The sequence below is a fragment of the Sphingobium sp. DN12 genome, assembly GCF_051058005.1.
GTDB classification, from domain to species: Bacteria; Pseudomonadota; Alphaproteobacteria; order Sphingomonadales; family Sphingomonadaceae; genus Sphingobium; species Sphingobium yanoikuyae.
The window spans coordinates 223,937-334,816 of the sequence record NZ_CP173718.1 but is presented as its reverse complement, the minus strand read 5'-3'; the positions used below and the strand labels follow the sequence as shown (position 1 = coordinate 334,816).

109 protein-coding genes and 3 pseudogenes (2 of these 112 only partly in view) are annotated in these 110,880 nt (G+C 63.4%); 58 read left to right on the top strand and 54 right to left on the bottom strand.

Annotated elements, in window-relative coordinates; genetic code table 11:
- Positions 1-664 carry the 3' portion of an IclR family transcriptional regulator domain-containing protein gene (locus tag ACI6S0_RS25065; RefSeq protein WP_066521082.1) on the top strand. 107 nt of this gene lie to the left of the window's left edge, so the window shows 664 of its 771 coding nt (coding positions 108-771); its start codon lies off the left edge, out of view; its stop codon occupies positions 662-664.
- A 160-nt stretch (positions 665-824) separates the two neighbouring features.
- Here ACI6S0_RS25065 and ACI6S0_RS25060 read toward each other — a convergent pair whose 3' ends face one another.
- The 3 genes from ACI6S0_RS25060 to ACI6S0_RS25050 all read right to left on the bottom strand — a co-directional run bounded on the left by ACI6S0_RS25060 (position 825) and on the right by ACI6S0_RS25050 (position 5,671).
- A complete protein-coding gene (locus tag ACI6S0_RS25060; RefSeq protein ID WP_014072601.1) occupies positions 825-3,794 on the bottom strand; it encodes a Tn3 family transposase in 2,970 nt (989 codons plus the stop codon).
- A 91-nt stretch (positions 3,795-3,885) separates the two neighbouring features.
- Positions 3,886-5,304, bottom strand: a complete 1,419-nt coding sequence (gene merA / locus ACI6S0_RS25055) for a mercury(II) reductase (RefSeq protein WP_206379267.1) — start codon at positions 5,302-5,304, stop codon at positions 3,886-3,888.
- A gap of 37 nt (positions 5,305-5,341) precedes the next feature.
- Positions 5,342-5,671 carry a heavy-metal-associated domain-containing protein gene (locus ACI6S0_RS25050; RefSeq protein ID WP_004213249.1) on the bottom strand — a complete coding sequence of 110 codons (330 nt, stop codon included), beginning with the start codon at positions 5,669-5,671 and terminating at the stop codon, positions 5,342-5,344.
- 83 nt (positions 5,672-5,754) lie between these two features.
- On the opposite strand from ACI6S0_RS25050, the gene ACI6S0_RS25045 reads away from it, so the two are divergent.
- Positions 5,755-6,519, top strand: coding sequence for an IS6-like element IS6100 family transposase (locus ACI6S0_RS25045; RefSeq protein WP_015449415.1), 765 nt, complete (start codon positions 5,755-5,757; stop codon positions 6,517-6,519).
- A gap of 62 nt (positions 6,520-6,581) precedes the next feature.
- On the opposite strand, the gene ACI6S0_RS25040 is transcribed toward ACI6S0_RS25045, so the two are convergent.
- The gene (locus ACI6S0_RS25040) at positions 6,582-6,704 is read right to left on the bottom strand and encodes a hypothetical protein (RefSeq protein WP_272940764.1); all 123 of its coding nucleotides are present in this window, start codon (positions 6,702-6,704) and stop codon (positions 6,582-6,584) included.
- A 364-nt stretch (positions 6,705-7,068) separates the two neighbouring features.
- Here ACI6S0_RS25040 and ACI6S0_RS25035 point away from each other — a divergent pair, with 364 nt between their 5' ends.
- Together ACI6S0_RS25035 and ACI6S0_RS25030 are read left to right on the top strand one after the other, a co-directional pair.
- The gene (locus ACI6S0_RS25035; RefSeq protein WP_063976426.1) at positions 7,069-7,347 is read left to right on the top strand and encodes a CopG family ribbon-helix-helix protein; all 279 of its coding nucleotides are present in this window, start codon (positions 7,069-7,071) and stop codon (positions 7,345-7,347) included.
- Positions 7,335-7,628 carry a type II toxin-antitoxin system RelE/ParE family toxin gene (locus tag ACI6S0_RS25030; protein ID WP_063976427.1) on the top strand — a complete coding sequence of 98 codons (294 nt, stop codon included), beginning with the start codon at positions 7,335-7,337 and terminating at the stop codon, positions 7,626-7,628. Before ACI6S0_RS25035 ends, ACI6S0_RS25030 begins: the two co-directional genes overlap by 13 nt.
- 102 nt (positions 7,629-7,730) lie before the next feature.
- On the opposite strand, the gene ACI6S0_RS25025 is transcribed toward ACI6S0_RS25030, so the two are convergent.
- The 3 genes from ACI6S0_RS25025 to ACI6S0_RS25015 form a co-directional block, all read right to left on the bottom strand.
- Positions 7,731-8,057 carry a type II toxin-antitoxin system PemK/MazF family toxin gene (locus ACI6S0_RS25025; RefSeq protein ID WP_063976428.1) on the bottom strand — a complete coding sequence of 109 codons (327 nt, stop codon included), beginning with the start codon at positions 8,055-8,057 and terminating at the stop codon, positions 7,731-7,733.
- Positions 8,054-8,311, bottom strand: a complete 258-nt coding sequence (locus ACI6S0_RS25020; RefSeq protein ID WP_063976429.1) for an AbrB/MazE/SpoVT family DNA-binding domain-containing protein — start codon at positions 8,309-8,311, stop codon at positions 8,054-8,056. Before ACI6S0_RS25020 ends, ACI6S0_RS25025 begins: the two co-directional genes overlap by 4 nt.
- 552 nt (positions 8,312-8,863) lie before the next feature.
- Positions 8,864-9,562, bottom strand: coding sequence for a TetR/AcrR family transcriptional regulator (locus ACI6S0_RS25015; protein WP_081260992.1), 699 nt, complete (start codon positions 9,560-9,562; stop codon positions 8,864-8,866).
- Between the two features lie 76 nt (positions 9,563-9,638).
- On the opposite strand from ACI6S0_RS25015, the gene ACI6S0_RS25010 reads away from it, so the two are divergent.
- Both ACI6S0_RS25010 and ACI6S0_RS25005 read left to right on the top strand, forming a co-directional pair.
- Positions 9,639-9,881, top strand: coding sequence for a hypothetical protein (locus tag ACI6S0_RS25010; protein WP_063976430.1), 243 nt, complete (start codon positions 9,639-9,641; stop codon positions 9,879-9,881).
- Positions 9,882-9,931: 50 nt separating this feature from the next.
- On the top strand, positions 9,932-10,417 hold the full coding sequence (locus tag ACI6S0_RS25005) for a hypothetical protein (RefSeq protein ID WP_063976431.1): 486 nt from the start codon (positions 9,932-9,934) through the stop codon (positions 10,415-10,417).
- Positions 10,418-10,541: 124 nt separating this feature from the next.
- Here ACI6S0_RS25005 and ACI6S0_RS25000 read toward each other — a convergent pair whose 3' ends face one another.
- The 3 genes from ACI6S0_RS25000 to ACI6S0_RS24990 form a co-directional block, all read right to left on the bottom strand.
- The gene (locus ACI6S0_RS25000) at positions 10,542-11,999 is read right to left on the bottom strand and encodes an aldehyde dehydrogenase family protein (protein WP_122129195.1); all 1,458 of its coding nucleotides are present in this window, start codon (positions 11,997-11,999) and stop codon (positions 10,542-10,544) included.
- A 98-nt stretch (positions 12,000-12,097) separates the two neighbouring features.
- Positions 12,098-13,222, bottom strand: coding sequence for an NAD(P)-dependent alcohol dehydrogenase (locus tag ACI6S0_RS24995; protein ID WP_122129113.1), 1,125 nt, complete (start codon positions 13,220-13,222; stop codon positions 12,098-12,100).
- A 118-nt stretch (positions 13,223-13,340) separates the two neighbouring features.
- Positions 13,341-13,778: a pseudoazurin gene (locus ACI6S0_RS24990; protein ID WP_122129112.1), complete on the bottom strand. Its 438-nt coding sequence runs from the start codon at positions 13,776-13,778 to the stop codon at positions 13,341-13,343.
- 106 nt (positions 13,779-13,884) lie between these two features.
- On the opposite strand from ACI6S0_RS24990, the gene ACI6S0_RS24985 reads away from it, so the two are divergent.
- Positions 13,885-14,649: an IS6-like element IS6100 family transposase gene (locus ACI6S0_RS24985; RefSeq protein ID WP_015449415.1), complete on the top strand. Its 765-nt coding sequence runs from the start codon at positions 13,885-13,887 to the stop codon at positions 14,647-14,649.
- 278 nt (positions 14,650-14,927) lie between these two features.
- Here ACI6S0_RS24985 and ACI6S0_RS24980 read toward each other — a convergent pair whose 3' ends face one another.
- The 6 genes from ACI6S0_RS24980 to ACI6S0_RS24955 are packed head-to-tail and all read right to left on the bottom strand — an operon-like array spanning position 14,928 to position 20,334.
- The gene (locus ACI6S0_RS24980) at positions 14,928-15,674 is read right to left on the bottom strand and encodes an SDR family NAD(P)-dependent oxidoreductase (protein WP_122129111.1); all 747 of its coding nucleotides are present in this window, start codon (positions 15,672-15,674) and stop codon (positions 14,928-14,930) included.
- Positions 15,671-16,879 (bottom strand): FAD-dependent oxidoreductase, encoded by a 1,209-nt coding sequence (locus ACI6S0_RS24975; protein WP_122129106.1) that lies wholly within the window; start codon positions 16,877-16,879, stop codon positions 15,671-15,673. Before ACI6S0_RS24975 ends, ACI6S0_RS24980 begins: the two co-directional genes overlap by 4 nt.
- Positions 16,876-17,781 (bottom strand): alpha/beta fold hydrolase, encoded by a 906-nt coding sequence (locus tag ACI6S0_RS24970; protein WP_122129107.1) that lies wholly within the window; start codon positions 17,779-17,781, stop codon positions 16,876-16,878. Before ACI6S0_RS24970 ends, ACI6S0_RS24975 begins: the two co-directional genes overlap by 4 nt.
- Positions 17,778-18,347 carry a hypothetical protein gene (locus ACI6S0_RS24965; RefSeq protein ID WP_122129108.1) on the bottom strand — a complete coding sequence of 190 codons (570 nt, stop codon included), beginning with the start codon at positions 18,345-18,347 and terminating at the stop codon, positions 17,778-17,780. Before ACI6S0_RS24965 ends, ACI6S0_RS24970 begins: the two co-directional genes overlap by 4 nt.
- The gene (locus ACI6S0_RS24960) at positions 18,344-18,769 is read right to left on the bottom strand and encodes a c-type cytochrome (RefSeq protein WP_122129109.1); all 426 of its coding nucleotides are present in this window, start codon (positions 18,767-18,769) and stop codon (positions 18,344-18,346) included. Before ACI6S0_RS24960 ends, ACI6S0_RS24965 begins: the two co-directional genes overlap by 4 nt.
- Positions 18,766-20,334 (bottom strand): FAD-binding oxidoreductase, encoded by a 1,569-nt coding sequence (locus tag ACI6S0_RS24955; protein WP_122129194.1) that lies wholly within the window; start codon positions 20,332-20,334, stop codon positions 18,766-18,768. The genes ACI6S0_RS24960 and ACI6S0_RS24955 overlap by 4 nt, the downstream gene beginning before the upstream one ends.
- A 188-nt stretch (positions 20,335-20,522) precedes the next feature.
- On the opposite strand from ACI6S0_RS24955, the gene ACI6S0_RS24950 reads away from it, so the two are divergent.
- Positions 20,523-21,287: an IS6 family transposase gene (locus ACI6S0_RS24950; RefSeq protein ID WP_006949122.1), complete on the top strand. Its 765-nt coding sequence runs from the start codon at positions 20,523-20,525 to the stop codon at positions 21,285-21,287.
- Between the two features lie 90 nt (positions 21,288-21,377).
- Here the strand turns inward: ACI6S0_RS24950 and ACI6S0_RS24945 are convergent, their stop codons facing one another.
- Positions 21,378-21,992 (bottom strand): TetR/AcrR family transcriptional regulator, encoded by a 615-nt coding sequence (locus ACI6S0_RS24945; RefSeq protein ID WP_122129110.1) that lies wholly within the window; start codon positions 21,990-21,992, stop codon positions 21,378-21,380.
- A gap of 224 nt (positions 21,993-22,216) precedes the next feature.
- Here ACI6S0_RS24945 and ACI6S0_RS24940 point away from each other — a divergent pair, with 224 nt between their 5' ends.
- The 9 genes from ACI6S0_RS24940 to ACI6S0_RS24900 all read left to right on the top strand — a co-directional run bounded on the left by ACI6S0_RS24940 (position 22,217) and on the right by ACI6S0_RS24900 (position 31,729).
- The gene (locus tag ACI6S0_RS24940) at positions 22,217-23,785 is read left to right on the top strand and encodes an FAD-binding oxidoreductase (RefSeq protein ID WP_122129193.1); all 1,569 of its coding nucleotides are present in this window, start codon (positions 22,217-22,219) and stop codon (positions 23,783-23,785) included.
- Positions 23,782-24,207, top strand: coding sequence for a c-type cytochrome (locus ACI6S0_RS24935; protein ID WP_122129109.1), 426 nt, complete (start codon positions 23,782-23,784; stop codon positions 24,205-24,207). The genes ACI6S0_RS24940 and ACI6S0_RS24935 overlap by 4 nt, the downstream gene beginning before the upstream one ends.
- Positions 24,204-24,773 carry a hypothetical protein gene (locus ACI6S0_RS24930; protein WP_122129108.1) on the top strand — a complete coding sequence of 190 codons (570 nt, stop codon included), beginning with the start codon at positions 24,204-24,206 and terminating at the stop codon, positions 24,771-24,773. Before ACI6S0_RS24935 ends, ACI6S0_RS24930 begins: the two co-directional genes overlap by 4 nt.
- Positions 24,770-25,675: an alpha/beta fold hydrolase gene (locus ACI6S0_RS24925; RefSeq protein WP_122129107.1), complete on the top strand. Its 906-nt coding sequence runs from the start codon at positions 24,770-24,772 to the stop codon at positions 25,673-25,675. Before ACI6S0_RS24930 ends, ACI6S0_RS24925 begins: the two co-directional genes overlap by 4 nt.
- Positions 25,672-26,880 (top strand): FAD-dependent oxidoreductase, encoded by a 1,209-nt coding sequence (locus ACI6S0_RS24920; RefSeq protein WP_122129106.1) that lies wholly within the window; start codon positions 25,672-25,674, stop codon positions 26,878-26,880. Before ACI6S0_RS24925 ends, ACI6S0_RS24920 begins: the two co-directional genes overlap by 4 nt.
- Complete coding sequence (locus ACI6S0_RS24915) at positions 26,877-27,623, top strand: SDR family NAD(P)-dependent oxidoreductase (protein WP_122129105.1); 747 nt, start codon at positions 26,877-26,879, stop codon at positions 27,621-27,623. The genes ACI6S0_RS24920 and ACI6S0_RS24915 overlap by 4 nt, the downstream gene beginning before the upstream one ends.
- A 57-nt stretch (positions 27,624-27,680) precedes the next feature.
- Positions 27,681-30,197 carry a TonB-dependent receptor gene (locus tag ACI6S0_RS24910; protein ID WP_206379271.1) on the top strand — a complete coding sequence of 839 codons (2,517 nt, stop codon included), beginning with the start codon at positions 27,681-27,683 and terminating at the stop codon, positions 30,195-30,197.
- Between the two features lie 213 nt (positions 30,198-30,410).
- Entirely contained in the window at positions 30,411-31,175 is a 765-nt protein-coding gene (locus ACI6S0_RS24905) for an IS6-like element IS6100 family transposase (RefSeq protein ID WP_001389365.1), read from the top strand.
- A gap of 41 nt (positions 31,176-31,216) precedes the next feature.
- Complete coding sequence (locus ACI6S0_RS24900; RefSeq protein WP_122129103.1) at positions 31,217-31,729, top strand: GNAT family N-acetyltransferase; 513 nt, start codon at positions 31,217-31,219, stop codon at positions 31,727-31,729.
- Between the two features lie 66 nt (positions 31,730-31,795).
- On the opposite strand, the gene ACI6S0_RS24895 is transcribed toward ACI6S0_RS24900, so the two are convergent.
- The 7 genes from ACI6S0_RS24895 to ACI6S0_RS24865 form a co-directional block, all read right to left on the bottom strand.
- The gene (locus ACI6S0_RS24895) at positions 31,796-33,091 is read right to left on the bottom strand and encodes a hypothetical protein (protein WP_013039108.1); all 1,296 of its coding nucleotides are present in this window, start codon (positions 33,089-33,091) and stop codon (positions 31,796-31,798) included.
- Between the two features lie 248 nt (positions 33,092-33,339).
- A complete protein-coding gene (locus tag ACI6S0_RS24890; protein ID WP_007683329.1) occupies positions 33,340-33,729 on the bottom strand; it encodes a copper-binding protein in 390 nt (129 codons plus the stop codon).
- Between the two features lie 11 nt (positions 33,730-33,740).
- On the bottom strand, positions 33,741-36,884 hold the full coding sequence (locus ACI6S0_RS24885) for an efflux RND transporter permease subunit (RefSeq protein WP_007406408.1): 3,144 nt from the start codon (positions 36,882-36,884) through the stop codon (positions 33,741-33,743).
- Positions 36,881-38,371 (bottom strand): efflux RND transporter periplasmic adaptor subunit, encoded by a 1,491-nt coding sequence (locus tag ACI6S0_RS24880; RefSeq protein WP_007406384.1) that lies wholly within the window; start codon positions 38,369-38,371, stop codon positions 36,881-36,883. The genes ACI6S0_RS24885 and ACI6S0_RS24880 overlap by 4 nt, the downstream gene beginning before the upstream one ends.
- Positions 38,368-39,630, bottom strand: coding sequence for a TolC family protein (locus tag ACI6S0_RS24875; protein ID WP_013039107.1), 1,263 nt, complete (start codon positions 39,628-39,630; stop codon positions 38,368-38,370). Before ACI6S0_RS24875 ends, ACI6S0_RS24880 begins: the two co-directional genes overlap by 4 nt.
- A 63-nt stretch (positions 39,631-39,693) precedes the next feature.
- On the bottom strand, positions 39,694-39,951 hold the full coding sequence (locus ACI6S0_RS24870; protein WP_007683334.1) for a hypothetical protein: 258 nt from the start codon (positions 39,949-39,951) through the stop codon (positions 39,694-39,696).
- Between the two features lie 77 nt (positions 39,952-40,028).
- Positions 40,029-40,391: a hypothetical protein gene (locus ACI6S0_RS24865; protein WP_007406428.1), complete on the bottom strand. Its 363-nt coding sequence runs from the start codon at positions 40,389-40,391 to the stop codon at positions 40,029-40,031.
- Positions 40,392-40,634: 243 nt separating this feature from the next.
- Between ACI6S0_RS24865 and ACI6S0_RS24860 the strand changes: the two genes are divergently transcribed.
- The 10 genes from ACI6S0_RS24860 to ACI6S0_RS24815 all read left to right on the top strand — a co-directional run bounded on the left by ACI6S0_RS24860 (position 40,635) and on the right by ACI6S0_RS24815 (position 46,897).
- A complete protein-coding gene (locus ACI6S0_RS24860; protein ID WP_004212653.1) occupies positions 40,635-40,991 on the top strand; it encodes a hypothetical protein in 357 nt (118 codons plus the stop codon).
- Positions 40,992-41,131: 140 nt separating this feature from the next.
- Complete coding sequence (locus ACI6S0_RS24855; protein ID WP_007406417.1) at positions 41,132-41,611, top strand: heavy metal-responsive transcriptional regulator; 480 nt, start codon at positions 41,132-41,134, stop codon at positions 41,609-41,611.
- Positions 41,608-41,829: a hypothetical protein gene (locus ACI6S0_RS24850; RefSeq protein WP_007406426.1), complete on the top strand. Its 222-nt coding sequence runs from the start codon at positions 41,608-41,610 to the stop codon at positions 41,827-41,829. The genes ACI6S0_RS24855 and ACI6S0_RS24850 overlap by 4 nt, the downstream gene beginning before the upstream one ends.
- A 59-nt stretch (positions 41,830-41,888) precedes the next feature.
- Positions 41,889-42,209 carry a hypothetical protein gene (locus ACI6S0_RS24845; RefSeq protein ID WP_122129102.1) on the top strand — a complete coding sequence of 107 codons (321 nt, stop codon included), beginning with the start codon at positions 41,889-41,891 and terminating at the stop codon, positions 42,207-42,209.
- A gap of 23 nt (positions 42,210-42,232) precedes the next feature.
- A complete protein-coding gene (locus ACI6S0_RS24840; RefSeq protein ID WP_122129101.1) occupies positions 42,233-44,143 on the top strand; it encodes a 2Fe-2S iron-sulfur cluster-binding protein in 1,911 nt (636 codons plus the stop codon).
- Complete coding sequence (locus ACI6S0_RS24835; RefSeq protein WP_007406424.1) at positions 44,143-44,871, top strand: hypothetical protein; 729 nt, start codon at positions 44,143-44,145, stop codon at positions 44,869-44,871. Before ACI6S0_RS24840 ends, ACI6S0_RS24835 begins: the two co-directional genes overlap by 1 nt.
- Positions 44,868-45,590, top strand: coding sequence for a hypothetical protein (locus tag ACI6S0_RS24830; RefSeq protein ID WP_007406380.1), 723 nt, complete (start codon positions 44,868-44,870; stop codon positions 45,588-45,590). Before ACI6S0_RS24835 ends, ACI6S0_RS24830 begins: the two co-directional genes overlap by 4 nt.
- Positions 45,577-46,020 carry a DUF1622 domain-containing protein gene (locus ACI6S0_RS24825; protein WP_007683337.1) on the top strand — a complete coding sequence of 148 codons (444 nt, stop codon included), beginning with the start codon at positions 45,577-45,579 and terminating at the stop codon, positions 46,018-46,020. The genes ACI6S0_RS24830 and ACI6S0_RS24825 overlap by 14 nt, the downstream gene beginning before the upstream one ends.
- Positions 46,021-46,034: 14 nt before the next feature.
- A complete protein-coding gene (locus ACI6S0_RS24820) occupies positions 46,035-46,475 on the top strand; it encodes a four-helix bundle copper-binding protein (protein ID WP_007683338.1) in 441 nt (146 codons plus the stop codon).
- 131 nt (positions 46,476-46,606) lie between these two features.
- A complete protein-coding gene (locus tag ACI6S0_RS24815; RefSeq protein WP_013039105.1) occupies positions 46,607-46,897 on the top strand; it encodes a hypothetical protein in 291 nt (96 codons plus the stop codon).
- Positions 46,898-47,248: 351 nt separating this feature from the next.
- Here the strand turns inward: ACI6S0_RS24815 and ACI6S0_RS24810 are convergent, their stop codons facing one another.
- On the bottom strand, positions 47,249-47,389 hold the full coding sequence (locus ACI6S0_RS24810; RefSeq protein WP_242003392.1) for a hypothetical protein: 141 nt from the start codon (positions 47,387-47,389) through the stop codon (positions 47,249-47,251).
- 24 nt (positions 47,390-47,413) lie between these two features.
- Between ACI6S0_RS24810 and ACI6S0_RS24805 the strand changes: the two genes are divergently transcribed.
- The 8 genes from ACI6S0_RS24805 (at position 47,414) to hutC (ending at position 55,984) form a co-directional block, all read left to right on the top strand.
- A complete protein-coding gene (locus ACI6S0_RS24805) occupies positions 47,414-47,632 on the top strand; it encodes a hypothetical protein (RefSeq protein WP_236617702.1) in 219 nt (72 codons plus the stop codon).
- Between the two features lie 442 nt (positions 47,633-48,074).
- Positions 48,075-49,595 carry an aldehyde dehydrogenase family protein gene (locus ACI6S0_RS24800; RefSeq protein WP_007683341.1) on the top strand — a complete coding sequence of 507 codons (1,521 nt, stop codon included), beginning with the start codon at positions 48,075-48,077 and terminating at the stop codon, positions 49,593-49,595.
- Positions 49,596-49,621: 26 nt separating this feature from the next.
- Positions 49,622-50,647: an alcohol dehydrogenase AdhP gene (adhP, locus tag ACI6S0_RS24795; RefSeq protein ID WP_007683342.1), complete on the top strand. Its 1,026-nt coding sequence runs from the start codon at positions 49,622-49,624 to the stop codon at positions 50,645-50,647.
- Positions 50,648-50,672: 25 nt separating this feature from the next.
- Positions 50,673-52,379: a copper resistance system multicopper oxidase gene (locus ACI6S0_RS24790; protein WP_007683343.1), complete on the top strand. Its 1,707-nt coding sequence runs from the start codon at positions 50,673-50,675 to the stop codon at positions 52,377-52,379.
- The gene (locus tag ACI6S0_RS24785; protein WP_009823975.1) at positions 52,376-53,362 is read left to right on the top strand and encodes a copper resistance protein B; all 987 of its coding nucleotides are present in this window, start codon (positions 52,376-52,378) and stop codon (positions 53,360-53,362) included. Before ACI6S0_RS24790 ends, ACI6S0_RS24785 begins: the two co-directional genes overlap by 4 nt.
- Positions 53,356-54,597, top strand: a complete 1,242-nt coding sequence (locus ACI6S0_RS24780; RefSeq protein ID WP_015449261.1) for an MFS transporter — start codon at positions 53,356-53,358, stop codon at positions 54,595-54,597. The genes ACI6S0_RS24785 and ACI6S0_RS24780 overlap by 7 nt, the downstream gene beginning before the upstream one ends.
- 68 nt (positions 54,598-54,665) lie before the next feature.
- Positions 54,666-55,103, top strand: a complete 438-nt coding sequence (locus tag ACI6S0_RS24775; protein WP_020820514.1) for a DUF411 domain-containing protein — start codon at positions 54,666-54,668, stop codon at positions 55,101-55,103.
- A gap of 191 nt (positions 55,104-55,294) precedes the next feature.
- A complete protein-coding gene (gene hutC, locus ACI6S0_RS24770) occupies positions 55,295-55,984 on the top strand; it encodes a histidine utilization repressor (protein WP_230588639.1) in 690 nt (229 codons plus the stop codon).
- Between the two features lie 3 nt (positions 55,985-55,987).
- Here the strand turns inward: hutC and ACI6S0_RS24765 are convergent, their stop codons facing one another.
- The 4 genes from ACI6S0_RS24765 to ACI6S0_RS24750 form a co-directional block, all read right to left on the bottom strand.
- Entirely contained in the window at positions 55,988-56,722 is a 735-nt protein-coding gene (locus ACI6S0_RS24765; RefSeq protein ID WP_004213137.1) for a PepSY domain-containing protein, read from the bottom strand.
- The gene (locus ACI6S0_RS24760) at positions 56,719-57,423 is read right to left on the bottom strand and encodes a PepSY domain-containing protein (RefSeq protein ID WP_020820516.1); all 705 of its coding nucleotides are present in this window, start codon (positions 57,421-57,423) and stop codon (positions 56,719-56,721) included. The genes ACI6S0_RS24765 and ACI6S0_RS24760 overlap by 4 nt, the downstream gene beginning before the upstream one ends.
- Positions 57,424-57,433: 10 nt before the next feature.
- A complete protein-coding gene (locus ACI6S0_RS24755; protein ID WP_015449259.1) occupies positions 57,434-60,136 on the bottom strand; it encodes a TonB-dependent receptor domain-containing protein in 2,703 nt (900 codons plus the stop codon).
- Between the two features lie 738 nt (positions 60,137-60,874).
- Positions 60,875-61,441 (bottom strand): TetR family transcriptional regulator, encoded by a 567-nt coding sequence (locus tag ACI6S0_RS24750; RefSeq protein ID WP_015449258.1) that lies wholly within the window; start codon positions 61,439-61,441, stop codon positions 60,875-60,877.
- Positions 61,442-61,510: 69 nt separating this feature from the next.
- On the opposite strand from ACI6S0_RS24750, the gene ACI6S0_RS24745 reads away from it, so the two are divergent.
- The 3 genes from ACI6S0_RS24745 to ACI6S0_RS24735 all read left to right on the top strand — a co-directional run bounded on the left by ACI6S0_RS24745 (position 61,511) and on the right by ACI6S0_RS24735 (position 63,255).
- Complete coding sequence (locus tag ACI6S0_RS24745; protein WP_020820517.1) at positions 61,511-62,341, top strand: SDR family oxidoreductase; 831 nt, start codon at positions 61,511-61,513, stop codon at positions 62,339-62,341.
- 251 nt (positions 62,342-62,592) lie between these two features.
- Positions 62,593-63,078 carry a hypothetical protein gene (locus ACI6S0_RS24740; RefSeq protein WP_234831445.1) on the top strand — a complete coding sequence of 162 codons (486 nt, stop codon included), beginning with the start codon at positions 62,593-62,595 and terminating at the stop codon, positions 63,076-63,078.
- 57 nt (positions 63,079-63,135) lie between these two features.
- Entirely contained in the window at positions 63,136-63,255 is a 120-nt protein-coding gene (locus ACI6S0_RS24735) for a CorA family divalent cation transporter (protein ID WP_016743852.1), read from the top strand.
- 62 nt (positions 63,256-63,317) lie between these two features.
- On the opposite strand, the gene ACI6S0_RS24730 is transcribed toward ACI6S0_RS24735, so the two are convergent.
- From ACI6S0_RS24730 to ACI6S0_RS24690, 9 genes are all read right to left on the bottom strand, one after another.
- Positions 63,318-63,725: a response regulator gene (locus tag ACI6S0_RS24730; RefSeq protein WP_007683354.1), complete on the bottom strand. Its 408-nt coding sequence runs from the start codon at positions 63,723-63,725 to the stop codon at positions 63,318-63,320.
- Positions 63,726-63,806: 81 nt separating this feature from the next.
- On the bottom strand, positions 63,807-64,430 hold the full coding sequence (locus tag ACI6S0_RS24725) for a response regulator transcription factor (RefSeq protein WP_020820519.1): 624 nt from the start codon (positions 64,428-64,430) through the stop codon (positions 63,807-63,809).
- Positions 64,420-65,955: a PAS domain-containing sensor histidine kinase gene (locus ACI6S0_RS24720; protein WP_020820520.1), complete on the bottom strand. Its 1,536-nt coding sequence runs from the start codon at positions 65,953-65,955 to the stop codon at positions 64,420-64,422. Before ACI6S0_RS24720 ends, ACI6S0_RS24725 begins: the two co-directional genes overlap by 11 nt.
- Positions 65,956-66,014: 59 nt before the next feature.
- Entirely contained in the window at positions 66,015-66,488 is a 474-nt protein-coding gene (locus ACI6S0_RS24715; protein ID WP_004212732.1) for a DUF305 domain-containing protein, read from the bottom strand.
- A gap of 90 nt (positions 66,489-66,578) precedes the next feature.
- Positions 66,579-67,727 (bottom strand): copper resistance protein B, encoded by a 1,149-nt coding sequence (locus tag ACI6S0_RS24710; protein WP_020820521.1) that lies wholly within the window; start codon positions 67,725-67,727, stop codon positions 66,579-66,581.
- Positions 67,727-69,652 (bottom strand): copper resistance system multicopper oxidase, encoded by a 1,926-nt coding sequence (locus ACI6S0_RS24705; RefSeq protein WP_007683365.1) that lies wholly within the window; start codon positions 69,650-69,652, stop codon positions 67,727-67,729. Before ACI6S0_RS24705 ends, ACI6S0_RS24710 begins: the two co-directional genes overlap by 1 nt.
- Positions 69,653-69,718: 66 nt before the next feature.
- Positions 69,719-70,285, bottom strand: coding sequence for an RNA polymerase sigma factor (locus tag ACI6S0_RS24700; RefSeq protein WP_007683367.1), 567 nt, complete (start codon positions 70,283-70,285; stop codon positions 69,719-69,721).
- The gene (locus ACI6S0_RS24695) at positions 70,282-70,722 is read right to left on the bottom strand and encodes a periplasmic heavy metal sensor (RefSeq protein ID WP_007683368.1); all 441 of its coding nucleotides are present in this window, start codon (positions 70,720-70,722) and stop codon (positions 70,282-70,284) included. The genes ACI6S0_RS24700 and ACI6S0_RS24695 overlap by 4 nt, the downstream gene beginning before the upstream one ends.
- The gene (locus ACI6S0_RS24690; protein ID WP_004212738.1) at positions 70,722-70,994 is read right to left on the bottom strand and encodes a hypothetical protein; all 273 of its coding nucleotides are present in this window, start codon (positions 70,992-70,994) and stop codon (positions 70,722-70,724) included. The genes ACI6S0_RS24695 and ACI6S0_RS24690 overlap by 1 nt, the downstream gene beginning before the upstream one ends.
- 133 nt (positions 70,995-71,127) lie before the next feature.
- On the opposite strand from ACI6S0_RS24690, the gene copC reads away from it, so the two are divergent.
- The 4 genes from copC (at position 71,128) to cueR (ending at position 75,601) form a co-directional block, all read left to right on the top strand.
- Positions 71,128-71,505 (top strand): copper homeostasis periplasmic binding protein CopC, encoded by a 378-nt coding sequence (gene copC / locus ACI6S0_RS24685; protein WP_007683372.1) that lies wholly within the window; start codon positions 71,128-71,130, stop codon positions 71,503-71,505.
- Positions 71,506-71,509: 4 nt separating this feature from the next.
- Positions 71,510-72,454, top strand: coding sequence for a copper homeostasis membrane protein CopD (gene copD / locus ACI6S0_RS24680; protein WP_020820523.1), 945 nt, complete (start codon positions 71,510-71,512; stop codon positions 72,452-72,454).
- Between the two features lie 394 nt (positions 72,455-72,848).
- Entirely contained in the window at positions 72,849-75,206 is a 2,358-nt protein-coding gene (locus ACI6S0_RS24675) for a heavy metal translocating P-type ATPase (RefSeq protein ID WP_007683374.1), read from the top strand.
- Positions 75,203-75,601 (top strand): Cu(I)-responsive transcriptional regulator, encoded by a 399-nt coding sequence (cueR, locus tag ACI6S0_RS24670; protein WP_004212744.1) that lies wholly within the window; start codon positions 75,203-75,205, stop codon positions 75,599-75,601. Before ACI6S0_RS24675 ends, cueR begins: the two co-directional genes overlap by 4 nt.
- A 26-nt stretch (positions 75,602-75,627) precedes the next feature.
- On the opposite strand, the gene ACI6S0_RS24665 is transcribed toward cueR, so the two are convergent.
- The 4 genes and pseudogenes from ACI6S0_RS24665 to ACI6S0_RS24650 form a co-directional block, all read right to left on the bottom strand.
- Positions 75,628-76,035 carry a response regulator transcription factor gene (locus ACI6S0_RS24665; protein ID WP_420228689.1) on the bottom strand — a complete coding sequence of 136 codons (408 nt, stop codon included), beginning with the start codon at positions 76,033-76,035 and terminating at the stop codon, positions 75,628-75,630.
- A 9-nt stretch (positions 76,036-76,044) separates the two neighbouring features.
- Positions 76,045-77,757 (bottom strand): annotated as a pseudogene (locus ACI6S0_RS24660) (DUF4158 domain-containing protein); the annotation flags it as partial.
- 147 nt (positions 77,758-77,904) lie between these two features.
- On the bottom strand, positions 77,905-78,618 hold the full coding sequence (locus tag ACI6S0_RS24655; RefSeq protein WP_122129099.1) for a hypothetical protein: 714 nt from the start codon (positions 78,616-78,618) through the stop codon (positions 77,905-77,907).
- 42 nt (positions 78,619-78,660) lie between these two features.
- Positions 78,661-79,578 carry a hypothetical protein gene (locus ACI6S0_RS24650; RefSeq protein ID WP_234831444.1) on the bottom strand — a complete coding sequence of 306 codons (918 nt, stop codon included), beginning with the start codon at positions 79,576-79,578 and terminating at the stop codon, positions 78,661-78,663.
- Between the two features lie 103 nt (positions 79,579-79,681).
- On the opposite strand from ACI6S0_RS24650, the gene ACI6S0_RS24645 reads away from it, so the two are divergent.
- The gene (locus ACI6S0_RS24645) at positions 79,682-80,233 is read left to right on the top strand and encodes a hypothetical protein (protein ID WP_122129098.1); all 552 of its coding nucleotides are present in this window, start codon (positions 79,682-79,684) and stop codon (positions 80,231-80,233) included.
- 276 nt (positions 80,234-80,509) lie between these two features.
- A pseudogene (locus ACI6S0_RS24640) lies at positions 80,510-81,940 on the top strand (ISNCY family transposase).
- Positions 81,941-82,145: 205 nt separating this feature from the next.
- Here ACI6S0_RS24640 and ACI6S0_RS24635 read toward each other — a convergent pair.
- From ACI6S0_RS24635 to ACI6S0_RS24610, 6 genes are all read right to left on the bottom strand, one after another.
- On the bottom strand, positions 82,146-83,477 hold the full coding sequence (locus tag ACI6S0_RS24635) for a HAMP domain-containing sensor histidine kinase (RefSeq protein ID WP_122129097.1): 1,332 nt from the start codon (positions 83,475-83,477) through the stop codon (positions 82,146-82,148).
- 2 nt (positions 83,478-83,479) lie between these two features.
- Positions 83,480-84,157 (bottom strand): response regulator transcription factor, encoded by a 678-nt coding sequence (locus ACI6S0_RS24630; RefSeq protein ID WP_122129191.1) that lies wholly within the window; start codon positions 84,155-84,157, stop codon positions 83,480-83,482.
- 7 nt (positions 84,158-84,164) lie between these two features.
- On the bottom strand, positions 84,165-85,541 hold the full coding sequence (locus ACI6S0_RS24625; protein WP_122129096.1) for an efflux transporter outer membrane subunit: 1,377 nt from the start codon (positions 85,539-85,541) through the stop codon (positions 84,165-84,167).
- Entirely contained in the window at positions 85,538-86,524 is a 987-nt protein-coding gene (locus ACI6S0_RS24620) for an efflux RND transporter permease subunit (RefSeq protein ID WP_337587056.1), read from the bottom strand. The genes ACI6S0_RS24625 and ACI6S0_RS24620 overlap by 4 nt, the downstream gene beginning before the upstream one ends.
- A gap of 15 nt (positions 86,525-86,539) precedes the next feature.
- Positions 86,540-87,040: a Tn3 family transposase gene (locus tag ACI6S0_RS24615; RefSeq protein ID WP_069337481.1), complete on the bottom strand. Its 501-nt coding sequence runs from the start codon at positions 87,038-87,040 to the stop codon at positions 86,540-86,542.
- A 426-nt stretch (positions 87,041-87,466) separates the two neighbouring features.
- Positions 87,467-88,501, bottom strand: coding sequence for an IS110 family transposase (locus ACI6S0_RS24610; protein WP_010338606.1), 1,035 nt, complete (start codon positions 88,499-88,501; stop codon positions 87,467-87,469).
- A gap of 151 nt (positions 88,502-88,652) precedes the next feature.
- Between ACI6S0_RS24610 and ACI6S0_RS24605 the strand changes: the two genes are divergently transcribed.
- The 6 genes from ACI6S0_RS24605 to ACI6S0_RS24580 all read left to right on the top strand — a co-directional run bounded on the left by ACI6S0_RS24605 (position 88,653) and on the right by ACI6S0_RS24580 (position 93,172).
- The gene (locus ACI6S0_RS24605; protein WP_037525043.1) at positions 88,653-89,012 is read left to right on the top strand and encodes a hypothetical protein; all 360 of its coding nucleotides are present in this window, start codon (positions 88,653-88,655) and stop codon (positions 89,010-89,012) included.
- A gap of 224 nt (positions 89,013-89,236) precedes the next feature.
- A complete protein-coding gene (locus ACI6S0_RS24600) occupies positions 89,237-89,818 on the top strand; it encodes a DUF4142 domain-containing protein (RefSeq protein WP_010337039.1) in 582 nt (193 codons plus the stop codon).
- 177 nt (positions 89,819-89,995) lie between these two features.
- The gene (locus tag ACI6S0_RS24595; RefSeq protein WP_010337038.1) at positions 89,996-90,544 is read left to right on the top strand and encodes a hypothetical protein; all 549 of its coding nucleotides are present in this window, start codon (positions 89,996-89,998) and stop codon (positions 90,542-90,544) included.
- Positions 90,545-91,153: 609 nt separating this feature from the next.
- Positions 91,154-91,786, top strand: coding sequence for an RNA polymerase sigma factor (locus ACI6S0_RS24590; RefSeq protein WP_010337037.1), 633 nt, complete (start codon positions 91,154-91,156; stop codon positions 91,784-91,786).
- A gap of 306 nt (positions 91,787-92,092) precedes the next feature.
- Entirely contained in the window at positions 92,093-93,010 is a 918-nt protein-coding gene (locus ACI6S0_RS24585; RefSeq protein WP_037525041.1) for a GGDEF domain-containing protein, read from the top strand.
- 33 nt (positions 93,011-93,043) lie between these two features.
- Positions 93,044-93,172, top strand: a complete 129-nt coding sequence (locus tag ACI6S0_RS24580) for a hypothetical protein (protein ID WP_257211714.1) — start codon at positions 93,044-93,046, stop codon at positions 93,170-93,172.
- On the opposite strand, the gene ACI6S0_RS24575 is transcribed toward ACI6S0_RS24580, so the two are convergent.
- Entirely contained in the window at positions 93,169-93,540 is a 372-nt protein-coding gene (locus tag ACI6S0_RS24575) for a response regulator (protein WP_029547633.1), read from the bottom strand. The two genes, ACI6S0_RS24580 and ACI6S0_RS24575, sit on opposite strands and share 4 nt — an antisense overlap.
- Before the next feature lie 141 nt (positions 93,541-93,681).
- Here ACI6S0_RS24575 and ACI6S0_RS24570 point away from each other — a divergent pair, with 141 nt between their 5' ends.
- Both ACI6S0_RS24570 and ACI6S0_RS24565 read left to right on the top strand, forming a co-directional pair.
- Positions 93,682-94,284, top strand: a complete 603-nt coding sequence (locus ACI6S0_RS24570) for a sensor histidine kinase (protein WP_010337034.1) — start codon at positions 93,682-93,684, stop codon at positions 94,282-94,284.
- A 149-nt stretch (positions 94,285-94,433) separates the two neighbouring features.
- Positions 94,434-94,880: a globin domain-containing protein gene (locus ACI6S0_RS24565; protein WP_029547632.1), complete on the top strand. Its 447-nt coding sequence runs from the start codon at positions 94,434-94,436 to the stop codon at positions 94,878-94,880.
- Between the two features lie 189 nt (positions 94,881-95,069).
- On the opposite strand, the gene ACI6S0_RS24560 is transcribed toward ACI6S0_RS24565, so the two are convergent.
- Positions 95,070-97,961, bottom strand: a complete 2,892-nt coding sequence (locus tag ACI6S0_RS24560; protein WP_016746447.1) for a Tn3 family transposase — start codon at positions 97,959-97,961, stop codon at positions 95,070-95,072.
- A gap of 125 nt (positions 97,962-98,086) precedes the next feature.
- On the opposite strand from ACI6S0_RS24560, the pseudogene ACI6S0_RS24555 reads away from it, so the two are divergent.
- Positions 98,087-98,158: pseudogene (locus tag ACI6S0_RS24555) on the top strand (recombinase family protein); the annotation flags it as partial.
- A 45-nt stretch (positions 98,159-98,203) separates the two neighbouring features.
- Here the strand turns inward: ACI6S0_RS24555 and ACI6S0_RS24550 are convergent.
- Positions 98,204-98,968: an IS6 family transposase gene (locus tag ACI6S0_RS24550; protein ID WP_006949122.1), complete on the bottom strand. Its 765-nt coding sequence runs from the start codon at positions 98,966-98,968 to the stop codon at positions 98,204-98,206.
- Positions 98,969-99,250: 282 nt separating this feature from the next.
- On the opposite strand from ACI6S0_RS24550, the gene ACI6S0_RS24545 reads away from it, so the two are divergent.
- The 3 genes from ACI6S0_RS24545 to ACI6S0_RS24535 all read left to right on the top strand — a co-directional run bounded on the left by ACI6S0_RS24545 (position 99,251) and on the right by ACI6S0_RS24535 (position 104,135).
- On the top strand, positions 99,251-100,516 hold the full coding sequence (locus ACI6S0_RS24545; RefSeq protein WP_434406001.1) for a serine/threonine protein phosphatase: 1,266 nt from the start codon (positions 99,251-99,253) through the stop codon (positions 100,514-100,516).
- A 2-nt stretch (positions 100,517-100,518) separates the two neighbouring features.
- Positions 100,519-101,841, top strand: a complete 1,323-nt coding sequence (locus tag ACI6S0_RS24540) for a spinster family MFS transporter (protein WP_122129094.1) — start codon at positions 100,519-100,521, stop codon at positions 101,839-101,841.
- A gap of 83 nt (positions 101,842-101,924) precedes the next feature.
- The gene (locus tag ACI6S0_RS24535; RefSeq protein ID WP_122129093.1) at positions 101,925-104,135 is read left to right on the top strand and encodes a TonB-dependent receptor; all 2,211 of its coding nucleotides are present in this window, start codon (positions 101,925-101,927) and stop codon (positions 104,133-104,135) included.
- Between the two features lie 301 nt (positions 104,136-104,436).
- Here ACI6S0_RS24535 and ACI6S0_RS24530 read toward each other — a convergent pair whose 3' ends face one another.
- Genes ACI6S0_RS24530 through ACI6S0_RS24520 form a run of 3 tightly spaced genes read right to left on the bottom strand, consistent with a single transcriptional unit; the run spans position 104,437 to position 108,727 of the window.
- Positions 104,437-105,504: a tyrosine-protein phosphatase gene (locus tag ACI6S0_RS24530; protein ID WP_122129092.1), complete on the bottom strand. Its 1,068-nt coding sequence runs from the start codon at positions 105,502-105,504 to the stop codon at positions 104,437-104,439.
- A 14-nt stretch (positions 105,505-105,518) separates the two neighbouring features.
- Entirely contained in the window at positions 105,519-107,927 is a 2,409-nt protein-coding gene (locus ACI6S0_RS24525) for a TonB-dependent receptor (RefSeq protein WP_122129091.1), read from the bottom strand.
- A gap of 35 nt (positions 107,928-107,962) precedes the next feature.
- Positions 107,963-108,727 carry an IS6 family transposase gene (locus ACI6S0_RS24520; RefSeq protein ID WP_006949122.1) on the bottom strand — a complete coding sequence of 255 codons (765 nt, stop codon included), beginning with the start codon at positions 108,725-108,727 and terminating at the stop codon, positions 107,963-107,965.
- A 285-nt stretch (positions 108,728-109,012) separates the two neighbouring features.
- Between ACI6S0_RS24520 and ACI6S0_RS24515 the strand changes: the two genes are divergently transcribed.
- Together ACI6S0_RS24515 and ACI6S0_RS24510 are read left to right on the top strand one after the other, a co-directional pair.
- Positions 109,013-110,089, top strand: coding sequence for a hypothetical protein (locus tag ACI6S0_RS24515; protein WP_044663217.1), 1,077 nt, complete (start codon positions 109,013-109,015; stop codon positions 110,087-110,089).
- Between the two features lie 148 nt (positions 110,090-110,237).
- Positions 110,238-110,880 carry the 5' portion of a DNA adenine methylase gene (locus tag ACI6S0_RS24510; protein ID WP_006954176.1) on the top strand. The gene runs 62 nt beyond the window's last position, so only the first 643 of its 705 coding nucleotides appear in the window; it begins with the start codon at positions 110,238-110,240; its stop codon lies off the right edge, out of view.

Here is a 110,880-nt window from a genome sequence, read left to right as displayed (position 1 = left end):
GCATACCGACCTACCGCGCGGCGTGATTGCGCGATGCCTATATACGCTATCAGAGCTTGGCTACGTCGGAAGGAGAGAACGGCTCTATCACGTTCTTCCCGGCGTCTTGCGTCTCGCCGATGCATTTCTTTCAGATCGATCCCTCTCGGCATTGGCGCAACCGGTGCTGGAGGGGTTGCGCGACGAGCTTGATGAATCCTGTTCTCTCGCCGTCCTCGACGGCGCGGAGATCCTTTACGTCGCGCGTGCGTCACGAAGCCGGATCATGTCTATCGGCCTGCATGTGGGCTCAAGGCTTCCAGCGTGGGTTACATCGATGGGCCGCGTGCTTCTGGCATCGCTCGCGCCGGCTGAACGCGATACCCTGCTGCCGCAAGAACCTCTTCCACGTCTGACCCCCCTAACGCTCGTGGACCGAGCTGCACTGGAGAAGGTCTTGGAAGGCGTCGTCGGCAACGGTTATGCCATCGTCGACCAGGAGCTGGAAATCGGCCTGCGTTCAATCGCAGTGCCGGTATGCAACGAAGCGGGCTGCACGATTGGCGCCCTGAACGTCGGTACCAATGCGCTGGAGCGCAGCCTCCAGGACCTGGAAAAGACCATACTGCCTGCACTGACCAGAGCAGCATCGTCACTGGGCCGCCAGGCTCACCTTTCGGGGTAACGGGCAGGCCGAAGAACGTCTGGGCTACCTCACGTGCCAATCATGCGGATCTTTGCGCTATAGCGCAGAGGCAGCGCACTCGCCCATACAGTCGCAATCAGGCGTCACCTCAAGGTTTGTTCGCCAGACAACGATTTCTCGGACATAAGCGGAACATGGGCTACGCTACACGCTTCAACCGCGCCATTGGCTCGTTGAGTGGGTGGAATTCACCTGCTGGAAGTCGCCTGGCCTGCTCCCAGAGGTAATCGCCGGTCAGACTGATGTGCGCCCAGCCCATCGGAGAAAGGTGCGCAAGCAGTGCCGCATCGAACGTCGTGCCGACAGCGTTGAGGTGCTGGGCGGCCCGGTCGAGATAGACCGTGTTCCAGTAGGAAATCGCCGCAATCAGCAGGTTCAGCCCAGATGCGCGAAATTCCTGATTTTCCAGCGAGCGATCGGTGAACCGACCCTGCCGGTTGGTATAGATGGCGGCGGCAAGCGTGTGCCTCGCCTCGCCTTTGTTGAGACCGGCCTGACAGGCACGTCGCAGTTCCGGTTGTTCAAGCCAATCGAGCGTGAACAAAGTGCGCTCGATACGGCCCAGTTCAGCCAATGCAAAATCCAGCCTGTTCTGGCGTTTGTAGGCGGCAAGTTTTCGCAAGATTACTGACGGCGCCACCGTGCCATCCTTGATTGAGGCGACAATCCTGACGATGTCATCCCAATCGGCCTCGATCGCTGCCGTTTTGATGGTGCGGCCCATCAGATTTTCGATGCCCTTGTATGTCGATGGCGCAGCGATCGAACCCAGCTTGCGGTCGCCAATATCGCGCAGCCGGGGCGCGAAGCGGAACCCGAGTAGGTGGCAGAGTGCGAAAACATGATCGGTGGCGCCGCCGGTATCGGTATAGTGCTCATGCAACGGAAGGTTGCCGGCGCCCAGGACAAGCCCGTCGAGCACGTAAGGCGCTTCACCTGCCGTCGCGGACATGATCCGTGATCCGAATGATGCGAAGTGATCGGAAAGGTGAGAATAGATTTTCACGCCAGGTTCGGCGCCATATTTGGCATTGACGTCCGCCGCCCCTGAACGGCTCCGCCCCGACCGGAAGAACTGGCCATCGGACGACGAACTGGTGCCAGCGCCCCAATGCCGCGCGAAGGGTAATTCGTGATGGGCTGAGATGATCATGGCCAGCGCGGCCTGATAGTTCTCGGGTGAAAGATACCAGTTGTGGGTCCATGCGAGTTGGGCATAGCTGACGCCTTCGCTGGCATTGGCCATCCGCTCCAGCCCGAGGTTGGTGCCATCAGCCAGAATTGCGGCGAGTACCGTGCTGGGGTTGTCGTGCTCCTTGCCTGAGCGCAGGTCACGGAATGCGTTCAAAAAACCAGTGCGTTCGGCGACTTCAAGCAGCAGCTCGGTGATGCGCACGCGGGGAAGCAGGGTATCGAGCTTGCGATCGAGGGCTTCAGCTTCCGGTGGGGTGACAGGCGGCATTTGCTGAAGCTTGAGCCGGTCTCGTTCGAGCGACACTCCCTCAAGCTTGTTTGTTTTCAACTGCTTGGCAAATCGGCGCAGCCGCCAGTCAAGATTTCGTGCCCGGTCAGCGAGGTAGGATGCAGCATTTGAATCGAACGGAAGCACATCCGCCACTTTGGCGGCGTCGCGCCGACCCAGCAAATAGGCATCGAAGCGCTGATAGTTGCGGGTTCCCTCGATCCATACATCACCGGCGCGCAAACGATCACGCAAGGTTGCCATGATCGCAATTTCATAACGTCGGCGGTCGATACGGCCGCTTTCGGTGATGAGACGCTTCCACTGCCGATTGGGGAATGGCAGTGGAACGCCATCGGGAAGGTCGCGCGACTTTCGTGTGTTCGCATCGCGAATGACATCGATGGCTTTGATCAGTGCCGTCCCTGTTCCAGACGCCTTGAAGGTGAAGGCGTCCAGAAATGCCGGGCTGAAACGCCGTAGCGTGGCGTAACGCTCGGTTGCCGTTACCAGTGCGTCCTCGCCGGCAAGATCAGCAAGGGCATCTACTTGGGCCTTTGCCGCAACAAGCCGGTGCCAGCCCACCGCTTCGTCAATCAATTCGAGCGGATCGCCGCCATTCTGGACAGCCTCATCAAGTGCTGTAATCGTGGCGCCAAACAGCCGCATGAGTTGCCCCACCGACTGAATACTATCTTGGTAGCGACGCTCGCGCCCACGCCGCGCGCGCGTGAACATGCCGCCGATAAGTCGGTCAAACATTTGGATCGCGGCATCGGCAAGTCTGGCCTCAAGGTCGATCACTGCGGCCGTCAACGTCGCCCGCCTGCGATTGACGCTGTAATCCGAAAGCAGGAATGCCGGTGCCACGCCGCCCTCGCGGACAAATTGGGCAAAGCGGAATTCCGGAATGGCGCCCCCAACTACCGGGTGGATACCTATGCCGCGAACATAGCGCAGGCGCTCAAGCAAGCCATTGATATTGGCCGCAGTCGGGGCTTCTTCGAAATTACGCAACCACGCCAGCGGTGTCATGCCGAAATCCGGGTTGTTGATTACGAGTTCGTCTAGCCGTGTCAGTTCAGCAGAGCTGAGGCCTTCGACGATTGCGGCTGCGGCAGCTTTGCGTGCGCGTGCCCGGCCAGCAAGACCGGCGCGTTCCAGTGTGTCGCCTGACGGAAGAATGAACCGCTCACCCTTCAGGCCAACCATGAGGGCGCGAACAATCGGTTCACCTCTGTCTGTATACTCGGCGGCTTGCGCGGCAAGATTCAGGGCAAGTGCCAGGTCGCCGCGTCGAAACGGGCGTATGCCAAGATAACGCGCCACGAGATCGGCATGATCGGTACGGGTTTGCGCGCGCTGACCATATGCAGAGAAGGAGGAAGGATCGACGAATAACTGTGCCGCGAGGTACTGAAGAATGACGTCGGGAAGCCCGATCTCGGGTTGCAGACCAAAGCCGGGATGTCGCATCAAAGCGATTTGTGCAGCCAGACCGAGGCGATTTGCTGGACCATAGCGGCGCCCAACCAATTCAACATCTTCCGCAGAAAGGGTATAATGCCCAATGATCGCGGTTTCTTGGACAGGAGGATCGAACAGGCGCCGGCGCTCGTCTCCGGTCAGAAGTCGGCGTCGTGCCATTTTGCTCTCCCGCTGAGGCGAATAACAAAATTGACACCAAAGCGGCTTGCACTGGAGGGAGGCCATTCGTTGCCGGTTGATCCCCGAGCAATCACCCGGCGCAGCAAGACAGTTTGGCGACATCCTTATCAAACGTTTGGGCCGCCAGTTTGAGGCCTTCCACAGTGGTCAGGTAAGGAAATATCGTTGCACCCAATTCCAGGGTGGTCATGCCGTGTTTGATCGCCAGCACCAGTGTCTGGATCGAATCCGCGCCTTCGGGTGCCATGATCTGGCCGCCCAGCAAACGGTCGTTCGCCTTGTCGGCAATCAGTTTGATGAGACCCCGCGTATCGCGTGCTGCCAGTGCCCTTGGCACAGCATCGAGCGGGAGCAGCGAAACCTTGATGTCCAGGCCTTGCGCCCGTGCTGTCGTTTCAGTGAGGCCGGCGCTGGCGACTTGCGGGTCGGTGAAGACGACGGATGGCATGGAGGAATTGTCGTAGCGGTATTGGTTGCCCGTCACCGCGTTGCGCGCGGCCAGTTTTGCGCCATAGGCGGCCATGTAGACGAACTGGTCCCGTCCCGTTACATCGCCCGCCGCGTAAATGCCTGGAACCGACGTTTCGAGGTGGTCATCGACGACGATTCCACCATTACGGGCAAGCACTATGCCGCGCTCCTCCAGCCCAAGCCCGTCGCTATTGGGTCGGCGTCCGGTGGCGATGACCACCTGTTCCGCCGCGACGGTGTCACAATGCCCCTCGCAGGTCAATTCGACCCCGCTCTGTGTTTGGGCGATACGCTGATAGCCGACACCTGCGCAAACCCGCACGCCCTCGGCTTCCAAATAGTTTTTCAGCGCGGCACTCACTTCCGGGTCCATTTCGGGGAGCAGGCGGCTTCGGCAGCAGATGGTGACATCAACGCCCAGACGCGAAAACATCTGTCCCAGTTCTACCCCGATCACCCCGCCACCGATCACCAGCAGCGATTTGGGCAAGCGATCCAGCGCCAGCGCCGATGTGCTGGTTAGGTAGGGCACGCTGTCCATCCCCGGAATCGGCGGCACGGCGGCGTGCGCACCCATCGCCAATATGACCTTGCCGACCTTCATGGGCGCATCGCCGACAATCAGCGCACCATCGGCAAAGCGTGCCTTGCCCTCGATATAGCTCACACCGTCATAGGCGGGCAGCAGATCGACATATTTTTTTTGGCGCAGCGTCGTGACAAGATCGTCCTTCGACGCCGCCAATACGGACCAGTCATCCATCTGGACAGCGCCCCCAAGGCCGGGAAAGCGCGCGGCGGCAAGCCCACCATGCACCGCTTCGGCGGCGCGGATCAGCGTCTTGGAAGGAACGCAGCCAACATTGACACAGGTGCCGCCAATCGTGCCGTGACCGACGAGCGCCACTTTCGCGCCCAGATCGGCAGCGGCGATCGCGGCGGAGAACCCGGCAGAACCCGCGCCGATGACGGCCACGTCAAATCCTTCCTGCCCGGGGCGGTTGCAACAGTCGTTCATTGCTTATCGCTTTCTTGAGGCGCTGGCGGCGCCCCGCTCAGTTTTGAATAGCGCGCGCCGGATAACCCGCGTTGGTTGATGCAGCGGCAATCGCAGCAGCATTGGTGCGGCGCGGGTTATAGGTTGCGCGCGCGGTCTTGGCTGCGAAATCGACCGTGACCGCCGTTACCCCGGCGACGCCTTCCATCGCCTTCTTCACGGTGATCGGGCAGGTGGCGCAGGTCATGTTCTCTATGGCAAAGGTGGTTTGCTTCTGAGCGGTTGCGGTAGCCGCGGGGCGATCTTGCGCCGTGCCACTAACTGCATAGGCGACCCCGCCGCCAGCCATAGCCAGCACGGCCATAGCGATACATACTGTCTTTTTCATGGGTATTTCCTTTCAATAGAACGGCTCTGTTGCAAAAATCGTGAAGCTTGAGCATGCTTGGCGGAGATTGGACGGACGGAACGATGACGGATTTCAAGTGGCGCCATTTCCAGGGTGATGTGATCCTGTGGGCGGTGCGCTGGTATTGTCGCTATCCGATCAGCTATCGCGACCTTGAGGAAATGCTGGCGGAACGCGGCATTTCGGTCGACCATACGACGATCTATCGCTGGGTCCAGTGCTACGCCCCGGAGATGGAGAAGCGGCTGCGCTGGTTCTGGCGGCGTGGCTTTGATCCGAGCTGGCGCCTGGATGAAACCTACGTCAAGGTGCGGGGCAAGTGGACCTACCTGTACCGGGCAGTCGACAAGCGGGGCGACACGATCGATTTCTACCTGTCGCCGACCCGCAGCGCCAAGGCAGCGAAGCGGTTCCTGGACAAGGCCCTGCGAGGCCTGAAGCACTGGGAAAAGCCTGCCACGCTCAATACCGACAAAGCGCCGAGCTATGGTGCAGCGATCACCGAATTGAAGCGCGAAGGAAAGCTGGACCGGGAGACGGCCCACCGGCAGGTGAAGTATCTCAATAACGTGATCGAGGCCGATCACGGAAAGCTCAAGATACTGATCAAGCCGGTGCGCGGTTTCAAATCGATCCCCACGGCCTATGCCACGATCAAGGGATTCGAAGTCATGCGAGCCCTGCGCAAAGGACAGGCTCGCCCCTGGTGCCTGCAGCCCGGCATCAGGGGCGAGGTGCGCCTTGTGGAGAGAGCTTTTGGCATTGGGCCCTCGGCGCTGACGGAGGCCATGGGCATGCTCAACCACCATTTCGCAGCAGCCGCCTGATCGGCGCAGAGCGACAGCCTACCTCTGACTGCCGCCAATCTTTGCAACAGAGCCTCCAAGCTTCATCGAGCCGCCTCAATTTCATAGGTTGCCTGCCCGTTCATCGAGCAGCGGTTTTCGACCGCGCGCTCCTGTCGAGCAGCACGCAGTTCGGGAGGCATCCGAGCGATGATCTGATGGGGCATCCCATGTCCTTCCGGTTCTTGATTTGTTCGAGTTTGAGCGTGAGGCACTATTATGTCAACTTAGCTGAAAAAATTTCTAGCTAAGTTGACTCATGGGAAATTGGCAGGTTTTGTGCAGTGCACAATGCACAGGAATGAGCCATTCCCGCGCGCATGAATTTTACGGGAGTTGTCAGTCAACTAAACGAACGTTTTGTTTACACCAGAAGGCATCACTCTCCAAGCTGCCGGGTGCAAAAATCGATGGGTTTCAACCTGTCGCCAAACACATCACATCGCGGGCGCCTTTGATGCCAGGGATGGACGGTACGACCAAGACAGGCTAACTTAGCGTAAGGTAATACCTCTCGATACGGAGCGCGCTATGGCAGCGGCAACATCTATAAAGCTCGATGATACCCTGAAGGGGCGCGTGCAGCACTTGGCCGAAGCTCGTCGGCGCAGTTCACATTGGATCATGCGCGAGGCTATCGCACAGTATGTCGAACGAGAAGAAAAGCGTGAGGCGTTCAGGCGAGATGCGATTGAGGCATGGGAAGAATATCAGCGAACAGGGATGCATCTGACGTTTGAGGAGGCAGATGCCTGGCTGGCGAAGCTGGAAGCGGGCGAGGATGCGGAACTGCCTAATTGCCACGTCTGATCTGGACGCCTAGCGCATTGGCTGACGTGGAGCGGCTTCATAATTGGTTGAAGCCCACGGATGCCGATGCAGCGCGGCGCGCGGTAGCAGCGATCAGGGCAGGGGTGACGGTTCTCGCGCAATCGCCGCACGTCGGCCGCCCGATGGAAGAGATGGACCCCGAATATCGGGAGAAACTAATTGCCTTTGGGAATAGCGGCTATGTTGCCCTGTATCGCCTCGACGGCGACGTGGTCGCAATCCTAGCCGTTCGCCACCAGAAGGAATCTGGCTATCCATAGGTATAGCGACCTGCAATGACTGCCTCAACGCCCTTTATTGCGCGTCTGGCTACGCTGCCTCTCTCTTGGGCTTGACTTCCATGTTCGCTACTCTGGGCCGGTTCATTCCAAAAGCGTTGCCGTCCGGGCCAAGACTTCATCCATGATCGCTTGCGGCAAGGTTTCCACCTTGCGGCCGTTGCGGATTTTCAGGTCAAGAACGCGAGGTTGATCGCAACGCACGACGCCCGTTGTTTTCGTGCCGGAAAGCGGCACCGCGAATCCGATACGGCGGGCAAAATCGCCGCCATTGGTAATTGGGACGATCAGTGGCAAGCCCGTGGCGCGGTTGAAATCATCGGGCGAGACAATGACCACGGGACGATGGCCGCGCTGTTCCCGCCCGTGCGTCGGTTCGAGATCGACCATGTAAACGTCGCCACGCTTCACAGAAGCTCGCCACCGACAGCCGAAGCATCAACCCATTCCCGCTCCTCTGGCGGCTGCGGCTGCGAATAGTCGGACGCGCCCAGCAATTCGGCCATCGTGTAGCGGGGACGGGCGCCAGGCTCCACCACCAGCTTGCCATTATCGACGGCAAGCCCGACCTTTGCGCCCGCCGCAAGGTGCAGAACGTCCAGTAGCGCGGGGGGTACGGCGAGCATGACGGAGCCGCCGACCTTCCTAAGATTAGTTGTGTGCATCGGGACGCCTCCAAAGTGTTATATTCAGATATAACATGGCGCGGGCCACTTTTCAATATGCGCGCTTTTCGGACCGATCGACGCCCATGAAGGTTCCATTGGCAAGGCGACCGTTGGGACTGTGCGACGGCGTTCGCTGCCTAGATCAAGACGCGTACCTATTCCTAACGCACTATCCGATCCGCGCGCGGGCAATGAATATTGTTCGGTCAGTAGCGATCCCATCGGGCAACGGTTCGGGTCACAAGCATCAGACAACAGAGGCTGCGGCCATCGGTGAGTTTACAAAAAGCGCCGGTGCGAACGCCCCCGGCGCTGCCGTGGACCGGCAACGCATGGTCCGCGCGTTGACGCGGACATGATCAAAGCGCGCGCCGCGACAGGCGCGATCCGCCCAGTAGCCCGACAAGGGTGCAGGTCGAGGCGTCGGCCGACGCCTTGCCTTGGGGCAGCAAACGGATTTTCCGGGTTGCTGTAGGTGTTGATGATGTAGTGGCCCTTATATTCCAGGTCGCTGTCGATATAACGGGCCTTCACTCTCAGCTGATATTGTCATATTGTCGGAAAAGCTGTGGGTGATGGATCCGGCGCGCTGCAGCGAGCAACCGGCATATGTAGCTGACGCATCAATGAAGCCATGATTTGTTCTGTAGTATCGTCGGGTCGCGATCGGCATTGATCATCAAGGATTGGCGCCATCAATTGGGGGAGTACGACCAGGCCGAGAAGTGAAAAGGCAGAAAAGCCTGCTGCGACGGAGTCTGACCCGTATCCGCCCGCAGCCGCAATGATCGGCCGGGTTGCTTCCAGATAAGGTAGCCAGATCCTGCACACGATATATTCGCGACGTTCACCTGGCCTTGTAATCTCATCGATGAAAAAACAGGCCAGATCAGGAATCGTGGCATTGAACTCGACAAACCTTCTAAGCGCTTCTGGCACTTTTGAGGCTGATGGACCCGGAGCGTCCATTATGTCGCGCATCTCGGCGTAGACCCGCTCCAGACGTTCTGAAACGCCATTCACGGTTGCTCGCCACAAGCCCATCTTCGACCCGTAGCGCCGCGATAACAAAGCCGGATCTATGCCGGCAGCAGTGGCAATATCGCGCATGCTGGCGCCATCGTAGCCATGTGCGGCGAAACTGCGCAGCGCATAATGCTCTGCCTGCTGCGGATTGGGAGCTTCACCGGCGCGCGGCCGTCCTCTGGTCCTCTGCCCGGCTGAAAGTTCGAGGTCGTGGATTGCCATTGACGTTCATTTTCTCGGTCATTAAATCAATACGCAATGATTTATTCCAAACGCCTACCAAGGGACAAGTCCATTCATGTATGATCTTGTCTTTTCAGTATTTTTCGGGAGTGTTCCCATAACAGTCGAGATCGATGTCGCCGACGAACTTGATGCCCGGCGCGCGGCAACCGGGGTCATCGCCGAGCGGCTGGGTAAGCCCGGCGTTTTTGTGCATTTGAGCGACAATGGCACTTTCCGCGCTGGCGCGGGCTTCTGGAGCCAGTTCGGCAGTTATTCGCTGACAATGCGCGCTTCCTCGGCCGGGCTTTCGCGATGACATATCTACCGGTAGCAAGAGCGTGCGCTCAGGCACGGGATGTTTATTTCATGCGCAGCGAGGCCATGCGCGATCACGTTTCCGAGATTTATGAGGCGCATAAGATGCGTCCATCGGACCGCCTGGAGGTTGAATGCGCCTTCTTCATCAACTGGTGCATCGAAATCGCGATTCGCAACACCGAGACAGGATTGATAGACCGCTGGGCAGCGCGCCGCGCCTTCAACCGACATCTGGACGCTTCACTTGCTCCGCTCGTGTTTCCGGCATCCGGAGATCTGAACATAATGAAGCAGGCTTACCGGCAGCGTTACCGCGAAGTCCTTGCGACCGTCTGGAACATCCATCTTTCTGGTGGTGATGGCGATCGGCCCCAGCCTCCTTTGACACCTAAAACAGCCAGAATGTTCCTGCGTAATTCAGTGCAGAACCTCGCCCAACCCCGGCCTGCAATCGTTGAACCTCTGCACCACTTGCTGCGCGAGTTGTTCTGGCGTTATGCAAGCGATGTTCTTTCCAAGGCGTCGGGAGTGTAAGTCTCGTAAGTCGAGGCATGGACAAGGCGATATTCGCCATAGCTGGCTCTGTTTGTCTCGACCAGGATAGCGTTCGATATGTCGGCGCCAGTCCATGTCTCGGCATCCTGACCGGGGACGGCGTTCAGGCCAGATAATCGATTGGTCCGCGACGAATGGTTACCCAATGGGTCGTTGTCAGCTCATCGATAATCCAATCACCGCCGAACCGGCCAAGGCCGCTGTTCTTCTCCCCTCCAAAAGGGTTGAAGGGCATGTCGGCGACGGTGCAGTCGTTGATATGGGTCATCCCCGCGTTGATCCCCAGCGCAAAGCGAACGCCCCTGGCTTCGTCCCGCGTAAAGACCGCGCTAGAAAGCCCGCTGTCAGTCGCGTTCGCAAGTTCTAGGGCGTGCGCTTCATCCCGCGCGCGAATGACGAACGCGATGGGAGCGAACATCTCAGATTGTGCGAGCGGATCGCTGTTATCCACGTCCGCGAATATATGAGGCGGGATCACCGCACTTTCAGGTTCGCCTCCAAGCGCCATTCGGAGCCTGGATTTGGCGTCGGCGAGGTGATGGAGATTGACGGCCAGTTGGCGGGCATTGATCGTTGGGCCGATGAGCGTATCAGGCTCATGCGGATTGCCATATTTGAGTTTTGCCGCGCAGGCCACGAACCGCTCAAGGAACGCATCGTACACGCTGTCCTCGACGATGACCCGATTGGTGCTCATGCAGATCTGGCCCTGGTGAAGGAAACGGCCGAAGGCGGCGGCTCTGGCCGCCTGATCGATATCCGCATCCGCCAGAACGACAAATGGACTGTTGCCGCCAAGCTCCAGCGCGACGCGCTTGATGATCTTTGCGTCCATGGCGTGCCGACCGATCAGTCGCCCGACCCTGGTGGAGCCGGTAAACGACAGGAAACGAGGCACGTCGTGAAGGGAGAAGGCGTCGCCGATCACTTTTGAGTCGCCGACGATGATATTGAGAATACCGGCGGGCAGACCCGCTTCCTCATAAATCCGGGCAATCAACAGGCCCCCGGTGACCGGCGTATCTTCAGCAGGCTTAACAACGACCGCATTGCCCGTGGCGAGAGCCGGCGCGATGCTGCGATGCGACAGGTGCATCGGGAAATTCCATGGGCTGATCACGCCCACCACCCCGATCGGACGGCGATAGGCACGGCTTTCTGTGTCGGCCGTGTCGATAGGAATGATCTTTCCCTCCACTCGATAGGGAATGGACGCCGCCTCAACCATACCCGAGAGAACCGCTTGCCACTCGATTTCAGCCTTGATCCGCGTCGACCCCGCTTCGCGAATCAACCATTCGACAATTTCATCACGGCGCGCGCGCATGATCTCCGCAGCCTTGCGGAAGATATCGGATCGCAGCGACGGTCCCGTTGCAGCCCATTTATGCTGGGCCTGGGCTGCTGCGCTGTAGGCTTCGTCGAGATCGGCGAGGGTTGCGGCGGGGAAGGACGCGATCGTCTCCCCCGTAAAAGGGTCCTGATCGATGATCGCATCGGAAGATGTTCCATCTCGCCAATGTCCGCCGATATACTGGCCTTTGAAGCTATAGGTCGTCATGGTTGAATTCCTTATGGTCCGCGCGCTGTCCATTCCGGAGATTTACCGTGCCTGGAATCGGCGATCGTGGAAGCAAGCTGACTGGCGAACTTCGCCGTTCAGGATGGCAATCTGATGATCGGCTTGATGGTCAGGCCCCGTTCGCTGTGTTCAGCTGCCTGGTTGATGTCTTCCAGATCATAGAATTGAACGAGCTTGTCGAAGGGAAAGCGCCCCTGCATGAAAAGATCGATCAGATTTGGAATAAACAGATCGGGCACGCTATCGCCCTCGACGACCCCGCGAATGATCTTTCCCTGCTGCATCAGATCATTAAGGTCTGTGACGAGTTCGACGCCCGGCCTTGCGGCCCCTACCAACGCGCAGGTGCCACGGGGACGAAGCGCGGCGATCGCCGTTGTGATCACATCCGTCCGGGCCGTGGAGTCGATCGCGTAATCGACGCCAGGCGGGCAGATTTCGCGAATCTGCTCGACCACGTCACCGGTCCGACTGTCGATAACATGGGTCGCGCCAAGCCCGAGGGCGAGTTCCAGGCGCGATGGGACGACATCGATCGCGATGATCGTTGTCGCACCCGCGACACGGGCCGCCATGATCGCGCTGAGGCCCACCGCGCCGCTTCCGAAGGCTGCGAAGCTGGCTCCCGCCTCCACTTTCAGGGCGTTCAACACCGTGCCGGCGCCCGTCTGAATACCGCAGCCTAGTGGACCAAGATATTCCAAAGGAGCGTCCGAACGAACCTTCACGGTGTTTCTTTCATGGGCCAGCGCATATGTACCGAACGATGATTGCGCAAAGAAGCGGTCTTGCATCAGATGGCCGTGCGCGTCGGTAATGGCGTGCGAGCCATCCTGTCGACAGCCCGCGAAATTCAGATCGTTGAAGCGCTCGCAAGCAGCCGCCACGCCCGTCTGGCAGGGGCGGCATGAGCCGCAGGAGAGAAAGGTGAGCACGACATGATCGCCAGGCTTGACCTTCTTCACGTGCGCCCCGACCGCTTCAACGATACCGGCACCTTCATGGCCAAGAACGATCGGGAGAGGCAGAGGATATATCTGATCGCGAATGACCATGTCCGTGTGACACATGCCCACTGAAACCAGCCTGATCAGGACTTCGTCGAACTGCGGCGGCCCCAGCTTGGCATCTTCGATCACGAACGGACCACCGGCCTGGCGGACAACGGCTGCGCGGATGTCAATGATGTCGGCATCGGGCATTGAGGACTCTCCGGTGTACTATTCTGTTCGATTCTGAAACGGTACCAGCGAGCCCTGCTCGTTGATCGCCATTGGTTGATGACAAGGAAGGGATCGCAGCGCTGTTGCAAAAGCCACGTCATTTCGCCTTGGCAAAAGCGGCCAGAAGCCGTTTTCTGGCCATGGGCGGCAGTTTGGTTGCGGCTTGCGCGACTTGCTCGCCATTGGTCGGCTTGCCGACCTTGATCAAGGCAACCATCCCCATCCCGAAATGCGGCGTGCATTTGATCCCGTAGAATCCAGGGACCGTGAAAGTGACTGTCACATCCTGGCTGATCTTGCCTGTAAAGGGCTTCGCGCCAGCAGGCATCATCGTTGGGATGCTGGCGGCGTCATGGCTGGGATTGGTCGCCTTGAAGATGACGCGGTCGCCGACGCCCACGCTTGTCAACGCGGGTTGAAACACCATCATGCCATCCGTTCCGCTGTTTCGCATTTCGACGACAAAGTCTTTCGCGGATGCCGTGGAAGATATGGCGCAGCTAGCGGCCAGAGCGGCGATAAGGGCGTGCTTCATGAATATTTCCTCTATGGACGGCGGGTGCTTTGCCCGTCGATTTTGGGCTCTGTTGCAAAAATCGTGAAGCTTGAGCATGCTTGGCGGAGATTGGACGGACGGAACGATGACGGATTTCAAGTGGCGCCATTTCCAGGGTGATGTGATCCTGTGGGCGGTGCGCTGGTATTGTCGCTATCCGATCAGCTATCGCGACCTTGAGGAAATGCTGGCGGAACGCGGCATTTCGGTCGACCATACGACGATCTATCGCTGGGTCCAGTGCTACGCCCCGGAGATGGAGAAGCGGCTGCGCTGGTTCTGGCGGCGTGGCTTTGATCCGAGCTGGCGCCTGGATGAAACCTACGTCAAGGTGCGGGGCAAGTGGACCTACCTGTACCGGGCAGTCGACAAGCGGGGCGACACGATCGATTTCTACCTGTCGCCGACCCGCAGCGCCAAGGCAGCGAAGCGGTTCCTGGACAAGGCCCTGCGAGGCCTGAAGCACTGGGAAAAGCCTGCCACGCTCAATACCGACAAAGCGCCGAGCTATGGTGCAGCGATCACCGAATTGAAGCGCGAAGGAAAGCTGGACCGGGAGACGGCCCACCGGCAGGTGAAGTATCTCAATAACGTGATCGAGGCCGATCACGGAAAGCTCAAGATACTGATCAAGCCGGTGCGCGGTTTCAAATCGATCCCCACGGCCTATGCCACGATCAAGGGATTCGAAGTCATGCGAGCCCTGCGCAAAGGACAGGCTCGCCCCTGGTGCCTGCAGCCCGGCATCAGGGGCGAGGTGCGCCTTGTGGAGAGAGCTTTTGGCATTGGGCCCTCGGCGCTGACGGAGGCCATGGGCATGCTCAACCACCATTTCGCAGCAGCCGCCTGATCGGCGCAGAGCGACAGCCTACCTCTGACTGCCGCCAATCTTTGCAACAGAGCCCTCTCGGCAAGACAGATCACCGAAAATCGGATCAGTTTGCAACAGAGCCCCTGCGACTGCTCCTGAGCCTGCGCCTGTGCCGCCATCAGCAACGTCATGGCCGTTGCCGCCATGCTTGTGCTGATCCGAAGTGCGCCGTTTAGAAAACGTGTCGTCTTCATCGTCATCCTCCCCTCTTCCATGGCTTCGTCCGAACTCGTCTCCCGGATCGAAGCCGCCATGTGTCAGTGCATGATCGCTCCGCCATCGACGAACAGCGTCTGCCCAGTGATAAATCTGCTCTCTTCGGAACTGAGGAAAACCGCGGCATCCGCGACGCTTTCCGGCCCCTGATCCTGCTTGACCGCGCGCATCCCCATCAGGAATGCCTTGGCGCCCGCCACCGCCTCGGGCGGCTGTTCTTCCAGCGAAGGTCCGTCGACCAACCCAAGGGCAATGGTGTTGGCGGTGATGCCGCTCGGCCCCAGTTCGCGCGCCAGTGTGTAGGCGAAGGCCACAAGCCCGGCCTTGGACGCAGCATAAGGTGCGATAGGGGCCCCGAAGAACGCGGTGCTGGACCCGATATTGATAATCCGCCCGTAACCCTGCGCTTCCATCACCGGCACGATCGCCCGCGCCATCTGATAAGCGCCGCGCAAGTTCACCCGTAGGATCGCGTCCCATTGGTTGAGGTCGATGTCGCGGAACGACATGGTGGTCAGCGGCTGCAGGATCGCCGCGTTGTTGACGAGGATGTCGATCCGCCCAAACCGCTCCATCGCTGTGTTCACCAGCCGGGCGATATCCTCGTCATTGGTGACGTCGCCGCCCACAACACTCGCCTTGCCATCGTCGCTGACGCTGTCCTTCGCGGACAGGTCGAACGCGAACGTCGCGGCGCCCTCGGCGCGGAACCGCTCGGCGATCGCCGCCCCTACGCCGCGCGCGCCGCCGGTCACGATCGCAACCCGGCCGGAAAGCCTGCCGCTCACTGCACGCTCTCCGCAAAGTCCAGGCTCTCACCCATCGACCAGCGATGGAGGAAGCCGAAGCGGGCATCGTCGTTGTCCTTGAGTGAGTTCAGGAAATCGATGTTGCCACGGCGTGCGGCGGGATCGGTCTCCTCGTTGCGCTGCTTGTTCTCGACCGAGATCTTCTGGATGTATTCCCAGTTGGTGATGCGGCGCTGGCGGTCGTAGAGGTCCAGCAGCGCGTCCTTGCCCGGATCGGCCCAGACCTGCTTGAACTTGCCCGCGAAGTTCAAGGCATCGTGGATGCCCGAATTCAGCCCCTGCCCGCCCATGGGATTGTTGACGTGCGCGGCATCGCCCACCAGCAGGACCCGACCTTGCCGATAGGTTTTCGCCACGCGCTGGTGGACGTTGTAGATCGACCAGTTGGCCACCGGGAACTCGGACTTTCCCGGCCGCAGCCGCCGCAGGTTTTCCTGCAGCGCATCGGGCGAGGCAGCCTCGGCAACGTCCATGCCTTCGGGCACGCTGGAAACGACGCGGAACAGCCAATCATCCGGCCCCGGGCCATAGGGGATGCGCACCACCAACTGCCATTTCGGACCATCGGCGATGAAGTTGACGCGGCCGTAGAGGTCGGAGAAATCCTCCTTGGTATGGATCAGCAGGAATCGTTCGGGCCAGGTGTAGCCTTCGAACTCGATGTTCTGGCTGATGCGCACCGCACTGCCGGCGCCATCGCAGCCGATCACCCAAGGCGCCGCGATACGAACCGGGCCGTTCGGCGTATCGGCGTGGACTACCGCGCTTTCGCCGGTCTGCTCGACACTGGTGACGCGGTGCGAGAAAAGCACCTCGCAGTCGCGCTGGCTCAGCATTTCATAGGCCTGCGCGGTGAACCACTGCTGCCCGACAAGCATGTCGTAGGGGTTACGGAAACGGCGGGACAGGACCTGCATGTCCAGTTCCACGTTCATGCCAAGGCCCCGGTCCGAAAAGCGCATCTCACGTTCCAGCGAGGCGACGGGCAGCAGGCGGTCGAGTAGCCCGACATCCTCAAGCATGTCGATCGTGGGCGCGTGGAAAGCCGGCGCGCGCATGTCCAGGCAGACGGTCTCACCCGACTCCAGGACCGTCACCGGAATGCCGGCATCGGTCAGCGCAAGCGCCACCACCATGCCCACCGGCCCTGCGCCCACAACAACTACACGGTCGTTGCCGCTCATCGAGATACCTCTTTCTGTTCAGTTCGCTCAGCGATGCGGAAGTGATCGACAAGCACGGGCACGAGGGCCGCTCCCAGTGCTTCGGAAAGGTCATGGCCCATGCCTTCGATGACCTGCAGCCGCGCGCCGGGAATGCGGTCGGCGGTGTCCTGCGCGCCGGCCATCGGCATCACCGGATCGTCCGAGCCATGCAGCACCAGCGTCGGCGCGGTGATGTCCGCCAGCCGCAAGTGACGGTCGCGCGACGCCATGCTCGCCGCGATCTGGCGCACGGTGCCGGAAGGCGGCGCCCCGCGAGAGAGCGAGCGCCGTGCAACTGTCCGCCATTCCGCTTCGTCGCGCTGGAACCTTGAGCCCGCCATGGCTGCGCGAACGGCGATGAACCGCTGCACCTGCGCGTCTTCATCAAGCGTCGTATCCACAGGCGCGATGAGCCCGGCGGTCACTTCGACGTTCGGGGGCGGCATCGCGGGATTACCGCTGTTCGACATGATCGAGGTCAGGCTGGTCACCCGCGCGGGGAAAGCCGCTGCTGCAAGCTGCGCCTGCATGGCTCCCAGCGAAATGCCGACCAGATGCCCGCTGGATGCTCCGACCTGGTCGAGAACGGCGATCATGTCCGCCGCCATGTCATCCAGCGTGTAGGGCAGCGCCACGTCCTGCCCTTGCGCCAGAGCGCCAAGAACCGGACGCGGATCCATCGGCCAGTCGCGGTCGAACCGAGGCCCCGGCCCCACGTCCCGCGCATCGTAGACGACAACGCTGTAACCCTCGTCCGTCAGGCCATCGATCAGCGAGCGCGGCCAATGGACCAGTTGCTCGCCTGCACCCATGGCCAGCAGGACGACCGGGGCGTCGGCGGGCCCGAACTGCATCCATTCAGGCACGAACCGTTCGGTCATGCGCCCTCTCCCGAAAGTCGTCCGAGGATGTGCAGTTCGAAATGCCGGTCATCGCCGGGCGCGAGCGAGGGCTCGAAAGGAGATCCGCTCATCGCCGCGCAACCATGGGCATGCCCGGCGACGCCCTGACAGAGGCTTAGCCAATCGGGCGCAACGCGCGCAGCCGCGGAGGCGAACTCACTCAACTCTGTTTCTCCTTGGGTGATGGGTGCGCTGCCTGCGTGGGCCAGACGGAAGCGCGAGGCGAAGCCGCTGTCACGCAGCAGCATCGAGACGACGAACGCGGTTGAAGACGGCAGGAACACAACAATCGTGCCGTGATCCTGCGGGCGCGAGGCCCAGCGAGTTTCGCCGACGAGGTTGCGCCACGACATGTCGATGGCGTGCCAGCCTTGCGCAGCAAATGCCTCTGCCATGGCTCGACCGGGCCGGGAGCCCAGTTCGGTTATCAGCAGCCCTCTGACGGGCCCCGCAAGGTTCGGCGCAAAACTGGACAACGCCACGGCTCCGACGCCCAGCGCACCCGCACCCAGAGCAACACGACGCGTCACTTCGATCGCGCTCATGGCTTGGGCTCCACAACATAGGCCGCGAGCGCGGCGAGTTGCCGGTCGTCGATCTCGGTAGGACCGAAGGCAGGCATGAACCCGATGCCGCTACGCACGACCGCCGATATCGTCTCAGCATCCAGATCCTTGCGCCGGGTGATGATCGCGAACGCATCGCCGCGCGTCTTGGCCAGCGCATACGTGCCCGGATAGTCGGGAGAGACCTTTGCCGCGTGGCACCCGATGCAGTTGCGTTCGAACAGCTTTTCGCCCTCGCCCGCATTGGCGTTGTACGTCAGATGCAGTGGCGTCTTGAGCGTGCGATTGGCGGAGGCGACCTTTGGCGCAGGGGCATCGGGCGTCTTGCCCTGTCCGCAGCCGGCCAGCATCAGAACGCTCGCGCAAGCGCCAAGGAGGAGCGATTTGCGTGGCCCGCTCATCCCAGCTTCCCCCGCTCGGATGCGAAACGCTGCGGCCAGATCCCCTGCTTGCCGGGCGCGATGATGCCCTTGGGGTCGATCGCGTTCTTGATCGTCTCGCTGAAGCGCAGCGCGGCGTGGTCGTTGAAGCCATATGTGCCTGCCACCCGGTCCATGAAGGCAAGGTGGGTCCGGTATTCGCCATAGCCTTCGGCCGCCGCCGTATCGATCAATTCGGCGAAGAGCTTGCGCGCGCGGGCCTTCTCGTCCTGGCTGTCCTTGTTGAAGCCGAGCGCGAAGATGTGGTGCATCTCGCGCCAGCCCGCGATGAACGCGCCGAAGTAGTCGAAGCCATACTGGTTGGCCCGCGCCGAGATCATCTTGTACTGCTTGACCGCCTCCGCCCCATCGAGCGCGGAGATCGGCGAGAAGTCCATGTGGACCGAGTTGGGCACCCAGTTCAGCGTGTTGAACTCGCCCATGTTGGGCACGCCCGCCTGCAGCAGATCGCGGTAGGTCAGGTCATCGCCCAGCCGCTTGGCCTGGAACCGCGCGCCCTTGATCTGCCCGAACGCCTGCTGAAGCATCGCCCACTGGCCTTCGACAATCTGTGTCGGGCCATAGAGCGCGAAGGACAGGTTCCAGAAACCGATGCCGAGTTCCGAGATCATCTTGCGCAAGGCGTCCGGCGGCATCGCGCCCTCGCCCTTGTAGAAATCGGCACGCACCGAGAGCGAAGCGGCCTTCACCACCGCGCTGTAGATCGTCGCCGCGTTGGGAATGGCCAGCGCAATCTTGAGCGGGCGCATGACCTCGACGATCTGCTCCAGATCCTCCTCGTTCTCGAAGTAGATCGAGCAGGACAGGAAGTCCTGCGGGGCCGGCATCAGCCACATCCCCATCTTGGTCACGACGCCGAAGTTCGACTGGGTGAACAGACCGTCGATATATGGACCGAACCCGTACTTGAACAGTTGCCAGCTCTCGCTCTTGTCCATCGCGCCCATGCCGGTGCGCATGAGATCGCCGTTGGCCAGCACCACTTCCATGCCGCACTGCATGCCGAAGTGATCGCCATAGGGCGTATAGCCCAGCCCGCGCTCCAGAGCGTTGCCCAGCACGCTGCCCCAGCCCGGCGCAGGCACCGAAAGCCAGAGCGGCAGCTTCTTTTCCTGAATGTGCCGGTAAAGGTCGAAGTAAGTCACGCCCGGCTCGACCAGCGCGTAACAATACTTGTCGTTGACCTCGAGAATGCGGTTCATCCGCTTGAGGTCGAGCATCACCGTACCGCTCATGCGCGGGGCGGCACCGCCATAGGCAAGGTTCCTGCCGGTCGAAATCGGCCAGACGGGCACGCCATACCGGCTGGCGATGCGCATGACTTCCTGCACCTGCTCCACCGAGTTCGGCAGCACAGCGGCGGAGGCCTGCGGCGCATTGTCTTCGAGCGGCGAATAGGCGTCGCGATAGCCGTCGAGGCCCGGGCTGGAATCCACCACGTTGGCCGGACCGACAACCGATCGCCACTCGCGCAAGGCAAGGTCGAAGTCGCGCTCGGCGACAGATAGGGGCAAAATCCGTGCCATGATGGGTTCTCCTCTCCATGTACCTCCGAGAACATTTTCAACGCCTCGGTTGCCCTTTGGGTAAACCCGCGCCGCGCTCCAAGTCAACGCAAAAATGGACCGTACAGTATCGTTCATTTTTTTGGCTCTGTTGCAAACTCTGACACGGTTTCCAAGATTGGGCTCATGTACTGTCAAGGTCAGTTGCGATGAACGATTTCAAAGGACGGCATTTTACCGGCGAGGTCATCCTATGGGCGGTGCGCTGGTATTGTCGATACGGCATCAGCTACCGTGATCTCGAGGAAATGCTGTCCGAGCGTGGGATCGATGTCGATCATACGACGATCTATCGCTGGGTGCAGCGCTACGCGCCGGAGATGGAGAAGCGTCTCCGCTGGTTCTGGCGGCGCGGCTTTGATCCGAGCTGGCGTCTGGATGAGACCTACGTAAAGGTGCGGGGCAAATGGACCTACCTGTACCGGGCGGTCGACAAACGGGGCGACACGATTGATTTCTATCTGTCATCGACACGCAGCGCCAAAGCGGCGAAGCGCTTTCTGGGCAAAGCTCTTCGTGGCCTGAAGGACTGGGAAAAGCCGGCCAAACTCAATACCGACAAGGCACCCAGCTACGGCGCAGCAATCGCTGAGCTGAAACGCGAAGGCAAACTGGCGGCGGAAACCGAGCACCGGCAGGTGAAATATCTGAACAACGTGCTCGAGGCCGACCACGGCAAGCTGAAGATGCTGATCAAGCCGGTACGTGGCTTCAAGTCGATGCCAACGGCCTACGCCACGATCAAGGGCTTCGAGGTCATGCGCGCCCTACGCAAAGGACAGGCCCAGGCATGGTGCCTGCAGCCAGGTATCATGGGGGAGGTGCGCCTGGTTGAAAGAGCATTCGGAATTGGACCCTCGGCCCTGACCGAAACCATGATTATGCTCAATAAGCATTTCGCCAATGCTGCCTAATCCCCCAACTGGGTGACGCCGCGCGGCCGTGCCCCATGTTTGCAACAGAGCCCGACCAAGGGCTGCAGCGAGTTAGCGTGCCCGGCAAGCTTACAGGACGGGGCAGATCCTCAGGAAGTCCTCGATCACGTCGTCTACGTGCTCGGCGATCTGGGTACGGGAAAGTTCCGGCATCATCCCGGCTTCGCGGTAGAGCATGTGGTGATAGAGCAGGATGCTGAAGAAGTAGCGTGCCGCCTTGTCCGCGTCCCGGCAGACGAGTTCGTCCTGCGAGACGAAGTGCTCCAGTGCCTCGCGGACATAGCGTTGTCCGAACTCCGGCCCGCGTTTCATCAGGGCCTTGCTGCCGGAGCCGTTGCGGCCGGCCTCGAAGAAGACGAGACGGTGCACCTCGATGCTCTGTTCGGCCTGGGCGGCGGAGAAAATCGTGGTCGCGATCGCGGTGAGGGCGCTGCGGCAGTCCATCGTGCGATAGTCGATATCGTCGATCGACTTGATGACCGTGGTCAGCACCATGTGCACCACTTCCTCGAAGAGTTCCTCTTTCGATCCGAAGTGGTTGTAGAGCGTGGTCTTCGATCCGCCGACCGTCGCCGCGATGGCGGACATGCTGGTCCCGGAAAAGCCTGCCTCAAGGAACAGGGCGGCCGATCGGCGCACGATCTCCTGCCGCTTCTTCTGTTCGCGTGGGCTAGCGCCTGCCATCGAAAGCGTCCCTCATTTTCTCTTTTGCGTCCGCCCTCGAGCGAGGTTTTGCGGGAGACCGGCGTCGTCCAGATTTACGACACAAAAGTCAATCTTCAACCAAAAAAGTGAACGATACTGTACGGTTCATTTTTGCGTTGACTTGGAGCGCGGCGCGGGTTTACCCAAAGGGCAACCGAGGCGTTGAAAATGTTCTCGGAGGTACATGGAGAGGAGAACCCGTCATGGCACGGATTTTGCCCCTATCTGTCGCCGAGCGCGACTTCGACCTTGCCTTGCGCGAGTGGCGATCGGTTGTCGGTCCGGCCAACGTGGTGGATTCCAGCCCGGGCCTCGACGGCTATCGCGACGCCTATTCGCCGCTCGAAGACAATGCGCCGCAAGCCTCCGCCGCCGTGCTGCCGAACTCGGTGGAGCAGGTGCAGGAAGTCATGCGCATCGCCAGCCGGTATGGCGTGCCCGTCTGGCCGATTTCGACGGGCAGGAACCTTGCTTATGGCGGTGCCGCCCCGCGCATGAGCGGCACTGTCATGCTCGACCTCAAGCGGATGAACCGCATTCTCGAGGTCAACGACAAGTATTGCTACGCGCTGGTCGAGCCGGGGGTGACCTACTTCGACCTTTATCGGCACATTCAGGAAAAGAAGCTGCCGCTCTGGCTTTCGGTGCCTGCGCCGGGCTGGGGCAGCGTGCTGGGCAACGCGCTGGAGCGCGGGCTGGGCTATACGCCCTATGGTGATCACTTCGGCATGCAGTGCGGCATGGAAGTGGTGCTGGCCAACGGCGATCTCCTGCGCACCGGCATGGGCGCGATGGACAGGAGCGAGAGCTGGCAACTGTTCAAGTACGGGTTCGGCCCATATTTCGACGGCCTGTTCACCCAGTCCAATTACGGCGTCGTAACCAAGATGGGGATGTGGCTGATGCCGGCCCCGCAGGACTTCCTGTCCTGTTCGATCTACTTCGAGAACGAGGAGGATCTGGAGCAGATCGTCGAGGTCATGCGCCCGCTCAAGATCGCGCTGGCGATCCCCAACGCGGCAACGATCTACAGCGCGGTGGTGAAGGCGGCTTCGCTCTCGGTGCGTGCCGATTTCTACAAGGGCGAGGGCGCGATGCCGCCCGACGCCTTGCGCAAGATGATTTCGGAACTCGGCATCGGTTTCTGGAACCTGTCCTTTGCGCTCTACGGTCCGACGCAGATTGTCGAAGGTCAGTGGGCGATGCTCCAGCAGGCGTTCGGGCAGATCAAGGGCGCGCGGTTCCAGGCCAAGCGGCTGGGCGATGACCTGACCTACCGCGATCTGCTGCAGGCGGGCGTTCCCAACATGGGCGAGTTCAACACGCTGAACTGGGTGCCCAACTCGGTCCACATGGACTTCTCGCCGATCTCCGCGCTCGATGGCGCAGAGGCGGTCAAGCAGTACAAGATGATCTCGGCGCGGGCCAACCAGTATGGCTTCGACTACTTCGGCGCGTTCATCGCGGGCTGGCGCGAGATGCACCACATCTTCGCGCTCGGCTTCAACAAGGACAGCCAGGACGAGAAGGCCCGCGCGCGCAAGCTCTTCGCCGAATTGATCGATACGGCGGCGGCCGAAGGCTATGGCGAATACCGGACCCACCTTGCCTTCATGGACCGGGTGGCAGGCACATATGGCTTCAACGACCACGCCGCGCTGCGCTTCAGCGAGACGATCAAGAACGCGATCGACCCCAAGGGCATCATCGCGCCCGGCAAGCAGGGGATCTGGCCGCAGCGTTTCGCATCCGAGCGGGGGAAGCTGGGATGAGCGGGCCACGCAAATCGCTCCTCCTTGGCGCTTGCGCGAGCGTTCTGATGCTGGCCGGCTGCGGACAGGGCAAGACGCCCGATGCCCCTGCGCCAAAGGTCGCCTCCGCCAATCGCACGCTCAAGACGCCACTGCATCTGACGTACAACGCCAATGCGGGCGAGGGCGAAAAGCTGTTCGAACGCAACTGCATCGGGTGCCACGCGGCAAAGGTCTCTCCCGACTATCCGGGCACGTATGCGCTGGCCAAGACGCGCGGCGATGCGTTCGCGATCATCACCCGGCGCAAGGATCTGGATGCTGAGACGATATCGGCGGTCGTGCGTAGCGGCATCGGGTTCATGCCTGCCTTCGGTCCTACCGAGATCGACGACCGGCAACTCGCCGCGCTCGCGGCCTATGTTGTGGAGCCCAAGCCATGAGCGCGATCGAAGTGACGCGTCGTGTTGCTCTGGGTGCGGGTGCGCTGGGCGTCGGAGCCGTGGCGTTGTCCAGTTTTGCGCCGAACCTTGCGGGGCCCGTCAGAGGGCTGCTGATAACCGAACTGGGCTCCCGGCCCGGTCGAGCCATGGCAGAGGCATTTGCTGCGCAAGGCTGGCACGCCATCGACATGTCGTGGCGCAACCTCGTCGGCGAAACTCGCTGGGCCTCGCGCCCGCAGGATCACGGCACGATTGTTGTGTTCCTGCCGTCTTCAACCGCGTTCGTCGTCTCGATGCTGCTGCGTGACAGCGGCTTCGCCTCGCGCTTCCGTCTGGCCCACGCAGGCAGCGCACCCATCACCCAAGGAGAAACAGAGTTGAGTGAGTTCGCCTCCGCGGCTGCGCGCGTTGCGCCCGATTGGCTAAGCCTCTGTCAGGGCGTCGCCGGGCATGCCCATGGTTGCGCGGCGATGAGCGGATCTCCTTTCGAGCCCTCGCTCGCGCCCGGCGATGACCGGCATTTCGAACTGCACATCCTCGGACGACTTTCGGGAGAGGGCGCATGACCGAACGGTTCGTGCCTGAATGGATGCAGTTCGGGCCCGCCGACGCCCCGGTCGTCCTGCTGGCCATGGGTGCAGGCGAGCAACTGGTCCATTGGCCGCGCTCGCTGATCGATGGCCTGACGGACGAGGGTTACAGCGTTGTCGTCTACGATGCGCGGGACGTGGGGCCGGGGCCTCGGTTCGACCGCGACTGGCCGATGGATCCGCGTCCGGTTCTTGGCGCTCTGGCGCAAGGGCAGGACGTGGCGCTGCCCTACACGCTGGATGACATGGCGGCGGACATGATCGCCGTTCTCGACCAGGTCGGAGCATCCAGCGGGCATCTGGTCGGCATTTCGCTGGGAGCCATGCAGGCGCAGCTTGCAGCAGCGGCTTTCCCCGCGCGGGTGACCAGCCTGACCTCGATCATGTCGAACAGCGGTAATCCCGCGATGCCGCCCCCGAACGTCGAAGTGACCGCCGGGCTCATCGCGCCTGTGGATACGACGCTTGATGAAGACGCGCAGGTGCAGCGGTTCATCGCCGTTCGCGCAGCCATGGCGGGCTCAAGGTTCCAGCGCGACGAAGCGGAATGGCGGACAGTTGCACGGCGCTCGCTCTCTCGCGGGGCGCCGCCTTCCGGCACCGTGCGCCAGATCGCGGCGAGCATGGCGTCGCGCGACCGTCACTTGCGGCTGGCGGACATCACCGCGCCGACGCTGGTGCTGCATGGCTCGGACGATCCGGTGATGCCGATGGCCGGCGCGCAGGACACCGCCGACCGCATTCCCGGCGCGCGGCTGCAGGTCATCGAAGGCATGGGCCATGACCTTTCCGAAGCACTGGGAGCGGCCCTCGTGCCCGTGCTTGTCGATCACTTCCGCATCGCTGAGCGAACTGAACAGAAAGAGGTATCTCGATGAGCGGCAACGACCGTGTAGTTGTTGTGGGCGCAGGGCCGGTGGGCATGGTGGTGGCGCTTGCGCTGACCGATGCCGGCATTCCGGTGACGGTCCTGGAGTCGGGTGAGACCGTCTGCCTGGACATGCGCGCGCCGGCTTTCCACGCGCCCACGATCGACATGCTTGAGGATGTCGGGCTACTCGACCGCCTGCTGCCCGTCGCCTCGCTGGAACGTGAGATGCGCTTTTCGGACCGGGGCCTTGGCATGAACGTGGAACTGGACATGCAGGTCCTGTCCCGCCGTTTCCGTAACCCCTACGACATGCTTGTCGGGCAGCAGTGGTTCACCGCGCAGGCCTATGAAATGCTGAGCCAGCGCGACTGCGAGGTGCTTTTCTCGCACCGCGTCACCAGTGTCGAGCAGACCGGCGAAAGCGCGGTAGTCCACGCCGATACGCCGAACGGCCCGGTTCGTATCGCGGCGCCTTGGGTGATCGGCTGCGATGGCGCCGGCAGTGCGGTGCGCATCAGCCAGAACATCGAGTTCGAAGGCTACACCTGGCCCGAACGATTCCTGCTGATCCATACCAAGGAGGATTTCTCCGACCTCTACGGCCGCGTCAACTTCATCGCCGATGGTCCGAAATGGCAGTTGGTGGTGCGCATCCCCTATGGCCCGGGGCCGGATGATTGGCTGTTCCGCGTCGTTTCCAGCGTGCCCGAAGGCATGGACGTTGCCGAGGCTGCCTCGCCCGATGCGCTGCAGGAAAACCTGCGGCGGCTGCGGCCGGGAAAGTCCGAGTTCCCGGTGGCCAACTGGTCGATCTACAACGTCCACCAGCGCGTGGCGAAAACCTATCGGCAAGGTCGGGTCCTGCTGGTGGGCGATGCCGCGCACGTCAACAATCCCATGGGCGGGCAGGGGCTGAATTCGGGCATCCACGATGCCTTGAACTTCGCGGGCAAGTTCAAGCAGGTCTGGGCCGATCCGGGCAAGGACGCGCTGCTGGACCTCTACGACCGCCAGCGCCGCATCACCAACTGGGAATACATCCAGAAGATCTCGGTCGAGAACAAGCAGCGCAACGAGGAGACCGATCCCGCCGCACGCCGTGGCAACATCGATTTCCTGAACTCACTCAAGGACAACGACGATGCCCGCTTCGGCTTCCTCCATCGCTGGTCGATGGGTGAGAGCCTGGACTTTGCGGAGAGCGTGCAGTGAGCGGCAGGCTTTCCGGCCGGGTTGCGATCGTGACCGGCGGCGCGCGCGGCGTAGGCGCCGCAATCGCCGAGCGGTTCCGCGCCGAGGGCGCCGCGACGTTCGCGTTCGACCTGTCCGCGCAGGACAGCGTCAGCGACGATGGCAAGGCGAGCGTTGTGGGCGGCGACGTCACCAATGACGAGGATATCGCCCGGCTGGTGAACACAGCGATGGAGCGGTTCGGGCGGATCGACATCCTCGTCAACAACGCGGCGATCCTGCAGCCGCTGACCACCATGTCGTTCCGCGACATCGACCTCGACGCATGGGACGCGATCCTGCGGGTGAACTTGCGCGGCGCTTATCAGATGGCGCGGGCGATCGTGCCGGTGATGGAAGCGCAGGGTTACGGGCGGATTATCAATATCGGGTCCAGCACCGCGTTCTTCGGGGCCCCTATCGCACCTTATGCTGCGTCCAAGGCCGGGCTCGTGGCCTTCGCCTACACACTGGCGCGCGAACTGGGGCCGAGCGGCATCACTGCCAACACGATCGCGCTCGGCTTGGTCGATGGACCTTCGCTGGAAGAGCAGCCGCCCGAGGCGGTGGCGGGAGCCAAGGCATTCCTGATGGGGATGCGTGCGGTCAAGCAGGATCAGGGGCCGGAAAGCGTCGCGGATGCCGCGGTTTTCCTCAGTTCCGAAGAGAGCAGATTTATCACCGGGCAGACGCTGTTCGTCGATGGCGGAGCGATCATGCACTGACACATGGCGGCTTCGATCCGGGAGACGAGTTCGGACGAAGCCAAGGAAGAGGGGAGGATGACGATGAAGACGACACGTTTTCTAAACGGCGCACTTCGGATCAGCACAAGCATGGCGGCAACGGCCATGACGCTGCTGATGGCGGCACAGGCGCAGGCTCAGGAGCAGCCGCAGGGGCAGCCTCAAGGGCAGGGCGAAACGGCGGCGGAATCGCCGCGCGGCATAGATGAGATCGTCGTGACCGCACGCAAGCGAGCGGAACGGCTTTCGGAAGTCCCGGTTTCGGTCAGCGCGGTAACGGGCGAGGGACTGGCGAACCTTGGCATCACCAAGACGTCCGAGGCGGTTCAGCTGGTTCCTGCCGCCAAGATCGTGATTCAGGATCTCGGCACATCGGCTTATCTGCGCGGTGTGGGTTCGGGCTCCTTCAATCCCGGCTTCGAGCAGACCGTGGGTCTGTTCGTCGATGGCGCCTACTATTCGCGCGCGGCCTGGGCGCGTGCCGGTCAGCTGGATATCGAGCGGGTGGAAGTGCTGAAGGGACCGCAGGGCGTGCTCTTCGGCAAGAACACCGTGGCCGGCGCGATCAACATCACGTCCAAGAAGCCGACGGATGAATTCGAAGCCTATGTCCGCGCGGCCTATGAATTCGAGGCAAGCGATCAGGCCAGCATCGAGGGGGCGATTTCCGGGCCGCTCAATGCCGATCATACGCTCAAGGCACGCCTCGCGATGCGCTACAGCGACGAGTCCAAGGGCTACATCAAGAACAATGCGCCGGGTGGCCCTGACGGCCCCATCAACGACCAGTTCCTGACGCGCGGCACGCTGACCTGGGAGCCGTCGAGCAATTTCGACAGCACGCTGAGCGTCACTTACGTGAAGTCCGATACGAAGGGATCTTCGGCGGAGGTCTTCCGCTGCGAGCCGCGTGCACCGGCAGCGGGCGATCCGCCGTCGCTCAACACCGCGCTTGCGGTGGGCGCCAGCCACGAGGACTGCAAGGCCAACTTCCGGAATTCCAGCATCAACCTCGATCCGGCGAGCGCGGCTGTAGTCAGCGCGATCACAGGGGAGCAGATCGATCCGGTCGACAACGGCGACCGCTTCCGGGGCCTGGCGCTGACCAATACGGCGAACTGGCATGCCGGCGATCTGACGCTGACCTCGGTGACCAGCTATATCCGCCACAACCAGCGCAACTACTCCGAACTCGACAACACCGACGTGCCGTTCACGACGCTGCGCCGGTATGAGCGGTTCAACACCTTCATGCAGGAACTGCGGCTGGCCTCTCCGCGCGAGAACAAGCTGTCGTGGGTGGCAGGCGCCTACTTCGAGCGTTCGAACCTTGAATTCATCGAGGACGATTCTGCTTACATCTTCCCCTATCCGGGCTTCCCCGCGCCCGCTCCAGGAACGGTCGTTCCGCCTTCGGGCACATGGTACAAGCGGTCCGACCAGAACGGGCGTTCGATCGCGCTGTTCGGCGAGGCGACCTTCGCCTTTACCCCCACGCTCGAACTCAGCGCGGGCCTTCGCTACACCAATGAGCGCAAGGACATCGATCACCGCGTCTGCGTAGGTCCGCTGAACCATCCCACCTGCGGGATCACGTCCGACGATACGCCGGCCATCGTGCCGCTGATCGCGGAAGACCTGCACTATCGCGCCAAGCTGAAGGAGAACAACCTCTCGCCCGCCGTGACGCTGCGCTGGCGACCCAACCGCGACGTGATGGCCTATGCCTCGTTCAAGCAGGGCTTCAAGGCCGGTGGTTTCGACATGGAGATGCGCAACCTGCCGGCGCAGCTTACCGCAGGCCCGCCGACCCGCGTGGACTCCAACGGCGATGGCATTCCCGATGCCTTCGTGTTCAAGAACGAGAGCGTGAACGCCTATGAAGTGGGCACAAAGCTGACGTTCCCGGCCGCCAATCTTCAGGTCAACATCGCGCTGTTCCAGAACGACTTCAAGAACCTGCAGGTATCGCAGTTCGATGGCATCGTTGGTTTCAACATCGTCAACGCGGGCAAGTCGCGTTCGCGCGGTATCGAAGTGGATGCGCGCTGGCGGCCCATCGACAGGCTGACGCTGGGCGGCAGTCTCTCGCTCCTCGATTCCAAGTTCCTCGACTTCCCGGGGGCGCAGTGCCCGAGCGATGCGACGGCTGGCGAGGTCAGCGGGGTGACGCCCACCGGGTCTCCGGCCTGCAACCTCAAGGGCCGACGCACGGCCTTCGCGCCCAAGGCGGCGTTCACGCTGACGGCGGACTACACCGTTCCGCTCACCGGTCCGTGGGAACTGGCTCTGAGCGGTGCTGCGCAGCATTCCAGCAAGTACTTCATGGAGAACACCGGCGAGCCGGAGAACATGCAGCAGGCTTACTGGAAACTGGACGCCCGCGTAGCCCTGCAGACCTCGCGCTGGAGCATCGCGCTGGTCGGCCGCAACCTGACCAATACGCTGACCTACTCGCACGCGACGTCGGTGCCGCTGGCAGGGCCGGGATACTTCTTCGGCTTTGTCGAGAAGCCCCGCACTCTGGCCGTGGAGGTTGGCGCCAAGTTCTGACGGCTGGCATCGTTGAACGATCACTGATGAACGGCCCGGTTCTGGTGGACCGGGCCGTTTGTTGTTCGGGATGCGCGAGTCGCTTGTTGGGAGGCTTCGTGATGCTGTCAGAGGGGCGGCGCAGGGGTGACCGTCGGCTAGCGAATTAGGATGGCTCTGTTGCAAAAATCGTGAAGCTTGAGCATGCTTGGCGGAGATTGGACGGACGGAACGATGACGGATTTCAAGTGGCGCCATTTCCAGGGTGATGTGATCCTGTGGGCGGTGCGCTGGTATTGTCGCTATCCGATCAGCTATCGCGACCTTGAGGAAATGCTGGCGGAACGCGGCATTTCGGTCGACCATACGACGATCTATCGCTGGGTCCAGTGCTACGCCCCGGAGATGGAGAAGCGGCTGCGCTGGTTCTGGCGGCGTGGCTTTGATCCGAGCTGGCGCCTGGATGAAACCTACGTCAAGGTGCGGGGCAAGTGGACCTACCTGTACCGGGCAGTCGACAAGCGGGGCGACACGATCGATTTCTACCTGTCGCCGACCCGCAGCGCCAAGGCAGCGAAGCGGTTCCTGGGCAAGGCCCTGCGAGGCCTGAAGCACTGGGAAAAGCCTGCCACGCTCAATACCGACAAAGCGCCGAGCTATGGTGCAGCGATCACCGAATTGAAGCGCGAAGGAAAGCTGGACCGGGAGACGGCCCACCGGCAGGTGAAGTATCTCAATAACGTGATCGAGGCCGATCACGGAAAGCTCAAGATACTGATCAAGCCGGTGCGCGGTTTCAAATCGATCCCCACGGCCTATGCCACGATCAAGGGATTCGAAGTCATGCGAGCCCTGCGCAAAGGACAGGCTCGCCCCTGGTGCCTGCAGCCCGGCATCAGGGGCGAGGTGCGCCTTGTGGAGAGAGCTTTTGGCATTGGGCCCTCGGCGCTGACGGAGGCCATGGGCATGCTCAACCACCATTTCGCAGCAGCCGCCTGATCGGCGCAGAGCGACAGCCTACCTCTGACTGCCGCCAATCTTTGCAACAGAGCCCCCAAGCGGACGCCGCAGACGTTGCAGACCTGTACAACCGTTGCAGCGACTATTTCCTGTTGCAGGACGGGGCCGCGCCCACGCTGGACGATGCTCGCGAGCTTTTCTCCGATGTGCCGCCCGAAAAGAGCGCCCACAATCAAGCTGTCCTGGGATGGAAGGGGCCTGGCGGCCTATATGCAATCGCGGCCATCCTCCGCGATTATCCGCGTGATGGCACATGGTATCTCGGCTTCATGATCGTAGATGCCGCACAGCGTGGTCGTGGCGTCGGACGCTCAATTTACTCGACGGTCGAAAGCTGGGCCGCTGCGAGAGGTGCCACAGAGATTCGGTTGGCCGTGCTGGAAGCGAATGAAGCGGCAGAGCGATTTTGGCGTTCTCTCGGCTTCATTGAGTATCGGCGCGTTGGGCCAGACACCTTCAAAATGCGTAGCCATCGCCGGATAGAACTGAGCCGTCGCCTTTCTGGCGCGACCGTAGAAGGCAGCAACAAGTAAGATCTCGCGCCGGCTATCTGGGCGAGCTTGGCGTAGGATTCCGCCCCCTCCCGCAAACGCCCCCTTTCAGGGAAGGGGGCTTGAGATCGCCTTGATGGCCTTCAATCCCGTTCCAAAACGAGCGATCGCGTCCCTGTTTCTCTCCAGCTCGCCATAGGGCAGATAGGCGAAGTCGAGATCGGCAATACGGCTGAAAGCCGGGCGACGGAGTTGCGCGCGAACGTCCTGCTCGCGCGCATTCGGTGCGACCAGGAATAGCCCGGCGGCAGCGTGCAGATCGCTCCCCGACAGCGCCAGATCGAGCATGCGCACGATCCCCGAGTAGATCGAGGTCGAATGTTCAACCTCGAACGCGGCGGCGACGCCGTCGCCACCCTTCGCCAGCCACAACACGTCGATGAGGCGGATCGAGTCCGCTCCGGGAGAGGTCGCAATGGCGTCTGGAAGGCGCTCGAGGCATCCCTGTCCAAGCGGGCAGCCAGCGTGAAGTCGACCGCGGTCATTGGCGGCGATCCACACATCGTAACCGAGGGCATGGCCGAGGTCGCGCAGCCAGGCCTGGATTTCGGCGTGCGTGCGATCGGTTTCGCCCTGCGCGGCGGCTGTCTTGTCGAGCCGGCTTGCCTCCGCTCTGGCATGTTCCAATCTGCCGAGCCAGTCGTCGGCCGCCGTTGCGTCATCCTCCAGCGGTGGCGCGGGATAGCGGCCCGAGCCAATGTCGAACAACAGTCCGCCGATCGCGCCGAGATCGTTGGAGAGCAACTCGCGGTAACGGTCGTTGAGGTCGAGGATGCCGGCGCGCATGGCGAGAAAATGATCCCATGACCCGAGCTTCACCTTGGCGCCGGTGACGGCATTGTAGCCCTTGACGATCGCGGTATTGAAGGGCGGCACCAGCGTCGGGTGAAGGAAATAGAGCAGGTTGGCCGCCGCCGGCCCCAGCCCCTTGATCTTGAGCGCGTCTATGCTGCGGATGTGGCTGATGATCTCCTCGGCGGTATCGCAGCACGAGCAATTGTCGAGCAGGCGACCGAACGCCCGCTGGTTGTCCGGGCTTTCGTAGATGTCTGGAATGCGCAGCTTGGGCTTCCACAGCCAGGCATGGTCGGCGCCCTTGAAGATCTGCCGCTGTTCGGCGATCGAGTGGACAACCGTTTCCAGTGACGAGCCGCGATAGGCGACGCCGAACCGCCCACTTTCGATTTCTGCGACCACCTGCTGCAGCCCGCGACGGATGGAGCGGAAGTTTTTCAGCCGTTCGTCCCACAGAAACCAGGAGCGATAGGTGGCGCCGGGATCGTCTCGCCAACGACGGACAAGCTCGCTCACGAGATCATGATGTGTCGCGGGTAACAAGGTCATACTGGCTGGGTCATCTAAACTGGGCTCCTTGCCGTTCAGGCTATCGCGAGCAAGGGCGGCTTGCACGTTCAATGTGCGATCCGCGAAGCGTGCTCAAATTGTCGGTGATCGCGCAGGGAAACGCCGCTGGCATTGGGCGTTGCCGGTCGCAACCGTCGACCGGGCGCACAGCCAGGCAGACGGCCGGCACGGGCGTCGCCGCCCGGGAGCGGCGCCGCAACCAGCTTTTTCCGGTCGAACTTAGCGGATCACTGCTTTGCGATCGCGGTGACCTCGCCATCGCTGCCCTTGAGCGAGAGGTCGAAATCGACCTTGTCGCCGACCTTGACCGCATCGGTGATCGACGGCGCGGCCTTGAACGCCATCGTCATCGCGGGCCACTTGGCCTCCGGGATCGGACCATGATCGAGCGTGATCGTGCCTGCCGCCTTGTCGATCGCGGTGACGGTGCCATGGCCCTTGGCCTTGATCGCGGCGTTCGCGTCAGGCGCCATCGACATGTTGCCCATGTCGCCGCTCATGGTCGCGGCGGGCGCCGCCTCGTTGGTCTCAGTCGCAACGGGGGCCTCCGCCTTCTTGCCGCACGCGGCAGTCAGGGCGGCGAGGCCGAGGGCAATGGTCAGTCGTGCATGGTTCATCGTCTTCTCCTTCATGATGAAACGGGTTGAGGGATGGGATCGGTCTTGGGCCGGCGCAACAGCAGGTAGGCGGCGGGCAGGACGAACATTGAGAGCAAGGGCGCGGTCAGCATGCCGCCGATCATCGGCGCGGCAATCCGGCTCATGACCTCCGAACCCGCGCCTGATCCCAGCAGGATCGGCAGCAGGCCGGCCAGGATCACCGCCACCGTCATCGCCTTGGGACGGACGCGCAGCAGCGCGCCTTCGCGCACGGCGGCCTCGACCTCGGCAGCGTCCGGATGTGCGCCGCGCTCGGCCAGCGCGTTCTTGAGATAGATCAGCATCACCACCCCGAACTCGGCGGAGACGCCGGCGAGCGCGATGAACCCGACCCCGGTGGCGATCGACTGGTTGAACCCCAGCAGATAAAGCGTCCAGATGCCGCCGGTCAGCGCAAACGGCAGCGTCCCCATGATCAGCGCCGCCTCGTCGAAGCGGCCGAAGATGAGGTAGAGCAGCACGAAGATGATCAGCAGCGTCGCGGGCACGACCAGCTTCAAGCGGTCGACCGCGCGCTCGAGATATTCGAACTGGCCAGAGTAAGCGATGCTGACCCCAGGCGAGAGCCTGACCTGTTTCGCCACCGCACGCTGCAGATCGCCGACCACCGAGGCAAGATCGCGCCCGCGCACATCGACGTAGACCCAGGTCGAAGGCCGGGCATTCTCGGTCTTGAGCATCGGCGGTCCCTCGGCGATCGAGACGTTTGCCACGGTGCCCAAGGTGATCTGCTGGCCCGCGGGCGTCAGGATCGGTAGCGCCCGCAGCCTTTCGAGGCTGTCGCGCAATTCGCGCGGATAGCGCACGCTGATCGGATAGCGGGCGAGGCCCTCGACCGTCTCGCCGATCGTCTCGCCGCCGATCGCGCCGGAGACGATGGCCTGGACGTCGGCGATGTTGAGCCCGAACCGCGCGGCGGCGGCGCGGTCTATGTCGACATCGACATAGCGTCCGCCGGTCAGCCGCTCGGCGAGCGCCGAGCTGACGCCGGGCACGCTCCTGGCCACGGTCTCGACATCATGCGCGATGCGGTCGAGCTCGGCGAGGTCACTGCCCGACACCTTGACCCCGATCGGGCTCTTGATGCCCGTCGCGAGCATGTCGATGCGGTTGCGGATCGGCGGCACCCAGATATTGGCGAGACCCGGAAGCTTCACCCGGCGATCGAGCTCGTCGACAAGGCGTTCGGGCGTCATGCCCGACCGCCACTGGTCGCGGGGCTTGAATTGGATCGTCGTCTCGAACATTTCGAGCGGCGCGGGATCGGTCGCGGTCTCGGCGCGGCCGGCCTTGCCGAACACGCTTTCGACTTCGGGCACGGTCTTGATCAGGCGGTCGGTCTGCTGGAGCAGCTCACTCGCCTTGGCGGCCGAGAGGCCCGGCAGCGCCGAGGGCATGTAGAGCAGGTCGCCCTCGTCGAGATTGGGCATGAACTCGCCGCCGAGCCGGCTGAGCGGCCAGGCCGTGGTGGCGAACACCAGAGCCGCGATCAGCAGCACTGCCTTGGGCCGCTTCATCGTCCAGTCGATCGCGGGCCGGTAGATATTGGTGAGCCAGCGATTGACCGGATTGGCCTGCTCGGCCGGAATGCGGCCCCGGATCAGCCAGCCCATCAGGATCGGCACCAGGGTCACCGACAGGATCGCGGCCGCGCCCATCGCATAGGTCTTGGTGAAGGCGAGCGGCGCGAACAGCCGGCCTTCCTGCGCCTCCAGGGTGAAGACCGGAATGAACGACAGCGTGATGATCAGCAGGCTGAAGAACAGCGCCGGCCCGACCTCGGCCGCCGCCTCGGTGACGACGATCCAGCGCATCTCGCCATCGAGATGTCTGTCCGGGTGATCCTGCTCCCAGCGTTCGATCCTCTTGTGGGCGTTCTCGATCATGACGACCGCCGCATCCACCATCGCGCCGATGGCGATGGCGATGCCGCCCAGCGACATGATGTTGGCGTTCACCCCCTGGAACCGCATTACGACGAACGCGGCCAGCACACCGAGCGGCAAGGTCAGGATCGCGACCAGCGCCGAGCGGACGTGCCAGAGGAACAGGGCGCAGACCAATGCGACGACGATGAACTCCTCGACCAGCTTGCGGGTGAGGTTCTCGACCGCGCGATCGATCAGCTGCGAGCGGTCATAGACCGTGACCACCTCGACGCCCGGCGGCAGGCTTTTCCTGAGATCGGCGAGCTTGTCCTTGACCGCCGCGATGGTCTCACGGGCGTTCTTGCCTGACCGAAGAATAACGACGCCGCCGGCGACCTCGCCTTCGCCGTTCAGTTCGGCGATGCCGCGCCGCATCTCGGGGCCGACCTGGATCGTGGCGACATCGCCGAGCCGGACGGGCACGCCGCCCGCCGCAGTCTTGAGCGGGATTGCCCGGAAATCGTCGAGCGTTTTCAGATAGCCCGAGGCGCGGACCATATATTCGGCCTCGGCCATTTCCAGCACCGAGCCGCCGGCTTCCTGATTGGCTTGGCTGATCGCCTGCACTGCCTGGGCGTGGGTTACGCCGTAGGCCGCGAGCTTCACCGGATCGAGCAGCACCTGGTACTGCTTGACCATGCCGCCGATGCTGGCGACTTCGGCCACGCCGGTCACGGTCTTCAGCTCGTAGCGCAGGAACCAGTCCTGCAACCCGCGAAGCTGCGAGAGATCGTGCCGGCCGGTGCGGTCGACCAGCGCATATTCATAGACCCAGCCGACCCCGGTCGCGTCCGGCCCGAGCGCGCTGCGGGCGCTGGCCGGCAACCGACCCTGGACCTGGTTGAGATATTCGAGCACGCGGCTGCGCGCCCAGTAGAGATCGGTGCCGTCCTCGAAGATCACATAGACGAAGCTGTCGCCGAAGAAGCTATAGCCGCGCACCGTCTTGGCGCCGGGCACCGACAGCATGGTGGTGGTGAGCGGATAGGTGATCTGGTTCTCGACGATCTGCGGCGCCTGACCCGGATAGGAAGTGCGGATCACGACCTGCACGTCGGAAAGATCGGGCAGCGCGTCGATCGGGGTCGAGCGCACCGCCCACAGGCCCGCGCCGACCAGCGCGAGCATGCCGAGCACGACGAAGAAGCGGTTCCTCACCGACCAGCGGATGAGATGGGCGATCACTGGCCCGCCACCTTCGCCATATGCCGCAGCGTCGGTCCCGCCGGGGGCCGGTCGAACCCGAACCGGACCCGGTCACCCGCCTTGAAGCCGCGCGCGATGCCCGGATTGGCGAGCGCGAAGGTCATCGTCATCGCCGGCCAGTCGAGCGCGGGAACGGGCTCGTGGCTGAGCGTCACCGAATTGGCCGTGATCCGCTCGATCTTGCCCGTCGTCTCGTACAGCGTGGCTTTCGACGCTGGCGCGGCGATGGTCGCCGATGCCGCACCGCCGCCGATCGGCCGCGCCTCGATTCCCGACAGGCTCGCCTCGGAATCGATCAGGAACTGCCCCGAGACGACGACGTTCTCGCCGGGCGACAGGCCGGCAAGGATCTCGGTCTCGCCGCCTGCCTCGCGGCCGATGCGGACCTCGGCGGGATGATAGCGCCCGTCGCCTGCGGCCAGCATGACGAGCGTGCGCCTGCCCGTGCGGATCACCGCTTCGCTCGGCACCAGCAGCGCCGGCTTGGCATCGCCGCCAAGCGCGACGCTGGCGAACATGCCCGGCCGCAACCGGCCGTCCCGGTTGGGCAGCTCGATCCGCACGGTGAGCGTGCGGCTGTCGGCCTGCGTGGTCGGCAGGATCGCGATCACCCGGCCGGCGAAGCGCTCGCCGGGGAAGCCCGCCAGCGTGGTGCTGGCATTCTGGCCGACCCGGACATCGCCCGCGCGCGCTTCGGGCACCGCGGCATTGAGCCAGACGGTGCCGAGCCCGCTTACCTGGGCGAGCGTCTGGCCCATGGCGAGCGTCACGCCGGCACGGGCGTCGAGCGTCTGGATCGTGCCCGAGATCGGCGTCGTGATCGTCACCACGCCGTTCGGGCGTCCGCTCCGCTCGACGCTGGCGATGAGGCCGTCGGACATGCCCATCAGCCGCAGTCGCTGGCGCGCGGCCGCGGTGAGGTCGGGCTTGCCGAGCCGCCTGACGCTCAGATATTCGGTCTGCGCGCCGCCCCATTCGGGCAGGAGCAGGTCCGCGATCGGCGCGCCGGCGCGGACCACGTCCCCGGGCGCTCGCGCATAGACGCGGCTCACGAACCCGCCCGAACGCGCCTGGATGACGGCGACGTCGCGCTGGTTGAAGTCGATCGTGCCGGTGACCTCGAGGGCCGAGGCAAGGCTGCCCATCTTCGCCGCGACGACCCGCAATCCCAGGCTCTGCCGCGCGGCGGGATCGACGGCGACCGTGGGGGCCGCGCCGGCGCTTCCTCCGTCCGCGTATCGCGGCACGAGCTGCATATCCATGAAGGGCGACTTGCCGGGCTTGTCGAACTTCTGGTTGGGGAACATCGGATCGTACCAGTAAAGGACTTTGCCTGCCCCGGCGGGCGTGGTCGCCTCCGATTGCGGTGCCTGGCGATGGCCAGCCCAATAGCCTGTGCCGCCGGCCAGCAGCGCGACAGCCAGGATCGATGCGCCCCAGCGCAGCGCGGATTTATCGAGCGTCATGGCCGCTCCTCCCCATAGGTGATAGTGATGCGGACCGCGTCGCGCGCGACGTCGGCTTCGCGGTTGAGCGCCTCGACCTCGGCCTCCGCGAGCCCGAGCGTCGTGAGCAGCGCGGCGCCAAGGTCGAGCTTGCCGGCGCCATAGCTGTCGCGGTCGAGCTCGGCGCGGTGCCTGGCGAGTGGCACCAGCGTCTCGCGGGCATTGCGCAACCGGGAGAGATGCATGGCATGGTCTGCGAGATCGGCGTCGAGCTGCGCCACCAGCTCGCGGCGGATCGCCTCGCGGTCGAACCGACCCCCTTGCGCAAGGCTCTCGCTTGCAGCGATCCTGGGGTTCTGGCGCTTGCCGGCGAACAGCGGCAGGTCGATCGACACGCCGACCGAGGCCATGTCGCCGTACATGGGATCGCGCCGGCCATAGGTGACGCCGACCTTCCAGTCGGGGCGCTTGTCGGCGCGCGCGAGACGCACGTCCGCTTCGGCGACTGCGATCCGCGCGTCCTGCGCGCGCAGGGCGGGAAGCGCATCGATCCCGGCCCGCAGCCGGATCGGATCGACATCGAGCATCGGCGGGTCGCCCGTCGCCTGCGGGTCGGGGTCGCCGGTATAGCGCGCGAGCCGGGCCCGCGCCTGCGCCACCACCGCAGCCATCTCGGCGCGGCGATCGGCGATGGCGGCGCGGAGCTGGTCGGGCTCGAGCGCCTGGCTCGGGCGCGCGCTGCCCGACGCCAGGCGTGCGGTCACGGTCTTCTGCAGGTCGTCGAGGCTGGCATCGAGCAGGTCGAGCTGCCGGAGCCGGCGTTCTCCATAATAGAGATCGACCCAGGCGAGGGCGGTCTCGAGCCGCACGTTGCGGCCTTCGACCAGCTCGCCCGCCTCGGCGATACCGATATCGGCCGCGGCGCGCGCGGCGCGTGCATGGCGCTTGGCGAGATTGGGGAAGGTCTGGCTGAACCCGATCGTCGCCATAGTGAAATCGTCGCGCGTGAAGCTGCCGGCATTGGGGCCGCTCACCGGGAAGTTCTGCAGGCCCAGGTCGAGCGTCGGATCGGGCAGGCGATCGGCCGCGACCGCCGAAGAGCGGGCGCCGGCTGTCGCCGCCGCGCGCGCCTTGAGGCTTGGCGCGTTGGCGGCAGCGAGCCTCACTGCCTGCTCGTAGGTGAGCGGGCCGGCCGACACCGGCACGGCCCAGGCGCTCGCAAGCGTCGCACCGATAGAGAGCAACAGGCGTCGCACAGCGCGCCTCGGCATCATGATCATGGATATCATCCCCTCATGACAGAGGCGGCGCGCCAAGATGTGACGCGCCGCTCCGGAGCGGGTTTAGCCCTTGTCCGACCTGACTGCGCCGCGCATGCAGTCGGCGGCGCTTGCCTGCATCATCGCGCAATCGCAGCTGGCCATGTCCCGGCTGTCGGGCACCCATATGCGGACACGCGCAGGGCCAGTCGCCCGCGGACCATATTGCGGCGCCGACCGCCATTCCCAATGGCCTTGCGGCGTGCGGCTCGCGTCGGTTGCAAGCGCAGGCGCGGCGAGACTGAGGGCCGCCACAAGGGCGGCCGGAAGCAGTTTGATCATCACGAAAACCTTTGACTGAAAAGAAGGAAACCGGGCGCGCACGCATCGATCGATGCGCGCAGCCCGTGCTCGTTCAATCAGGCAAGGCTGGTGGGAGGATCCGGCTCGGGCGCAACCGCCTTGCCGGTCAATATCGTGTCGGTCGTCCAGAAGCTGGGCGCGTCGTAGAGACGCGCAGGCGCAACGCCGCCTGCCAGGTCCGCTGCGACCAGCGGGATCACGCACCCCATCGCGGCGATGCAATCGAGCGTCAGGCCCTTGCAGGGCTTTTCGCTGGGCGCAGGCTGCTGCTTGGCCATCATCGCCATGCAGTCCGCATCCATGCCCTTGGCCAGCGGCGCGCCTGCCGCCTGCGGCACGCTGTGCGCGGCCGCCATCTGGGCTCCGAAGAGACCGGACAGCGCTCCGATGACGAGCAGGAGGGCGAGCAGGCGTTTCACGGGCCTCGATATCTAGCGGGTTTCGCGGGCGCAGCCAACCAAAGTCTCGCGCCGCGCGGATTTTGAAGTGCTGACGGCTGATTCCGTCAACTCCGCGTCAATAAAGATCCGGCCCGGGGAAGAAGATCGGCTGCGGCCTCTACGTATATCGAGGCTGGACCCGGGACCGTAGTCCCAAGCCTGAAGAGACGCTCTTCCCCTCGGCAAAGTCCGGGCGGTGGCTTACCATCCAAGGAGGTGAATATGGTCAGAAAAACTCTCATGGTCGCGCTTGCCGGCATTTCGATGCTTGCTGCCGTCCCCGCTATGGCCCAGGGCATCGGGCACAGCCTTTTCATGCGCGGCTCGATCGTCGACACGGGCAGCAACGGCACGGTCGTCTGCATCGGCAAGGCCGATGGCGCCGAGGTCGGCCAGAAGCTCGAGGTCTATCGCGTCGTGACCCATCCGGGTCCGTCCAAGGGCGTGGCGCCGACCTATCACCGCCAGCTCGTCGGCCATGTGACGATCGACCATATCTTTGACGATCACTTCGCGCACGTGTCCGTCGCCGACGGCACGCCTGCCAGGCACGACATCGTCGAGCTTCGCAAGAACTGACAAGCCGGTGGCCCGGCGGCACGGGCTGCCCTGCGACGCGTCGGGGCAGCGGGCCGCCGGCGACGAGGAGACCGTTCGGGGTCAAAGCGAAACCGCTTGACCCTGGACCATGGTCCAACCGGCATGATCGAGCGGATGACATGGGCAATTTCAAGATCGGCGAACTGGCCGCGGCCGCAGGCGTGGGGCGGGATACGATCCGCTATTATGAGCGGATGGGCCTGCTGCGCGAGCCCGCGCGCACGGCAGCGGGCTACAGGCTCTACGACGCGACCGACCTCGAGCGCGTCAATTTCATCCGCTCGGCGCAGGAGCTTGGTTTCACACTCGAACAGGCCCGGCAGCTGCTGGCACTCAGGGCGTCGGACACCGCGCATGCCCAGGCCGTGCTCGATATCACGCTTGCCAAGATCGCGGACGCCGAAGCCCGGCTCGAGCGCCTGTCGGATATCCGCGACATGCTGCGGATGCTCGCCGACGAATGCCCGGGCGAAGTGCCGGTCTCCGATTGCCCGATCCTCGCCTTCCTGACGGCGCGGCGGAAAGACCAGCAGCATAACAAGAAACATCAGGCAGCGCAGGACGAACGATCACCACGAGCGAAAGGGGTTTTGTCATGAAGAAAATGCGTTTGATCGCCGTCCTCACGCCGGCGCTGCTTCTAGGCGCCTGTGTGACCACGCGGCCGACCTCGGCGCAGGTCGAGAGTTGCCGGGCGATGGAGGGCAATATGGGTCTCCAGACGCCGCATGATCATGGCGAGATGAAGGGGCAGGGGCGCAACCCGATGAACCTCTCGCACGACCGGTGTCTCCGGATTCTGCGCAGCGCGCAATGAGCCGGTCCGGACGCCAGGGATGGCGCCCGGACACAGTTTTCAAGCCAAGGAGCAAAGCCATGATCGACCATGCGAAGAAAGCCCTTCCACTTGTCGGCGGAAGCCTGTTGCTGGCGCTCGCGCTTTCGGGCTGCGACCGCCAGGCCGACCAGACGGTGCCGCCCGCGGCGAACAGCGTCGCCGCCACCCCGGTCCTGACCGACAGCGGCAACGCTGCAGACGCGGCGCCGATGGACGCGATGAGCAACCAGGCCGAGATGGAGCGGCATCACCGTCAGGCGATGGACCATGACGCGATGCGCGCCGGGGCCGGCAACCAGACCGCGCCGGCACCCGATCCCGCGCCGGGCAATGCGGCGATGCCGATAAAGGATATGTAGGCTCGCACACTAAGGGGATGAGGATGTCCAGGCGGATCAGCCTTCGACGCTTGAGCCTCGGCTGCGCAATCGCTCTCAGCCTGTCCGCGAGCGCGGGCGCGCAGGAGGGCGAGGATCATGCCACGCATCATGGCGCAGGCATGCCGGCCGGCGGGGGCATGTCCGCACCGGCAGAGCCGGGGTCGTCGGACATGGCGAAGATGATGAACCCCATGATGGATCGCATGATCAATGGGGAAGGGGAGAATGAGCACGGCCACGAATCGCGCCGGACCGGCTTCATCTCGCAGCTGCTCGCCTTTCCCGCGCTTGACGAAGCGGCAAGGCAGCGGGTCGCTGCGCAGGCCGGCGAACGGGTAAGCACGGGTCTGGCGATGATCAACGCCGCCTCGGCCGACGGCGCGCGTGCGACCACGGTCTCGGCCCGGCTCGATGCGGCGCGGCGCCTGCGCGAGGGAACCGACCTGTTCCGCTCCGGCACCGCCGCGCAGGGCGCGATCGGGGGCTTGCAGCCGCCCCGGGAGGTCGGGCTTGCCTGGCTGCGCGATCAGCTCGACATCGACCAGGCCGCGCCCGGCCATGCCGATCACTGGTTCGGCATCTCGCCCTCGCACCTCCTTCTCATGCTGTTCCTGGGGCTGGTGAGCGCCACGCTTATCGCGCTGCAGATCTTCCGCCTGCGGCGGATCGGGGCGATCGCCGGCGGTGTCGCCACCGCCAAGGTTCCAGCAAAGCCGGAGCCGAAGGCTGCCCCTCCCGCTACCAGGGTTGCGCCCGCGCCTGCACCCGTTGCCGACAGCGCCGGGCTCGCGCCGAGCAATGCGGCCGCACCCGCTGGGGCGTCGCTGCGCAAGCCCAAAAGCTGGGCGGGGCAGCTGCGCGTGGTCCAGATCGTGCGAGAGACGCCGAGCGTGCTGACCTTCCGGCTCGCGGACCCGACCGCCGACCGGCTGCCGTTCGACTTCCTGCCGGGCCAGTTCCTGCAGGTCGAGGTAGAGCCCGAAGCGGGCAAGACCGCGCGCCGTTCCTACACGATCGCCTCTTCGCCGACCCAGCGGGCCTATGTCGAACTGACGGTCAAGCGCGAGGAGCAGGGCGTGGTCTCGCGATACCTGCACGACAAGGTCGTCGCCGACGATCTGCTGAAGGTCAGCGGACCGTTCGGCGCCTTCACCTTCACGGGAACGGATGCCCAGAGCATCGTGCTGATCGCGGGCGGGGTCGGCATCACCCCGATGATGTCGGTGCTGCGCTATCTCACCGACACCGCGTGGAAGGGTGATATCTTCTTCTTCTACGGCGCACGGTCGACCGAGGAATTCGTGTTCCGCGACGAGCTCGAGCGGCTCGAACGCCGTTTTCCCAACCTCCATGTCGTCGCCGCGATGCAGCGCGCGCCCGGCACCGTCTGGATGGGCCCCGAAGGGCCGATCACGCGCGAGATGATCCTGGCCGCGGTGCCGGAGATCGCGAGCCGGCGCATCCATATGTGCGGCCCGCCGGCGATGATGGGCGCGATGCGCGGCGTGCTGGCGGAACTCGGCGTCCCCGACGCGCAGCTGCACACCGAGGCGTTCGGTCCGGCCTCGCTGCCGGCCGACCACGAGGATCTCGAGGTCAAGCCCGCGCCCCCGCCAGCGGATAAGCCGGCCCCGAGCGCCGAGGTGGCGCCGAGCACGGTGACCTTCTCCGTGTCGGGGGTGTCGGCGGCCTTGCCCGCGGACGAGACCGTGCTGGAGGCGGCCGAGGGCGCGGGCGTCGAGATCCCCTATGCATGCCGTGCGGGCACATGCGGCGCCTGCGTGGTCAAGCTGCTGCAGGGCGAAGTGACGATGGAGGTCGAATCCGGCCTTGCGCCCGCCGACAAGGCGCAAGGCTATGTGCTCGCGTGCCAGGCGAAGGGGACGGGCACGCCGCTCGTGGTCGAAGCCTGATGCGCGAACGCAGCGACATTGCCGTGGGCCTGCTGGTCGCGTTCCTGCTGCTGTTCCCGTTCGGCTATCTCGTGCATGTGTCGCCCCGCTTTCCGGGTAGCCTGGCCGGCGGGATCATCGGGATCGCAGCGCTCGTGCTGATGCTGCTGACGCTTCCTTATGTCGCGGCCAAGCACATCGCCTGGGTCGACAAGGCGCTCTCCCGGGTCGTCAGCAAGCCAACCCTGCTCGCCATCCACATCTATGCCGGCGTGCTGGCGCCGATCCTGGGTCTGGTCCACGCCGCGCACAAGCTCGAAAGCCCGGTCGGCCTGCTTCTGACCGTCCTCCTGCTGATGACGGTCATCACCGGCTTCATCGGCCGCTACCTGCTTGCCCAGCTTGGTCGGGCGCTGCGCGGACGCAGGTCAGAACTGGCCTCGCTTCGCGCCGCCTTCCTCGAGGAGCCGGCGGCGCCGACGCAGGCCGATACCGCAGCCCCGCCGCTGTCGGGCTGGAAGCGCTATCTGTTCGTCGCCGGGGATGCGTCCGCGGGCCAGCGCCCCCAGGACAAGGCGGGGATCGCCGCAGCGCTGGCCGATACCGAATTCGCGATCCGTGCCGAAGAGGCAACCAACACCCTGTTCGCGCGGTGGCGGTTCCTGCACATCCTGCTGGGCTGTCTCATCTTCGCGCTGCTCGCGCTCCACGTCGGCGCGGCGATCTATTACGGGCTGCGCTGGCTATGAGCTGGCAGCGTCTTTCCTACGCCGTCTTCATCGCAGCCCTGCTGGTGATGGTCGCCGCGGTCGCGATCCGGATGCGATCGGACGCGCCGAGGGATGCCGGCCTGGTGGCGCAGCTCGTCTCGCCCGGCCCGCTCTCGAGCGCGCACCAGTCCTTTGCCGGCCAATGCACGGCCTGCCACACGCCGGGCAAGGGCGTCGAAACCCGGACCTGTCTCACCTGCCATGCGGGCACCGATTTCGGGACGAAGCAGTCGACGCAGTTCCACGCGAAAGCGACGCAGTGCACCTCCTGCCACGTCGAACATGAGGGAGAGCGCGGCATCATCCGCATGGATCACGCCGCGTTGCTCGACATGGCGAAGTGGCGGCAGCCTTTGGCGGGCATGTCGACAAACACTCGAAGCCTGACCCCCGAGACCGCGCTCAATTGCGCGAGCTGCCATGCGTTCCGCGATCCGCACCAGGGCCTGTTCGGCACCGACTGCGCGAGCTGCCACAAGACCGACAGCTGGAAGATCGCCAATTACCGCCATCCATCGGTCAATTCGACGCAGTGCGCCGAGTGCCATAAGGCGCCGCCCAGTCACTTCATGGAGCATTTCAGCATGGTCTCGCAGCGCGCAGCCGGATCGAAGGCGCGCGTCGACCAATGCTATGCCTGTCACGCCACCGACAGCTTCAACAATATCCGCAAGCGAGGCTGGTATGATCACCATTGAGGCCGACTGGCTGAGCGCCTTCTTCCGGCTCGCCGTGATCGGCCTGGAACTGGCGGGCACGCTGACCATCCTGGTCGGCGCGGGGCTCGCAACCTTTCTGTTTGCGCGGCGGGCGAGGGCGGGCGACCGAACCGAGGCCTATAGCACGTTCCGCTCGGCGCTCGGCCGCAGCATCCTGCTCGGCCTGGAATTTCTGGTCGCCGGCGACATCGTCAAGTCGCTGGTGATCAACCCGACGCTCGACGATCTCATCGTGCTGGCCGGGCTTGTGCTGGTGCGGACCTTCCTGAGCATCTCGCTCGGGGTCGAGATCAACGGTCACTGGCCCTGGGAGGAAACCCGGATGGCGCGGGAGAAGGCGCGTGCGGCGTCGGATGGGTCGCCGGCGACGGCTGAGGCCGCCGGATGCGGCACACCGCGCAAGGGATAGCCGATGGAGGGTGCATGATGATCGAGAGACGCGAATTGCTGATGGCGGGCGCCGGCCTTGCCGCCGCCGGAACGCTGGCTGCGCCGGCGGCGGGGCAGCAGCATCGAATGGAAGGGATGGCGATGTCGATGACGGACTGCATCGACGATTGCCTGGCTTCACACCGCATGTGCCTCGAAACCGCCGCCTGGCTGACGAAGCAAAGCAGCGCGCTGGCGAGCGCGTCGTTGATCGCCATGCTGAACGACTGTGCGGAACTGTGCCAGGCGACAGCCAACTCGATGCTGCGGGAATCGGCTCTGCACCGCATCCTGTGCCGCGCCTGCGCCGATGCTTGCGAGCGCTGCGCCGAGGAATGCGGGCGTCATAGCGAGGACCAGCGGATCGCGCGTTGCTCGGCCACCTGCAAGAAATGCGCGGCGAGCTGCCGAATGATGGCGGACATGACCGGCTGACCACCCGCTTCGCATATTACGTATACTGCCGGGTCAGGACCGATACCATCTCAAGGGCAAGCTCCCGGAGGAGCGAGAAACGACCGGATCTGAAGCCGGTCGAACGGAAACCAGACTTGAAGGAATCGATAGTGCGCAAGAAAACGGTAGTTATCACTTCGCTCGCAGCCCTCGGCCTCCTTGCCCTCGGTGCCGGGCCTGTTCTCGCCGATGGCATGCCGTCGGACATGCCGGATCTCGAGGAGACGCTCAAGGCCAAGCCTGCGCCGGCTCAGTCCGGCACGGCCCATATGGAGGGCATGCGGCACGGCAAGGACCAGATGCACGGTGAGATGATGCGAGGCCACCGGATGGCCATGCGGGAATCGGGGAGCCAGGAGGGGGCTTCTGACATGTCGCATCGGTCGGGCGGGGGGTGCTGAACCAAAAGCCCATCAGAGGTCGGTTGATCAAAGCCTCACCATACAAGGCGTTGGTATCGTTTGACCGGGCCGCAACGTTGGTCCGCCGTTTCCCCGGCGGGCCAATTGCGTTTCAGAATAAAGGTCTGCACGAGCTTTAATGCGATGCAGTCATGAATCCGCTGGACCCTTGGACCATGGTTTCGCCCGCAAGATCGCGGGCCTGCCAGTCCTGATCCAGTGCGGATTCGTAACTTACGTATTCAGACCAAAGGGCCAAGCCCGCATGAGGGGTCGGTATGGTCGCGGTCGCAAACGGCGATCGGGCAAGGACTCATCATGCGGAGAACCACAATGCGAAAGACGAAACTTCTAGTCGGCGCGATCGGCTGCCTGGCGACCCTGAACTTCGCTGGCGCGGGTCTGGCGCAATCGGCACCCGCCGCGCCCCAGCACGCCCCTGCGCAGCCGAAGCCATCCACCGCCCATGCCCATCAGCAGGGGATGGATCATGGAGGGCAGCAGATGCACGACCAAATGATGCAGGATCACCAAGCCGGCATGCAGAAGCCGCAAGGCCAGCAGGGCGCTGCGGGCATGGCCGGAATGTCTGGTGGCTCGTCGCAGGGGAGCGGTTCGAGCAAGGCTGGCAAGCCCAAGAGCGGTTGCTGCAAGATGCCGATGAAAAAGGCAAAGCCGGCCGCCAAGAAGAAACCGGCCACGCCTATGGCCGACAAGCCGATGAGCGACATGTGAGGTTTCCAGCCCCGAGAACAGACCCCTGGGGCTGAGGGCCCGCCGCTGCCCCCGCGGCGGGCCTGTTCTTCAAGAGGTGTTCCAAGTTTCTAGGATTTCATAACGAGAAGCAGGCGTCCACCGCGAGAGAGAGGAGCCCGCGATGCGTAAAGCTCCAGGAGTTGGCACCGAGCTGCGGGTCCGCGCTTACGATTAAGAGGTCCGACCAAGCATGGCCGGATCAACTTCAGTGACCTCTGCGCCGCGATTGAATGGCGAGAGCCATTGCCTGCTTAGGCGACGAGATAATCTATGAGCTGATGAGAAAATCATCGGCTTCTTTTGCGTGTCCAGCCTGGCGCTTCGTAAAAACTCTGCCTGATTTTTGTCTGCGGAACTTACTTATAGGCCGTCTCATCAGAAGGCCTACTTCATCAGGCATCGGTAAAGATGGAGACAGGCGATGTTCGAGAAGGCGATCGGGACCATCAATGCTGCGGCGTCCTTCCGACACCGCTATGATAATTTCATCGGTGGTCGATGGAGCGCTCCAGCGAGCGGCGAGTATTTCGCGGACACGAGCCCGATCAATGGCGCCCAGATCGCCGAGTTTGCGCTGTCGACGCCGGAAGATGTCGAGCGCGCGCTCGATGCGGCGCACGCCGCCAAGGATCAATGGGCAAGGATCTCGCCCGCCGACCGCGCCAGGATTCTCAATCGCGTCGCCGACCGGCTCGAGGATAATATGGAGTTGCTGGCGCTTGCCGAGACGATCGACAACGGCAAGCCGATCCGCGAGACGCGCGCTGCCGACGTTCCGCTCGCGATCGACCATTTCCGCTATTTCGCCGGCTGCATCCGGGCCGAGGAAGGCGGGATCTCGACGATCGATGCCGACACCATCGCCTATCATTTTCGCGAGCCGCTTGGCGTCGTCGGCCAGATCATCCCGTGGAACTTCCCGCTGCTGATGGCGGCGTGGAAGATCGCCCCGGCGCTGGCGGCGGGCAACTGCACCGTCATCAAGCCCGCATCCCAGACGCCGCTCACCTTGCTGATGTTCGCCGAGCTCACCGCCGACATCCTGCCGCCCGGCGTGCTCAATGTCGTCACCGGCCCGGGACGGACCGTCGGCCAGGCGATCGCCGCCAATCCGCGCATCGCCAAGGTCTCGTTCACCGGCGAGACCGTCACCGGCAAGCAGATCATGCATGCGGCCGCCGACCATCTGATCCCCCAGACGATGGAGCTTGGCGGCAAGTCGCCCAACATCTTCATGGCGGACGTGCTCGACGAGGACGATGCCTTCTTCGACAAGGCGCTCGAAGGCTTCACGCTGTTCGCGTTCAACAAGGGCGAGGTCTGCACCTGCCCGTCGCGCGCGCTGATCCATGAGTCGATCTTCGATCGCTTCATCGAGCGCGCCGTGGCGCGCGTCGCCGCGATCCGCCAGGGCGATCCGCTCGACCCCTCGGTCCAGGTCGGCGCGCAGGCGTCGGAGGACCAGCTCCACAAGATCCTGGGCTATATCGATATCGGCAAGGCCGAGGGCGCGCAGTGTCTGGTCGGTGGCGCCAAGGCGCTGCCGGGCGGTGCGCTCGACCAGGGCTATTTCGTACAGCCGACCGTGTTCGTGGGTCAGAACCACATGCGCATCTTCCAGGAGGAGATCTTCGGTCCCGTCCTGGCGGTCACCACCTTCAAGACGGTCGAGGAGGCGATCGCACTTGCCAACGACACCGCCTACGGTCTTGGCGCGGGCGTCTGGACCCGGAGCGGCAACACCGCCTACCGTCTGGGCCGCGCGATCGAGGCCGGGCGGGTCTGGACCAACTGCTATCACCAGTACCCCGCCCATGCCGCCTTCGGCGGATACAAGGCGTCGGGCTTCGGGCGTGAAAATCACCGGATGATGCTCGACCATTATCAGCAGACCAAGAACCTGCTCGTCTCCTATGACGAGCACGCGCTCGGCCTGTTCTGACCCCTCGCTCAAAAGGAGAAACGGACATGGCGAAAACCATGAAGGCGGCGGTCGTCCGCGAATTCGGCAAGCCCCTGGTCATCGAGGACGCGCCGATCCCGACGGTCGGCCCCGGGCAGATCCTGGTCAAGATTGCGGCAACCGGCGTGTGCCATACCGACCTGCACGCGGCAGAAGGGGACTGGCCGGTCAAACCCAACCCGCCCTTCATTCCTGGCCATGAAGGCGTCGGGCATGTCGCCGCCGTCGGTGCGGGCGTCACCCATGTGAAGGAAGGCGACCGGGTCGGCGTGCCCTGGCTCTACACCGCCTGCGGGCATTGCGTGCATTGCCTGGGTGGCTGGGAGACGCTTTGCCACGAACAGCAGAACACCGGCTATTCGGTCAATGGCAGCTTTGCCGAATATGTCCTCGCCGATCCCAACTATGTTGGTCACCTTCCCGACAATGTCGACTTCCTCGACATTGCGCCGATCCTCTGCGCGGGCGTCACCGTCTACAAGGGATTGAAGGCCACCGAGGCCCGACCCGGCGAGTGGGTGGTCGTCTCAGGGATCGGCGGGCTCGGCCACATGGCGGTGCAATATGCCCGTGCCATGGGTCTCAATGTGGCCGCGGTCGACATCGACGATAGCAAGCTCGACCTCGCTACACGCCTTGGCGCCACACTGACGGTCAACGCGCACAGCGAGGACCCTTCGGCAGCGCTCAAGAAGGCGATAGGCGGCGCGCACGGAGCGCTCGTCACCGCCGTTTCGCCCAAGGCGTTCCAGCAGGCGCTCGGCATGGTCCGGCGCGGCGGCACGGTCGCGCTCAATGGTCTGCCGCCGGGCGACTTCCCGCTGTCGATCTTCGACACCGTGCTGAACGGCATTACCGTGCGAGGCTCGATCGTCGGCACGCGGCTCGATCTGCTCGAGGCACTGGCGTTCGCCGGCGACGGCAAGGTCAAGGCCACGGTCCATGCAGACAAGCTGGAGAACATCAACGACGTCTTCTCCCGCATGCACCATGGCGACATCGAGGGCCGGATCGTCCTCGACCTCGCCTGAACCCGACTTCGCGAAAGTACAGTTCATGTCTCCCTTACATATCCGGCCGATCGCACGGCGCCGTTTCGTCCAGGGGCTGGCGATCGGCGGCGCGGTTGCCGGCTTCGCCCCGGCGCTTCTCGCGCGATCCGCCCCAGTCTCGCCCGCCGAGCTTAGCGGGACCGAGTTCGACCTCGAGATCGCCGAGCTGCCAGTCAACTTCACCGGCAAACGCCGTATCGCGACCGCCGTGAACGGCAGCGTGCCCGCGCCGGTCCTGCGCCTGCGCGAAGGCGACACGGTCACGCTCCGTGTGCGCAACGGCCTCAAGGAGATGTCGAGCATCCATTGGCACGGCATCATCGTGCCGGCGGAGATGGACGGCGTGCCCGGCATCAGCTTTGCCGGCATCGCGCCGGGCGAGACCTTCACCTATCGCTTCGAGGTCCGCCAGAGCGGAACCTACTGGTATCACGCTCACACGCTCGCCGAGCAGACGGGACTCTATGGAGCGATCATCGTGGAGCCGAAACAGGCGCCGGCGGCGCGGGCGCCCGATCGCGACTATTGCATCGTGCTCAGCGACTGGTCGGACGAGCCGCCGCTGCAGATCTTCCTCAATCTCAAGAAGCAGAGCAGCTACTATAATTTTGCGCAGCCGACAGCCGGCGACTTCCTCAAGGATGTCGGCGCCATGGGCCTTGGGAAGGCGCTCGAGCGGCGGCGGATGTGGAACAGCTCGCGGATGAACCCGACCGACTACAGCGATGTCTCTGCCGCGACCTACACCTATCTGATGAACGGCGCGCCGCCCGCCGGCAACTGGACCGGTATCGCCGCGCCCGGCGAACGCGTGCGCCTGCGCTTCGTCGGCGCGGGGACGGCGACGTTCTTCGACGTGCGGATCCCGGGGGTCGAGCTGACGGTCGTATCGGCCGACGGGCAGCCGGTCGAGCCGGTCACGGTCGAGGAATTCCGGATCGGCCCGGGCGAGACCTATGACGTCGAGTTCACCATGCCCGAGGGCGGCGCCCGCACCATCTTCGCGCAGGCGATCGATCGGAGCGGCTATGCCCGCGGCACGATCGCACCGGCTCCGGGCATGGCGGCAGCCGTGCCGCCGCTCGATGCCCGGACCTGGCTCGAGCCGGTCGACATGATGGGCGCGATGGCGACGATGGGCGCAATGGGAGGCGACGCGCATGCCGGGCACGGCATGACCGAGATGCCGGCCAGGGCACAGCACGCCCGCACCGAATATGGCGCCAATACCGACATGCGCGTCGACTATCCCCGCACCAATCTGGACGATCCCGGCGCCGGGCTGCGCGGGCGCGGCTGGCGCGTGCTGACGCTGGCCGATCTGCGCACGCCGGGCGGCGATCCCGACCCGCGCGAGCCCGAGCGCGACATCGAGCTGCATCTGACGGGCAATATGGAACGGTTCATCTGGTCGCTCGACGGCATCAAGCTCAACGATTCCCGGCCGCTGCATTTCAAGCCGAACGAGCGGCTGCGCGTCACCTTCGTCAACGACACGATGATGGCGCATCCGATGCATCTGCACGGCATGTGGAGCGATGTCGAAGGCCCGGACGGCGCCTTCCAGGTCCGCAAGCATACGGTCGTGGTCCAGCCCGCCCAGCGGGTGAGCTTCCGCGTCACCGCCGACGCCATGGGCCGATGGGCCTTCCACTGCCATCTGCTCTATCACATGGCGGCCGGCATGTTCCGGGAGGTGGTGGTCGCATGATCCGGATTATCCCCTCGCGCGGCATTGCTCTTGGCGTTGCCCTCTTCCTGGCGCCGGCGATCACGGCTCCCGCCCTCGCGCAGGATGCCTTGCCCCCGTCGCCCGCCGCCACCCCTGCCCAAACGGCCACTCCCGATCCAAACTCACCTTCCGCGCAAGGCTCTCAGGAGCATGCGGGCATGGACATGCCGGGCATGGATATGACCGACACGAAGGCGTCCGGTAACGGCGCCACGATGGACATGGGCTCGATGCAGGGTGGCAAGGCCCCGCCGGACGCGCGCAACTCGGACGATTATGCCGACGGCTATCGCAACTCGACGCTGCCGGGCTATGAGATGGCCGACAAGCTCTCGATCCCCAAGATACTTGTGGATGAGCTCGAGTTCACCAGCGGCAACGAGGGTCAGGGCGTGGGCTGGACCGTGCTCGTCACCAAGGGTCAGGACAATGACAAGCTCTGGCTGCGCAGCCAGGGGCTCAAGAACTCCCGCGACCAACGTCTCGATCCGGAGAGCAGCGTCGAGGCGCTGTGGTGGCACAGCAAGAACCCGTTCTGGGGCACGCTGCTCGGGGTCAGGCAGGATCTCGGCAAGGGTGCGACCACCTGGCTCGCCGCCGGCGTCGAGGGACTGGCGCCCTATTGGTTCGACGTCCAGCTCACCGGCTATGTAGGAACCGATGGGCGTCTCGCGGCGCGCGCCAAGGCCTCCTATGAGGTCCTGTTCACCAATCGGTTGATCCTTACGCCGCAGGTGGAAACCAATATCTATTCGAAGCGGTCGAGCGATCGGCAGCTCGGCAGCGGCTTCAGCAATGTCGAGCTGAGCGGACGGTTGCGCTACGAGGTGTCGCGCAAGTTCGCGCCCTATATCGGCTTCGTCTGGGAGCGCGCATTTGACGGCACGGCCGATTTCCGTCGCCTGCGCAGGGAAGGGCCTTCCGAACACAGGCTAGTGATCGGCTTGCGCGCCTGGTGGTGATCCGCGGATGGCCACTCGAGGGATCGACCGCGAACGCGCCGCGTGACAAGGCTGGATCGCAAGCCAACGGTCGCTGGCCGGCCTCCTTTTTCGTCTTGTTGCTCGCGGCGGCTGCGGCGTCGGCGGGACAGACGGCCATTCTCGCCTTCCTTCCGGCACTGGTCGACCCGGCTCGTGGCGCGCTATCGTCAAGCGCTCATGATTTTCATGTCGCGAGCCTGACCGCGGTCCATCCCCTGGCAGCCTTGCTGGCGGCGCCGCTCTGGGGCTGGATCGCGGACCGGGTCGACTATCGGGCGATGTTGCGCGCAGCGCTGGTCATCCTCGCCCTGGTGACCGCGCCGATCGGCCTCGTCGGGCTGCCTGAGCTTTATGCATTGCGCCTGGTGGCGGGGATGGCGTCGGCCGCCATCATACCGTTGGGCTTGCTCTGCGCGAGCTTTGCCGCAAACGAGCGCGCGGACCAGGCGCGGCGCTTCACCTGGCTGACCGCCTTCTTGTTTCTGGGCGATCTCGCCGGTCCGCTGGTGGCGGAGGTCTCGGCCGCGATCCTGCCCCGCGCTCCCCTCATGATCCTCGCTTTCGGCATCGGTGCCGTCGGGGCGGCGCTTTGCGCCGTGCGTCTGCCGCGCTGGTGTGCACCTTGCATCGATGGCGGAGACCTGCCCGCGCCGACGCTCGGCGCGACGCTGATCCTGCTTTTCGTCACGATCGTCGCGGGCGGCGGGCTGGCGGCGATGCATGTCAATCTCCTGGTGACGCGGAGCGTCATTTCGCTGAGCCGCGAAGAGATCGCCTGGATGCTCAGTCTCTGCGGATTGGGCATGCTGGCAGCACAGATCTTCCATGCGAGGCTCGATTGGCTGGTGACCATGCCGAGGCGGCTTGCGGGGCTGACGCTCGGCCTGCTGGCTGCGGCGCTCTTCCTGTTCCCTGTCGCCGCGAGCATGGCCGAACTCAGTGGGATCATCGTTGCTGCCGGCTGGAGCTCGGCAACCCTTCGATTGGTCACCAGCTTCTGGATCAGCGGTGCGGCAGCCCCTTCAGGTCTGAAGCTCGGTCTCCAGCATTCCGCCGCCAGCATCGGGCAGGCGCTCGCGCCGCTGGCGATCGCCGTCGTCGCTCCCGGGGCGCAGCACTTAGTCTTGTGGGGGATTGGTGGTCTGTCGCTGGCGCTGCTTGTGTCCTTGCCGCTCGCCTGGAGGCCGCGCGCCATCGTGAAATCTTCAGCGTGATGAGGGGTAGGGGGCATCAATGCGTATAGATCATTAGGAACCCTATCGCATGCTTCCAGGAGCCGTTCATGAAGACCCGTCTTTCTGCCGCCTTGCTGTTCCTCGCCCTGCCCGGCGCAGCGCTTGCGGCGAATGATGTCGTCGTCCACCGGGACCCGGGTTGTGGATGCTGTGAGAAGTGGGCCCAGGCGCTTCGCGCGAAGCTGGGCCGCACGGTCATCATGCGCGACGATGCGTCGCGCGGGGCGCTTCAGCGGAGGGCCGGCATGCCGGGCACGCTGGCATCCTGCCACAGCGCGATGGTTGATGGCTATCTGATCGAGGGCCATGTCCCGGTCGCCGATATCAAGCGCCTGCTGGCAACCCGTCCCGTAGGCGTCAGAGGCATTGCGGTGGCGGGGATGCCGATCGGCTCGGAGGGCATGGAAGTGGCAGGCGCCGCCCGCCAACCCTATGCGGTGGTGTCGTTCGGCAGTTCGGGCCAGAAGGTCTTCGCGCGGCATTGATCACGCACGCCTCGGCTCTCGCTGGTGATTTCCTGTTTGAATGACTGGGACTTGCTCGCCCCCACCTGTATAGTCATTTGATGCATGCTCCCGCTCGCCCCCATAGCCGCGCATCCGCTCCCCGGACGAAAGCTGCTTCTGTGGGCGAACCCGCGGTCGACGCTGCCGGTGCGGAGAAGCAACCTCGCTATGTGGCGATCAAAGACAGCATTTTCGAGGACATCCGGGAAGGTCGCCTGAAGCCCGGCGACCAGACGCCGTCAGAGGCCGAGCTCGTCGAGACGTTCAAAGTCTCGCGCATGACCGCAAACCGGGCGTTGCGGGAACTGCAATCGGCCGGTGTCGTGGTACGGCGGGCGGGGCGGGGCAGCTTTGTCGCCGAGCCCCGGCCGATCGGGCAGCTGATCGAGATCCGCAACATCGCGGAGGAGGTGCGCGGCAGGGGCCACGCCTATCGCGCGCGCGTCATTTATAATATCGAGATACGGGCTGATGCGGAAAGGGCAGCTCTGCTGGAAGTCGGCTTGGGCACGCGCCTCTTCCATTCGCTTATCGTCCATCACGAGACCGAATTCCCAATTCAGGTCGAGGAGCGCTTTGTACTGGCATCTGCTGCGCCACGCTACGGAGAGAGGGATTTCAGCGCCTCGACGCCGAATGAATATCTGACACGTGTTGCCCCGCTCGAGCGAGTAGAGCACCGGGTGTGCGCGGCGATGCCGGATACAGCCATGCGAACAATGCTGGGCCTCGCTGAAGGAGAACCAGTGCTAATGATGACGCGCAGAACCTGGAGTCGCGGACGTCTCGTATCGCACGCTTGGCTCACGCACCCGGGCAATCGGTTCGAGCTATCGGCGGCTTTTTCTGTTGGGACCTAGCGATCAGCCCGCGCCCAACTTGACGGCCGATTTGCGCCTGCGCCGCAACCATCGCACGTCGGCGCGACTGAAGCTCTTAAACAGCAGGTAGAAGCCCGTCCCCGACAGCCACAAAGTACCGAACGCAACGAAGACGATCAGCGGGTGATTGAAGCTGGTGCGGTTCACATAGTCCATGTTGTGGAGCATCCAGAAGAAATCCCAGGTGCGCCATGTGTCGCCGCGCATGACCAGGAATCGGCCGGTGTCGGCGGAGATGTAGGCGCTGCTGTTCTCTGCGTCCGCGAAATCCAGTCGCCACATGGTGCCTTCGTGCTCGCGCGCTTCCACATTCGGTTCGGCGAGCAACGTTGCCTTGCGGATCGGTGCTTCATTCACCATCGTCGCGACGTCGCGCGCGACCTGCTCGTCGACCCGAACCGGGGCGCCGCTCGTCGCGTCGATTAGCCGCGTGCCCGTGGTGGATCGAAGCTCGTAGACGGGGCGTGTGGCAAGGGACCGCAAGGCGATGCCGAGCACGGGACCATCAAGAGCGAGCTTTGCCGGCGCAATATAGTCACCGGCAGGTAGGGCGTGCTGATGGCTGGCCTGCGCACTGTGTCCGCCGACCTTCTCCTGATCGAGCAAGGCCATCATCGAGCCGCTCAGAGCCCAAAGGAGAAACTGCACGCCCAGGATCAGGCCGACCCATTTGTGGATGCGCCGAAAAAAGAGCGGGGTGAACCGGATTTTCTTCATGCCTTCTTCTTCCTGCGCCGCGGGAACGACCAAAGCAGCAGCCAAGCCCCGGCCAGCGCCATGGCAAGGGCACTCCAGGTCGCCACGCGCAGCAGCGGATTGTTGACGTCGGAGCGATCGTCATAGTCCATGATGTGCAGCATCCACGCGAAATCGAACACGCGCCACAGCGCATGGCGGCGCGAGATCAGCTCACCGGTCTGCGGAGAGAGATACAGGGTTGGCCGGTTCCAGGCATCGAATTCGACCTGCCAATAGGGAGGCTTGCGCGCCTGCATTTCCAGTGGCGCCGTCGTCAGCAGCCGGGCTGCGACGATGTCCCCGGTGCCGCTGTAGATGCGCCGAGCGGCGGCGCGGATTTGTGCCTCGCTCAAATCGGGGATGGGCTGTCCCGAACCTGCATCGAAGAGTCTTGGACCACCCGGGGTTTGCGCGCGCCAGACGGGCTGATCCATGAACCGTTGCAGGCGGATCTCGGACGCGTCGGGAGCCGATTGAACAATCCGCACCGGCGGGACGAAGCTCGCAAGGTCGATGGGGGCGACGACCGGTGGGCGGACCAGATCGTCGCCATGGATGATGTCGATATGGACGGCCACCATATAGAAGCCGGTCAGCGTCCAGAGCAGAACCTGGACGCCGACGATCAGGGCCAGCCACTTGTGCGTCCGGCGGATGACCAAAGGCCAGCGAATTGCCATGTGCTGCCCTTCAGAACGCGGTTCGGAAGCCGGCGTAGAAGCGCCGTCCGAGCAGATCATAGGTCATCGTGTCGGTGTTGGCATCGGTGAAGCTCTGGATATAGGGCGCCTTGCGGTCGAACAGATTGTCGGCCCCGATCTGGAAACGTGTCTTCTCGTCGATCGCGAAGGCAAGCTGAAGATTGTGGTAGAAGACGTTCGGCGTGCGGTAGCCGATGTCGCCGGCCGATGCGTTGAAGTCGGTAGCCTTGCCGATCCATTGTGTCGACCAGGTCGCGCTGATGCCGTCCTTCTCCGCCGTCAGCACGCCATAACCACGCCATTTCGGATAGCCGCCATTGCCGCCCCCGATAAACCCGTCGAAATAGATCGGCGCGCCGCCGGGGAAGGGGTTTACGACATATTTGTTGAGATAGGTCATGTTGAGATCCAAGGAGATCTTCACCTCGCCCACCGCACCACTGTACACCAGACCCAGATCGAGACCATTCATCTCCTCGCGGCCGGTGTTGATGGGCTGGGCGGAGAGGTAAGTGACCTCGCCGGTCAGCGCGCTGCGCGTAAAGTCGCTGCAGAACGGGTGCGACAGGTTCTGGCTCGCATAGCAGACTGCGAGCTTGGTCGAGCCGGGAATGGCCCGGATCGCGTCCTTGATCTTGATGTCGAACCAGTCTGCCGTCAGCGACAACCCTGGGATGATGCCGCGCGGCGATATCACCGTACCAACGGTCCAGGTCGTGGAGCTTTCGGGCCGAAGGCTCTGGTTACCGCCCACTGTGGTGAGGATCGTGGTGCCGAGCTGCGTATAGTTGGCCGGCACACCGGACGCCTGACAATTGGCGATCAAGGTCACGTTGCCGCTGGAGGTGTAGCGCGAGCAGGGATCGGTCGTGGTCAGATTGCCTTCCGAGACGCCGCCGAAAAGCTCCGGCACGTTGGGAATGCGAAAGCCCGTCCCATAAGTGCCGCGCAGACGGATGCTGTCATTGACTACCCAGTCGGCACTGAGCTTGTAATTCCAGTCGCTCCCGAAGAGATTATAGTCTGAGTAGCGGACTGCGCCATCGAGCGTGAGCGCCTTGGCGAAAGCTGTGTTGGCAAGCACCGGCACCGATAGCTCGAGATAGGCTTCCTTGGCGGTGCTCGAGCCCGAAATAGGATCCTGCTGATTGACGTTCGCCACGCCGAGCACCGTCAACGGGTCGGGATCGCGCCAGCCTTTTTCGCGCCGATAGACCACGCCGGTGGCGAAGGACACCGCGCCGGCTGGAAGGGAGAAGAGATCGCCGTTGAGGTCAGCCGTGACCGTGCCGAGTTCGTTGCCTCCGCGATCGCGCGAGGTGAACAGAATATAATCCAGAACCTGAGGTGTCAGGTCTCCGAACCCAAGATAGTCACCGCAGGGGATGGCCGCGCCCGCCGTGCTGGAGCATTTGCTCCTGTCGAGCGTGTTCGCGACGCGCTCGAGATTGGCGATGTTGGTCGAGCCGTCGACGGCCGTGTTACGCCCGAAGCTGCCCGCGACTTCCCAGGCCCAGTCGTTCGCCAGCTTGCCGCGCAGCCCGAAGGTGCCTTGCCAGGTATCGGTCTCCTGGAAGAAGTGGCGCGCGCCGGGTTCGGCGAGGCGGCGCTGGGCCAGGACCAGGTTCTGGCCGGTCGGATTGGTCGGATTGCTGGCTGGTATCGAGAGATTGCGCAGCGTGCCGGGTGTCGCGATCTGATTCGACTTGCGGAACGTATAGAGGAACTCGCCGAACGCCTGGATACCGTCGGTCAGCGCATAGTCCGCGAAGAAGGCCGTGCTGACGCGCTCGACTGGGCTGACCGCATTGAGAAACGGGTTCGAGTTGAAGTTGTGCTTGGCGGGACTGTAAGGCTCGTAGAAGTTCCCGTTCCCTCCGGGTACCTGGTTGAAGTTGATCTGTTGGCCGTTGGGCAGCACCGCGCGTCCGCCGATCGTCGAGGCGCTGTTGACGCAGCTCAGCGAGCCCGGCGTCGTTTCAGCGAGCGAGCAGGGCGCACGCGAGGCCATGTTGACGGCGCTGGTCTTCTGGTAGGTGACTGCTGCCATGAACCCGCCACGATCGTTGCGAATGCCCCAAAGTAGGTCCGCGGTGAGATCGGAGCCGTCGCCGCGCTCGGTAATGCCTTGTCGGACGCTGAGACCCAGGCCTTCATAATCGGTGCGCGTGACAAGGTTGACCACGCCGGCCATGGCATCGGCCCCGTAGATAGCGGACGCGCCATCCTTGAGGACATCGGTGCGTGCCAGCGCCACGACCGGGATCATGTTGAGATCGGGTGAGGAATTGGCGCCGGTGCCGCCCGCGACGAGGCGTCGGCCGTTGAGGAGCACGAGTGTGCGCTTGATGCCGAGGCCGCGCAGATTGACCTGAGCAGTGCCATAACCGTTGTTGGTCCAGTAGGCCGATGTCTGGTTGCCCGCGAAGCCGGCATTGGCCGGCAAACGCTGCAAGGCGGTTTCGATATTGACGATGCCGGTATTTTGGATCTGCTCGGCGGTGACCACGGTGGCCGGTCCAACCCCGGCCAGATCCTGCCGACGGATTCGTGAGCCGGTAACGACGATGTCGCTGTCATCCCCCAGGACTTGTGCTTTTGGCTGCGGTGTCGGATCGGCCTGAGCGAGAGCCGGCGCGGCGTAGCCCGCGACGATGGCGGCGCTGCCGAGCAGGGCCATCCTGATGGTCATGTGCAATCCCCCTGACGTTTTAGAACAGCCACAGACAACATCAGTTGTATATACAGGTCAACAGTATTTTTCCTGTTTTTCCAATACCTTATTCTCGTGAAATTTAGATATAGATATAGCTATAATACGCACGCCAGACGTCGAACCCTCATGACTGAAGAGATATTTTTGCGAGCGCTCATTTGCAAAGCTGCTGAGATAGGAGATAGAATATCATATGGTAATACAGCCTCGCACGCTTCGATTTGATGATCGGGACATTTGGCCGGCAAGAATGCGAAGCGGCATGATCACATGTTATTGGTGTCGGCGTGATATACCTAGGTATAGCGCTAGAGATGCTCCGGGAACATTAGTCCTTTGCTGAGCTTGCACGCGCCAGGGAAAGTAATACCGATGCGGACCGCATTTGATCCTCGTTTCCTGGATGTGTCGCGCCTTCTTCCGGATTGAGCCGCAGGTTCGCCTTTTGAGGCAGATGAAACGACTCCTGACGAAACGTCGTGCGACGAGTCCGGCGACCTGAGATCGTCGCGCAGCCACTGGGTCACTTGGCGATGATCCAATCCGGTTCGGCAGTGGCGGCGCAGTCCTCGAACGTCGATCGCATCCGCGGAGCCGACGGGCCGGCTTGTGCTTGAGCCGCCCTGATTTTGCCGCTGGGCAGTACGGCAGGTTGCGAAAAATGCTTGCTGTGTCCCGGTCGGCGCGCGGGCGTGCAGCTCGCGCCTCGCACGATCACACGCGCAGCAGTCGCCCCACCGCCCGCATGATCGTCGCCCGGCGCGCCGCGTGCTCGGCAGCGTCGCGTGCAGCTCCGGTCATGCACCAGAGCTGGGTGAGGGCGGCGACAAGCCGGACGACATCCAGGGGCGTGAAGTCGGCGACGATCCGCCCCTCGGCCTGCGCCGCTGCGATCCCGTCCAGCTTCTCCCCGAGAAGGACCTCGCCGGCCGGGAGCATCAGAACATCCTGGCCACGCTCCAAATGATGCCAGGTCAGCAGCCTCCACAGGCGCGGGCGTTCGACCAGCAAGTCATAGGTGCGCCCCGCATAACCCTCAAGATCATTGGGATCGAAGCGATCGGCCTGCGCCGCGTCCATCACTTCCTGCGTCAGCGCGGCATCGAAGAGCGCCTCCTTGTCCCCGAAATAGGTGTAGAGCATCGGCTTGCTGATACCCGCCGCCTGCGCAATCCGGTCGATCCGCGCGCCCGCCAGCCCATGGGACGCGAACTCCTCGGTCGCTGCAGCCAGGAGCGTCTCGCGGCTCTGTGCGGCATTCCGCCGGGTTCGTTGCTTCATCACACCTCCAAGCATTGACGCATTCCAGGTTTCAAGTTGCCTACCAGTTGGTAATATATGGAGTAACATATGTCCAATCACTGGTTTCTCACGGGCGCGTCCAGCGGCATCGGCCGCCATCTGGCCGAACTGATCCTGGCCGCTGGCGACGACCTTACCGCGACGGCCCGCAAGCCCGAAAGCCTCGATGATCTCGCGGCGAAATATCCGAGCCAGCTGCGCGTCGAAGCGCTCGACGTCACGGTCAAGGACGATATTGCTGCGGTCGTGGCCCGGGCGCAGGCGCGTCGACCCGTCGATATTCTGGTCAACAACGCCGGCGGCGGCGTGATCGGCGCCACCGAAGAGATGTCGGACGCCGAGGTCGAAGGCCAGATCGCGCTCAATCTCATGGCGCCCATCCACATCACCCGCGCCTTTGTCCCCGCCATGCGGCTGCGCGGGAGCGGCCGGATCATCCAGATCTCCAGCGCTAGTGGTCAGGGCTCGCTTCCGACGAGCAGTCTCTATCATGTGGCCAAATGGGGCCTGGAGGGCTTCAGCGAATGCCTCCACCAGGAGCTTGAACCCTTCAACCTGTTCGTGACACTGATCGAGCCGGGCGGGGCGCGCACCAGCTTCAGCCACAATCTGCAATTCGCCAGCGAGATCGCCGCGTATCGCGATACGCCCGCCGGCCATATCCGCAAGATGTTCGAGACCGCCGGAAACGAGCTCTACACGCTCGACCCGCAAAAGATCGCGCAAGCGATCGTTGATGTCGCAACCAGCGACCATCCGCCGCTGCGCGTGACTCTGGGGGGTGACGCTTTCGGCGTTGTCCAGGCGGCGCTGCAATCGCGGCTCGCCTTTCTGCAGTCCCAGGAAGCGCTCGCGCGCTCGGTCGCTTTCGACAGTTGAGCTTTTCCGTCTTCCAGCTTTCGTCTCCGCGCGGTGCGACGCGCCTCACCGGGGCCCGGCAACCCTGTCGTCAGCGCCGTTATCCGATACTTAGGTATAGTCATCCGACACGATTGCAGAGGCGCCACACGGGCAATCGCTTGGTACCATCGCAAGAGAGGAAAACCCTCGCGGTCGCCAATCAAGGGTGCGCAGACCTTCGCAGTCTGCGTGCCCTTGATGTGGCAGCGCGCCGCCCAGCCACGCGCGTCATGAACGGGAGCGGCCTTCTGCGAAACCCAACGCTCCGCCGCATTTTCTATAAGCTCTCGCTCGAATTGCTGCGCGCCGCCTTCTTCTTCCTGCGATTGGGCTTGAAGAATGACGAGTGTTTGTGCGCGCGTCTCAATAGGCGAGGCACACGGCTTCCGGTCGCCGCCGCCGTTCTTTGTCACAATGGCAAACGGCTACGGCCGGCGACCCTGATCGATCCGGCGTGCGAGCAGGTCGGCAAGGATGACTTCGTGTGGATCAAAATGTCCCAGCCCAGCGAAACAGAACTTGCCGACATCGCCGGGAATTACGGCCTTCATCCGCTTGCCATGGAAGGTGCCGACAACGGCCACCAGATTTCGAAGCTCGACGATCACATGCTCAGGGTTGAGAGCGCCATCACCGGCATCCGCGACATCCTGATCTCGGTGTTCGAGGCGAGTCACCTGCTCGAACAGCAGCGCCAAGGTGCGATCACCCGTTAGCTTGCCGCCCGGGCTGCGATCCTCGCGGTGCCTACCGCGATTGCCGGAATCTACGGCATGAATTTCGAGAATATGCCCGAACTGAAGACGCAATGGGGATATTTCGTCATCCTCGGCGTCATCGCTGCGGTCTGCATTGGGCTCTACATCCGGTTCAAACGTAGCCACTGGCTTTGACGGCGCAGATTGGCTTTCCACATCGCGCCGGGCTGAGGCTGCCGGGGGCCGGCCGCCATAACTCAATGCTTTCGCAGAACCTCGGCGCGGTGCCGGTCCAACGCATCGAGCAAAGCCCTGCCGATCAAAGGCTTTGCGAGAACGTGATCGAAGCCCGCCTCGGCGGCCCGCCAGGCCAGCAGCGTGTCGTGAAAGCCTGAGATCATGATGGCGCGTCCCGACCATCCGATCTCGCGAAGGTGACGCAGCATCGCGAATCCGTCGATGTCGGGCATGCGATAGTCGAGGATGACGCAGTCTGCCTCCTTCGCGCGGGGGTCGGCCAACAGCGCGTGGCCGGTCGTATATCCCCACACGGCATAGCCGCGCGATCTCAGCAGCAGCTGGAGGCCACGCCGCACGCCGGGATCGTCGTCGGAGACGAGGATGGTGTATCTGCCATCATGCTGAGTGGAACGGACCGATGGCATTGCGAGAAGCGGACACCCGTGTGACGATTGCACCATCGATCGCATATCGCGCCTCGTCCCGTCGCTACGTAGAGGTCGCAGTCACTTCGGCTTGCGGCCCATGCCCGCGGCAAAGGCGATCCGCAGGGCTTCGGACAAATTGCGGACCTCGAGCTTGGCCATCAGGCTCGCGCGATGGACCTCGACCGTTCGCGATGAACAGCCCAGGTCATAGGCGATCGTCTTATTGGGCAGGCCGTTCGCCAGCCCTTCCAGCACTTCACGCTCCCGGGGCGTCAGTGCAGCGACCCGCACGCCGGCTTCAGAGGTTTCCAGAGTGCGAAAGTCGACATCGTCGAGACGCGCGAACGCGCGGCTGACGGCGCCGAGCAGGGCGGCTTTCTCGAAGGGCTTCTCGAGAAAGTCGACCGCGCCGCCTTTCATGGCCTGCACCGCAACCGACACGTCGCCATGGCCGGTCAGGACGATGACCGGCATATTGACCCCGCGTGCTGCCATGGCGGCCTGAACCTCGAGACCGTCCATCTTGGGCATGCGCACGTCGAGGATGACGCAGCCGACGGCCGCCGACTTCGCCTCCTTGAGAAACTCCACGCCCGAGGCATAGGTCACGACGTCGTAGCCCGCGGTCTTGAGCGCAAAGCTCGCCGCCTTGCGGATGCTCTCCTCGTCGTCGACCAGATGGATGACGCGTCTATCCCCCATGTTCCTCCTCCGCCCGCGCATGGATCAAGGTAAAATGAAAGCGCGCGCCGCCGCGGTCGGGGCGCTCCATCCAGATACGGCCCCCATGCGCTTCGATGATGGTCCGGCAGATCGAAAGGCCGAGGCCCATGCCGTCGGCCTTTGTCGACTTGAACGCCGTGAAGAGCTGCTCCCGGACCTCGTCGGCGATGCCGGGGCCGGTATCCGCCACGGTCACCTCGATCAGCCCGTCAGGGCGCAACCTGGTCGCCACCTTGAGGTCGCGAACCGGACACTCCGCCATCGCCTCGATGGCATTGCGCATCAGGTTGACCAGCACCTGCTGGATCTGCACCCTGTCGACGAGGACCGGCGTCGCGGCGGGATCGACTGCAAAGAAGCTGCGGATGCCGCGCTCGCGGGCGTCGACCAGCGCGAGCTGGCTCGCCTCGGCGATGACCCGCGGCAGCTCGTGGAGGCTCTTGTCGACCTCGCCGCGGGCGACGAAATCGCGCAGGCGCCGGACGATATGGCCGGCCCGCAGCGTTTCCTGTGCCGCATCATCCATCAACGACCGTAGCGACACGAAGGGTTCGTCGTCCCGCTCGTCGAGCATGTCGCGGATCGTCTCGAGATAGAGCGCGACCGCGGCAAGCGGCTGGTTGAGCTCATGCGCGAGGGTCGAGGCCATCGTGCCCATCGCGCTCAGCCGGGAGACATGGACCAGCTCTGCCTGCAGTTCCTTGAGCCTGAGCTCATCCTGCTCCTTGGCGGTGAGATCCCGGATGAAGCCGGTGAACAACCGCTGCCCGTCTTCACCGGCCTCGCCAACCGACAGCTGCATCGGGAAGGTCGAGCCGTCGCGGCGCTGGCCGACCACGACGCGGCCGAGGCCGATGATCCGGCGCTCGCCGGTCTGGAGATAATGCGCGATATATTCGTCGTGCCGGTCGCGATCGGGCTGGGGCATCAGGCAGGAGACGTTGCGGCCGACGAGCTCGGTTTCCGAATAGCCGAACAGGCGTTGGGCGGCCGCGCTGAACGACGTGATGGCGCCGGTCTCGTCGATGATGATCATCGCATCGGGGACGGTCGCCAGGATCGACTGGAGATGCTGCTCGCGGGTCTCGATTGACGCCCGGACCGCCGCCTCGTCGGTGACATCGCGACTGATGCAGGCAAAGCCTCGATGTGCGTCGCCTTCGAACAGGGCGCTGATCGTCAGGCGCGCGAGATATTCCGCGCCGTTCTCGCAGACCCGCCACGCTTCGCGCTCCAGCGTGCCTTCGTGAAGGGCGGCCGCCAGGTCTGCGCACGGGCGGCCGGCCGCAATCTCGTCGGGCGGGTAGAACAGGTCATGGGGCTGTCCCAGGACGCGATCGAGGGGCCAGCATTCGGCACGCTCGCCTTCTTCATTATAGCTCAGCACGATCCCGGCAGGATCGAGCAGCGTCAGGACGTGGCCGCCAGCCTGTCGCAGGAACAGCGGCGCAAGCCGCGCTACGTCGCTGGCAATCTCGTCCGGCCCGCGCCTCGTGTCGACCATCGTCCCGGCTCACGGGCCTGGCCGGGCGCACGGATCCGGGCGTAGCCCGACCGTGCCACTCAGCGCCGCGCGAGTATGGCCTTCATCTCGTCGATTTCCTGCCGCTGCGAGCGCTTGATCGCTTCGCAAAGCCGGATGACTTCCGGATCGCTGAGCTTTGCTTCCTGGCACATCAGGATCGCCCCGGAATGATGCGGGATCATCGAGCGCAGAAAGGCCGTGTCGCCGATCGTGGTCTGGGTGCGGATGAGCGCAAAGCTGCCGAAGAAGGCGACCAGCGACGCGGCGATCAGCGCGATGTTGGCGGCTTTCGACGCGAACATGTGCCGCATGGCGACGATCATCAGCACCACCATCGGCGCGACCATCATCAGCGTCATGTAGAGCATGTTGAGGTTGTTGTAGAAGCTGTCGAGCCCGTCGATCATGACGAACATCACCAGATACATGATGACGCCGCTGATGACGGTCTGAACGGCAAGGCTCCAATAGGCGCCCATCTTCCGGGTGTTCATGTGGGACGAATGGTCCATGGCGTATCTCCTTCGCTCGGCGCCGGCCGACCTTGGTATGAGTGTAACGCCCCGCTCTCCTGTTCGCCCCCGCCATCAGCCGTCCTGATGCTAAAACCAGAAGCGAACGCCGGCGACGAAGCTGGTCGCATGGACGTCCTCGCCGGCAAGCCTCGACAGCCGCGCCGTGTCGCCGGCTTTGCGCAGATAAGAGACGCCGATATAGGGTGCGAACTGGCGGCTGAACTCATAGCGCAGGCGCGCGCCGAGCTCTATGTTGACCAGCCCCGAACCGATGTCGTTCTCCGGAATATCCTGCGCGGCGAAATTGACCTCGGCGCGCGGCTGCAAGATCAGGCGCTGGGTAATGCGCTGGTCGTAATAGCCCTCGACCCGGCCCAGAACATCGCCCTTGGTCGAGAGGAACAGCGCGCCTTCGACTTCGAACATGCCGGGAGCCAGGCCCTCGACGCCGACCGTCGCGTAAGTGCGGTCGGGCCCGCGGCCGAAGTCCTGGCGGATACCGCCCTGAAGATTGAAATAGGGGTCGATGGCCCGGCTATAGAGCACCTGCACCTCCGCGCTGTCGATGCCGCGGCCGAACTCGCCTTCGCCCTCGCTCTTGAGCCAGAGCCGGTTGATATCGCCGCCGTAAAAGCCTTCGCCATCCCAGCGATAGCCATCGCGACCGCTATGCGCTTGATACTCGAACAGGTTGAGCAGCACCTGCCCGAAATTGTTGCCGCCGCTGTCCTTCATCATGATGTCGCGTGAGCGCGCCATCTCGGCGCCGGGAAAATCACGATCGGCGAAGTGGTCGCTGGGGGGAGGCGGCGGGGGCGCATTGCCGGCCGGAAGCGCCGTGCCGGTCATTTGCATGCCGGGCATGGCGGTCTGGCCATGCTGCGAATGGTCCATCCCGGGCATGTCCGGCATCGCGCCGTCCTGATGCTGGGAGTGGTCCATGCCCGGCATGTCCGGCATCGCGGGAGACGCGGGTTGCGGCTGACCGGCCGCATCTCCCTGCGGCGCAGGACTGGCCTGGTGCTGCGAATGGTCCATCGCCGAGGTGGCGTCTGGCGCTGGTGTCTGAGCGCGCGGCCTGGCGGCGGCCTTGTCCTTCTTCTTCTCCTGCGCCGGCGGCACCTCGCCCGGCGGCGCCATGCCGGGCATGCCGTGCATTGAATGATCCTGGGCAAAGGCGGGCGCGGCAGCGAAAAGGGCGATCGCGCTCACCAGCGGCGTGAGGATGCGGGTCATTACGCGTCTCCCTTCGGACGGACGCTCACGACCCGCATCATCCCGGCATGCATGTGGTAGAGGAGATGACAGTGGAAGGCCCAGTCGCCGACCGCGTCGGCGGTGAAGTCCCAGGTCACCTTGCCGCCGGGCTGGACGATTACCGTATGCTTGCGTGGCGCATGATCGCCATGCCCCGTCACCAGCTCGAAAAAATGCCCGTGAATATGGATCGGATGCCCCATCATCGTGTCGTTGATGAGATTGACGCGCACCCGCTCGCCTTCGATGAAGGGGATCGGCTCGTGATGGTCCGACATTTTTTCGCCGTCGAACGACCACATGAACCGCTCCATGTTGCCGGTGAGGTGAATGTCGATGCTGCGGCTCGGCGCGCGCACGTCCGGATTGCGATCGAGCGCCATCAGGTCCCTGTAGACAAGCACCTTGTGGCCGACGTCGGCGAGGCCCTGGCCGGGCTCGCCGGTGCGGTCGACGGGCATCGGCGAGATGGTCTGGACGCTCGGGTCGCGCTTCACCTGCGGCGCGTTCGAGAAGTCTCGCATCTTCATCGACCCCATCGCGTGCCCGCCATGGTCCATGCCCGCCATCTGGCCATCGGCGCCCATCGCGCCGTGGTCCATCCCGCTCATCGCGGAATGATCCATCCCCGAATGATCCATGCCTGCCATGGCGCTATTGTCCATGGTCGCCATCGCTGCCGCCGCGCCGGTCGCGAGGCGCGCGGACGCGTTCTTCTCGGCCGTCGGATCGACGCCCCGCATAGCGCCGCCCGACATGTCCATGCCTTCCATGCCCGGCATCGAGGACATGTCCATGCCCATGTCCTTCATGTCGGCGAGCGGCCGTTTGCGTAAGGGGGGAACCTCGCCGGCCATGCCGGCGCGCGGCGCGAGCGTGGCACGCGCCATGCCCGAGCGGTCGATCGCCTCGCCGACAAGGGTGTAGGCCTTGTCATCGCCTGGGCTGACAACGACGTCGTAGGTCTCGGCAACACCAACCTGGAACTCGTCGACGGTGACCGGCACCACATTCTGCCCGTCGGCCTGGACGATGGTCAGCGGCAGGCCGGGGATGCGGACGTTGAAGGTGGTCATCGCCGACGCATTGATGACCCGCAGCCGCACCCGTTCGCCCGGGGTGAAGAGCGCGGTCCAGTTGTCCATCGGACCATGGCCGTTGACGAGATAGGTGTAGGTGGATCCGGTCACATCGGAGATGTCGGCCGGGTCCATCCGCATCTGGCCCCAGTCGAGCCGGTCCTTGAGCGGCTGATCCTTGCCCGACAGGAGCCCGGCCAGGGTCTGGCGCTGGAAATTGAAATGGCCGGGGTTGACCTTGAGGCGCCGGAAGATCGCCTGCGGCGAGAGCGCGCTGTGATCGGCGAGCACGATGACATGCTCGCGGTCATAGGCGACCGGATCGGCACCGGCGGGATCGATGATGATCGGGCCGTAATGGCCTTCCTGTTCCTGCAGGCCTGAATGGCTGTGGTACCAGTAGGTGCCGCTTTGCACGACGGAGAACTGGTAGAGGTAGTTCGAGCCCGGCTTGATGCCCGGAAAAGACACGCCCGGCACACCGTCCATATTGGCCGGCAGGATCAGCCCGTGCCAGTGGATCGAGCTGTCCTCCTCCAGCTGATTGATGACGTTGAGCCGCACGCGCTGGCCCTCGCGCAGCCGGATCAGCGGGGCGGGGACCGTGCCGTTGAGGCCGATTGCCCGGAACTTGCGCCCGTCGATGGTCATCGACTGCCGGGCGATGGTGAGCGTAATGTCTTCGCCCGACACGGTCGGCAGCGTCGGTCGCATCCCCGGCGAGATCGTCTGCGCCCAGGCCGGCAGCCAGGCTGACAATGCTGCGCCGCCGCCGGCGAGGGCCGCGCCGCGGAGGAACTGGCGGCGGTCGAGAGCAGAAATCATTCGGTTGTCTCAGCTTTAAGAAAGAGGGCGTACCTATTGGGAATACGCAGCATGGCCTCATCCCCCTCAAACTTTCTTTAATATTTCCGAAAGGCGTGCCCTAGCTCGATAGAGGCGCGTTTCGACCGCCTTCTGGCTGATCCCGAGAATTTCGGCGGTTTCAGCTTCCGATTTCTCGTCGATCGTACGCAAAATAAGCGTGTCCTTGAGGGAAGACGGCAGGGCAGCAATCGCTTTCATTGCTTGCGCGAGCTGCTGTTCGGCCCCGATCGCCTGATCGGGCAGCGGTGCGTCGTCGGCGACGCCGTCCGCCTCGCCGAGCGGTAGGGCTAGGGCAAAGAAATTTCGAACCGCTCGCCGACGCCGCCAGTCATGGCATTTGTTGATGACAATCCGGGACATCCAGACCTGGAAGGGTCGGGTTACGTCATAGCGGTTGAGTGCGGCAAAGGCCGCGACGAAGCTCGCCTGGGTGACATCCAATGCCTCATCCATAGATCCGACATGGCTGCGCACGAGCCGGTGAACCCAACCTTGATGCCGGCGGACCAGCTCGCCATAGGCCGCTTGCCGGCCTCCAAGCGCCAGAGCCGCGAGCTCCCCGTCCGAGCAGTCGGGGAGGCACGCGGTCATTCGGATTTGGCCGTCAGCGCTTTCACCACGGCGTCGTCGAATTTGTCCGTCTGATCCGGGCGCAGCACGGCCCGCATCGCGAAGATATGCTCAAGTGTTTCTTTCTGCAGCGCGCCCATGGCCTGGTGCGAGCGATCCACCGCAGTTGCGACTTGCGGGCCATAGCCATGCTCCGCTTCGATCGCTTCCGCGAGACGCGCATTGTCGGCGCGCAATTCGGCCTCCAGCGCTTGACGCCGGATCGCGTAGTTCTTCTCGATTGTCTCGAGTCGGCTGTGTTGCGCTGAATTCAGCTTCAGATCGCGATGGAGCAGCTCGTGCAGCTCATTTTCGACCGGGCGCACTGGAACCACATAGACGCGGCCAATGACAACGCCAGCGATCGCCGCGGCGAAGGTCACCAGGACGAGGAGCAGGAGCCGGCGGCGGTCGCGCATCACTGCGAGCTCAGCAGCGTCGAGGGCGCAAGCGCGAGCCGAGCATCGAAGGGCGATAGCGGTTTGGCATCAGCAGACCGTGTCGGAACTGCCGAGCCGGCAATTCCGATGAACAGCGCGGTTGCGGCCGCGATGCCGAACGTCATAGCGCCAAGGCTTGGTATGGCCCGGATGCGCGCTATTTCCGCCATGACCCGGCTTTCCAGGCCGCCGAGCCTGGGATCGAGAGGCGCATCGCGCAACCGCGAGAGCAGGTGGTCAAGTTCATCCATGGTGCTTCTCCGTCTTCATCCTTCAATACGCACGATGGTCCAGGAACCCTTGCTGTAGATTGAAAAGAATAATTGCGAGGGGTGGGGGCTCGGGCTGCGTATTGTCTCATGGGATCTACAGGAGAATGTTCCAATGCGTTTCTTTTCGCCTCTCGCAGTTATCGCCGCCGTCGGCCTGAGTGTTTCTGCTCCGGCCTACGCGCATCCCAAGCTTGTGTCCTCGACGCCCGCCGCGAACGCCAGCGTCTCGGCGCCTTCGCGTATCACGCTCACCTTCAGTGAAGGTCTGATGCCGAAGCTGTCGGGCGCCGAGATCGTGATGACCGGCATGCCCGGCATGCCCAACCACCGCATGGCGGTAACCGGCTTCAAGACGTCCGTCGAAGGCGACAAGACGCTCGTGCTGACGCTCGCCAAGCCGCTCATGGCGGGCAGCTATCAGGTCGCCTGGCACGTCGTCTCGACCGACACGCACCGCATCCAGGGCAATCTCGCCTTTACCGTCAAGTGACGCCATGAACGACGTGGCACTCGTCGCCGTCCGCTGGGCGCTCTACGTCGATCTCGGCCTGTTGTTCGGCCTGCCGCTGTTCGCGCTCTATGCGCCCGGCGGCGGCCGGATGGTACAGCGGCATCTGCCGATGGTAGCAATGGTGGCCGGTCTCGCCTGTCTCGCCCTCCTGCTGTCGGCGCTGGGGTTCGCGTTGCAGGCAGCGGCCATGACCGGGCTGCCGCTCACCCAGCCTGATCTTTCCATGGTCGCAGAGCTGTTCAACGGCACGTCCATGGGAACGGCGCTGAAGGCGCGCCTCGTCGCGCTCCTCGTTCTTCTGCTCTCCATCCCCTTCTATCGCCGGCAATCCCGTCCTGCCTTCATCGCCTCCACTCTGGCAGGCGCGGTCGCACTCGCGACCCTCGCCTGGAGCGGGCATGGCGCGGCCGGCGAAGGCGAGGCGGGCTGGCTGCAACTGGGGGCCGATCTCATCCATCTGCTCGCCGCGGGCGCCTGGGTCGGCGCGCTTGCCGCATTCCTTGCGCTGGTTCTTACCAGGCTCGCAACCGATGATCTCGCCACTGAAGACATGGACCGGGTCATGCTCGCCGAGGAAGCGCTGCGGGGCTTCTCCCTCGTCGGCACGATCATCGTCGCCCTGCTGATCCTGACCGGGACGGTGAACGGCTGGTTCCTGGTCGGCCCGGGCAACATCGCGTCTCTCGGGCAGTCGACCTACGGCCTGCTGCTCATCGCCAAGCTGCTGCTCTTCGCCGGCATGCTGGGCCTGGCCGCGCTCAACCGTTATCGCCTGACCCCGGCACTTGCGCAGGCGATCGAGGAAGAGGACGCGCCACGGGCGCAGGCGCTGCTGCGCGCGAGCCTCGTCGTCGAAGGCGGTCTTGCGATCGTCATTCTCGGGCTGGTCGCCTGGCTGGGGACACTGTCGCCACCCATGTCGATGTAGTTTATCGTTTCGAACGCCTCGCGTTGGGAGAAGCCAATGCAATCGTACACCCCGCCGCGCGGGACTGGATCGACGAAAGACTATGATCGCGCGATCCGCCTGTGGACGCGGGAGAAGCGGTGGCGTGCCGCCATGCTTGCCATGCTGCGCCCGGATTGGCGCCTGGTAATCGCCGATTATGGCCGCCAGCACGGGTCTCATGCGGCTCGCCTTCCGCCTGACCGTGCAGCGGCTCGATGGCATCGACGATACCCAGCCCAATGCCGACGGCGTGCTCCCCGGCCTGATGGCGGCCAAGCGAACGGGCCCGCCGATTTGGCCACTTAGGCGATTACGTATTGACCCTGACACGGTGTCAGACCCTAGATCGTCAGGCGTCGAAAGGAGCGAGGCGATGAACGAGACACATGGAGCGGCGCATGGCGGCGGTTGCTGCGGCGGCCACGGCACCGCTAAAGCGGCGACCGGCGTCAAGGACCCGGTCTGCGGCATGACCGTCGACCCGGCGACCACGGCGCATCACGCCGAGCATAGCGGTGAAAGCTATCATTTCTGCAGCGCGGGCTGCCGGACCAAATTCATCGCCGATCCCGAGCGCTATCTCGGCCCGCCGACGCCGCCGGTCGCAGCGCCCGAAGGCACGATCTGGACCTGCCCGATGCATCCCGAGATCCGCCAGGACCATCCCGGGTCCTGTCCGATCTGCGGCATGGCGCTCGAACCCGCGACCGTGACCGCCGACAGCGGCCCCAGCCACGAGCTAGTCGATTTCACGCGGCGCTTCTGGGTCGGCCTCGTGCTGGCTCTCCCGGTGCTGATCCTCGAGATGGGCGCGCATGTCTTTCCCGCGATCCATCGCCTCGTGCCGATGTCTATCTCGGTATGGATCCAGTTCGTGCTGGCGACACCCGTCGTGCTGTGGGCGGGCTGGCCGTTCTTCGAGCGTGGCTGGGCCTCGCTCAAGACCCGCAACTTCAACATGTTCACCCTGATCGCGATGGGGACCGGGGTCGCCTGGATCTACAGCGTCATCGCGACGCTCGCGCCTCAGCTGTTCCCGCCGGCCTTCCGCGGCGAGGACGGCATGGTTGCCGTCTATTTCGAGGCGGCCGCGGTGATCACCGTCCTCGTGCTGCTCGGCCAGATGCTCGAACTGCGCGCGCGGGAACGCACCTCGGGCGCGATCAAGGCGCTGCTCAACCTTGCACCAAAGACCGCGCGCCGGATCGGTTCTGATGGGAACGAAGAGGAAATCAGCCTTGATCTGGTTGCGGTGGGCGACCGCCTGCGGGTGCGGCCGGGCGAGAAGGTGCCGGTCGACGGCGTAGTCGAGGACGGCCGCTCCTCGCTCGACGAGTCGATGGTCACCGGCGAATCCATGCCCGTCACCAAGGCAAAGGCCGACACAGTGATCGGCGGCACGCTCAACCAGACCGGTGCGCTGGTGATCGTCGCCGACAAGGTCGGCCGCGATACCATGCTCGCACGCATCGTCCAGATGGTCGCTGAGGCGCAGCGCTCGCGCGCGCCGATCCAGCGCATGGCCGATCAGGTGTCGGGCTGGTTTGTGCCCGTGGTCATCGCGGTCGCGGCCGTCGCGTTCATCGCCTGGGGCATCTGGGGTCCCGAGCCGCGCTTCGCCTATGGGCTGGTGGCGGCGGTCGCCGTGCTGATCATCGCCTGTCCCTGCGCACTGGGGCTGGCAACGCCGATGTCGATCATGGTCGGGGTCGGCCGCGGCGCCGGGCTCGGTGTCCTCATCAAAAATGCCGAAGCACTCGAGCATATGGAGAAGGTCGACACTCTCGTCGTCGACAAAACAGGCACGCTGACCGAAGGCCGGCCTGCCGTCACCCAGGTCGTGCCGGCGCCCGGCTTCGACGAAGCCGAGCTGCTGCGTCTTGCCGCCTCGGTCGAGCGGGCGTCCGAGCATCCGCTCGCGTTGGCAATCGTCGAGGCCGCGAAGGATCGCGGCATCGTCACGAGCGACGTCATCGACTTCGACTCGCCGACCGGGCGCGGCGCGCTCGGCACGGTCGAAGGGCGGCGCATCGTCCTCGGCAATGCGCAGTTCCTTGCCGACGAAGGGGTTGCGACCGATGCGCTCGCCAGCCAGGCCGACGCGCTGCGCCGGGATGGCGCCACCGCGATCTTCATCGGGGTCGACGGCACAGTCGGCGGCGCCTTCGCGATCGCCGATCCGGTGAAGGCCACGACACCAGAAGCGCTCGCCGCGCTCAAGGCGGAGGGCATTCGCGTGGTCATGCTGACCGGCGACAACCGCACGACCGCGGAAGCGGTCGCCCGACGCCTGGGCATCGACGAGGTCGAAGCCGAGGTGCTGCCCGATCAGAAGAGCGCCGTGGTCGCCAGGTTCAAGCGCGAGGGGCGGGTCGTCGCCATGGCCGGCGACGGTGTCAACGACGCCCCCGCGTTGGCCGCCGCCGACGTCGGCATCGCCATGGGTTCCGGCACCGACGTCGCGATCGAGAGCGCTGGCGTCACGCTGCTCAAGGGCGACCTGACTGGCATCGTCCGGGCGCGGCGGCTCAGCCAAGCGACCATGTCGAACATCCGCCAGAATCTCGTCTTCGCCTTCATCTACAATGTCGCGGGCGTGCCCGTAGCGGCGGGTGCGCTCTATCCGCTGTTCGGTATTCTGCTCTCGCCCATTATCGCGGCGGCGGCGATGGCGCTCTCTTCGGTGAGCGTGGTCACCAACGCGCTGCGCCTCAACCGGAAAGCACTGTGAACATCGGCGAGACGTCACGGCAGAGCGGCGTCTCTGAGCGGATGATCCGCCATTATGAAAAGATCGGCCTCATCCCGGCGCCGGCGCGTCGGGGTGCTGGCTATCGTGACTATGGCGAGCGCGACCTCCATCGCCTCCGGTTTATCGCCAATGCCCGCGATCTCGGCTTCCCGATCGAGGAGATCCGCACGTTGCTCAGCCTTTGGGCCAATACCGGCCGTGCCAGCGCGGAGGTGAAGCGGCTTGCCCTTGCCCGCGCCGATGAGTTTCAGCGCAAAGCCGAGGCGTTGACGGCGCTGCGCGACACGCTAATCGACCTGGCCGAGCGCTGCCAAGGCGACGAGCGGCCGGATTGTCCGATCATCGCCGAACTGGCCGCGGCCCGATCCGCATAGCATCCGGCATCGCACGGCCGAGAATTTTAGGGGTGCCCGTTTTCGGTCGATTCGTGCAGGTCGACGGCGAAAGCGATCCGCAACAGGTCGGGCAGGCTTTGCGCGTTGAGTTTGATCATCAGACTGGCCCGATGCAGCTCGACCGTGCGCGACGTGACGCCGAGTTCATCTGCGATAAGGCTATTTGGATAGCCTCGCGAAATTCCTCTCAGAACGGCCCGTTCGCGCTGCGTCAGTCTCGCGGCTTTCGAAAGAGCGTCGGCCTGTTCGGAGGCACGACGGGCTATACTCTCAAGCCAGCTGAAGCCGCGGTCGATCGCGCCGAGCAATGCGGCCTTCTCGACCGGTTTGGCGAGAAAGTCGGCAGCGCCCGCCTTCATCGCCTGTACGGCGAGCGTAGGATCGCCATTGCCCGTCAGCACCACGACGGGCATGTCGATACCGCGCGGGAGTAGGGCATCGAGTTTGCGGTCAAGAGCTTCCGCTTCTGGTGGAGTCGCCGCTTGCAGCGGAACGACTTTCAGCTTTTCGCGAACGAGCGTCACGCCAGGCAAGCGGCCGGTCCGCAGCTGATGCGCGAAGTGACGCAATCGCCGATCAAGTTCGGCGCTCTTATGAGCCAGATATTCTCCGGAATTCACGTTGATCGGCAGTTCGGAGATTGCCGATTGTGCGGCCTTGCGGGGGAGCAGATAGGCGTCGAAACGCTGGTAAGCCCGCGTTCCTTCGACCCAGACATCGCCCGCTCGCAGTTTATCTCGAAGTGTCGCCAGCACGGCCGTCTCGTAGCGCGGACGGCTGACCTTTCCTCCCTCCATTATCAATTTGGACCAATGCCGATTGGAAAAGGGCATCGGCGGGTTTGCTGGCAACTGCGTACCCCAACTGCCGTTGGCCTGCTTGAGGAGATCGAGAGCGGAGAGCAGGTTGGTCCCGCTGCCCGAGGCCTTGAACGTGAATGTGTCGAGGAAGTTGCGGGAGAACCGGCGCAGTGTAGCGTATCGCTCGGTTGCAAGAACCAGAGTGTCCTCCTGAGCGAGATCCGCCAAGGCATCGACGTGCGGACGGGCTGCCATCAGGCGATGCCAGCCCACCATCTCATCGACCAGGACCAGCGGATCGCCGCCAGTTTCCTCTGCCATATCCAGCGCCGCGATCGTTGCACCAAACAGTCGCATGAGCTTGCCGACCGAAGGTGCTGTGTCCTGATAGCGGCGTTCCTGGCCACGCTTGGCTCGGGTGAACAGCCCGCCAATGAGGCGCTCGAACATCAGGATTGCGGCATCTGCAAGCTTGACCTCGAGATTGACGACCGCGGCTGCCAGCGTCGCTCTGCGGCGATTGTGGGAATAGTCGGCCAACAGAAACGGCGGAGCGACGCTGCCCTCGCGCACGAATTGGCCAAAGCGGAAGCCCGTGGTTGCTAGGCTGATTGCCGGTTCAATCCCGAGATCACGTATGAACCGCAGCCGCTTGAGAAGCGCATTCATGTTCTTGGTTGACGGAGATCCGGGCATATCCCGCAACCAAGCCAGCGGCGTCATACCAAGGGCTGGGTCATTGATCAGGAGTGCGTCGAGCAACTCCAATGTACTGCCGCCCAGTTCGGCGACGATTTCCGATGCTGCGCGCTTACGAGCGCGTGCTCTCCCGGCAAGCCCGGCCCGCTCAAGGGTGTCGGGCAGGGGCAGAATAGAGCGCTCCGCCTTCAAGTTATCCATCAAGGATCTGGCAATTGTTTCTCCGCGGTCACTGCGCATGGCTGCACGGGCTGCAAGTTCAATAGCGTGGGCAACATCCGCGCGTGTGAACGGCCTAAGACCGAGGTAATCAGCGGCAATTGAGCTGTGGTCGGTTCGCGTTTGCGGACGTTGGCCATAGGCACCGTATGTGCCCGGAGCGACGCCAAGCTGCGCAGACAGGTAGTTGAGTATAGCATCGGGGATGTCCGAGTTCGTGCGCAGCCCAAACCCAGGATGCCGCAGTAAGGCAAGGTGAGCAGCAATACCGAGCCGATTAACGGGGCCTCGTCGCTTTCCGATGATATCCAGGTCTTCGACCGTCAGCGTGTAGTTCCTGATGATCGAGAAGTGGTCGGTTCTTGGTAGGAATAGCCGCTCGCGCTCTTCCCGCGTCAGTAAATTGCGCCGCGCCATGTTGTACCCCGCCTGAGTCGGAATGCCCCCCCAATCGGTCAGGCTAGACCCGCGCAATGGGGCAGGCATGCAAAAAGGTTATTGCAGAGTTTCAGAGACATCTCCGGCTTAGCGTTGTCTGGCGAACGAACCTTGAGGTGCCCCCACTTAGGGCGCCCGAGCGCGGCGGAACCGAAGCTCGTCGTGCATATTTGCGGGCGGCAAATCCCAATCGTCGGCCTCAGTGTCGAATTTCAGTACGAAGTCGAAGAACACACGGTGCTGCGTTCCGCCGACCTTCGTTCCGGCTGCAGCCTTTTCCAGATGCTCAATGCAGCGCGTCTCGATCGTCTTGGTATAGCGCGGCATCATCGCATTGAGCAGGGGCTGCACCAGATCGACGATCGCCTGGGCGAAGCCGACGGCGTCCTCTTCGGTCGGTAAATATCCTTGGTGGATCACCTTGTTGCGGAACGCGATGTGTTTTTGGGCGAGAAGTGGCGGGATGCAATTATTCTCGAGCTGATAGAGGCCGACGAACATGCCAAGCTGGCGTTCCGATTGGTTCGCAACGGCCTTCCAGGTCCGCTCGGCAGTGTCGCGGTCGACACCGTTATGATCGGATACGACCTCGATATAGAATTGGCACACGCGCTCGAGCGCCGCAGCGAAGGACGCGACGGCTTCCCGGTAATAGCCATCCACAAGGGCCTGCATCGCGGTTTCTGCGAGCACCTCGAAGCGCATCTGGGCCAGAACGATATGGTGCACATGACCCTGGGCGCAGGTGAAGCTGTAGGAGGCGCTCTCGTTGAAGGGCACGGTGACACGACGCCCGGGCGTCCCCTCCAGGCATTTCCAGCATTGGAATTCGAGTCTCATCGGTGATGATCTCGCGACCAGATTGGAGCGCGCTTCTCCACCTTAGCGTCCGTTGTGAAGGCGCCGCAGGAACATGCGGGCGGTGACGAGCACAATGTGGAGGCGGAAGGTGGAATGGTCTTCGTCCGACAAGCCGGGATGCGAGCCATCGGTGTGGAGCATCTTGAAGAGGCCGTTCACGTAATTCTTTCCCTCCGGGGTCCATTCGTTGCGATCGGTCGCAAGGAAGCCCCGCTCCGCGAGAAGTTGCCGCCTGTTCTCAGACGTTGGCAAGGAGGCCGCGCGGGCAGGCTCGATGTTCAGCGCGATGTGGTCGAACAGGCTTTCAAGGAAGGTACGGAGCTGCGCATTGCACGCGGCCCAGTCCCCGCGTGTATGTGCGTCGATCGCTTGATCCAGATGTCCCTTGGGTTCCTGGAATTGATAGGTTTTTAGAAGCTCGTGGACCTCGCTGTCGCTGGCCGGCAGGTCGATTTCCTCTGGCAGTGCTGCCCGCAGCATCGGGGTTTTGCCGCCGTCGTCGACGCCGACGAGATAGCCGTCGCGTGCCAGCCCTCTCAGGAAGGCGGTCTGGATCGGTTGTTCAAGCCGTGGATTGAGCAGGGGAAGCGCTTCACGCACGACGGCCTCGCCGAGGGTCATAGTGCCTTCGACTGTCTGGATCGTCTGTCCGGCACGCTGCATCAAGATGCGGCCGAGTTGTCCGCACTTCTTGGCGACGCTGATCCCGGCGCCAGAGCTGATCTCATTCTCCAATGCAAGCCGAAGCGTCATCTGGTCAAAACTTGCCTGCGTGTGACGTTCAAGCAGCTCGGCGGCAGCGAGGAGGGTCGGTCGGGTGAATGGTTCTGAACGCATGCGATACTCTTTGCCCGACTGGTACTTGGCATGCACGCGGAATGCAGATGCCTTAAGATTTTGGCCATTGGCGCTGCGGTCCTTGGCTTTGCGCTGTGCCACCAATGTCACTTTACCCGGCGAGGTAAAGTGACACTGGTGATTTATGTTGGACCGACTGATTTAGGGGGATTCACAGCGGAATCGCTTGTGCTAGATTCATGCTGTGTTCTACCAAGCCGACCTCTTCGATCAGATCGAACCAGCCCCGCGGGTGGTGGTGCCGCCAGCCGTCGCGCTGCCAGATCTTGTCGAGCGCGTCTCGCAGATATCGAAACGTCCTAGATACGTACTGCTCATCCTCAACTTGATTGCGAAGGCAGCAGGAGAGAATGGCAGCCTCGGACCTTATGTCCGAAGCGAAGCCGATCTGGTTCCGGTCCGCGACTGGCTGTGCCAGGCACTAGCGCCGCTGGCCAATCGCGACTGCCGCCGAACGGCCATGATTGCAGCGGTCCGGTCGGAGTTGACGGCAAAGGCGGAAGCCTCGGAAACAGAGGGCAATCTTGCTCAGAAGCAGGATGAGGAGATCGAGGCGCGCATCCTTCGATCCGGACGGACGAATGTTAGCCGGGCAGTTTCGGACCTAGTGCGCGCGGGCCTGCTGCATCGCCATTACCAAGGATACCGTGTCGATCATCCTAACCGAGGCGCCCAGCGCGAAGCCGTTTATACGATAGCCCCGGATGTGCGATTGGCGTTGGCAGGCAACTTCTAGCGTTATTCGATGGGGTGGGTGCCGCGCGGTCTCATTTGCGATGGCGAGCATAATCACCATATCCGGCTCATTGACCCGATCCTGCACGAGGTGGCGCAAGCACCTCGTGCAGCACGTTCTTAAGTCATTGATTTAACATAAGATATATTATCGTATCGATATCGTGTAAGCGCCAGATACAAATGACACCGTCCTGCTAGATAGAAACGGCACTGCCGGTGCTTTCAGTGGGTCGCCGGTGTCATAGCCTTCCTCGGCAACGAGGACGCGCATGGTATGACGGTGCTGACGATGAGTGCTGCTGAGATCACCCGGTTCGACACGCTGATGCGGCTCGACCGCGGCGAGATCCGGATCCCGGACGCGATGGAGCTTCTTGGCCTCCAGCGGCGGCAAATCTACCGGCTGCTCGATCGCCTTCGACAGGAAGGCGCTGCTGGACTCGTGTCGCGCAAGCGCGGACGCCCGAGCAACCGCCGCTACAGCGACGCCTTTCGCGCCGAGGTCGTCGCTCTCGTGCGGGAAAACTATGCCGACTTCGGGCCGACGCTCGCGCGCGAATACCTTGCGGAGCGGCACGGCTTGGGCCTCTCGTGTGAGACGTTGCGTCAGATCATGATGGAGGCGGGCCTTTGGAAAGACCGCGCGGCCAGGCGCCCGCGCCCCTACCAACCCCGCTACCGGCGCGACTGTCGCGGCGAACTGGTCCAGGTCGACGGCTCGAAACACTGGTGGTTCGAGGACCGCGGCCCGCAATGCACGCTGCTGGTGTTCATCGACGACGCGACGAGCGAGCTGATGCACCTCGAGATGGTCGAGAGCGAAAGCACCTTTTCCTACATGCGCGCGACGCGGACGTACCTCGAGCGGCACGGCAAGCCGGTCGCCTTCTACACGGACAAGCACAGCGCGTTCCGCAACAACACAGCCTCGGCGAACGGCGACGGGATGACCCATCTCGGGCGGGCACTGGACCGGCTGAACATCGATCTGATCTGCGCGAACTCGCCGCAGGCTAAGGGCCGCGTGGAGCGCGCCAATGCGACGTTGCAGGACCGCCTCGTCAAGGCGATGCGGCTCAACCGCATCGACACCATCGAACAAGCCAACGCCTTCCTCCCCTCCTATATGGCGTAGCACAACCAAAGGTTTGCCAGGGCGCCCTTCGACCCGCGCGATCTGCACCGGCCATTGGCCATTCACGAGAACCTTGAGGCGGAGATGGTCTGGCGCGAGCAGCGCACCGTCACCGGTGCCCTTACCCTGCACTACAACAAGGCGATGTTCATCCTGGAGCCGACCCCGGTCGCGCAGGGGTTGGCGCGCAAAAAAGTGGACGTATGCGAGTACCCGGACGGTCGCCTCGAGATCCAGCACGATGGTGAGGCCCTGCCCTACCGCGTCTTCGACAAGATGCGCCGCGTGAACCAGGCGCCGGTGGTCGACAACAAGCATCTCGACGCCGCCTTGACGCTCGCCCACGCCATTCAGCAGGTCCAGCCGCACCACGCGAAGCGCAACAACAACGAACCGGCGCGCACCGCGCAGCCGGTTGGCGTGTTCAAGGCTCTCGCACCGGTGTCGCCCGGGCCGAAGCTGGATCGTCGCAAACTGGGCAATCAGCGCCTGAAGCGAGGCCCTCGCCTCTCGAACGACGAACTCATTGCGCGCGGCCTCGGCGAGTATGTCCGCCAACAGACGGGATAAGCGGATGACGTGCCTGGCAGCGTATCAAAAACGATCGGGGCTGTTGAAAAATGCGCCGCTCGCGGCCGGGTACGGTTGAGGGCGGAATGACACCCTAAGGTTTTGCGATCCCGTCTCGCATGGGATGGTGAAATGGGAAAGGCCGGTCGTTCTCAAAACCCGGTTCTGACGGGGTTTCGAGAAACCTTGAGGGTCGGGATCAGCCTTATCGACCGCTCGCAAAGCGAATGGTGACGCCGAACCCGCCCCCGCTTTCCGACAGAAACGCATTGCCGCCATGCCCGACAGCAATCGCGCGGACCAGCGCGAGGCCAAGCCCGTGCCCATCGGTGGTACGCGACACTTCCGCCCGGGCGAAGCGCCGGAACAGGCGCTGGGCATCACCCGGGGAAACGCCTGGTCCGTCATCTTTCAGCGTCACCTCGATTACATCCTGCGTCGTTCGGGCGGACAGCATTGCCGTCGTTCCGGCCGGGGTATGGCGCAGCGTATTCTCCAGCAGGTTCGACAGCGCCTGCGCCAGCAGGCGACGGTCGCCCTCGACATACAGACCGGGAGCGATGTCAGTCGCGAGGTGATGACCGGCTGCCTCGAAGTCGGGGCGGTAGGTTTCGGCCATATCGTCGAGCAGTGCTGATAGGTCGATCACGGCCATCGCGCGTCGTTCCGCCAATCCTTCCACCTCGGCGATACGTAGCAGCGCGGCGAAAATCTCCAGCAGGTCGTCGGCTTGCCGGCGGGCGGCATCGATCGCCTCCGCATCGCCGGCCGCTGCGCGATCGAGCTGGTTACACAGGCGGGTGAGCGGCGTGCGCAGGTCGTGCGCGACGTCGGTCGAGACCTGCCGCAGATTGTCCATCAGCGCCGCCATGCGGTCGAGCATCCGGTTGAGCGTCGCGGCAAGGCGATCGAACTCGCTGTCGGACCCGTCGCGCGGCACCCGCTGCGTCAGGTCGCCGGCGATGATCGCCTGCGCGGTGGCATCGATGCGTGACAGGCGCCGCCGCGTCAGCCAACCGACCAGCACGGCCGCGCCAATGCCCAGCGCCAGCATCGCGCCCAGCGCTCCGGCGAACAGCGCAGCCAGCGTGCTGTCGATCGCGTCCAGGTCGCGACGATCGGCGACGACGACGAGAAGCCCACCGGCCAAGGGCGTGGCGAGGGCTTGGCCGACGCCGGTGGTGTCGCCGCGGCGAAAGCCGAAATGCTCCTGGTAGCCGGGTTCGGGCGGCGCGAGCGGGGCGATGGTGGCGGCGACCGTCCGCCCGTTGCGGTCGAACAGCAGATAGTCGAGACTGGCTTCGTTCCGCGCATCCTCGCGCAGGCGGATGGCTTCGGCCACCCCCGCCAGTCCCGCTTCGCTCGCCTCGGCAACGAGCGCGCGCGTTTCCACCGCGACGCGGTGATCGAGCTGTTCCTCCAGCGCCTCGTGCGTCACCTCATAAGCGACCGCGCCGATCGCGAGCGTCGCCGCGGCGAAGGCCAGCGCGACCAGCACGACGATGCCGAAGGTGGAGCGCCACAGGCGGCGGATCATCGTCACGCTTCCCGGATCATGTAGCCCGCCCCGCGCACTGTCTCGATCGCGTCCACGTCGAACCCGGCGTTGAGCTTGGAGCGCAGCCGGCTCAGATGCGTCTCGACGATGTTGGTCTTCGGATCGAAGTCGAAGTCCCAGACGCGTTCGAGCAGCATGGTCCGCGTCATCACCCGGCGCGGATTGCGCATCAGCTCGGCCAGCAGCGCGAACTCGCGCGGTTGCAGGGTCACGCGCCGTCCCGCCCGCTCCACCGTGCGGCGATGCAGGTCGAGCAGGATGTCGCCGACCCGGAGCAGGTGGACATCGTCGCCGCGCGGTGCCGGCCGGCGCGCCAGCGCATTGAGGCGCGCGGCCAGCTCGGAGAAGGCGAAGGGCTTGACCAGATAGTCGTCGGCGCCGCCCTCCAGTCCCTCAACCCGATCGGCAATTCCGCCGACCGCGGTCAGCATCAGGACCGGCGTCGCGTCACCGGCCGCGCGCAACGCCTTGACCAAGGCGAGGCCGTCGAGACCGGGCAGCATCCGGTCGACCACGATCGCGTCGAACCCGTCCCCTGTCGCCTGGAACAGTCCGTCACGGCCATCGGCACTGACCGCGACCTGGTGCCCGGCCTGTCTCAGCCCCTGCGCCACGAAGGCGCGGGTGTCGGCATCATCCTCGACGATCAGTATCCGCATCGCCCGACTATCGCGTGCCGGCGTCGGTTCGCCAACCGCCGCCCAGCGCACGGAACAGCGCCACCTCGTTCTGCGACACCGCCAGATCGGACTGGACCTGTTGCAGCGTCGCCGACGCGGTGGCGCGCTGCGCATCGACCTGGAGCAGGCCCGGTGCATCGCCCAGACGAACGCGAGCACCCGCCCGCCGCGCATAGGCCTGCGCCTCGCGTGAAGCCGTCGCCAGATCGCGATTTCGGCGCGTCTCGGCGTCGTAAGCAGCTAGCGCGGTTTCCACCTCGCGCAGCGCCTGCAGCACCGCCACATCCCATCCGGCGAGCGCGGCGCGCTCGGTCGCGCGCGCCTGTTCCAGCCGCGCGCGGGCCGGCGCCTGATTAGGGAAGGCCCAGCTCACGAGCGGCGTCACCGCCGCGCTGATTCCACCCGACAGCAACCCGAATGCTCCACCCAGGTTGACGCGCGGATAGAGGTCTGCCCGCGCCACGCCGATCCGCGCCGCGGCTGCGGCAAGGCGTCGCTCCGCCTCGCGGACATCGGGACGCCGGAGCAGCAGCGCGGTCCCGTCACCGACCGGCGCGGCGGTGCGCAGCCGGGGCGCGGCGGTGCAGGCGAGGCGATAGCCCCGCGCTTCCCCCGGGGGGCGCCCCTGCAACGTCGCGAGCCGATACAGCGCGTTCGCCCGCTGCGCCTCGAACGGGGCGATGGCCCCGCGGGTGGCAGCGGCAATGGTCGCGACCTGCGATACTTCCAGCGGCGACACCTCACCCGCCCGAAACTGTTCGCGCACGAGCGCGACCGACCGGTCCTGTGCCGCCGCGACCTCGCGCGCGGTCGCGATGGCGCGGGTCGATCCGCACAGGTCGACATAGGCCAGCACCGTGTCGGCCACCACGGCGACACGCAGGCCGTCGACGACCGCGGCCTGCGCCTCGGCATCCGCCCCCGCCGCGGTCACGGCGGACCGCAGCCGCCCGAACAGGTCGAGATCCCAGCTCGCTGTCGCAGCGATATCATAATCCGTCGTCGGCACGTTGCCCGACGCGCTCGGTTGCGAGGCAGGGTTGTCGACCCCCAGCGCGCTCTCGATCGTCGTCTGCGGCAGCCGCGTCGCCCGTGCCTGCCGCAGAGCGGCGCGCGCGCCGTCCAGGTTCGCGTAGGCGACGCGCAGATCGGCATTGGCGGCCAAGGCCGATCGCACCAGTCCGTCGAGAACGGGATCGTCGTAGAGCCGCCACCAGTCATCCGGCACCGGCGCGATCGACGCGACGGGAAGCCGGGCGAACTCGCCCGTCGCGCTGGACGGGGCGATCGTCGGCGGAGGTGCTGGCACGCTCATGCACGCCGAGGCGAGCAGCGCGACGGCGGGAACGAGGCGACGGATCATGCCAGCACCTCCCTGGGTGCGGTGGCAGGCGGCACGGTGCGGTCCTCGCCATAGCGGGCGTAGAGTGTGGGCAGCAGCAGCAGGTTGAGCGCGGTCGACGAAATCAGTCCGCCGAGGATCACGATCGCCATCGGATGCTCGATTTCATGCCCCGGCGCGTTGCCGGCGACGATCAGCGGCACCAGCGCGAGGCCGGCACAGGCGGCGGTCATCAGGATCGGCACCAGTCGTTCCTCGGCACCGCGCAGCACCAGCTCCCGCCCGAATGTCATGCCTTCGTGCCGTTCGAGATGCTGATAGTGCGACAGCAGCATGATGCCGTTGCGCGCGGCGATGCCGATGACGGTAACGAAGCCGACCAGCGAGCCGAGCGACAACACCCCGCCGGTGACGGCAACAGCAACCACCCCACCGACCAGCGCGAACGGCAGGCTGACACCGACCAAGGCGGTGATCCGGCGCGAACGGAACTCCATCCAGACGAGCAGCAGGATGCCGACGAGGCACAGCGCACCGATGCTCCAGAGGCGGCTGCGCGACTCCTTCAGTGCGGCATATTCGCCCAGCACCTGCGGATGATAGCCGGTCGCGAACGGCACTCTGGCGACCGCGGCGTCGACCGCCTGCGCGACGGTGCCGAGGTCCGCGCCCGCGACGTTCATCGTGACGTCGAGCCGGCGCTGGCCGTTCTCGCGCTTCACCTCGTTGGGGGCGGGTGCGATCTCGATATCGGCGACATCGCCGAGCCGCACCGGCGCCCCGGCGACCGCATTGCCGGCCGCGGGCACCTGGATCATCAGGTCGCGCAAGGCGTGGACGCTGTTACGCACCGCCGGCTCGCCCCAGACAGCCACGTCGAAGGCGCGCTGGTCGCGGTAGATTTCGCCGACCTTGGCCTGCGCGACCAGCACCTGCGCCTGCCGGCGCACCTCGCCCGCGGTGAGGCCGATCCGCGCCAGTTCGCCCGCACGGCCCCTGTGCATTATTCGGACACAGATTCACGGTAGCGGTTTTGTGAGCAGCGGCAGAAGGCCTTCCGCGTCGAGATTGAGGCGGTCGGACCAGATATAATCGCCAGTGAGATTGATCCGGTCCCATCCCAGCGGTGACAGCCGGGACAACATGGCGGGTTCGATCGGCGTGCCCCGGCGTCGCAATTCGCCGATGGCGCGACCGAGATAGCGGCAATTGAACAGGATGATGGCGGAAGTCACCAGGTTGAGGGCAGCCGCGCGGGTCTGCTGGTTGTCCATGCCGCGGTCACGGAAGCGGCCGAGGCGATGGAAGGCGACAGCCCGGGCCAGGCTATTGCGTGCCTCGCCCTTGTTCAACTCGGCGGTGACGGTGCGGCGAAGATCGCTGTCTTCAAACCAGCGCAGCGTGAACAGCGTACGCTCGATCCGCCCGACCTCACGCAGAGCGGCCGCAAGACTGTTTTGTTGCCGGTAGGCAGACAGCTTCTTCAGGATCAGCGATGGCGTTACGGTGCGGTCTCGCATCGCCCCTATCACCTGGGATATCTCGTCCCAGTGGGGGGGCGGTGAGAGGATGGGCAAAAACGTACGCTCTCATGACTGCCATCCGAGACGCTGGCCGCAAGGCTCTCAATCTACCCCCGGATAGCCGCGCAGTCTAAGCGTTCGCTGATTGTTCGTCCTTAGCGTTGCGTGTGGATGGCTCCCGCGTTGCGGTGCGATTTTCTGACGTTCTGACATGCCATATCGAGTGCAGTCGCGTGTCCGGCCTTTATGTGCAGCCTTTATACGGCTGCTGGCCTTGAAGGATTCCGCCAGCCCTGGCCTCCTCATCGTTTACGCGGACTCGAAGTCCTGTACGCTAAGCAGGTTTGCCGAAGCTCGGTGGATCGAATGGCTTGCCTTCAGTCGGTCTTCACACCTCAACCTTGTTTTGCCATCGCCTGCCAATCAGGCTGCGATCGCCAATTCCTTTCTTTCATACTCGACGCCGCGCGTCATCACCACCCATGCAATACGCGCCATCTTGTTGGCCAGAGCAACGGCCACGACCTTGGGCGGACGGCGATCAAGCAAGGCTTTGGCCCATTCAAAGCCTTTGACGCTGCCCGCCCGGACATGCCGCAGCACTGAAGTCGCACCGACGACCAGCAATTGTCGCAGGTAGCGATTGCCGCCCTTGGTAATCTTGCCCAGGCGGGTCTTGCCACCTGACGAGTTTTGCCGGGGCACGAGTCCAAGCCAGGCGGCGAAATGGCGGGCCGACCTGAAGCTCTGCGCGTTGGTCACCATCGACGCGAGCGCCGAGGCGGTGATCACACCAACGCCGGGGATGGTTTCAAGGATGTTGCTGACGTCGTTGCGATAATGCCAGCGGGTCAACTGCTTATCGATCCCGGTGAGCTTGTCCTGCAGTTCCTGAATGTGGCGCGCTAAGACGCCGAGTGTCTCGCGCGCCAGTTCCGGAAGATCGAGTTCGTCCCCTTTCGCAAGCCGATCGACCATGCGCACCACCTGCGCCACGCCGGTACCCGTCACAAGACCGAATTCGGCCAGATGGCTGCGCACGGCATTGAACATCATCGTCCGCTGCTTGATCAGCAGTGCCCGCGTTTTGTGCAGCACGCCGCCAGCCTGCTGGTCAACTGACTTGATTTCGACGAACCGCATTGTCGGCCGCGTCACCGCCTCGCAAATCGCTTCGGCATCGGCGGCATCGTTCTTCTGCCGCTTGACGTAAGGTTTCACGTAGATCGGCGGGATGAGTTTTACGTCGTGGCCCAGGTTCTGGAGCTGCCGACCCCAGTGATGCGCCGTTCCGCAGGCTTCGATCCCGATCAGAACCGGAGGCAATGCCGCGAAAAACTTCAACATCTGTCCGCGCTTCAATTGCCGGGTCACAACCACCTGACCCGCCGCGTCTACACCATGGACCTGGAACACCGACTTCGCGATATCCAGCCCAATCGTGACAATCTCACTCATCGTCCGTCTCCTCGCTCTTCAGCCGAGGCAGTCTGCCTCAGCCGGTGAGCGGGAGCCATCCACTCCATCGTTTGGCGTACCTTCCACGCTATGTCCTCAACTTCACGTCGATGGCGGCACGATCAGCGGCTTCTTCCTGTTGCCACGCGACATGATGGTCGATGCGCCGACAGACGGTTCGCAAGGGGCGATCTACATCCTCTATAATGGCCGACTTGCGCCGAAGTTCAAGGTGTCGAAACCGCGCACTTTGAGCCTTGTGTCGCGTGCGCTTTCCACCGTGCTGGGCGAAGCGGACAGGACGATCATCGATGATCTACGCAGCTTTGCGCAGGAGCGTAAAATCCGGCTCTCCATATGCGCAATCGATGAAGCCGCCCCGAACGCTGATGCGCCCTTGTTCGACACCGGACATATGCGCAAACTCTACACCATGGGAGAAGAGGAAGGGCGGGCTCAAGATGGGTGTCTGATCTCAACCTCTATACATTCACCGATTATTCGCCCTTAGCATTGTCTGGCGCACCCCCGACGCTATGCCCTCCAAAGCGCTCATATGATCTCCATTTTTTTGTTTGAGGCAATAATATTGTGAACAATAAGCTATTCAAGGCGTGGGAAAATTTGGCCGAAGGATGACTGACGCACTCTCTGCAGACCTTCCTTCTTCATCAATGGCGGGAACGAGAGCGGCGCAGCAGCGTAATGCGTTCACCAAACTTTGTGGAGAATGCAATGCGCTATCTTATCGGCACTGCTCTGGCTGCCGCCCTTCTGTCCCCCGTCGCCTATGCCCAGACCATGTCGGGCGTCGCGCAGACCAACGTCGCAGGTGAAACCACCACGGTGTTCTCGATCCAGCCCCAACGTCAGGTCTCGGCTTCCGACTACGTCAAGCTGAGTGCTGATGCTCTCAACTATCGTATTGCAGCTTCGCAGCTTGCGCTGCGCAAGGCTGAGCGTGCCGATGTGAAGGCCTACGCGAAGGCAGACTATGATCAAGCAAAGAAACAGCGGGACTCGCTTTTTGCCGCCCTCTCCAACAAGGATCGAAAAATCGCCAAGCCTACGCTAGCTCTCTCGTCGCAGCGTGCTGCGTCAATTGATTTGCTCAAGAAGAGCAAGGACGATTTCGACAATCTTTATCTGACGCAGATGGCAGATGAAGCTCCGTCGATGTGGGCACTGCAGAAGGGCTACGCTCTGGAGGGCAGCGATCCGGCTCTGAAGCAGGTTGCTACCCTTGCAGTGCCGACGATCGAAAGCGGCTATACCGTGGTCAAGGGGCTGACGCCGGCGGCAGTTGCCTCGCGCTGACCTAAGCAATGCGGGACACCTGAAATACGGTCTTCTCGCTTGATCACCATCATGGCAGAAGTGGCATTTTTGTCACTTCTGCCATTTTGTTGTTACTTGTCGAAACTCTCTTTGACGTTCGGGGTTAGCAGGTCACTTACCGACAGTTTCGGTACGAACAAATTTGAAGAGAGATACATGAAGAATTTGATCCTTGCTGCCGCTGTCTGCTGCTTTGTTCCTACGCTTGCGTCTGCACAGGAGACCGCTCCCGACGGCACTGATGCATTTGGCATCGAGCCTTATGTTGGCGTCCTTGGCGGGTATCACACCTTCGACAAAGATAGCGAATTCGGCTCGCCGCGTGGCGGTAGCATGAACGGCGCGCTCATCAGCGGGATTGCAGGCGTCAACATTCCCTTGGGTCCGGTATTTGTTGGTGCGGAGGGTAACGCCAGCAAGGGCTTCAACGACATCGATTGGGAATATGGCGTTCGTGGCCGCATTGGTGCGCGGGCCGGCGAGAGCGGAATGGTGTTTGCCTCTGCCGGATATCAGTGGGTTAATGGCAAGCGCGCCTACAGCGACCAAAAGGACTGGGTGTATGGCGTGGGCGTCGAAGTTGGACCCAAGGATATCGGTCTGGGCGGCGTAACCGGTAATAGCGGCATTCGCATTCGCCTTCAGATGGAAACCTACGATTTTGACAGTCTGCGGCCCATGGGCGGCGTAGTCTTCCACTTCTAATGAATGGGGCGGGGTTCGTTGTCAAGATCGCGACGGCCCTGACCTACCTCTTGCTCCAATCGAACCTGGGAGATGTTGTGGCATTGTAGGGTATCGAACGCCAGTATAACTACGTTATACAATATAGTCTATCGTTGAACTTTCTTGCTTACACTACCGTCAGGTCCAGCTTGATACTCTATCATTGCACAATGAGCGGACTGCCCTTGTCGCAGTAGCGCACAACAATGTCTCTTCACGGATCGCAGGACACAGGCCGGAACCATAGAGAGTGTCAGCAAGAGCATCGACGGTTGTCGCCTTGGCGCGATAGGCACCGGTCGCCACATTGCCTTCTCAGGTAACTTTCTATGGGATAAAGTTGCAGCGTCTGCAGAACGTAAGACGCTCAACCTGCCAAAAGATAGCTGCGCCGCATAAATGTTCGTTGATTGTTCGCCCCTAGCGTTGTCTGGCGTACTATTCACGCTATGCCCTCCTATAGCACGGATGCAGCCCTGATCGACCGAGACGGGACGAAGCGGGGTGCGAAGAGGTCGGCCCGGCAACATCGGCGGCTTGCGCGGCCTATATCACTTGAGGGCAGGAGAAGCCTGCCCGGAGAATGAGATGCCGCCCACCGCGCCTGCCCGCGTTCCGTCACCGATCGCCATGCCCGACGATGACTTTGGAGCTGCGCTGATTGCACAGGCGGCCGCGCTCAGCGCCTATGCCCGGCGGCTGACCGGAGGCGGTGCCGATGCCGACGATCTCTTGCAGGACACCATGCTGCGCTGTTGGGCCGCGCGCGCCAGCTTCGCGGCCGGAACGAGCCTCGCCGCTTGGGCTCGGACCATAATGAAGAACAGTTTCCTCACCGGTCGCCGCCGCGCGCGTTTCCATGCCGATCTGCCCGAGGATGCGCGCGACCGGATGCTGAACGTGGGCGAGACCCAGAGTCTTGCCATCTGGCTGCGCGATACGGATTGGGCGCTCAGCGAACTCCCGCCCCACCAGCGCGAGGCGGTGCTGTTGGCGAGCCAGGGCGTGTCCGTCGAGGACGGAGCGGCGCAGCTCGGCATTGCTACAGGAACGTTCAAGAGCCGTGTCGCTCGCGGGCGGACCCGGCTGCGCGCCCTGATCGATGAGCGATCAACGCCGCTGCTGGCCGACAGGACTGGCCGCGATACACCCTCGCCAGAGGCCAAGCTGCCCGTCCGCCTGCGGAAAAAGCGGGACTGGCGGGGCGTCAAGATCGGCTGAACCCCGGTGTGCCGGTTGGCTTGTTGCTTTTCTTAACAGTTTGCCGGTAGCGTGCGCGCACCTGCGGAGACGCGGGTGGAGGCGTGGAAACCTCCTGAAACACGAGCCGGTCGAGCTTCATCGACCGGGTGGCGGGCGCGCATGTCCAAGCCACCCGGCCAAAGGCGTCCGCGCCTGACGTGTTTCAGGTTTCCAACACCCGGTTCAGTGGCCGGCACGTCTCCGAAATGGGGCGTGCCGCCGGCTGCACAGGAACACTTGGGGCGGGAATGAGCTTGGAGAACCTTTTGACCGAGTAGGACATGCGTGAATAGCCATCTGCCTGTCGGCCGCCTCGCCGATCATCTTCATTCCTTGCCGCGCGAACGCGCCTGGTTCGCGATTCTCCTCAGCGTCACGGCGCTGGCGCTGGCGGACGCACATTTTCCCCGAATAGGTCTCGCGCCGCTCTATATTCCGATCGTCTGCGCCGCCTGCTGGGCGCTAGGAAGCCGCGCTGGCTATTTGGTGGCGATCGTCGCGGCCGTCCTCGCCGTCGTGCCGCATGTCGCCGAGCTGCCCAGGCTCTCTCCCGCCCTGCTAGGGGCAAGGATGGCCGTGCGTGCCGTCACCTATGTTATCGTCGCCGCCATTGTTCTCAGCTTCCGCCGGTCTTTCGACCGAGAGCACCACTTGGCGGCGCGCGACCGCATGACCGATGCGCTCAACAAGGAGACGTTCCGCGAGCGCGTGGTCCATCGTCTCGATCTAGCGGTGCCTGCCCGGCAATCCTTCCTGCTCGCGATCCTTGATCTCGACGACTTCAAGGGCATCAACAACCGCCACGGCCATGTTGCCGGCGATGAGGTGCTGCGCGCCTTTGCGCAGGGCGCGCGGGGGATCGTCCGGTGGGAGGATGATTTCGGGCGGATCGGCGGCGACGAGTTCGCTTTTCTGCTTCCCGTTCATTCGGCCCAGGAAGGGGTGTATTTCGCCCGCGTGCTCCACAAGCGCCTGTCATCGGTTCTAGCCGGCACGCCTCATCCAGTAACGTGCAGCATGGGCGCGCTGCTGATTCAGCCTGATACCCCGCGCGACGAGCCCTCGTTGATGCACGCGGTCGATCAGCTCATGTACGCGGTCAAGCGCGCCGGGAAGAACGCCGTGGAGATCGGCTGCGCAACGACCGGTCGAGGCCGGGACGCTCCTGTTCCGTCCCGGCTCCGGGTAATGGAGGCCACATGACGAGCGAGCAGCCCGACAGGACTCATCAGAGCGATGGGCGAAGCTTTCGCGGTGATCGGCACGCCGATGGACAGAGCCAGCATCGCCAGTATCGATGAGTTCGCCAACGCGCTCGCTATATACGCGGCGGTGCGCGCCGAAACCGATGGCGATCAAGCTTAGCAGGCAGCATCGAGCGCGCGGCAGAGCGCTCCGATCAGAAGCTCGCGCGACGTGGGCTTGTGGCAGGTCGGGCGTGAGGCGTGGACAGCCGGGATCATGCTGGCCGCGCCCGTGGCGAAGATGAAGGGCACGCCGCGCCGATTCAGTTCGTCCGCGATCGGGAATGAGGTTTCGGAGCCAAGTTGCACATCGAGGCTGGCAACATGAGGCGACGAGTCCAGCGCCGAGAGGGCGTCCCGCACGCAATCGACAGGGCCGACGACTTCTGCGCCGGCGTCGGATATTATCTCAACCAGCGTGGCCGCGACCCAGTAATCATCTTCAACAACCAGCACACGAAGGCCGCTGATCCCGTCTCGTGTAGTCATGTCGCACCAAGCATTTACGCAGCCGTTCCACCGACCAGCGCAGCAACGCGCCGTCTGGCTCTGCGCTCCACGCGGACATGCAAAATGTTCGTCTTGGGCGATCGATTGATCTAAATAGCCGGGTAGGGGGCGCGTAGAGTTATGGTCGATACTGAAACCCGGATTCGTGAGCTTGAGCATCGGTTCAGGAACATTCTCACTATCGTTCGTTCTCTTGTCAGCCAGAGCTTGCAGGCGGCCGATTCGATCGAAGACGCCCGATCGACCATTGACGAGCGATTGGCGGCGCTGGGTAGCGCGACCGAGCAGCTTCTATCCCATAATTGGGAGACCGCGCCCCTCCCGGCGCTGGCCGAGAATGCACTGGCGCACTTCACCCTCTACGCGGAGCGGCTTCGCCTTGATGGCCCCACGGTCACGATCGGCCCCAAGGCGGCGATGACGTTGACCCTCGCCTTTCACGAGCTGGCGACGAACGCGATCAAATATGGTGCGCTGTCCAACGAAACAGGCACTATCGAGCTGACGTGGAAAGTGCTGGGATCGGGCATCGAGGCCGAGCTTTGGATGCAATGGGCCGAACATGGCGGCCCGCCAGTCGTCAGGCCCGAGCGGCGGGGCTTTGGATCGCGGCTGATATGCACGGCCGCAAGCCGCAGCTTGCGCGGCCGTGCCGAGTTGGAATTTCCCGTCTCGGGCGTCGTGTGGACCTTGCTCGCCCCTCTGGCCGCGGTCGAGCTATGATCGAATCCGGATACGGGTCATCCCCGCCGCTAAGCCTTGGGTTCATCGCGCATGCCTGTCTCTTCGGCCCACGCTCCTTGTCCGACTGGATCCCTCCCGTCACTTTGATCGTCTCTTTTGTCAGGGTCTGAAATCCGGAGCACGTCTGTATGTCCAAACCGCTCTCCCCCGAAACAATGGCTTTGGTGAAAGCTACGGCGCCTGCGCTCCAGCAGCATGGCGTGGAGATCACCACGCGCATGTACCAGCGCCTGTTCGTCGATCCGGAGATCAAGGCGTTGTTCGACATGGCCGCGCACGAATCCGGCGCGCAGCCCAAGCGGCTCGCGGCGGCGATCCTCGCCTTCGCGCAGAATGTCGATAAGCTCGACGCGCTGAAACCGGCGATCGAGCGGATCGCCGCGCGTCATGTCGAAACACACATCAAGCCCGAGCATTACCCCACCGTGGCGAACGCGCTGCTCCCCGCCATCCGCGATATTCTCGGCGAAGCCGCGACCGAGGAAATATTGACGGCATGGGGCGAGGCCTATTGGTTTCTAGCCGATATCCTTATCAACCGTGAGGCGCAGCTCTACCAGACCAAGGCGGCATGATCGCCGCAGCAGGCCGCTCCTCCCAAAGGATGTGAGAAGCCGATCCTAGAATCGTGGCTGCGGTAGCCAAGATGCTCATTGTTCGACGTCATTTGCCAGTTTGAGAAGCTTGGTCTCGATGCCTTTCAGGCCGGCAATGGCCTCATGGTCGGCGACTGACCGGGGGCGTTTGCGGGAGGGGGCGGAATCCTACGCTAAGGATTTGGGCCAGCGATATTCCCCGGTTAGATTGATGTGTTCCCATCCCAACGGCGAGACGTGGGCGAGTAGATCAGGCGCGATATGGGTACCGCTGGCGGCCCGGGTATTGACGACCTCGCCGAGCTTCATGGTGTTCCAGAATATGATGATGGCGGCGAGCAGGTTCATTCCGGCGATGCGATAGTGCTGGCCTTCGCCGGATCGATCCCGGATTTCACCTCGGCGGTGGAAGCTGATGGCGCGCTTTAGGGCGTGGTGGGCCTCACCCTTGTTGAGGCCGATCTGAGCCTGGCGCTGGAGGCCGGCATCAAGAATCCAGTCGATCATGAACAGGGTTCGCTCGATGCGGCCCACCTCTCGCAATGCGAGGGCCAGCTCATTCTGGCGCGGGTAAGAGGCGAGCTTGCGAAGAATCTGGCTGGGGGCGACGATCCCCGCTGCGATCGTCGCCATGATGCGCAGGATGTCGGGCCAGTTGCGCTCGATGAGCGGTTCATTGATCTTACCTCCGACCAGCGCTCGCACATTGGCCGGCGTCGCGTTGGGCGTGAAGGCATAGAGTCTTTTCTGAGGGAGATCGCGGATACGGGGGGCGAACCTGTAGCCGAGCAAGGCGCAGGCGGCGAACACATGATCGGTGAAGCCGCCCGTGTCGGCAAAATGCTGGCGAACGCGGCGGCCCGCGTCATTCATGAGCAGCCCGTCCAGGATATAGGGAGCCTCGCTGACCGTTGCCGGGATCACCTGGGTTGCGAACGGCGCATATTGATCGGACACATGGCTGTATCCCTTGAGGCCCGGGACGTTGCCATATTTCGCGTTGATCAGATTCATCGCCTCGCCCTGCTCGGTAGCAAGGAAGAACTGCCCGTCGCTGGATGCCGATTGCCCTTGTCCCCAGAAGGCGGCCATGGGCAGGGCGGCGTGGGCCTCCACGATCATGGCGAGCGCCCGATCATAGGCGCTGCCTTCGACATGCCAGCGCGCGATCCGCAGCAATTCCCAGAAGCTGTGCGTGTTGGTCGCCGCCGCCATCTTGCGCAAACCGAGATTGACGCCTTCCGCCAGCAACACGTTCATCAGGCCGATCCGGTCGCTGCAGGGCGCGCCGGTGCGCAGATGCGTGAACGCCTCGGAAAATCCGGTTCGCTCATCGACTTCCAGCAACAGATCGGTGATCCTCGCGGGCGGGAGCTGTTGATAGAGATCGAGCACGAGATCCTCGGCCCCTTCGGGCGTGTCGGCCCTCAGCTTGTCGATGTGCAGCTTGCCGTTCTCGATGATGCCGCCTGGGATCGTGCCGGTTCGCGCCGCGCGGCCAAACTCCTTCAGCCGTGTATCCAGTCGAGCCCTGCGCTCGGCCAGCCATTCGCCGGGTCGCAGCGGCACGGCGAGCCGCGCGGTCTGCTCTATCGCCTGTGGCGGGACCAGAAGCTGCTTGAGGTCGCCATAGCGGCGCGATCCCGCCAACCATATGTCACCGGACCGGAAGGCGTCGCGGATGTGGAACAGCACCGCGATTTCCCAAAGCCGGTGGTCGCCGCTGGGCTCAGCGCGAAGATGACGATGCCATTTCGAGTTGGGACGTAGAAAATCCACCGGCGGATCGACCTTGATCCCGTTACGCAGCATCGCAACGGCCGCCAGAAGAGGCGTGGCGATCGGCGCCGCCTGCATGTCGAGCAGGCGCAGCATCCTGGGCGCGTAGAGGCGGAAACGGTGATAGCCGTCCAGCACACGGCTGAGCGGGTCGGCCGCGAGCACGTTGGTCAGCGCGGAGGCCGTGGCGACAAGGGTTCTGAACCGTTCCCAGCCAGGCCCGGTGGCGATTATCCCGTCCAGGGCCGTGCCATCGTCCTGCGCTCCAAGCAAAGCACCACCGATTTCGGCAAAGGACTTCAGCGTGTCCCGAACGGCCGCCTTTTCGTCGGCGATCCTGGTGTTGCAAAGGCGTTCGGAGGCCCGATAGAGACGGCCTACGATGCGATCGTGGGTCTCCACGATGACATCGGCCAGCGATGACCGCCATTCCAGGGTGCAGACAGCGAGGATCGCAAGCCGCCTGTCTTCGGGCAGATCACGCATGCCGTCGGCGTAATAGCGCTCGCCCTGCCGGCGAAGCCGGGTCACACGATGCGCCGGCACGCCGTCCAGCAAATCCGCCGGAAGATCGAACCTTTGAAGATATTCCAGTCGATCCATCAGCCGGTTAGCGGCTGCTGAATTTGCGCCAACCTCGAACTGTCGCAGCCATACGAAGCGCGTGACGCGACCATCCACCGTATCCTCCAACAGGTGAGCCAAATTCTCGCTCAGGGTTGGCGTGATGCGATGGGCGATAAGATCCTCGATCCGGCGCTCGGCCTCAACCAGCGCATCGGCGCAAAGGCGCTCGATCGTCGAGGAGCCGGGAAGGATCGTGCGGGTGCGGCGACACTCCGCAACGAAGCGACGGGCAAGATCCTCATTCGATGTCGCCGCCTCGGCTTCCCGAGCGATCCATTCGCGCAAATCCCGTGCGCCCCGCCCCGAAAAGGAGCGATAGCCGTAGATTCGGCGAAGGTCCGCCAGATGCTCGTGCCGGGTCTCCTCGCGCGCGGCATAGAGGAGTAGATCGTCGCTGGTCAGGCCGAGCTGGGCCGCGATGAAATCCGATACCTGCGCCGGGATCAACTCGCCAGGAGCGAGCACCCGGCCCGGGTAGCGCAGGACGCACAGTTGCAGCGCGAAGCCAAAACGATTGTGGGCGCGCCGGCGCTGGCGGATATGCCCGAGATCCTCATCGCTGAGGGTATAGTGCCGCAGCAGCTCACCTTGATCGACCGGCAAGTGAAGCAGCGCCTCGCGCTGTCGATCGGTCAGGGTCACGCGACGCGGCATACATGCTCCTTATTCTTTCCGAGCTACGGTTTGAGATAGCTTGATTGAGATGCTGGTTAAGATACACAATAGCCCAATCTTATGTGCTCATGTTCGTCACCGCCTCAAACCTTCGTTTGTGATCCATGCTGATCGGCTACGCCCGCGTGTCCAAAGCCGACGGCTCGCAGTCGCTCGACCTGCAGCACGAGGCTCTGTTGCAAACATGGGGCACGGCCGCGCGGCGTCACCCAGTTGGGGGATTAGGCAGCATTGGCGAAATGCTTATTGAGCATAATCATGGTTTCGGTCAGGGCCGAGGGTCCAATTCCGAATGCTCTTTCAACCAGGCGCACCTCCCCCATGATACCTGGCTGCAGGCACCATGCCTGGGCCTGTCCTTTGCGTAGGGCGCGCATGACCTCGAAGCCCTTGATCGTGGCGTAGGCCGTTGGCATCGACTTGAAGCCACGTACCGGCTTGATCAGCATCTTCAGCTTGCCGTGGTCGGCCTCGAGCACGTTGTTCAGATATTTCACCTGCCGGTGCTCGGTTTCCGCCGCCAGTTTGCCTTCGCGTTTCAGCTCAGCGATTGCTGCGCCGTAGCTGGGTGCCTTGTCGGTATTGAGTTTGGCCGGCTTTTCCCAGTCCTTCAGGCCACGAAGAGCTTTGCCCAGAAAGCGCTTCGCCGCTTTGGCGCTGCGTGTCGATGACAGATAGAAATCAATCGTGTCGCCCCGTTTGTCGACCGCCCGGTACAGGTAGGTCCATTTGCCCCGCACCTTTACGTAGGTCTCATCCAGACGCCAGCTCGGATCAAAGCCGCGCCGCCAGAACCAGCGGAGACGCTTCTCCATCTCCGGCGCGTAGCGCTGCACCCAGCGATAGATCGTCGTATGATCGACATCGATCCCACGCTCGGACAGCATTTCCTCGAGATCACGGTAGCTGATGCCGTATCGACAATACCAGCGCACCGCCCATAGGATGACCTCGCCGGTAAAATGCCGTCCTTTGAAATCGTTCATCGCAACTGACCTTGACAGTACATGAGCCCAATCTTGGAAACCGTGTCAGAGTTTGCAACAGAGCCAAATTTCCTGACAAAAATTCCCAGCCGTCACAGAAGCGTCAAACAGAAAACATAGCTGTACATCTGTTTCGATTCACGGACAGGTCGTAGGGGCTGTCGAGCGTGCAGCACCGGACAGGTGTGCTGCGCGATCACATCCCTGCGCCCTGCCGCGAGAGGAATTGCCGTCTCCCGGTGTGGCCGGGCGATGGCCGGTATATTCTGTTGGAGACAAGAAGTGACCTTATCGACCGATCCGTTCAGCGTGGCTGTCATCTGCGATACGCAAAATTATTCCAGCTACCGCAATCAGCGGGAGGCAGGCTTTCCCTTCAACGCGCGTGAGATGTTGTGGGACATGATGCAGTATATCGCCGCCAACGCGCGCAAGAATGGTGGCGACATCGCCTTCGTCTCCGGTCTCGGCGATAGCTGGCAGCATCCGAGCAGCTGGGGGCCCGACGCTCCCCATGTCGAGCGCGGCGTGTCCTGCGTGCCCAATCCCGCGATCGAGGCGCTGATCCCCGCCTCTCCATCGCAAGTGCTGGAGGTCGAGATTCCCGCCATTCGCAAGGCATGGGGCATCATCGCGGACGAACTGCCCTTCTTCCTCGTCCCCGGCAATCACGACCATGACAATATCTGGAGCGACCCGGCCTTTCCGCCGGAGCCCGATGGCTGGATTCGCGACGGCGCATCCTATGGCCTCGGTTCGCTGCATGTCGGTTCGCTCGACAACTGGACCGCGCATTTCGGCGACCAGTCCGAACTGTTCCGCGACAAGCCCTGGTATGTGTCCTCGCACAAAGACGGCTGCAATGCCGCGCAGGTCTTCAAGGGCGGCGGCTATCGTTTCCTGCACATCGGTATCGAGATGTGTCCGCAGGACGACATCATCGAGTGGGCGCAGTCCGTCATCGATGCCCATCCCGGCCTGCCGACGATCCTGTCCATCCATGAATTCATCAATGAAAAGGGCGAGCGTCAGTCGATCGACTTTTTCGACCTCACCCGCATCGACCCGGACCGCAACAGCCCGCAGAGCCTGTGGGAAAAGCTGGTGGCCCCGAACGACCAGATATTGTGCACGCTGAACGGCCATTTCCATGGCGTGATGAACCGGATCGACACCAATGACCATGGCCACAAGGTCTACCAGTTCCTCGTCAACTATCAGTGCCGGAAGCAGACGTTCAAGGCGACCGGCTCCGACGCGGCAATCCTCGACGGCATCGGTGACGGCTGGCTGCGCCTGATGACCTTCGACCTGGCAGGGGAGGCGCCGACGCTGCGCCTGCGCGCCTATTCGACGCACTACAAGGCCTTTGCCTCGGACCTGCCGCTCTACACCGAGTGGTATGGCAATGAGCATCCGGAGATGAGCGAAGCCGAATTTGTCGGTCTCGACGAATGCACCTTCGACCTTGACGACTTCCGCGCCCGGTTCGGCATGCCCTCGACCCAGGGTCAAGCCGACCGTGAGCTGGCGCTGGCCGGCGAATAATCATGGCCTCGCTCGCCGACCTCCCGACGAACGGCGCCATTCCGGCATCGGCTCAGCCGATGCCGGATACGGACCGACCGCGCAAAATGGCCTATTATGTCCTTGCGCTGCTGTGCCTGATCTCTCTTCTTGGCTATTATGACCGCTATCTGGTCGCGATCCTGGTGGAGAGCATCAAGCATGATCTGGGCGTCAGTGACGGCCAGGTCGGCCTGCTGACAGGCTTTGCCTTCGCCTTCGTCTATTCGATCATGGCGGTGCCGGTGGCCCGCTATTCGGACGGGGGGCGGCGGGTGCTTGTTCTGGGCGTATCTCTGCTGATCTGGTCGGCGATGACGGCGCTGTGCGGGCTGGCGCCGAGCTTTGCTGTCCTGCTGATCGCCCGGCTCGGCGTGGGCATGGGGGAAGCCGGCGGCATTCCGACCACCCATGCGCTGGTATCCGACCATTTCCCGGCACGCTGGCGGGCGACCGCCTTGTCCGCGACCGTAGTGATTGGCGGCATCGGTTTCATGATCGCCAATGCGGCCGGTGGCTGGGTGGCGGATCATTGGGGCTGGCGGGCGGCTTTTCTGGTCGGCGCGGCACCGGCGCCGCTGCTCGCCCTGCTGCTGTTCACGACCGTCAGGGAACCGGTTCCCTCCAGACCACAGGCCGGGGCGACGCCGACCAGCATGTGGCGCGCCGTCGGCACATTGCTGTCCCGGCGGAGCTATGCGCTGCTGTGCCTCGGCATGGCGGTGGCAACGGTCGCGGCCTCGGCGATGCTGAACTGGATACCGGCCTTCCTCATGCGCAGCCATGGGCTGAGCGCGGGGCAGGTCGGGGGCAGCTATGGCCTGATCATGGGCCTCTCCACCATAGCAGCATTGCTGCTCGGTGGTCTGCTTGGCGACGCGCTGTCCCGCATGGATCCGCGCTGGGGCATCCGCTTGCCCGCGCTGGCCTTTTGCCTCTCCATGCCGATGACGCTTGCCTTTCTGTTCGCCCGCGACCTGACCGCCGCCCTGTTCATTGCCGCGCCCATGACCCTCGTCGGCACGCTGGCAACGACGCCCGCCTATGCCCTTGTCCAGCGGCTTGCCGGACCGGACAATCGGGCCACGGCCACCGCCCTTTACCTCCTGATCGTCAATCTCTTTGGCATGGGATCGGGGCCAGCCGTGGCCGGCTGGATCAGCGATGCGCTGGTTGACCAGGTCGGTCAGCAGTCGCTCCAATATGCCCTTGCCATCATGTCGTGCGCCTATCTCGCGGGCGGCCTGCTGATCGCTTGCGGCGCGCGCAGCGTGGCGCAGGAGAGCGCTGACGCCAACGCTATCTGACTTTCTCCTTCTCTCACATTCCCGGTCGTCGGCGCATCTTGGTGCCGACGAGCGACCCTGCTCACCTTTTCAGGATCATTGTCATGAACAGCTTTCCCTCTCTGCCACTACGCCAGGCGCTCCTTGCCGGTGCCGCCCTGACCACATTGATCGCCTTTCCGCTGCACGCCGAAGAAAACGCCGGCGGCGGAGACATCATCGTCACCGCGCAAAAGCGCGCACAGCGGCTGATCGACGTGCCCTCGACCGTCAGCGTCCTCAACCCCGAAGCGCTGCGCGAGGCTGGCGTCAGGGATCTGATCGACGCATCCCGCCTCACCCCCGGCGTGGTCGTTTCGCCGCAAATCACCGGCGGACGAACCATCCAGACCTTCACCATTCGCGGTATCGGCTATGATGACTTACGGCCCAACGGCAACCCGTCCGCAGCCGTCAGCATCGATGGCGCCTATCAGGGATCGGCCGCTCTGGTCGGCGGCCAGATGTTCGACATCGAACGGATCGAAATCCTGAAAGGGCCGCAAGGCACGCTCTACGGCCAGAACACCACGGCAGGCGCGGTCAACATCATTTCCCGCCAGCCGACCGACCAATGGACAGGCGAGGCCCATGCCGAATATGGCCGGTTCAACAGCTGGCGCGCGGAAGGAGGTGTGGGCGGACCTTTGGCGCAGGGCATCAAGCTGCGCCTTGCCGGCGTCTATGACAGCACCGACGGTTTCATGACCAATATCGGTACCCATGGGGCCACGGGATCGTCCAACCCTGCAGTCCCGGCGATCGTCGACCCCGGCGTCGATGACAAGGCCAATCGTTCGGAATATTATGGCGGTCGCGCCATCCTGCTCCTGGAGCCTGCCGATGGCACATCCGTCAAGCTGAACGCGCATGGCTTCAAGGAGAGCGGGGCGGTGCAGTTCTTCGAACGGACCCGAACCCTGCGTGGCTTCGAACCGCTCCCACGCTTCACGATTGATTCCGCGATCGAACCCTTACTGGATAAGAGCAGCTATGGCGGATCGCTGACCTTCAATCAGAAAATTGGCGATGGCGTCCAACTGGTCGCCATTCTGGGTTGGGAAAAGCTGAAGCAGCGCTACGCCGCTGCTAGCGACGCGGTGCCGACGCGCATCGGCGACACCATCTACCGCGACAATGTGGAACAGGGCACGGTGGAAATCCGCCTGCAAAATGCGACGCCGGACCGCTTCGACTGGGTGGTCGGCGCCAACGCCTATAAGGATAAGGTGCGACTGCGCAGTACGCTCGACCTGAGTGACGCGATCCTCAGCGTCCTGCAGGCGGACTACCGCCAGCGTCGCCGCAGCGTCGCCGGTTTCGCCGATGGCAGCATCAAGCTGGGCGACCGTTGGAAAATCGGGGCTGGTCTGCGCTATACCCATGACGAGAGCGACTTCGACGGCGTGACGACGGACCTCAACCCCTATGGCGTCAGCATCGCTCAGGCCGCCTTCGGTCCGCTGCCCTTTGCCTTTGACCGCAATTTTTCGGACAACAGCCTGTCGGGGCGACTGAATGTCAGTTACGAGATTTCGCCGTCGGCGACAGCCTATGCGTCGGTCAGCCGCGGTTTCAAGGCGGGCGGGTTCGATGGGTCGACATCCTTCACCCTGCCGGAAACCAATCCGTTCAAGTCGGAGCGCGTCTGGACTTACGAGGCCGGGATCAAGTTCCTGCCCCAGGGCGGCCCGGTCCAGATCGACGCATCGGCCTATTATAACGACTTTAACAATCTCCAGGCCAACCTCAACAAGATGATCGGTACGCTGCCTAGCAATATCCGTACCAATGTGGGCAGCGCGCGGACTTATGGCGTCGAGGCGAATATAACCCTACGGCCGGTCAAGGGAATGGAAATACAGGGTGGCGTCTCGCTGCTCGACAGCAAGATACTGGAGATGTTGTCGGACAGCGCGGTCGAACGGGCGCGGCGGATCGGCAATGAACTGCCCTTCGCGCCGAAGATGACGCTGACGAGCGCCATCCGCTACACCATGCCGCTGGGCAATGGCATGACCCTGACGCCGTCGGTCAATGGCCGATTCATCGACGATTACTACACCGAACTCGACAACTATCAGACGATCAAGGGCTATTTCCTCGGTAATGCGCAACTGGAACTGGCGATCGGCAACGGCGCTACGGTGGCGGGTTGGGTTCGCAACTTCACCAATGTCCGCTACGCCACGGCGCTCTATGTCGCGCCGCCAACCTACACGCAGATGAGCGGATCTCCGCGGACCTATGGCATGTCCATAGGCTATCGCTTCTGATGAGCCGATGGTGGGCTGTCATGGCGAATTGCAGACGCCTTGGCAGTCCACGCACTAGGAGGATGATCGCCATGAAGATGGGCGTTTGATGCATATGCCGTCCGCTCTGCCACGTTCCATCAAGGATAGCGGCCCGTCTGCACCTGAGTATCGGATTTTGGCGGCTGAACGTCCGGCATGGGTCGGAGTGCGCGGCTCGCTTGCGTTTCATTCCGCTGCCGAGGCCGTAAGAGCGGCGTTCATGAGATTGGCGTACGCGGGAGTGAATGTTTATCCCTCGCGCGTACGGCAGTCCCTTCGATCATTGAGTGAGCATAACCGCTCGCAACTTGGCGATATCGGCATCGGTCAGGCCCAGCGCCTTCTTCATATAGCCCTCCGATCCACCATATTCGCTGTCGATATAGGTAAAGAACTGAGCCAGATGCGACGCTCCGCTCCGCGTGTAGAGCGGTTCGGCGGTGGCCCGTTTCTTCTCGTCGCCGCTGAAATAATATTTCAGGATCGGATTGTTGGGATAGTCTGCCGGGTTAACCTTGGGCATCTCATATTGCGGTCGGCGCAACGCGGTCGACTTATGGTAATCCTTGAGGATCGTCTCGCGGTCGACTCCAAGTACATCGTAAAGCATGGCCGTCGCCATGCCGGTGCGGTCCTGCCCGGCCGAGCAATGATAGATGACCGCGCCCTCATTCGCCTCGATCCGGCGGTAGAGCGAGCGCAGCTGGGGTACGAGCATCAGTTCCATGCCCTTGTAGACATTCTCGCCATTGCCCTTGCCGAAATTGGCCATCATGGGCTTGAGCGAATAGTCGTTGGCGACGAAGAGCGCGCCGGTGCGATCGTCAATCTGGTCGGGCGCGACTTCGCGTTCCTCCAGTGATCGCAGGTCCACCACGGTGCCGATGCCCAACTGCCCGACCAGCGCATAGTCTGCTTCGGTGAAGAGCGGCATGGCGCCCGAGCGGAACGCCTTGCCCCAGCGAACGGTGCGACCGTCCTTCGTCACATAGCCGCCGATGTCGCGAAAATTGCTGCCCTGCTCGATCGGCAGGACGCGCTCGCCCGCGACCGCGACCTTGCCCGCCTTGTCCTTCATCAGGACATAGCGCCGTTGGGTGGCGGCTATGGGCAGGGTGACGCTGTCCCCCCTGGCCGCGGCCTTGGCGATGGCGGCGTCGACCCTTTGGTCGCTACCGTCGATCCGGTCATCCTGGCTGATCCAGAGAGCGACCGGGACAATGTCGCCCCGGTCGAGCGTGACGCTTTGTGCGTCGATGCGGGTCAGGCTGGCTGGCTCCCTTGCGACGGCCGGCGTGACCGCCGCAAGAGCAATGAGCGAGAAGCTGGTTGTCAGAATAGCGCGCATGAGGATGTCGTCCTTCAGAAGCTGAAGCGAACGCCGAACAGATAGCGCGACCCGATCTGCTCGACCTCGGTCGGCGTGGCGGGCGTGCCCTGATAGGCGATATAGGTTTCGTCGGTGAGGTTGGCGAGGTCGGCGAACAGGGTGAGATTTTCGTTCAGCGCATAGCGCAGCGACACGTCGAGATTTTCATAGCCCTGACGATATTCGCCGCTGCCCATGCCGCCCAGCGTGTCCAGCCAGTGTGACCGCCACTGATAGCTGACGCGCGCCGACAAGCCGTATTTCTCGTAGAAGAGCGAGGCATTGGCGATCGTCTTCGACATGCCCTGGAAGGCGATGCCCTTTTCCGACGGCGTATCGAAACTGCCGTCAAGCAGAGTGACATTGCCCTGGAAACCGAAGCCGTCCAGCGCCCCCGGCAGGAAATCGAACTGCTTGAGCAGGTTGAATTCCACGCCATACAGCTTGCCGCTTTCGCCATTATAGGTGCCGCTCAGCAGGTAGCCCGAACGATCGATCCCGCCGGAATTATAGAAGTCGCTGCTGACGGCAGCCTGATTCTGATACAGGACATTATCGACCCAGCGGTGGAAGCCGGCGATCGAGATCATGCCGTTGCCGGGCAGATAATATTCGATGCTGGCGTCCGCTCCCCAGGTATATTCCGGGCGCAGCATCGGATTGCCACCGCTGATCGTGCCGGGGCTGTTGGTGTCGTTGATCGATGCGCCGACCCGGATCGCGCCGTAGGCCGGGCGGGAAATGCTGCGCTGACCGGCCAGACGCAGCACAAGATTGTCGGCAGCGGCATATTTCAGGTTCAGGCTGGGGAAGAAGTCGGTCTTCGTATCGTCATAGGTCAGGGGCGTGGCAATGCCGCCGGCGATGACCGTGCCCCTGTTGTTCATGCTATAGCGTTCGACACGGACGCCGCCGACGGCGGTCAGGGGACCGCTTTCGACCTTGGCCATGACATAGCCTGCCAACGTCTTTTCGCGCTGGGCATAGCGGTCGCTGGCAGGCGTATCGAGCGCGGGGTTGTAGAGGCCCGCCGTCTCCATCCGAACCAGCAGAGTGTCGATATCCCGGCGCATGGCGACATTGTCGACATAGTTGAGCGTTACGCCCAGCGGAAAGCCGGTGTCCCAAGGCTTATTGGTAACATAGGAATTGATGTCGAACGGCTGGCCGACACTGGCGCCCAGCGCACCGATCATCGCCATGTTGGACGCCGAAAAAAGCGTCCCGTCGATGCTGCGGTCGGCATAGAGGCTGCCAGCCGACAGGGTCAGGTCGCCCATTTCCCGGGCGACGTCCAGCTTGGCGGTGTAGCTGTCCGATATCGTGCTTTGCCGACCCGCGAGCACATAGGCGCCGCTGTTCGAAAGGCTGGCCTGGTTAAATGTCCCGTTGACCGTGACGATCGGAAATTCCGGCGTGCTGTTGTCGTAGCTGAGCGACAGATTGTTCGCTCCGCTGGTCGATGCCTGCACCAGCGGCAGGTAGCTGGTATTTTCGGTACGGGTATAGTTGAACTTGAACGATGCGGACAGGCCGTCATCGGTTTCATAATCGCCGCCGACGGTGCCGATATAGTTGCGGTTCCGATATTCGCCGAAGTTGAAGCTGCCGCGTAGCGGTACGCCTGTCAGAGTGCCGCTGTCCTGCGTGCGGGTGCCGCCGGTCGCGCGGTCCAGCCGGAATTCATACTGATTGCGCTGCTCATTGTCGTTGAATTCGCTGAAGATCGCCTTGGCATAGATGCGCTGGCCTTCTTCCGGGCTATATTCGACACCGCCGAACAGGCCGTTGTTCCAGCGTTCGATCTTGTACTGGCGCACGTCGAATTCGGTCGGACCATTGGCGTCATAGGCACCGACCTCGCGATTGTCGGTCAGCTGCTTGCGACGATAATGGGATCCTCCGACCACGACGCCGAAATTGTCGTTCGACCAGGACAGGCGCAGCGACCCCTGCCGCTGTTCGCCGCCGCCCAGATTCATGAAGCCATAGCCGGCGTCGCCCGACACATGCAGCCCCTTGCGCTCCATTGGCGAATAGGTGCGCAGGTCGATGGTGGCGACCACGGCGTCGGCCTGAAGATCGCTGGTCAGCGATTTGTTGATGACCATCTGTGACAGCAGCACGGCCGGGATGGCGTCGAAGCGGAAGGCGCGGGTATCGCCGCCTTCGTCCACACCCGCCATCGGGATGCCGTCGATGCTGACGGAGGTCCAGCGATTGGGCGCGCCGCGCACCTGGATGTAGCGCTCCTGCCCCTGATCGCGCTGGACCGCGACGGCGGGCAGGCGGGACAGGGCGGCGGCGGCATTCTGGTCCGGGAAGCGCCCGACAGCATCGGATGCAGCGATGTCGGTCAGGTTCAACGCCTTGCGCTTCAGGGCGGGCTCTGTTGCAAACATGGGGCACGGCCGCGCGGCGTCACCCAGTTGGGGGATTAGGCAGCATTGGCGAAATGCTTATTGAGCATAATCATGGTTTCGGTCAGGGCCGAGGGTCCAATTCCGAATGCTCTTTCAACCAGGCGCACCTCCCCCATGATACCTGGCTGCAGGCACCATGCCTGGGCCTGTCCTTTGCGTAGGGCGCGCATGACCTCGAAGCCCTTGATCGTGGCGTAGGCCGTTGGCATCGACTTGAAGCCACGTACCGGCTTGATCAGCATCTTCAGCTTGCCGTGGTCGGCCTCGAGCACGTTGTTCAGATATTTCACCTGCCGGTGCTCGGTTTCCGCCGCCAGTTTGCCTTCGCGTTTCAGCTCAGCGATTGCTGCGCCGTAGCTGGGTGCCTTGTCGGTATTGAGTTTGGCCGGCTTTTCCCAGTCCTTCAGGCCACGAAGAGCTTTGCCCAGAAAGCGCTTCGCCGCTTTGGCGCTGCGTGTCGATGACAGATAGAAATCAATCGTGTCGCCCCGTTTGTCGACCGCCCGGTACAGGTAGGTCCATTTGCCCCGCACCTTTACGTAGGTCTCATCCAGACGCCAGCTCGGATCAAAGCCGCGCCGCCAGAACCAGCGGAGACGCTTCTCCATCTCCGGCGCGTAGCGCTGCACCCAGCGATAGATCGTCGTATGATCGACATCGATCCCACGCTCGGACAGCATTTCCTCGAGATCACGGTAGCTGATGCCGTATCGACAATACCAGCGCACCGCCCATAGGATGACCTCGCCGGTAAAATGCCGTCCTTTGAAATCGTTCATCGCAACTGACCTTGACAGTACATGAGCCCAATCTTGGAAACCGTGTCAGAGTTTGCAACAGAGCCCGCGGGCGCAGCTCCTTCGCCTTGCCAGCGCCGTGCCTGCCCGATACGGTTCTGCAACAACTCTGCTTTCGGGTCGCGCACAACCCGCCGTTGTGTCCGAAAGTGCGAAAGCCCGGCCCTGTGTCGGGCTTTCTTATATTCGTGCTAGACCACGCTCCAACAAATAGTTCTGGTTCTCATAGACGCCTACGTCTATGCCGGATCTGACAGAGGAAGCGGGATGGCATTGGAACCTATCAGGGTATTGGAGTTCGCGGACGCCGATCGCGCGGACGTGCAACGGCGCGTGGTCGATGCCGTGCAAGCTGCGCCCGAACGGTTCCTGACGGACTATGCGGCCCGACCCGGCACTTTCGGGGGGCGCTACGTCTGTGCGGACGCCATGAAAGAGCTGCTTCCCGAATATACCGCCTCAAGAGAGGCCCGCGGCCGATACAACGCGCCCGTCCACAATGCCGCGGCCGTTCTGGCGGCCGAACAATACCGGCGCGTAGTGGCCGATAGCTCCGATCCGGCCCGCAACCTGGTGCTGTTCGTAACCGGGATGCCGGGGGCCGGGAAAACCTCTGAAATCCAGTATGCGGCGCTGCATGAAGGAAACCGGCTCGGCCGTGACGTGCGCGCGATCTTTGAGGGCCAGCTTGTCGATCCGCAAGCGAGCATCGCCAAGGTCGAACAGGCATTGAGCGCCGGATGCAGGGTCGGGGTAATAGCGGTGCTGCCTCGGCCAGAGGAGGCGCTTGCGCACACGTTCCAACGCTTTGAGGAGCTGGGCCGGGGTGCGAGCGCGGCCGTGATGGTGCGTATTCAGGAGGGCACGCCTGACGGCCTAGAGGCCCTTCTAGGTCGCTTTGGCGATCAGATTTCGGTTGCGGTCCATGACGTGCGCGATCGTGCGAATGTTCATCGCCTAGAAGGCATGGACGGTGTAAATATCTGGCGGAAGGAATTGGAAAATGGACCTGTCCAAGAAAGGCTTGAAAGAGAGTTCGACCGGCTCAACCAACTCGGCCGCGTCAGCGCAGATTGCGCCCTCCAATTCAAAGGACAGTCTCCCCACGGGCAACTTTACGCGATTGGAGGCCCTGATGTTGGTGGGAGCCTCGCACATGGCGACGGACGAAAAGCTACGCCGGAAAGTGGCCGAACGTCTCTCCTGAACGCGGCACGGGGAAGCTCGCTCGCCGGACTCTCCGACGCCCTCAAGACAGGCCAGAGCGAAAGCGACGGCAAAACCAAATCCAACGAAATCGGCCACGGCCTGCCTAAGCCGCCGTCGCCTCGGCGTTCCAGATGAACGCCCCCAGCCCTAACCTTCCGCTTGGTGTTAGCCGGGGAGCGTTGCGAGGGGCTGGCCCCTTGCTGTGGGGGTCGATCGGGACGCTGGGCGGCCCGATCGCAGGGGGACGCTTCCCCCGCCTGCCCCTTCTTTTCCAGTAGGTGCCATGACCGGCTATCTCGGCTCGAAACAGGTTTCGGGCGCATATCAGGCTGTGATTGCCAATATGCCGCCGCACGATACCTACATTGAGACGCATCTAGGCTCCGGCATCGTCCTCCGGCGCAAGCCTCCCGCTGCCCGCTCGATCGGCCTCGAAATTGATCCGGCTACCTTTGAGTGCTTCGGCTCGATCGCGGCAGAGGAATCGAGCGCGTTCGATGGCGCGGCCGTCGAAACCTACAACGTCGATTGCCTCGCCTTCCTGCGCGATTTCGACTTTTCGGCCGCTGGGCGCGTGCTGATCTATGCTGATCCGCCCTATGTCCTCGCCACGCGCTCCCATCCGGGCACGCGCTACCGCTATGACTATACGGAAGCGGACCATAGGGAACTGCTGGCCGTCCTCGATGCGCTGCCCGCCTCGGTGATGATTTCAGGCTATCCCTCGTCCCTGTATAGCGAACTGCTGCCCGCGCCGCGCTGGCGCGTCCTGTCCTATCAGGCCATGACGCGAGGCGGGCCGCGCACCGAATGTCTATGGATGAACTATGCGCCCGACGCGGCGCATTGGGCCACCCATGCCGGGGTGGATTTCACCGATCGCCAGAGGATCAAGCGCAAGGCGGCACGTTGGAAACGCATGTTTA

What these genes read in the sequence shown, in the direction of transcription:
- ACI6S0_RS25060 (WP_014072601.1), bottom strand. Translation starts at nt 3,794, where the DNA reads ATGGCACGACGCCGACTTCTGACCGGAGACGAGCGCCGGCGCCTGTTC.
- merA (WP_206379267.1), bottom strand. Translation starts at nt 5,304, where the DNA reads ATGAACGACTGTTGCAACCGCCCCGGGCAGGAAGGATTTGACGTGGCC.
- ACI6S0_RS25050 (WP_004213249.1), bottom strand. Translation starts at nt 5,671, where the DNA reads ATGAAAAAGACAGTATGTATCGCTATGGCCGTGCTGGCTATGGCTGGC.
- ACI6S0_RS25045 (WP_015449415.1), top strand. Translation starts at nt 5,755, where the DNA reads ATGACGGATTTCAAGTGGCGCCATTTCCAGGGTGATGTGATCCTGTGG.
- ACI6S0_RS25040 (WP_272940764.1), bottom strand. Translation starts at nt 6,704, where the DNA reads ATGCCCCATCAGATCATCGCTCGGATGCCTCCCGAACTGCGTGCTGCT.
- ACI6S0_RS25035 (WP_063976426.1), top strand. Translation starts at nt 7,069, where the DNA reads ATGGCAGCGGCAACATCTATAAAGCTCGATGATACCCTGAAGGGGCGC.
- ACI6S0_RS25020 (WP_063976429.1), bottom strand. Translation starts at nt 8,311, where the DNA reads ATGCACACAACTAATCTTAGGAAGGTCGGCGGCTCCGTCATGCTCGCC.
- ACI6S0_RS25015 (WP_081260992.1), bottom strand. Translation starts at nt 9,562, where the DNA reads ATGGCAATCCACGACCTCGAACTTTCAGCCGGGCAGAGGACCAGAGGA.
- ACI6S0_RS25010 (WP_063976430.1), top strand. Translation starts at nt 9,639, where the DNA reads ATGTATGATCTTGTCTTTTCAGTATTTTTCGGGAGTGTTCCCATAACA.
- ACI6S0_RS25005 (WP_063976431.1), top strand. Translation starts at nt 9,932, where the DNA reads ATGCGCAGCGAGGCCATGCGCGATCACGTTTCCGAGATTTATGAGGCG.
- ACI6S0_RS25000 (WP_122129195.1), bottom strand. Translation starts at nt 11,999, where the DNA reads ATGACGACCTATAGCTTCAAAGGCCAGTATATCGGCGGACATTGGCGA.
- ACI6S0_RS24995 (WP_122129113.1), bottom strand. Translation starts at nt 13,222, where the DNA reads ATGCCCGATGCCGACATCATTGACATCCGCGCAGCCGTTGTCCGCCAG.
- ACI6S0_RS24990 (WP_122129112.1), bottom strand. Translation starts at nt 13,778, where the DNA reads ATGAAGCACGCCCTTATCGCCGCTCTGGCCGCTAGCTGCGCCATATCT.
- ACI6S0_RS24985 (WP_015449415.1), top strand. Translation starts at nt 13,885, where the DNA reads ATGACGGATTTCAAGTGGCGCCATTTCCAGGGTGATGTGATCCTGTGG.
- ACI6S0_RS24975 (WP_122129106.1), bottom strand. Translation starts at nt 16,879, where the DNA reads ATGAGCGGCAACGACCGTGTAGTTGTTGTGGGCGCAGGGCCGGTGGGC.
- ACI6S0_RS24970 (WP_122129107.1), bottom strand. Translation starts at nt 17,781, where the DNA reads ATGACCGAACGGTTCGTGCCTGAATGGATGCAGTTCGGGCCCGCCGAC.
- ACI6S0_RS24965 (WP_122129108.1), bottom strand. Translation starts at nt 18,347, where the DNA reads ATGAGCGCGATCGAAGTGACGCGTCGTGTTGCTCTGGGTGCGGGTGCG.
- ACI6S0_RS24960 (WP_122129109.1), bottom strand. Translation starts at nt 18,769, where the DNA reads ATGAGCGGGCCACGCAAATCGCTCCTCCTTGGCGCTTGCGCGAGCGTT.
- ACI6S0_RS24955 (WP_122129194.1), bottom strand. Translation starts at nt 20,334, where the DNA reads ATGGCACGGATTTTGCCCCTATCTGTCGCCGAGCGCGACTTCGACCTT.
- ACI6S0_RS24950 (WP_006949122.1), top strand. Translation starts at nt 20,523, where the DNA reads ATGAACGATTTCAAAGGACGGCATTTTACCGGCGAGGTCATCCTATGG.
- ACI6S0_RS24945 (WP_122129110.1), bottom strand. Translation starts at nt 21,992, where the DNA reads ATGGCAGGCGCTAGCCCACGCGAACAGAAGAAGCGGCAGGAGATCGTG.
- ACI6S0_RS24940 (WP_122129193.1), top strand. Translation starts at nt 22,217, where the DNA reads ATGGCACGGATTTTGCCCCTATCTGTCGCCGAGCGCGACTTCGACCTT.
- ACI6S0_RS24935 (WP_122129109.1), top strand. Translation starts at nt 23,782, where the DNA reads ATGAGCGGGCCACGCAAATCGCTCCTCCTTGGCGCTTGCGCGAGCGTT.
- ACI6S0_RS24930 (WP_122129108.1), top strand. Translation starts at nt 24,204, where the DNA reads ATGAGCGCGATCGAAGTGACGCGTCGTGTTGCTCTGGGTGCGGGTGCG.
- ACI6S0_RS24925 (WP_122129107.1), top strand. Translation starts at nt 24,770, where the DNA reads ATGACCGAACGGTTCGTGCCTGAATGGATGCAGTTCGGGCCCGCCGAC.
- ACI6S0_RS24920 (WP_122129106.1), top strand. Translation starts at nt 25,672, where the DNA reads ATGAGCGGCAACGACCGTGTAGTTGTTGTGGGCGCAGGGCCGGTGGGC.
- ACI6S0_RS24910 (WP_206379271.1), top strand. Translation starts at nt 27,681, where the DNA reads ATGACGATGAAGACGACACGTTTTCTAAACGGCGCACTTCGGATCAGC.
- ACI6S0_RS24905 (WP_001389365.1), top strand. Translation starts at nt 30,411, where the DNA reads ATGACGGATTTCAAGTGGCGCCATTTCCAGGGTGATGTGATCCTGTGG.
- ACI6S0_RS24895 (WP_013039108.1), bottom strand. Translation starts at nt 33,091, where the DNA reads ATGACCTTGTTACCCGCGACACATCATGATCTCGTGAGCGAGCTTGTC.
- ACI6S0_RS24890 (WP_007683329.1), bottom strand. Translation starts at nt 33,729, where the DNA reads ATGAACCATGCACGACTGACCATTGCCCTCGGCCTCGCCGCCCTGACT.
- ACI6S0_RS24880 (WP_007406384.1), bottom strand. Translation starts at nt 38,371, where the DNA reads ATGACGCTCGATAAATCCGCGCTGCGCTGGGGCGCATCGATCCTGGCT.
- ACI6S0_RS24875 (WP_013039107.1), bottom strand. Translation starts at nt 39,630, where the DNA reads ATGATCATGATGCCGAGGCGCGCTGTGCGACGCCTGTTGCTCTCTATC.
- ACI6S0_RS24870 (WP_007683334.1), bottom strand. Translation starts at nt 39,951, where the DNA reads ATGATCAAACTGCTTCCGGCCGCCCTTGTGGCGGCCCTCAGTCTCGCC.
- ACI6S0_RS24860 (WP_004212653.1), top strand. Translation starts at nt 40,635, where the DNA reads ATGGTCAGAAAAACTCTCATGGTCGCGCTTGCCGGCATTTCGATGCTT.
- ACI6S0_RS24855 (WP_007406417.1), top strand. Translation starts at nt 41,132, where the DNA reads ATGGGCAATTTCAAGATCGGCGAACTGGCCGCGGCCGCAGGCGTGGGG.
- ACI6S0_RS24850 (WP_007406426.1), top strand. Translation starts at nt 41,608, where the DNA reads ATGAAGAAAATGCGTTTGATCGCCGTCCTCACGCCGGCGCTGCTTCTA.
- ACI6S0_RS24845 (WP_122129102.1), top strand. Translation starts at nt 41,889, where the DNA reads ATGATCGACCATGCGAAGAAAGCCCTTCCACTTGTCGGCGGAAGCCTG.
- ACI6S0_RS24840 (WP_122129101.1), top strand. Translation starts at nt 42,233, where the DNA reads ATGTCCAGGCGGATCAGCCTTCGACGCTTGAGCCTCGGCTGCGCAATC.
- ACI6S0_RS24835 (WP_007406424.1), top strand. Translation starts at nt 44,143, where the DNA reads ATGCGCGAACGCAGCGACATTGCCGTGGGCCTGCTGGTCGCGTTCCTG.
- ACI6S0_RS24830 (WP_007406380.1), top strand. Translation starts at nt 44,868, where the DNA reads ATGAGCTGGCAGCGTCTTTCCTACGCCGTCTTCATCGCAGCCCTGCTG.
- ACI6S0_RS24825 (WP_007683337.1), top strand. Translation starts at nt 45,577, where the DNA reads ATGATCACCATTGAGGCCGACTGGCTGAGCGCCTTCTTCCGGCTCGCC.
- ACI6S0_RS24820 (WP_007683338.1), top strand. Translation starts at nt 46,035, where the DNA reads ATGATGATCGAGAGACGCGAATTGCTGATGGCGGGCGCCGGCCTTGCC.
- ACI6S0_RS24810 (WP_242003392.1), bottom strand. Translation starts at nt 47,389, where the DNA reads ATGATCCATCCCCTGCTGATGGGCATGGGCGGTGGATGGCTTCGGCTG.
- ACI6S0_RS24805 (WP_236617702.1), top strand. Translation starts at nt 47,414, where the DNA reads ATGATGCAGGATCACCAAGCCGGCATGCAGAAGCCGCAAGGCCAGCAG.
- ACI6S0_RS24800 (WP_007683341.1), top strand. Translation starts at nt 48,075, where the DNA reads ATGTTCGAGAAGGCGATCGGGACCATCAATGCTGCGGCGTCCTTCCGA.
- adhP (WP_007683342.1), top strand. Translation starts at nt 49,622, where the DNA reads ATGGCGAAAACCATGAAGGCGGCGGTCGTCCGCGAATTCGGCAAGCCC.
- ACI6S0_RS24790 (WP_007683343.1), top strand. Translation starts at nt 50,673, where the DNA reads ATGTCTCCCTTACATATCCGGCCGATCGCACGGCGCCGTTTCGTCCAG.
- ACI6S0_RS24785 (WP_009823975.1), top strand. Translation starts at nt 52,376, where the DNA reads ATGATCCGGATTATCCCCTCGCGCGGCATTGCTCTTGGCGTTGCCCTC.
- ACI6S0_RS24775 (WP_020820514.1), top strand. Translation starts at nt 54,666, where the DNA reads ATGAAGACCCGTCTTTCTGCCGCCTTGCTGTTCCTCGCCCTGCCCGGC.
- ACI6S0_RS24765 (WP_004213137.1), bottom strand. Translation starts at nt 56,722, where the DNA reads ATGAAGAAAATCCGGTTCACCCCGCTCTTTTTTCGGCGCATCCACAAA.
- ACI6S0_RS24760 (WP_020820516.1), bottom strand. Translation starts at nt 57,423, where the DNA reads ATGGCAATTCGCTGGCCTTTGGTCATCCGCCGGACGCACAAGTGGCTG.
- ACI6S0_RS24755 (WP_015449259.1), bottom strand. Translation starts at nt 60,136, where the DNA reads ATGACCATCAGGATGGCCCTGCTCGGCAGCGCCGCCATCGTCGCGGGC.
- ACI6S0_RS24750 (WP_015449258.1), bottom strand. Translation starts at nt 61,441, where the DNA reads ATGAAGCAACGAACCCGGCGGAATGCCGCACAGAGCCGCGAGACGCTC.
- ACI6S0_RS24745 (WP_020820517.1), top strand. Translation starts at nt 61,511, where the DNA reads ATGTCCAATCACTGGTTTCTCACGGGCGCGTCCAGCGGCATCGGCCGC.
- ACI6S0_RS24740 (WP_234831445.1), top strand. Translation starts at nt 62,593, where the DNA reads ATGAACGGGAGCGGCCTTCTGCGAAACCCAACGCTCCGCCGCATTTTC.
- ACI6S0_RS24735 (WP_016743852.1), top strand. Translation starts at nt 63,136, where the DNA reads ATGAATTTCGAGAATATGCCCGAACTGAAGACGCAATGGGGATATTTC.
- ACI6S0_RS24730 (WP_007683354.1), bottom strand. Translation starts at nt 63,725, where the DNA reads ATGCCATCGGTCCGTTCCACTCAGCATGATGGCAGATACACCATCCTC.
- ACI6S0_RS24725 (WP_020820519.1), bottom strand. Translation starts at nt 64,430, where the DNA reads ATGGGGGATAGACGCGTCATCCATCTGGTCGACGACGAGGAGAGCATC.
- ACI6S0_RS24720 (WP_020820520.1), bottom strand. Translation starts at nt 65,955, where the DNA reads ATGGTCGACACGAGGCGCGGGCCGGACGAGATTGCCAGCGACGTAGCG.
- ACI6S0_RS24715 (WP_004212732.1), bottom strand. Translation starts at nt 66,488, where the DNA reads ATGGACCATTCGTCCCACATGAACACCCGGAAGATGGGCGCCTATTGG.
- ACI6S0_RS24710 (WP_020820521.1), bottom strand. Translation starts at nt 67,727, where the DNA reads ATGACCCGCATCCTCACGCCGCTGGTGAGCGCGATCGCCCTTTTCGCT.
- ACI6S0_RS24705 (WP_007683365.1), bottom strand. Translation starts at nt 69,652, where the DNA reads ATGATTTCTGCTCTCGACCGCCGCCAGTTCCTCCGCGGCGCGGCCCTC.
- ACI6S0_RS24700 (WP_007683367.1), bottom strand. Translation starts at nt 70,285, where the DNA reads ATGACCGCGTGCCTCCCCGACTGCTCGGACGGGGAGCTCGCGGCTCTG.
- ACI6S0_RS24695 (WP_007683368.1), bottom strand. Translation starts at nt 70,722, where the DNA reads ATGCGCGACCGCCGCCGGCTCCTGCTCCTCGTCCTGGTGACCTTCGCC.
- ACI6S0_RS24690 (WP_004212738.1), bottom strand. Translation starts at nt 70,994, where the DNA reads ATGGATGAACTTGACCACCTGCTCTCGCGGTTGCGCGATGCGCCTCTC.
- copC (WP_007683372.1), top strand. Translation starts at nt 71,128, where the DNA reads ATGCGTTTCTTTTCGCCTCTCGCAGTTATCGCCGCCGTCGGCCTGAGT.
- copD (WP_020820523.1), top strand. Translation starts at nt 71,510, where the DNA reads ATGAACGACGTGGCACTCGTCGCCGTCCGCTGGGCGCTCTACGTCGAT.
- ACI6S0_RS24675 (WP_007683374.1), top strand. Translation starts at nt 72,849, where the DNA reads ATGAACGAGACACATGGAGCGGCGCATGGCGGCGGTTGCTGCGGCGGC.
- ACI6S0_RS24665 (WP_420228689.1), bottom strand. Translation starts at nt 76,035, where the DNA reads ATGCCCGTCGTGGTGCTGACGGGCAATGGCGATCCTACGCTCGCCGTA.
- ACI6S0_RS24655 (WP_122129099.1), bottom strand. Translation starts at nt 78,618, where the DNA reads ATGAGACTCGAATTCCAATGCTGGAAATGCCTGGAGGGGACGCCCGGG.
- ACI6S0_RS24635 (WP_122129097.1), bottom strand. Translation starts at nt 83,477, where the DNA reads ATGATCCGCCGCCTGTGGCGCTCCACCTTCGGCATCGTCGTGCTGGTC.
- ACI6S0_RS24630 (WP_122129191.1), bottom strand. Translation starts at nt 84,157, where the DNA reads ATGCGGATACTGATCGTCGAGGATGATGCCGACACCCGCGCCTTCGTG.
- ACI6S0_RS24625 (WP_122129096.1), bottom strand. Translation starts at nt 85,541, where the DNA reads ATGATCCGTCGCCTCGTTCCCGCCGTCGCGCTGCTCGCCTCGGCGTGC.
- ACI6S0_RS24620 (WP_337587056.1), bottom strand. Translation starts at nt 86,524, where the DNA reads ATGCACAGGGGCCGTGCGGGCGAACTGGCGCGGATCGGCCTCACCGCG.
- ACI6S0_RS24615 (WP_069337481.1), bottom strand. Translation starts at nt 87,040, where the DNA reads ATGCGAGACCGCACCGTAACGCCATCGCTGATCCTGAAGAAGCTGTCT.
- ACI6S0_RS24610 (WP_010338606.1), bottom strand. Translation starts at nt 88,501, where the DNA reads ATGAGTGAGATTGTCACGATTGGGCTGGATATCGCGAAGTCGGTGTTC.
- ACI6S0_RS24605 (WP_037525043.1), top strand. Translation starts at nt 88,653, where the DNA reads ATGATGGTCGATGCGCCGACAGACGGTTCGCAAGGGGCGATCTACATC.
- ACI6S0_RS24600 (WP_010337039.1), top strand. Translation starts at nt 89,237, where the DNA reads ATGCGCTATCTTATCGGCACTGCTCTGGCTGCCGCCCTTCTGTCCCCC.
- ACI6S0_RS24595 (WP_010337038.1), top strand. Translation starts at nt 89,996, where the DNA reads ATGAAGAATTTGATCCTTGCTGCCGCTGTCTGCTGCTTTGTTCCTACG.
- ACI6S0_RS24590 (WP_010337037.1), top strand. Translation starts at nt 91,154, where the DNA reads ATGCCGCCCACCGCGCCTGCCCGCGTTCCGTCACCGATCGCCATGCCC.
- ACI6S0_RS24580 (WP_257211714.1), top strand. Translation starts at nt 93,044, where the DNA reads ATGGGCGAAGCTTTCGCGGTGATCGGCACGCCGATGGACAGAGCCAGC.
- ACI6S0_RS24575 (WP_029547633.1), bottom strand. Translation starts at nt 93,540, where the DNA reads ATGACTACACGAGACGGGATCAGCGGCCTTCGTGTGCTGGTTGTTGAA.
- ACI6S0_RS24570 (WP_010337034.1), top strand. Translation starts at nt 93,682, where the DNA reads ATGGTCGATACTGAAACCCGGATTCGTGAGCTTGAGCATCGGTTCAGG.
- ACI6S0_RS24565 (WP_029547632.1), top strand. Translation starts at nt 94,434, where the DNA reads ATGTCCAAACCGCTCTCCCCCGAAACAATGGCTTTGGTGAAAGCTACG.
- ACI6S0_RS24560 (WP_016746447.1), bottom strand. Translation starts at nt 97,961, where the DNA reads ATGCCGCGTCGCGTGACCCTGACCGATCGACAGCGCGAGGCGCTGCTT.
- ACI6S0_RS24550 (WP_006949122.1), bottom strand. Translation starts at nt 98,968, where the DNA reads ATGAACGATTTCAAAGGACGGCATTTTACCGGCGAGGTCATCCTATGG.
- ACI6S0_RS24540 (WP_122129094.1), top strand. Translation starts at nt 100,519, where the DNA reads ATGGCCTCGCTCGCCGACCTCCCGACGAACGGCGCCATTCCGGCATCG.
- ACI6S0_RS24535 (WP_122129093.1), top strand. Translation starts at nt 101,925, where the DNA reads ATGAACAGCTTTCCCTCTCTGCCACTACGCCAGGCGCTCCTTGCCGGT.
- ACI6S0_RS24530 (WP_122129092.1), bottom strand. Translation starts at nt 105,504, where the DNA reads ATGCGCGCTATTCTGACAACCAGCTTCTCGCTCATTGCTCTTGCGGCG.
- ACI6S0_RS24525 (WP_122129091.1), bottom strand. Translation starts at nt 107,927, where the DNA reads ATGTTTGCAACAGAGCCCGCCCTGAAGCGCAAGGCGTTGAACCTGACC.
- ACI6S0_RS24520 (WP_006949122.1), bottom strand. Translation starts at nt 108,727, where the DNA reads ATGAACGATTTCAAAGGACGGCATTTTACCGGCGAGGTCATCCTATGG.
- ACI6S0_RS24515 (WP_044663217.1), top strand. Translation starts at nt 109,013, where the DNA reads ATGGCATTGGAACCTATCAGGGTATTGGAGTTCGCGGACGCCGATCGC.